Source organism: Mesorhizobium sp. B2-7-3, from assembly GCF_006440715.1.
GTDB classification, from domain to species: domain Bacteria; phylum Pseudomonadota; class Alphaproteobacteria; order Rhizobiales; family Rhizobiaceae; genus Mesorhizobium; species Mesorhizobium australicum.
Window position 1 is genome coordinate 1 of record NZ_VFTY01000015.1, and the last position, 115,343, is coordinate 115,343.

Consider the following 115,343-nt stretch of genomic DNA (forward strand, 5'->3'; position numbering starts at 1 on the left):
ACTCCAAAACCCCTTCGGGCCAAAAGTGTTACCCATGTCTCCGGTATAAACCGTAACCTATGTGTCCGGAACGGACCGTCTGCGCTTGGCTGGGGCGCCAGGATTCGAACCTGGGAATGTCGGTACCAAAAACCGATGCCTTACCACTTGGCGACGCCCCAATAGCCGTCAGAGTCGCTGTGCGGCGCGTTATTAGCAGAGCAGCCGAAAAGCACAATGCTTATGAACGACCGCGAAGACGCTCGGCTGACCAGCGGTGCAATCGGCGCTTGGTGATCCACAAGCGGACTAGTGGGACCACACAGCCAGCTCGTTGCCGGCTGGATCGACGAAGTGGAAGCGTCGGCCGCCGGGGAATGAGAATATCGGCCTGACGATCGTTCCGCCGGCGCTTTCGACGGCGCGAAGGGTTTCCTCCAGATTGTCGCTGTAAAGCACGGGCAACGGCTTGGCCGGTGCTTCCGCGGCATCGGCCTGAAAGCCGCCATCCAGGCCCTCGGCGAAGGCCGAATAGGTCGGCCCATAATCTGTGAAAGACCAAGCGAAGGCGGCGCTGTAGAAGGCCTTCAACCGATCCAGCGTGCCGCCGGTCGCCGGCATTTCCAGATAGTCCAGTTTTCCAGGCTGTTTCATGACGCACCTCTTGTTCCCTTTATGTTCTAGACGTCGAGCCGTGAGGTGGCAAGTCTTTTTGCCACAGGCCCAGGCGGAGTTTTTTCTTAATCGATTGTAGCGGCCGAACGGCTTGCCGACGCCTTGCCTTTCGCACTGCAGCATCATATCGCTCCAAAGTCGGCACGGATGGAACTTTGCGTTTCGCCACTCTTTCCAATCTCCTGCAACCGGAGAGCAAGCATGACCAAATGGGTTTTCACCTTTGGCGATGGTGCGGCGGAAGGCCGTGCCAGCGACAAGAATCTGCTGGGCGGGAAGGGCGCCAACCTGGCCGAGATGTGCAGCCTGGGGCTGCCAGTACCGCCGGGCTTTACGATCACCACCGAGGTCTGCAATGCCTATTATGCCAATGGTCGCACCCACCCGGCGGGATTGGAGGCCGATGTCGCAGTCGCCCTCGACCATATCGGCCGGCTGACCGGCCGCCGGTTCGGCGACCCGTCGAAGCTGCTCCTGGTTTCGGTGCGTTCCGGCGCCCGGGCGTCGATGCCCGGCATGATGGACACCGTGCTCAATCTCGGATTGAACGATGAGACAGTCGAGGCGCTGGCCGCCGATTCCGGCGATGCGCGCTTTGCCTATGACAGCTACCGCCGTTTCATCCAGATGTATTCCGATGTCGTCATGGGCCTCGATCACGAGGTGTTCGAGGAAATCCTGGAAGACCAGAAAGCCAGCCTCGGCCACGAGCTCGATACCGAACTGACGGCGATCGAATGGCAAGGCGTCATCGCGCTCTACAAGGCCAAGGTCGAGGAGGAACTCGGCAGGCCGTTCCCGCAGGATCCGCACGAGCAACTCTGGGGCGCGATCGGCGCGGTGTTTTCAAGCTGGATGAACAACCGGGCCATCACCTACAGGCGTCTCCACGATATCCCGGAAAGCTGGGGCACGGCGGTCAATGTCCAGGCCATGGTGTTTGGCAATATGGGCGAGACCTCGGCCACCGGCGTTGCCTTCACCCGCAACCCCTCGACCGGTGAAAAAATGCTTTATGGCGAGTTCCTGGTGAATGCGCAGGGCGAGGATGTCGTCGCCGGCATCCGCACGCCGCAGAACATCACCGAGGCGGCGCGCATCGCGGCCGGTTCCGACAAGCCTTCGCTGCAGAAGCTGATGCCGGATGCCTTCCAGTCCTTCGTCACCATCTCCGACAGCCTGGAAAAGCACTACCGCGACATGCAGGATCTCGAATTCACCATCGAGCGCGGCAAACTGTGGATGCTGCAGACCCGGTCCGGCAAGCGGACCGCCAAGGCGGCGCTCAGGATCGCGGTTGAAATGGCAAGGGACGGCCTGATCACGAAGCAAGAAGCCGTCGCACGCATCGATCCGGCCTCGCTCGACCAATTGCTCCACCCGACCATCGACCCGAAGGCCGCGCGAGACGTCATCGGCGTCGGGCTGCCGGCGTCTCCGGGGGCTGCCACCGGCGAGATCGTCTTTTCCTCCGGCGATGCCGAGGATCTGAAGACACAGGGGCGCAAGGCAATCCTGGTGCGTATCGAGACCAGTCCGGAAGATATCCATGGCATGCATGCGGCCGAAGGCATCCTGACCACGCGCGGCGGCATGACCAGCCACGCAGCGGTCGTCGCGCGCGGCATGGGCAAGCCTTGCGTGTCGGGAGCCGGCTCGCTGCGCGTCGACTACAAGGCAGGCACGCTGGTCTCGATGGGGCAGACCTTCCGCAAGGGCGACGTCATCACCATCGACGGCGGCAACGGCCAGGTGCTCAAGGGCGCCGTGGCGATGCTGCAGCCGGAATTGTCCGGCGATTTCGCCGCCATCATGGAATGGGCGGACGCGGTACGCCGCATGAAGGTGCGCACCAATGCCGAAACGCCGCTCGACGCCCGCATGGCGCGCTCCTTCGGCGCCGAGGGCATCGGGCTATGCCGCACCGAGCACATGTTCTTCGACGGCGCCCGCATCGTCGCCATGCGCGAGATGATCCTGGCCGACACCGAGAAGGACCGCCGCGCGGCGCTGGCCAAGCTTCTGCCCATGCAGCGCTCGGATTTCCTGGAGCTGTTCGAGATCATGGCCGGCCTGCCGGTGACGATCCGCCTGCTCGATCCGCCGCTGCACGAATTCCTGCCCAAGACCGAAGCGGAAGTCGCCGAAGTCGCGGCCGCCATGAACGTGTCGGCAGACAAGCTCAGGCAGCGCACCGAGGCCCTGCACGAATTCAACCCGATGCTAGGCCATCGCGGCTGCCGGCTCGCCGTCTCCTACCCCGAGATCGCCGAGATGCAGGCGCGCGCCATTTTCGAGGCGGCGGTCGAGGCCGGCAAGAAAGCCGGCGCGCTGGTCGTCCCCGAGATCATGGTGCCGCTGGTCGGTCTGGCGAAGGAACTCGATTTTGTGAAGGCACGCATCGACGCTGTCGCCAAGAGCGTCATGGACGAGAGCGGCGTCAACATCGATTACCTGACAGGGACCATGATTGAGCTTCCCCGCGCGGCGATCCGCGCCCATGTCATTGCCGAGTCGGCCGAGTTCTTCTCCTTCGGCACCAACGACCTCACCCAGACCACCTTCGGCATCTCGCGCGACGATGCCGCCTCCTTCCTGGAGACGTATCGCCAGAAAGGCATCATCGAGCAGGATCCGTTCGTTTCGCTCGACATCGAGGGCGTCGGCGAACTGGTGCGCATGGCAGCGCAGAAGGGCAGGGCGACGCGACCCGACATCAAGCTCGGCATCTGCGGCGAACATGGCGGCGATCCCTCGTCGATCCGCTTCTGCGAGGAGGTCGGGCTCGACTACGTCTCCTGCTCGCCCTACCGCGTGCCGATCGCCAGACTGGCAGCGGCGCAGGCTGCAGTGCAGACAACGACCACGGGGCGTGGATAGACCGGTCCGAGCTTACGGTTTTGTATGAAAACTCACGCGAACGTGCTAGAGGTATCGCGCAATCTCGCCATTGTTTCTGACCAATTTCGTGATGATCGCCAAACGTCTCCGGAAACATATGTTGCAGATTTCACCCGCTCCGTTCCGCTCGATCCTGATCATTCAAACGAAGTTCATAGGCGATATCGTCCTCGCTTCGACCCTCGCCAGGAACCTTCGGCTCGAATTCCCCGGTGCCAGGATCGTGTTCCTCTGCGAAGCGCACTTGGAGAGCTTCGTGATTGCGCATGGCATCGCTTCGGAGGTGGTTCCGTTCAGGCGGGCTCGCGCGCGGGGCACCCCGCTGGAGCGCGGAAAAGAGCTCTACGCAACGGTGAAGGCGCTGCGCGGCTTCTGCTTCGATTTGACGATCGACCTGACCGATTCGAAGACCTCTCGGCTTATCAGCGGCTTGGTCAACGCAAAGACGCGCGTCGGCTACAATCCCCCGGAAAGGCCGCTGAAGCTGCTGGAGCGGCAGCCCGCCAATGTGTTTGCCAAACCATTCGGGTTTGGCGGCCAGCATTTTGTTTATCGCTATCTCTCCCCTCTTGAAGCGCTCGGCATCGATCTGCGGGTGACGGTACCGAGCCTCCAGCCGCCGCCATTCGAGGCCGCGAAAGCCTTGGCGCTTCTGGGCACGCACCACATCCGTCCGAACGCCTTCGTCGCTGTCCACGCAGGCGCGAGTTTCAAGGGCCGGCAGTGGCAGCCGGAACGGTTTGCCGAGGCGATTGACCAGATTGCGGCCGAAACCGGACTGGGCATCGTTCTGGTGGGAGGGCCGGGCGAAGGTGAAACCGCCGCGCGGATCGTTGCCGAGACGGCGACGCCGGTGGTGGACCTGGTCGGAGCGCTGTCGCTCGAGACCCTACTGGCCGTCCTGGAACAGGCTCGGCTGTTTGTGGGCAATGAAAGCGGGCCGATGCATATGGCCGCTGCCGCCGGCACCCCGGTTGTCGGCCTTTTCGGCCTGACGCATCCGTCACGCTGGGGACCTGTCGGCGTGCCCAGCATCGCGCTTCGGCCGTCAATGCCATGTGACTGCGTGGCCAAGGATTTGTGTCGCCGAACCGATCCCAGCAAGGCGTGCTGCGTTTGGCGCCTGGAGGTGAAGCCGGTTGTCGAAGCGGCGCGCGAAATTCTCGCGCGCACCGAGCTGAAAAATGAACGCGCTGTCTGAGGGCGATGGAACGGCAAGACTGTCGCTGAACGGCTCGTCGACCAAGTGGGAGGTCAAATTGCCGCGCCAGGCGTTTTCCTGCTATCCCTCGTCCGATTTCCGCCTTCATGCGGGTCTTGGGATGTCGGCTTGAAACCGCCGGTCGGGAACTTGGTTCGATGCATTTGCCGCAAAAACATCTCTGCATGATCGCCATGTCGGTGGCGCTGATATCCAGCGCCCATGCCACGCCGCTGGTCGAACCCACGCTGCACATCAAGCCGGCTGCAAGCGGAACCGGTCGCGTTGCACTCACGCTCGATGCCTGCGGCGGCAAGACCGACACGCGCATTCTCTCGGCGTTGGTGGACAACAAGATACCGGCTACCATTTTCGTCACCGGCATCTGGCTGAAGCGCAACGCCGAGGCCGTCGCGATCATGCGGGCGCATCCCGACCTGTTCGAGCTGGAAAATCACGGTGGCCGGCATATCCCGGCGGTCGACACGCCACAGAAGATCTATGGCATACGCAGCGCCGGCAGCCCGGAAGCAGTCCTTGCCGAAGTCGAGTCGGGGGCCGCGGCTCTGGCCACGACCGGCGAACCGGCGCCGAAATGGTTCCGTGGCGCAACAGCCGAATACAGTCCCTCGGCCATTGCGATGATCCGCAAGCTCGGCTTCAAGATTGCCGGCTTCTCGATCAATGGCGACGGTGGCTCGCTGCTCGGCGCCAAGGAAACGGCCAGGCGCATCGCCGCCGCCAAGGACGGTGATGTCATCATCTCCCACATCAATCAGCCGACCCATGCCGCCGGCGAGGGCGTGGTTCAGGGCCTGCTGGCGCTCAAGGACAAGGGCATGACCTTCGTGCGCCTCGACGATGCCGACGGAACGGGTAATCACGGCACCACCGACTAAGGGCCGGCATCACCTGAATATCAATGCCCCTGAGTGTCTTCAAGCCGAAGCGTTCAGTCCGGCTTGGCCTCGATGCTGACCTTGCTGGCGTAGAACGCGCCGTGGTCGCGGATGTCGGTCATCTCGTCGAAGGGCTGCCGATAGGCCCACATCGCGTCCTTGCCCGCTTCGCCCGCCGGCAGCACGCTCCAATAGCTGGCATCACCCTTGTAGGGGCAGTGCGTCGCGTGATCCGTTCGGCTGAGCTTGTCAAAATCGATGTCGGCGAACGGAATGTAGAAGGCGGCGGGGTAAGGGGCCTCCGTCAGCACTTTCGCCTTGGCGGAAGAAGCGATGACCGTACTGCCGGCGCGGATTGTGACGGTGCCGGAATAGGGCTCTATCGTAATGATCTTGTCGGGATTGCGCTGGAAGCCGGGTGCCGGGTTGGCGATCTTGTCCATGCTGGTTCTCCTTGCCCCGACCTTAGGTGTGGTGGGCGACCGGATAGAACAAGGCCCGTGGTCACAAACAAGCAGACACCAAGCGCCGTGCGTGGCGCAAGACTGGCCTTGGCGTGGCAGCGGAAAATCAGGCAGCGGTTTTGAAGGCGTCCATCAGCCCGGCATAGGCGGCCGCGATGCCCGCCACCGGGTTGCTGCTTCTCGAGATCGTCTCGACCTTCAGCGCCCCTCCGACGGTTGGCAAGGTGAGCAGAAGGAACTGGCGATTGCCGCCATCACCGACGGATGCCGCCGCGACGTGCTGGCCTTCGCCTTCGTTCTGGACGCACATCTTGAACAGCAGTGTGCCGCCGACCGCTTCGAGCGCGCCGCCGACAACTTCGACGAACTCGTCTTCGGAAACGGTCTTTTCGTCCGGCACCAGATCGGCCAGGCTTTCGGCAAGCGTACTCTCGAGAACCTTATCGTCGAGCGCGTCCATGCGAACCTCTTTCAGTCGCCAATCGCACCCCTTTGCCCGTTAACGAAGCTTAACACCGACGATGGCCGGATTATGGCACTTTTTGCTGTTGGTCCGATCACGAGGAGTTTGCGCCGATGGAATCTATTTGAAGCTCCTGCCATTCGATCGGCGGCAGGGACCCCCAAATTTCAGGAGCGCTTCAGCAGCGACCAGACGGCCGGCACGAGGCTGGCCGCGAGCGCGACCTTGATGAGATCGCCGACGATGAACGGCACGACGCCGAACTGCCAGGATTTTTCCGGACCGATGAGCATTGCCAGCCAGGCAAAACCCATCGCCATCATCACCCCTTCGGCAACCAGCATGGCGTTGAAAAGCTTGATCGGATGACGGTCCCAGCCGCGGTCGGCGGCCCAGCCGACAATCGCCGCCATGACCACGAAGCCGGCGAGATAGCCGCCGGTCGAGCCGAGCATATAGGCAATGCCGATGCCTTTTTCCGGCGTGCCCTGGAAGACGGGGAAGCCCATGGCGCCTTCCGCCATGTAGAGCAGCAGGGTGGCGACGCCGAGCCGCATGCCGAAGGCGGCGGCGATCAGCAGGACGGCGAGCGTCTGCATCGAGAGGTCGACAGGCCCGAGCATCACCTTGGTCTTGGCCGAAAGCGTCAAAAGCAGCGTCCCAGTGATCGCCAGCAAAAACTGCGTTGCCAGTCGCGCGGCACCTTCCTGCGGCAAGGCCAGGAAAACAAGCGGGCGCGTCGTCGTTGCGGTTGTCATGGTCTTCCCCAATCCAAACTTGCCGCGAACCAGAAATCGCGGTCTTGCATTTTCCTATATTGGCTTGCGTGCTATGCGGCAATCGGTTTTGCGTTCCGGGAACAATGCGCCGACATGGCTCTCAAATTCGATACCAGCTTCGACCCTGCTTACGGCCAAGGTGTAAGCGTGGCCCCTGACGTGCAACGCGTCACGGCCCCTAATCCCAGTCCCTTCACTTTCCATGGCACCAACAGCTACGTCGTGGGCCACGATACGCTGGCGGTGATCGATCCGGGGCCCGATGACGAAGCGCATCTTCAGACCTTGCTCGACGTGATAGCGGGCCGGCCGGTGAGCCACATTTTCGTCAGCCACACGCATCGCGACCATTCTCCGCTGGCGGCCCGGTTGAAGGAGCGCACCGGCGCCCAAGTGCTGGCGGAGGGACCGCACCGGCCGGCGAGGCCCTTGCACATTGGCGAAACCAATGCGCTCGACGCCAGCGCCGACACCGCTTTCATTCCCGACATCGCCTTGCCGGACGGCGAGCTGGTCAGCGGCGACGGCTGGGCGATCCGGACCGTCCTGACGCCCGGCCATACCGCCAACCATGCGGCATTCGCGCTGGAAGGCACCGGCATCCTGTTTTCAGCCGATCACGTCATGGGCTGGGCAACCTCGATCGTCGCGCCGCCGGACGGGGCAATGGCCGACTACATGGCATCGCTGGACCGCCTGATCGAGCGCGGCGACCGGCTGCTGCTGCCTGGCCATGGGGGACCGGTGACGGCGCCACGCGCTTTCATGCGCGGGCTGAAGACCCATCGCAAGATGCGCGAACGAGCCATATTGGAACGGATCAGGGCCGGCGACAGGACAATCCCCGACATGGTCAAGGCGATCTACAGGGATACCAATCCCCGGCTGCACGGCGCCGCCGGCCTGTCGGTGCTTGCCCATCTGGAGGACCTGGTGGCGCGCGGCGTGGTGGCGACGGACGCCGCTCCCGCCATAGATGGCATTTTCACGCCTGGCCGATAGCCCTGCCGCCGCCCACCCGTTCACCCAAGCATCGTCGCGGCGCGCGATTTGCTCGAAAAATGGCTATTGTGCCGGCGCCGCGCCGATCTGGCCGGCGACTTCCTGATCCAGTTCCGTGAGGAATTCAGTGATGCGCGCGGCATTGTCGCCAAGGTCATGGCGGCCGTAACGCGAGGCGGAGCGCATGTCGACGATGACCGTGTCGCCGTCATCCGTGACGCGAATGGCGACGTCCGCGGGAAGGCCAAGAACGAAACTCGAGGCGACGGCGGTGATTGTCACCTCCGTCTGTCCGGCGAGTTCGGGATAAGGCTCCGAAAGGTCCCAGCCGCGCCGGTCGAGCACGGTTTCAACGGCATTGACGACGGTCTCGAACGGCAGGTCGTAGCTGCGTGCGGTGACCAATGGATAGCTGTCCGTCTGCAACGTCTGCTCACCCGGCGTCGACGGGGACACTGCGTTCATGTCCTTGGTCCGGTCGCTGACATCGAGCGCGGGCGGTTCATCGAAATCGGTCGAAATGTCTCGCAGCGGCGGATAGATCGTCGCCCAATAGGCGGCAACGCCGTAGGGGGTGAGCACCAGCAGCGCCAGCAAGGCGCCGACGGTGAGATCACGGCCACCACGGTCACCAAAATTCCACAGCCTCGCAAAGGCCAGGCCGGCAAACAGCAGCGCCAGCGCCGCCAGCAGGGCAGCAATGCCCAGCACCCACAGGAAGACCGGTGTTTGGACGAGGCCGAAGCGATGGCCGACAAAGTTCGTCAGCAAAAGCACCGCTGAAAAGGCGCCCGTGCGCCGCGACCAGCCGGCAGCCTTCGACGTTTGCCGTTCGGGAATGCTAACCATTATTCTCTGCGCTGCCCCAACCCGGATGGAGGTTTAGTGCCTTTTTGCGGAAACACGCAACATCCTCTCAATCCGTCGGCAAGCGATAGTCCCTGAACTGCTGACGCAAGGTGATCTTCTGGATCTTGCCTGTGGCGGTGTGCGGTATCTCGCCGACGAAAGCGACGTCGTCCGGCATCCACCATTTGGCCACCTTGCCATCCATGAAATCGAGAATCCCGGCCTTGGTCGGTTCCTTGCCCGGCTTGGCAACGACGACCAGCAGGGGCCGCTCGCCCCATTTCGAATGCTTGACGCCGATGGCCGCGGCTTCCGCCACATCGGGATGGCCAACGGCCAGATTCTCCAGGTCGATGGTCGAAATCCATTCGCCGCCGGACTTGATGACGTCCTTGGCACGGTCGGTGATCTGCATGTAGCCGCCGGCATCGATATGGGCGACGTCTCCAGTGTCGAACCAGCCGTCCACGTCGAACTGCTCCGCGCCCGCACCGCCATAATAGGCGCGGGCGACGGCCGGGCCGCGCACCTTCAGCCGGCCGAACGTTTTGCCGTCCCAAGGCTGCGGATTGTTCTCGTCGTCGGTCACCTTCATTTCAACGCCGAAGGGCGGGTAACCCTGCTTGCTCTGGACGTCGAGCCGAGCCTCGCCCTCGAGGCCGGCATAGTCCGGCTTCAAGGTGCACAGCGTGCCGAGCGGCGACATTTCGGTCATGCCCCAGGCATGGATGACCTGGACACCGTAATCGTCCTGGAATTTCGTCATGATCGCGCGCGGGCACGACGAGCCGCCGATCACGACCTTGCCGAGATGGGGAAGCGTCTTGCCAGTCTCCTCCAGATATTGCAGCAGCATCATCCACACGGTCGGCACGGCGGCGCTGAACGTCACCTTTTCCTGATCGAGCAATTCATAGATAGAGGCGCCATCCATCTTGCAGCCGGGCATGACCAGCTTGGCGCCGATCATCGGGCCGCTCTGGCCAAGACCCCAGGCATTGGCATGGAACATCGGCACCACCGGCAGGATCGTGTCGCGCGACGACAAGCCCATGGCGTCGGGCATGGCCGCGATCATGGCGTGCAGCACGTTTGAGCGATGACTGTAGACGACGCCCTTGGGATCGCCCGTCGTGCCCGACGTGTAGCACATGCCGGCGGCGGTGCCTTCGTCGAAGCTCCTCCAGGCGAAATCGCCATCGACCTCTCCTAGCCACTCCTCATAGGCGACGGCGTTGGGCAGGGTCGTTTGCGGCATGTGCGCCTTGTCGGTGAGCACGATCACTTTCTTCAGCGATTTGACGGCACCGGCAATCTTCTCGAGCAACGGGATGAAGGTGAGGTCGACGAAGACGGCCTTGTCCTCGGCGTGGTTCATGATCCAGACGATCTGTTCGGGAAACAGGCGCGGATTGAGGGTGTGGTAGATAGCACCGATGCCCATGATGCCGTACCAGGCCTCGATGTGGCGGGCGGTGTTCCAGGCCAGCGTCGCGATGCGGTCGCCCAAGGCAAAACCGTCGCGCTCCAGGCGCTGGGCGACCTTGAGGGAACGACGATGAAGCTCGGCATAGGTGGTGCGCACGATCGGCCCCTCGATCGAACGCGACACGATCTCCCGCGCACCATGCTGCCGCTCGGCGTTGTCGATCAGCTTGTGGCACAGCAGCGGCCATTCCTGCATCAGTCCCAGCATGCCGGGTTCCTCCATCACGCTTTTCACGGTGCGCTTTTGATCGCATTGTGAAGCGAACCGGGGAATTGTCCAGCGTCCACAAGCGCAGCGGGCGAAAGTCGGAGTTCGAACCTGTATCGGCAAGCGGTTGAATCCGGACGGCTTTTTGATTTCGCTTGGCTGCATCGGGCCCGGACCGGCCATCGATGGCGATCTGGCCAGGCGGTTGGCCGATTTGGCACGGGCGCTTGGTCGGCACCAAAGACATCACCTCTATATATCGGCTGAGGGTTCGGCAGGTTTCTCAAGGATTGGAGAATAAGCCGGACATTAGCCGCGGCTTTTAAATTGCAATGCAGCAATGCTGCCGATCAGAACTTCTGCCAACTATTCCCGCTAAATAGATGCTTGCTGGTGAGGTCGCACTGGCGTAGCTCTTGATCTTCGACTGAGTCGAATCGCCAATGGTGAGGGGTCCGGTTCGCTTTGCGAAGGAACGGCCTGCCAAGTGTAGTGGCGATTGCCGACACGGGCACCTTTCGGGGGAAGGGGAAGAAGTTGAATGTCGCAACATCAACGATTGTCGGAAGCCGGCACTTCCTGTTCAGAATTCGTTTTCAACTCATCGGCGGACTGACATTCGCGATCATCGCGCCAGCACTGATCCGGATAGCATCCTATCCGGACGCGATCTATTCGGCCAATCTGCAGATAACGGTCGCGGCTGCCATCATTGCGCATGTTACTGGCTTTCTTGCCTATCGCCGCATTGGCAATTTTCCGGGCGTGGCCGCGGCCAGCTATATCCTGCCGACATTCGTCCTGTCCTACGGTCTTGTTTTCTTGACGATTTTCTTTTTCCGCTTCGAGTATAGCCGGTTTCAGGCCGCCGCCAGCTTCACGCAGTCCACGCTCTGGTATTTCGGCCTGAGCCTCATGACCCGGCGTCTTGAGCCGTACCGGCTGGCCGTCATTCCCGGCGGCAATGTCGAGCGCCTCAGGGCCCTGCCGGGCGTGCACTGGTTCTGGCTCAAGTCGCCCGGCACCGTTATCGAAAGAGTTAACGGCGTTGTTGTCGATTTGCGTGCGGACCTCGGCGCCGAATGGGAGCGCTACATCGCCGACCGGGCGCTGTCGGGCACGCCCGTCTATCACGTCAAGCAGGTCAGCGAATCGTTGACCGGTCGTGTCGAGATCGAACATCTGTCGGAGAACACGCTCGGCTCGCTCAATCCGAACCAGGCTTATCTCAAGATCAAGCAGGCCATCGACTGGACCTCCGCGCTTGTCCTTGTCGTGGTTCTTTGTCCCGTTCTGCTGCTGGTCGCCCTATCGATCCGGCTGGACTCGGAAGGCCCCGTGCTGTTTCGCCAACCCCGCATGGGCTACCGGGGCAGGATCTGCACCGTCTACAAATTTCGTTCGATGAGGCAGCAGGCCGGCTCCGGCAGCGACAAGGACAAGGCGATCACCAAACGGGATGACGATCGCATCACGCGGGTCGGGAGCTTCCTGCGCAAGTTCAGGATCGACGAGCTGCCGCAGGCCATCAACATCCTGCGCGGTGAGATGAGCTGGATCGGGCCACGGCCGGAAGCTGTCGTGCTGTCGCAATGGTATGAGGCGGAATTGCCGTTCTACCGGTACCGGCACATCGTCAGGCCGGGCGTGAGCGGGTGGGCACAAGTAAATCAGGGCCATGTCGCAGCGGTCGGCGATGTCATGGAAAAATTGCACTATGATTTTTACTACATAAAGAACTTCTCACCTTGGTTGGACGTGCTGATCGTTCTCAGGACCATAAAAACGATGTTCACTGGTTTTGGTGCGCGATAGCCAAATCAGGGCCTGAATCCGATCGCACGTGCAGGAAGCAATGGATCTCGCCTCAAGGAAAATAGCTGTCATCGGACTTGGCTATGTCGGTCTGCCGCTGGCTGTGGCCTTCGGGGCGACCAGGGATGTGATCGGCTTCGACATCAACCCGTCGCGCGTGGAGGCACTGAAGCGCGGCGAGGACCATACGTTAGAAGCCAGCGAGGAGGAAATCGCCGCCGCCAGAGGGCTGAAGTTCACCAGCGAGAAAGCCGATCTGCACGACTGCGGAATTTTCATCGTTACCGTGCCCACGCCGATCGACCGGGCCAACAGGCCGGACCTGAAGCCTCTCGTCATGGCGTCGACGACGGTCGGCGAGGTCATATCCCCGGGCGCGGTGGTGATCTTTGAATCCACCGTCTATCCCGGCTGCACGCAGGAAGTCTGCGCACCACTGATCGAGAAACATTCCGGGCTGCGCTATAACAGCGATTTCTTCCTCGGCTACAGTCCAGAGCGCATCAACCCCGGCGATCGCGAGCACCGGCTGCAGACGATCGTCAAGGTCACCAGCGGTTCCACGCCAGAGGCGGCGGAGGCCATCGACGTGCTCTATGCCTCGATCGTGCCGGCGGGTACGCATCGTGCCTCCAGCATTGCCGTGGCCGAGGCCGCCAAGGTCATCGAGAACACGCAGCGCGACTTGAACATCGCCCTGATGAACGAGCTGTCGCTGATCTTCGGCAAGCTGGGCATCGACACGTCGGAGGTGCTGGAGGCGGCCGGCACCAAATGGAATTTCCTGCGCTTCACGCCGGGCCTCGTCGGCGGGCACTGCATCGGCGTCGATCCTTATTATCTCACCCATAAGGCCCAGGAACTCGGCTATCATCCCGAGGTGATTCTTGCCGGGCGCCGCATCAATGACGGCATGGGCCAGCATGCGGCGGACCAGACGGCCCGCCTGATGATGCGCAAGGGCATACCTGTCGTTGGCAGCCGGATTCTGGTCATGGGTGCGGCCTTCAAGGAAAACTGTCCGGACTTGAGGAATTCCAAGGTCGTCGACGTCGTCGCGCAACTGAGGCAGTACAATGCCGGCATCGATATCTGGGACCCTTGGGTCGACGCGCAGGAATGCGCACGCGCTTTCGGCACGGCGAGCGTGAAGGAGATGCCCGCCGCGCGCTATGACGGCGTCATCGTCGCTGTCGGACACGCGCAGTTCCGCAGCTTGGGCGTTGCGGGGCTGAAGTCGCTTTGCAAGGACCCCAGTGTAATCTACGACATCAAGGGGCTGTTCCCTAGGGACGTTACGGACGGGCGCTTCTGATGAAGGTATTGGTCACCGGCGCTGCCGGCTTCATAGGCTATCATGTCGCCAGGCGGCTCCTGGAGCGCGGTGACGAGGTTGTCGGCATCGACAGCATCAACGATTACTACGACCCGCAAATCAAGCAGGCGCGGCTGCGGCTCCTGGACGAGGCGAGCCGCAAGACCAATGCCGGCTATCATTTCATCCATGGCGATCTCGCCGACAGGGGCGTGGTCGACGGCTGCTTTGCCGACCATGCCTTCGACCGGGTGATCCATCTCGCCGCCCAGGCCGGCGTGCGCTACAGCCTGGAAAACCCGCGTGCCTATGTCGAGAGCAACATCATCGCCTACACCAACATGCTCGAGGCCTGCCGCGGCAGCCGTGTCGGGCACCTGACCTATGCCAGCACCTCGAGCGTCTACGGCGCCAACACCGACATGCCGTTTTCCGAGCATCGTCCGGCCGACCATCCACTGCAGTTCTACGCCGCCACCAAGCGTGCCAACGAACTGATGGCGCACAGCTACAGCCACCTGTTCGGCCTGCCGACCACGGGGCTGCGCTTCTTCACCGTGTACGGCCCCTGGGGACGCCCTGACATGGCGCTGTTCCTGTTCACCAGGAGCATCCTGGCCGGTGAGCCGATCAAGCTGTTCAACAACGGCAACCACACGCGCGACTTCACCTATGTCGAGGACATCGCCGAGGGCGTGATCCGTGCCAGCGACAGCCCCGCCGCGGCCAACCCGGCCTGGGATTCCGGCCGTCCGGACCCGGCGACCAGCAGCGCGCCCTGGCGCATCTTCAACATCGGCAACAACAATCCGGTGAAGCTGACCGCCTATGTCGAGGCGCTGGAAAACGCGCTCGGCCGCAAGGCGGTGATCGAGCTGCTGCCGCTGCAGGCCGGCGACGTGCCCGACACCTTCGCCGACACTTCGGCGCTGCAGGCGGCGGTCGGCTATCGCCCCCGCACCTCCGTCACCGAGGGGGTGGGGCGGTTCGTCGAGTGGTACCAGGATTATTTTGGGCGGGGATAGTGCGAACCGATAAGGAGGCAGTGTCGTTGCTGAGGGGGTTTGTACGCGCGAACGTGGCGGTCTCTGAATATCTTGACAGGGCCTTGCCGCCACGCCTTCGCGCGGACGGCAATAGCACGTTTGCGACCGAAATCGCGCCGGCGCTGCTGTCTCCGGACACATTGGTCTACGATCTGGGTGGAGGCGCAAGACCGCTCGTCAGCCTGCCGCAGAAGCGGTGCCTCGGGCTCGTCGTGGTCGGGCTTGATCTCGCCGCCGAGGAACTGTCCAAGGCCCCCGATGGACTCTATGACGAGCAGATCGAGGCGGACCTCACCGTGTTCAAGGGAAGGCAGGACGCTGATCTGGTCATATGCCAGGCGACGCTGGAACATGTTCGCGATGGAGAGGGCGCGCTTCGCGGCATCGCCAGTTGCGTCAAGCCGGGCGGTTTGGTTGCCATTTTCTCGCCGTCACGCAATGCCGTTTTCGCCAGGTTGAACCTGATTTTGCCAGAGAGGATCAAGCGGCGGCTGCTGTTTGCCATCTATCCCGACAAAGGCAGGGGTCATGACGGATTTCCGGCTTTCTATGACAAATGCCTGCCAAGCGAAGTGGAAAGGATCGCGGCGCAAAATGGGCTGGAGCTTGTCCAGCGGCGCCTGTTCTGGAGAAGTTCATACTTCTATTCCTTCGTGCCGGCTTTCCTAGCCTGGCGCCTCTGGCTTGGCATCGCCGCTCTCTTGCTCGGCAAGGATGCGGCGGAGACCTATGCCTATGTCTTTCGGCGAAAACAGTGATCCGTCGAAGATATTCTCCGCCGGTCCTGGCCCGTTTCCGGTTGCGCCTGCTTTCCAACGGGAGAGCTAGAGCCGAACGAGGCGGTATGGCGGCGACCGGGCTTCGAACCGGATGAAGCGAACGAGGAAAGATAGAAAGTCGCCGGGCGGTCCGGATGCCCGGATCGCCGTCTTCATCCCCTCGCTGCGGGCAGGTGGCACCGAGCGCGCGATGCTTACCCTGGCCCGGGAATTCGATCGGCGTGGGCTGGTGACGGATCTCGTACTTGGATGTGCGATAGGTGAATATCTTCCCCTGGTTCCCGACACGATAAGGATAGTGGATCTGCAGGCGTCTCGCATGCTGTTTTCCCTGTCCGGCCTTATTCGCTACGTCAAGGCGGAGCAGCCGCGGGTGATGCTGGCGGCGCTGCCTCACGCGAACATCCTGGCAATAGTGTCGTCCTTCCTGTCACGGCAAGGGGTGCGTACGGTCATATCCGAGAGAAGCAACCTGTCCAGGACCCTTGCGGATACGAAACTGATCCGTGAGAGATTTCTGCCGTTCCTCATGCGAATGACATACGGTTATGCTGACAGGATAATAGCCGTCTCACATGGCGTTGCGGACGATCTGATCAGGCGCATCGGGCTCGACCCGAATTCTGTCGAAGTGATCCACAACCCGTTGGATATAGAACACATTCAGGCACAGGCCAGCGCGCCCATCGATCATCCGTTCGCGGACGAGGACGGCAGGTCCCTGCTGGTCGCCGTCGGTCGCCTTGATTTCGCAAAGGACCATGCCACTCTGATTAGCAGCTTTTCACAGGTCGTAAGGAAACGACCCGTCAAACTGGCGATTGTTGGGGAAGGGCCGCTGCGCGCGTCGCTGCAGACGATGATCGATGAACTCGAGTTGCGTTCCTCGGTCGCCCTGGTCGGCTTTTCGAAAAATCCGTATCCGTGGATGCACCGCGCCGCGCTGTTTCTCCATTCGTCGCGAAGGGAGGGCTTTCCCAATACGATTATCGAAGCCATGGCCTGCGGAGCCAGGGTGGTGAGCACAAATTGCGAAAGCGGCCCTGCGGAAATCCTGGAGGACGGCAAGTGGGGGCGGCTTGTCGCGGTGGGCGACGTGCAAGCCTTCGCGGCCGCGATATTGGCCGGCCTCGATGACGTCAGCCCACCCGATGTCAGACGTCGAGCCCAGGATTTCAGTGTCGAAAAAGTGGCTGACGCGTATCTGCTCGCGATGGGTATGGGCCTGGCGAGCGCCACCCGAAAGGAGCTCCCGGATTAAGGTCCTGCATGTCATCACCGGGCTGCACAATGGCGGTGCTGAGGCGGCTTTGTTCCGTCTCTGCATGGCCGAGCACACTCATTCGCACGCAGTGGTCTCGCTTTCCGACGAAGGAAAATATGGCCCGCTGCTTCGGGAGGCGGGGGTGCCCCTGACCTGTCTGTCGATGCCGAAGGGAAGGCTAAGCCTCGGCGGGCTCGCGGCATTTCGGCGTGTCTTGTCAGCCCATCCGCCTGATATCGTCCAGTGCTGGATGTACCACGCAAATCTGGTTGGAGGCGTCCTGTCTCGGCTTGCGGGTATCCGGCTGGTGGTTTGGGGAATGCACAATTCCGGTCTGGATCCGCTTGTCGCCCCCTTGGCCACGCGGATGGCGGACCGGGCCTGCGCGCTGATATCCCGGGTGGTCCCGACCCAGATCGTGAGCTGTTCGCAACAGGCGTCACGGCGCCATATGAGTGCGGGTTACTCGGCTTCGAACTGGACGATAATTCCGAACGGTTATGATCTGGCTGTCTTCGAGCCGGATGAGAGGGCGCGCAGTCGGCTGCGTCGGGCCTGGTCGATAGATGAAGGCCAATTCGTCATCGGAAGCGTCGCCCGCTGGCATCCCGACAAGGATCACAGGAATCTCGCCGCTGCCTTGGCCAAGCTGTCCGCGCGCGCCGAGTTCCCTTTCAAATGTATTCTCGCCGGCCCCGGAATCTCTCCTGAAAATACCGACCTTGCCGGACTGCTGGACCGTTACGGCGTTCGCGACAAGGTGATGCTGCTTGGTCCGAGCGACGGTGTCGCTGCTCTCATGAGTGCGTTCGACATCCATGTCCTTGCCTCGAGGCGCGAGGCATTCCCTAACGTCGTCGCCGAAGCCATGGCGTGCGGTACGCCTTGCGTAGCGACGGATGTCGGCGATATCGGCATGATTGTCGGCAACACCGGATGTGTTGTTCCGAGCCGGGATCCCGACGCGCTTTCTCGCGCCATTACAAACATGGCTCTGGAAAACCGTGACTCGCCATCCTGGGAGACAAGACAGCAGGCATGCCGCAACCGCGTCGCTTCCGATTTTTCAGTTGAGCGGATGGCAAGGGCATACAGCGCGCTATGGGAGAGATTGTCTGCCAAGGGCTAGCGCACGGAAAACGACCAGGAACAGACAATTATATGTTAAGCTTGCGAGTCATCAGGCAGACGGTGGGGATTGTCATGTTGGAAACCGACAAGCTGTTCGCGGGCTCAATTCCGGAAAACTACGACCGCTACATGGTGCCTTTGATCTTTGAGCCGTTCGCTGCGGATATCGCGCGGCGAGCAGCGGCCCTATCGCCCGGCGCGGTCCTGGAAATCGCCGCGGGCACCGGGGTCGTCACCCGCGCATTGGCGCCAAGACTGTCGCCCGACGCAAGCTATGTCGTGACCGACCTAAACCAGCCGATGCTCGACTACGCTGCTTCGCGACAAACTCCTGATAGCCGCATCGAGTGGCGCCAAGCGGATGCGATGGCGCTGCCATTTGAAGATGCGGCCTTCGATCTTGTCTGTTGTCAGTTCGGTGCGATGTTCTTTCCGAACCGCACGTCTGCTTATCGCGAAGCCAGGCGGGTCCTGAAGCCCGGCGGACGGTTTTTGTTCAATGTATGGGATCGCATCGAGGAGAATGTGTTCGCCGATGACGTGACCAACGCTCTGGCACGGATCTTTCCCGACGATCCCCCGCGCTTCCTGGCACGCACGCCGCACGGCTATCACGACAAGGTGCTGATCCGTCGCGACCTAGAGGATGCAGGCTTCTCTCGAGTGGTGATCGAGACGAGAGCCGAACAGAGCCGCGCATCCTCGCCACGCCTTCCGGCCGTTGCCTACTGTCAAGGCACTGTTCTTCGCACCGAAATCGAGGCCAGGGAAGCTGGAAAACTGGAAGCTGCAACCGATTACGCGGCATCCGCCATCGCAGACCGACACGGCAGCGGTGAAGTCGCCGCCAAAATTCAGGCCCATGTAATCATGGCCGAGGTCTAGGTGTCGGCAGGCCCGTTCCGCACGACATGTCGCCCGCCGTACCGCACTCGGATGGCATTCGGAGGGCCGCAGACACCAGCCGGATTTGTGAGCCGCCGGGCGTGAGGATATTGGGAGCTGGGCAATAGGGTGAAGGCGCGGGACGTCAGAAGAGATTACCTGGTTTCACCCTTTGCGCTTACGCCGCAAATGCTTTTGCTTATATCGAGCCTACTTTATTTTGTTCCATTTCTTGCCGGCGGCTTTCAGTACGTTGACGTTGGCGGAAGGAAGTATGATTTTACATATGATTTGGGCACGGGGTATGCCATCGCCGTTTCCATGGTTTGCATCGCCGCAGCGATGGTTGGCTTCGTTCCGAGACGCCAGAGTTTCGAAATTGAGGGAGATAGCCAAGGAGAGTCGTTGATAATAATCGCGATGATCATTATTTTCGGCGGAATTTCGATTGCGAACCCGGCACTTTTCTCCGCGTCTAAGGCGGATGTTTTATCGTCAACTGGTCGGTTTCAGTATATATTTTACAATGCTTGTATCATCGGCGTGGTCTTTGGGGCTCTGTCTGGATGGAGGAAATCCAAGCTTGTTATGGCCCTGAGCTGGCTAGGACTAATTTTAACGCTCTATATTGGGCATAGATCCTCAGTTGCGATAAGTATCCTATCTTTACTGTATGTAAGATACAGGAATGTTCCGTTGATGATGATAAGAAAACGGTATGTCATTGGCGGGCTTTCAGCATTATTTTTTCTGGCAGTGTACAAGTCGGTCTACTCCGCGGTGAAGGCGGGGAATTTCGAGCTTGTCGGCCAAAAAATAAAATTCGACCAGTTGTCAGATTCCACCCTTGTCGGGTTGGAGCAGTTCGTGACATTGGCTCATTTGGACCTTATCGTAAAATATAACTACACCTTGCCTTGTTCCAATCTCTGGTTGGTGCCACTTTCTTTCATTCCATTTTCGGATGCGGTCTTCGGCAAGGATGGCTGTACTTACAACGAGCAGGTCCAGCCGCTGCTTTTTCCGGGCTACAGTGGCGGTGTGGCGGCAAATATCTGGGCGGAGTTCTATGCAAATTTCGGATACGCCGGATTTCCGCTGCTCGTCATTATTCTTTCCCTGGTCTGTGTCGCCATCGAGGCAATAATCCGCAACGTGCGCAGCGCGACGCTCAAGTCTGGTCTGATCGTGGCGATCATCCACCTCACATTCTACGTCCAGCGCAAGGAACTGCTCGGCGCGTTCATCTCCGCCAAGCGGGTCATCCTTGTGTCGCTTTTCATATTCGGGCTGGTGTATGTCCATCGAAAGTGCTTCCCGCAAGCGCCTGCGATGGAAGCGGGAGTGCGGGGCCTGCGCCGGGACCATGGCTGAGGACATGACGGCGATAGCCAAACCTTCTGGATGGATACGCGCGCGCAGGGTCGCTCGGGACGTCACCATGACCACATCCTCAAGTGGAGTGGCGGCTTTGTGTTCCGTCATCGCGTTGGCGCTCAATGCACGCTCGCTCGGCCCCGGAGATTTTGGCACCCTCGCCGTAATCCAGGCCTATGTCACGTTCATCTCCGGCCTCGCTACGTTTGAGAGTTGGCAGCCTGTCATCAGGCTGTCCGCCAGGTCCCGCTCGCGCCTTGGCCGGGCAGCTTCATGCGGGATCGCGCTCGACGTTTCGGCGGCCGTTGTCGCCACTGCGGTGGCGGTTGGTGGGGTCCTGCTGTTTGGGGAGTCGATCGGCGTATCCCACCAGGATCGGCTTCTGGCGCTGATCTATAGTCTCACCTTGCTGGCCAGCCTCGCGGGCACCCCCAAAGGCGTGCTTCGCCTGAATGGGCGGTACGACGTCATTGCCGGCAATCAACTCGCCCAGGGGGCTGCCGTGGTTGTTGCCTCGCTCGTCCTTTGGGCCATCGAAGCGCCTCTGATCGCCTATGTGGCTGTGTTGGCGGCGATCGGTGCGCTCTACAATCTGGCGCTGTTCGTCCGGCTGCTTGTCTATGCCCGACGCGAGAACATCAAACTATTCAATCCGCTTCGTTCCCGTTCCAGGCGGCGTTTCTTTTGGACATTCCTTGTCATGGCCACCGGGACCAGTGTGCTGTCGACCCTGGTGAGTGCTAGACGACATGTAGCCTTGTTCCTTGTCGCCGGTCTTTTAGGAGATGTTGCCGCCGGCGCCTATTCCGTGGCGTCGCGTCTGGCGACGATGATGTCCCGGCTGACTGGGCCCTTGAACCAGGTGATCTTTCCCGAACTCGCGAGACTGTCCAACGAAGAATCTCCGTCCCGCCTAAACAGGCTGAACGCCCGCATCACGATGGTCTCGGCATGTGTCGCCGCGGGCATGGCGGCGGGCGGTGTCGTGCTGCAAAAATTCATCGTGGTTCTGGCCGCCGGTTCGGCCTATGCCGATGCCTCGCTGCTTTTCGCTATCTTGTTTGCGGCCGAGTGTCTCGGCCTGGCCGGAATGCATTTCAATCCTTTGATCCAGGTTCTGGCCGGAACAAAACCGCTTCTCAAGATCATGGCGTCGGCATTCATCGTCTACCTGCCGCTTTCGTTCGTCCTGTCGGGCTGGATCGGAATTCCGGGTATCGCCTGGGCCGGTCTGATCGCATCGGCGCTGGTCTACACGGCAATGATGGTGGTTTCGCAATTATTGCTGAAAAAGCAGATCCGAATCACGGAAAATATCCCAGGTCTGACAGTTTGAGATACTTGTTTTGCCTACCAAGATACCACACCAATGTTGTGCCTTGGGTGCGCATACTGACCTCGGCCGGGCATCATGTTGCAATCGACGTCGTCGAAACAGGGGCAACGGAGAATTACACACTTGTTTCTCCCAATGTAGTGGCACCATCGGCGCTGTCACGAAGAGTTATGCACATGGGTCCGAGCGATATCCCAAACTCGCCCTTTTCCTTTCCCGGTCTTGTTTCCTACTGGAGACATCTTCGGGTCGAGAATCCCGATGTGGTGATCGTGCGCGGCGTGACGCGATGGTTCTGCAGGGTCGCCGCGTTGTGTGCGATTTTGCAAGGCCGCAAGCTGGTTATCTACGATCAGGAGAATGTCAGGCCTCAGGCATGGAGCGGCACATGGATCCGCAGAGCTGTCTTTCGGCAACTCGGGATTGCGCACTTCACGTCACGACTCCCGTCGAATCCTGGCTCCGTCGGTGCGGGAGGCGCCATGCCCCTGCCATTCGGAAATCCCTTCGAGCCGATCCGGATCGGAGCGCTGCGAGGCAGGCCGTTGCATTCGCCGCCCCGAATCCTGATGGTGGCAAAATACCGGGAGCGAAAGGGGCACAGTTTGCTTCTGAGGGCACTGGCGGTGATCTCGGCGTCCACACCATTCTCCATAACGTTGTGCGGCGAGGAGGCGACGCATTCCGACGCGGCTTTTTGTGAGGCCTTGCGGCAAGAGGCCCAAGCGCTTGGACTGGCGGACAGACTTCGGTTTCAAAACAACATAGCTCATGACAGGATGATCTCGATCTATGCCAGCCATGATCTCTTGATATTGCCCTCGCGTACGGAACCTGCCGCGGTATCTCCCGTCGAGGCCGCCTGGGCGGGATGTGCCGTATTGATGTCGCGCGACAGCGGCACGAGGCATTACCTCCCTCCGGGGTCCGGGTTCGACTTTGACCCAGACGACCCGCAAGACATCGCTCGCGCGGTTGCCGGGCTTATTGCCCGGCCCGAGGACCTGCGGCTTGCAAGGGATGCATGTTTCATGCGCATTTCTTCAGTTGCCGATGATGAGGTGATCTTGCGGTTGTTCGAGACTTTTGGGACTGGAACCGGGCGGACGCGCGCGTCGATGAGCTGAAGGACATCCGGAGGGGCGGGGAGTGGGGTCCGAGGTGGGAAGGAAGATTGTCATCTCGATCAACACGTCCTGGAATGTGGTCAATTTCCGCAAGGGCCTGATCGAGGCGTTGCGGCGGCGCGGCTATGATGTCGTCGTCGTCGCGCCGAGGGACGAGTATTCATCCTTGATCCCAGGGATGGGTTGCCGCCACGTCGACATCGAAATCGACAATTCCGGCACCTCGCCTGTTCGCGACCTTGCGCTTCTGTGGCGCTACTGGCTTATCCTGCGCCGCGAGAAGCCGCTGGCGTTCGTAGGCTTCACCATCAAGCCCAACGTGTTCGGCTCGATGGCTGCAAACCTGAATGGCATTCCGGTCATAAACAATGTTTCAGGGCTCGGCACTGTCTTCCTCCAGGGCGGCCTTCTCCAGGGAATCGCCAAAGCCCTTTATCGCCTGGCGCTGGCCCGTTCGAAGGTGGTCTTCTTTCAGAACGACGACGACCGGATGCTGTTCGTCGGCGCGCGCATCGTGCGCAAGGAACGGACCGCGCTGCTGCCCGGCTCAGGCGTCGATCTCGCGCGCTTCTCGCCGTCGCCGCGCCAGCGCGCGCCGTCCGGTGCCATCGTATTTCTGCTGGTGGCTAGGCTGCTATGGGACAAGGGTGTCGGTGAGTTCATCGAGGCTGCCCGCCTCGTCCGTCGCCAAGCGCCTGCGGTGCGCTTCCAACTCCTTGGCTTTCTCGATGTCGAGAACCGAACCGCGGTCAGCCGCGCCGAAATCGAGCAATGGGTCGACGAGGGTTTGGTCGAGTATCTCGGTGCCACCGACGACGTTCGCCCTTTCCTGGACGCTGCCGATTGTGTCGTCCTGCCTTCCTACAGGGAGGGTACCCCACGCTCACTGCTCGAGGCGGCCGCGATGGGCAAACCTCTGATCGCCACGGACGTGCCCGGTTGCAAGGAGGTGGTGGACCATGCCGTCAACGGTTTCCTTTGCAAGGTCAGGGATGCCAGCGACCTGTCGGCACGGATGATCGATTTCGTGACGATGGACGGCCACTCCAGGGACGCGATGGGGAACGAGAGCCGGAAAAAGGTTGAACGGCAGTTTTCGGAAACGATCGTCGTCGAGAGCTACATGCATCAGATAGAGAAGCTTACGGCTGCCGCCACGTGATGAGCGGCCATCGCCTTCCGCTTCTCGGCCGTGAGCCGGCGCCGACACCGGATCTATTTCCGTCTTAGCGGCCGATCGCCGGGGCTTCATGAGCCGCTGCCAGTCCACGATTGTCCGACCAGGCGCAAGCTGCCGTGGCTGCATCGGTGATGGTGAACCACCTTCCCGTTCGCCAAGTCTGATCAGGAGCGCTCGCGCGCAGTCACGGGGCAAAGGATATCTCAATTGTTTTTCGGGTAATCTGAAATTCGCCGGCGATAATCAGAACTTTTCATGCGTTATTGCTAAAATGGTGAGCTCCCAAAGGCACGAGGCAAGTCAAAATTCTAGCGCCGGCGCGAAACAGGTTGGAATTGTGGCAAAAAACTGTTACGCGCTGATGTCATAAACTTTTGATTTGCAAGTTCCAAGGAGCGGCTTCGAGAGAAGGGCAAAACGAATGAATCTCATCGTCAGAACCGTGGTGGTTGGATTTGTTGTTTCCGTCGGTTTCGGTTCCGCTTCCGCATTTGCTCAGAAAGCATCTTGCAGTTGCGCGACTGCCTATCATGGTGCGTCAAATCCGGTTGGATCCATTGTTTTCGTCAATGGCGATGTGATGGTGTCGCAGGCCGCCGGCTACGGCCCGGCCAAGGCAGGAAATATGCTTGATTCCGGCAGTCGTGTGGTGGTCGGCGCCAAGGGGTCGGCGTCCGTGGCCGTTGGCGGCTGCAACCTGGATGTGCCGGCGAGTTCGAGCCTGGATGTCTCTCGCGTCGAGGGCAACATCTGCCTCAAGCTGGTTGGCTCCGAGCAGACCGCCGCCATCCAGCAGTCTGGCGGAGCGGTCGGCGGTTTCGGTCCGCCCGAGGGAATTTTTTCTGGTGCGCTTCTTGCGACCGGAGTGCTTGCGGCTACGCAGGACGACGACAGCGCTGTCAGCCGTTGAAGGCTGTGGCCCATTGCCGTGATTGGCCGCGGCGCGCCGATAGTGTCTTTAGATGGGTTCGTTAACTATATTGCATTAGTAGTTGTTGAAATAGTGTGGGCGATCCTGGCGGGGAATAGCTGGTTTCGATGGGGCGGAAATGACGGGTCGAGTTGGAGTTGTTATTGCTTTTGTAGCGCTCGCAGCGGGAAATGTTTTGTTTGCCGGGTCCGCGGCTTTCGCACAGGCAGCGCAGTGTTCCTGCCTTGCGGCCATACCGGTTTCGGGAAGTGTGGTCGGCCAGTTGACCAACGTCCAGGGTGACGTGCGGATGTCACAGGCTGGCGGTTATACCGGTGTGAATGGCGAGGCGCCGGTCTATTCGGGCGCACGCATCATGACGGGGGCGCAAGCTTCGGCTTCCCTGGTTGTGGGCACCAATTGCGCGTTCAACGTTCCGGCGAATGTGACCGTCCAGATCGACCCTGTCGAGGGCGGTATGTGCGTGTCGTTCGATGCACCGCAAGCCGCTGTCGTGCCGGCCGGTTCCGAGCCCGGCGTTTTGCCGGTTCTCCTCGGTGCCGGTGCGATTGGCGGTGGCGCGGCCCTTCTTCTCGGCCTGCAGGATGACGATGACGCCGTCAGCCGCTAGTCGGTCCCCAGCGTTCCTGTTCTGCGTAAGCTTGTGAAATGCGTCATTCGCCGCCATGCGGGTGATGCGTTTGTATTTTGTCGAGGCAGCGGCGTCGCTTTGCCTCCATGCAGACAGAAACGCCAATGATTGACCTGCATTCCCATATTCTGCCTGGTCTCGACGATGGCTCTTCCAGTCTGGCTGAATCGCTCGAAATGGCGCGGCTGGCAGCGGCTGATGGGACAACGCATATGGTGTGCACCCCGCACGTCATGCCCGGCGTCTATGAGAACGGCACGACAAATATTGCCCAGGCAGTCGAGGCGCTGGTCAGGGAACTTGCTTGCGCCAGCATCCCGCTTGTCCTCTACGTCGGCGCCGACGTTCATGTTTCGCCTGATCTTCCCGACCGGCTGAAGCTCGGCAAAGTGCCGACGTTGAACGGATCGCGCTATTTCCTCTTTGAGCCACCGCATCATGTCTTGCCGCCGCGGCTCGAGGATCTCGCTTCCCGCCTCGTTGGCGCGGGCTATATTCCGATCCTGACCCATCCTGAACGGTTGACCTGGATCAAATCGAACTATGACGTAGTCGAGCGATTGAACGCATTGGGCTGCCTTATCCAGCTCACGGCGGATTCGGTCGTAGGAGCCTTTGGCCGGACCGCTCTCTACTACTCGGAAAAGCTGCTCGACGAAGGCAGGGTGGACATCATCGCATCCGATGCGCACGGCCCGTCGAGGCGTCGGCCGGGGCTTTCCCAGGCGGTGGTCGCCATCGCAAATCGGTGCGGCGAAGATGAAGCCTACAATATGGCGGTGAAACGCCCGGGCGCGATATTGCAGAATCAGCTGCTCGCGCCCATTGGAAAAGTGAGCACCAAGAAATTGTATGCCGGCAGCGCGAGCCGTTTCGGCGGATTGGGTCGGCTGTTCAAGAGCGGGTCTCTGGGATGAACATTTTCGATCGTGCCAGAAACAATGCAGGTATGCCGACGCTGGCCGCGTTGCTTGCACTCTCTGCTTGCGCGAGCTCTTCTTCAACATCATCGACGGCCTCCGTCGAAGCGTTGCAACCGACATCGTCTTCGACGGCCCTTGCCGGCGGTGGTGCGCTGCAGGTGGTGAAAGACCTGCCAGCGCCGCAAAACACGCAAAATGGCAGCGAGCAGCCGCTGTCAGCCAACGACGTGCTCGAAGTCAGCGTCTTCCAGGTCGATAATTTGAACAGGACCGTTCAGGTCGATGCCAGCGGCCAGATTTCCCTTCCGCTCATTGGCGCGATGACCGCGGCCGGCAAGACCGTTCGTCAGCTCGAGAAGGAAATCGAGACCGCGTACGGCGCAAAATATCTGCAATCGCCCGACGTGACGATTTTCGTGAAGGAATCGGTAGGCCAGCGCATTACGGTCGACGGCGAAGTCAACAGGGCAGGCATCTATCCGGTGTCCAGCAGCGCTTCCCTGCTGGATGCGATCGCACTCGCCGGAGGATTCAATGCTGTCGGCGACGCCGGCAAGGTCTTCGTCTATCGCAATTTTGGCCAGAGCAGGCTGGTCGCCAACTACAATGTCGAGGAAATTCGCGCAGGCAAGAATCGCAACCCGCGCATCTACGGCGGCGACGTGATCGTCGTTTTCGCTTCGAAGTCGAAAATCGCGATGAACAATCTCAAGGACGCGTTGGGTCTCGCCTCGAGCGCGGCCCGCATTGCGGTCATTCCATAAGACAGGCACGGCCGGCCACGGACAAACCAGGATGACTTTGCGCCATGCTCGATCGCAACAGGCAGCCCCAAATTGCCGGCCCCGGATATGGCCATGCCCTGTCCGCGGATCTTTATTACGATGGGGCGCAGAATTATAGCCCGTATGGTCGTGACTATGCCGCCCAGGACGAGGGCTTCAATCCGCTCCGTTTGCTGTTCTATGTCATCCAGTATCGCTGGCTGATCGTCATGATGGCCGTGGCGGGCCTCGTCGCCGGTGTCATTGTGACGATGATGCAGACACCCAAATATCAAGCGACGACGCAGCTGGAGGTTCTGGTCCCTTCGGCAAAGGTCTTCCAGGACATTGAGGTGGTTTCCGAAAACAGTGACGTCCGGGCGTTTCTGACCGCCCGGGAGAAATTGAAGAGCAGGGCCTTGGCGCAGCGCGTGGTCTTTCAACTGGGCCTAGCCGAAAAGCCGGACTTCCTGTTTCCGACTCCGAGTTTTTCAATCGGCAACATCTTCTACCGCGCCTTCGGAATTTCCAAATCGCCCTCGATCCAGGAAAAGACGCCCGAAGAGCGGGAAGGCATGGCGATCAAGCGCGTCCTCGATGACCTCACGGTCAATCTGGTGACGAACACCAGCCTGTTGTCGATCACCTTCGTCGACCAGAAGCCGAAATATGCGAGCGATGTCGCCAATCAGGTCGCCCAGAGCTTCATCGATCAACGTCTCGACCAGACCAGCGAGACGTCGGATCTGGCAAGGCAGTTCATTCAGGAGCAGGTCCTGCAGGTCAAACAGAAGCTGCAGAAGTCCGAGGAGGAACTGGTCGCCTATGCCAAGGATGCCGGCATTACCGTCACCGGCGACAAATCGCTGATCGGGTCAAACATCGAGGCCCTCAACACGGCACTCGCGACCGCAATCCAGGAGCGTCTCGATGCCGGGCGGATGGTGGATCAGGTGGACAAGGGGCGTGGCGCCAGTCTCGGTCCGGTTCTGGAGAGCGAAGGCCTGCAGAAGCTCAGTGAAAAGCTCGCGGACCTCACAAGCCAATACCAGCAGAAATTAGGCATCCTGAAACCTGGCTTTCCAGAAATGCAGCAGTTGCAGTCGCAGATCAAGGAACTGCAGCGGCTCTACAAAAATGGCGTGCTGGCGATAACGGACTCGCTACGGTTGAAATTTCAGGAAGCGCAGAACAAGGAAGCCGACCTCAAGGCCAAGCTCACGGAGCTGGAAAAGCAGCAGATCGTCTTCAACGACAAGAACATCAAATACACCATCCTCAAGCGCGAGGTCGATTCCAACCGGTCGCAGTATGACGGCCTGATCGCCAAGCTGAACGAAGTCGGCGTGAGTTCTGAGCTGAAGACGCAAAGCGCTGCCGTTGTCGATTTCGCGACCCGGCCCTTGAGCCCTTATTCTCCTCGCCTTAGCATCAATCTTGCAATAGCCCTGGCGCTGTTCATGGCCTTGAGTGCGTCGATCATCTACATCGTCGAATTGCTCAACAACACCTTCACAAATCCGGAGCAGATCGAAAAAGAGCTCGGATTGGCCATGCTCGGCATCTTGCCGCTCGTCGACGACCGGGAACTCATAGCCAGCATAGCCGATCAGAAGTCGGGGCTTTCGGAGGCCTATCGTTCGTTGCGGACGTCGCTGCAATTCTCAGGAGCGGAAGGGGCGCCGCGTTCGCTGCTGGTGACCAGCTCCGAACCGTCGGAGGGTAAATCGACCACATCGTTCAAGCTTGGCCAGGATTTTGCCGCTCTCGGCGCAAAGGTTCTGCTTGTCGACGGTGATTTGCGCAAACCCAATCTGCATCGGCTGTTCGGCCTCGACAACGCGATCGGCTTGAGCAATCTCCTGACAAACACCGTTCGCAAGGAAGATCTGGCCGGTATCTTCAGAGCGACGAAATATCCCAATGTGACTGTTCTGACATCGGGGACGATACCGCCGAACCCGGCGGACCTGCTCTCTTCGCCCAAAATGGCGCTGATCATCACCAATCTCGGCAAGCGCTTCGATCTGGTCATCATCGATGCGCCGCCCGTCGTTGGCCTTTCGGATGCGCCGATCCTCGGCCGGCTTGCCGAAGGCACGCTGATGGTGATTTCCACCAACCAGGTAACCCGCAAATCCGCCAAAACGGCTCTGAAGCGTCTACGAGCAGCCGGAGCGAATGTCATCGGGGCAGCGATGTCGAAATTCCAGGTGAACAAGTTCGACTACAACTACGCCTACAAATACATGAATTCCCAGTATTACGAATACGGCACGAATATCCCGAAAATCGAGGGCAAAGTCGATGGTGGAGCAGGCCAGCCCGCGCATGCAAAGTCTCCTGCGTTCAGGCGTTTGGTTCGTCGCCTCCGTTCTGGTGTTGATGGCTTCGTCGACCGGGCTAAGTCGTCTTCTTGAGACGGGAACGCCAAGCGTCTCTCTCGCGCTGGATCCGTTGAACGTAGATGCTTTGATAGGCGAGATCGCCGGCGAACTGAACCAGACGAACGACGGTGCCGATCTCGATGGGTTGGCCGCAAAGGCCCGGAATGCGCTTCGCTTCAACGTCGCGGATGCACGCCTCTATAGCCTGATTGGTGAGATCAAGTATCGCCAGGGCGAGAAGGACCAGGCGTTCGAACTCTTTGATCGAGCTCGAATGCTGTCCAAGACCGAAATACACGCATTGCAGAGATCCATCGATCGCTCCGTCGCGACGGGCAACCTGGTAAGGGCTGTAGCCGAGATCGATATCTTGCTGCGTCGGTGGCCTGATCAATTTTCAACCGTGGCCGCCGGTTGGCCCGCCATTCTCGCCAATCCCGACGGGTACGGGGCCGTGCTCGCCGCCATCCGGGCGGAGGCGCCATGGCGGAGCAAGCTTTTTTCGACCCTTGGCCAGAACCCCCGGGGTTTGGCAGCCGCAAACCAACTGCTGCTCGATCTCGTGGGGTCCCCGACGTCTCCAACGTCCAACGAATTGTCGGCCGTGATCGATGGCTACATCAAGCAAAGGCGATATGAATCGGCCTATCGGCTCTTTCTCTTCAGCCTGTCCGACGAGGAACGGAAACTGGGCGGCTACATTTTCAACGGCGGCTTCGAACCGGTCCACAGCGGCAAACCATTCGACTGGGTGATACACGACCGGTCGGGTATGGAGATCACCTTCGCCGGATCGCGAGATGCAGGTGAAAGCGACAGCGGAGCGACGATTCGATTTCTGAACACGCCCGTCAAGAACGCGGCGCTTCAGCAATTTATCGAACTTCCTCCTGGCTCCTACAGGATTTCCCTGAACGCTTCGGCCACGAATCTCAAACTGCCGAAGGAATTGTTCTGGTCTCTCAGATGCGTCGCTCCCTCACATGAGATCGCGCGCTTCAACATACCGGAAGGCACCTTCAACAGGCGAAGCCTGAGCCTGGACTTCACGGTTGGGCCGGCGGCGTGCCCGATGCAGTTGCTGAGACTGGAAACGGCCGCGATCGCACAGAGTTGGCGGTTTCGGTATGTCGGGACGTTGGTCATGCACAAATTGAGCATCGAAAGAGTATCGTCGTGAGAGAACGGTCGCGACAGCCCACGCAGTGGGATAAATATCTGCTTGGCTCGGTGCTCTTTCTATCGATGCTGATTGGTGGCGGCACCGCGAGCGGTCTGTACACCGAGACGCTGATCGAGATTGCGGCGGTCATCTCCGCCGCGGCGATCCTCTCGAGGCCGTCGGAACAGGCAATTCCCCGCGCCGTGTTGTGGTTGCTTGCTCTTGTGGTTGCGGTGTTCTGTTTTCAGGTCGTGCCGCTGCCCGCGACCCTGCTCGAGGGGGTACGGCCCGCGGTGCTGCTTGCGGATCCATGGCTGGATGGCGAAAGCCGGTTGCGCTTCGTCAGCGTCGGAGTGGGGCGCACCATCGAGTGCATGCTCTATTTTGTCGCGGCCGCGGCGTTCTTCCTCGCCGTCCTGCGCCTGCGCGCTGAGCAGGTCCACGGTCTTCTGCCGTTCTTTTTCATGGGGGTGATCTGCAATGGCCTGGCGGCGGCGATCCAGTATTCGCTCTCCGATACCGTCGCCATTGAGGGACTGCTGCCGTTTACCATCAATGCGGGTCTCTTTGCCAACCAGAACCACTTCTCGGCCTTGCTCTTCGTCTCGATCCCCTTCGTGGTTTATTATGGCTTGTTCCGCGGCCACCTTCTTTCAGGAGCGCTCGGTCTGGTAACCCTCCTGCTGCTGCTTCTGGCCGCCGGTTCGCGGGCCGGCATTTTGATCGGGCTGGCGATCACCGCCATCTCCGTTGTCTTCCTGTCCGCGCGCTCGAGGGTTGGTGGTTATGGCATCCTCGCGGTTTTCATCGGTCTTTCGATCTACACGATCGGCGCGTGGGCAAAGATCGATGCCAAAGTGGTCGACCCGGCCTTTGGACGAGCCGAATTCGCACGGACCACGATTGAGGGAATTGAACAGAATTGGACCACCGGTGTCGGATTTGGTGCTTTTCAGAAGGTTTACCAGATCCATGAAAAAGGCAGCATGATCTTCAAGTCTTATGTCAATCACGCGCACAACGATTATCTGGAATTGGCGTTGGAGGGCGGTTTGCCGGCTATCCTGCTGATGGTTGCCTATGCGGTGCTGCTGTCCGCATCGTCAGCCAGAATTCGCGGAAAACCGTTGCAGAAGGCGGCTTTTCTGTCGCTGGCTTTTCTGCTCGTTCATTCCCTCGTCGATTATCCCTTGCGAACCGCCGCCCTTGCGATGACGTTTGCCTGTTTGAACGGTATTGTCTTTCACCGCGGTTTTGCCGATCGGCTCGACCAGAGGGAAGAACCGGGCAAGGCCAGCCGCCGTGACGAGGACAATCTGCTTGTCGCGGCCAAGGCATCGGCCTTGCCAAGGTAGAACCAGGTGGGTTCGGCCGAAGCGGGAGGCGCCGGTAGACCGGTATCGAACCCAGCCGATGCGTTTGTTGCTTGCCGCGATTGACAAGCCAATGCATGAAACCTAAGCACAGGCCCTGAGGGGAGGGACTTAGGCATGGCAAGGAGAGCTTCTTGAAAGGAATCATCCTTGCTGGAGGCAGCGGAACGCGTCTTTATCCGTTGACCTTGGCAGTCTCTAAGCAAATACTCCCAATATACGACAAGCCCATGATCTATTATCCGCTGAGCGTTTTGATGCTCGCCGGAATCCGCGAGATTTTGGTCATTTCCACGCCACGGGATCTGCCGGTTTTCCGCGATCTGCTAGGCAACGGATCGGAATTTGGGCTTGAGCTGACCTATGCCGAGCAGCCGCATCCCAATGGTCTGGCGGAAGCCTTCATCATCGGCCGTGATTTCATTGGTGCGGATAGCGTATCGATGATCCTGGGCGACAACATTTATTTTGGCGATGGGTTGTCGAAGCTTTGCCGCACGGCGGCATCGCGTGAAAGCGGCGCTTCGGTGTTCGCCTATCATGTCGAGGATCCCGAGCGCTATGGCGTGGTGTCTTTCGACAAGGCGACCGGAACCGCGCTGACGATCGAGGAAAAGCCACAAAAGCCGAAGTCCAACTGGGCCGTCACGGGTCTCTATTTCTACGACAACGATGTTGTTGAAATCGCCTCGACGATCCGGCCCTCGGCGAGAGGCGAGCTCGAAATCACGGCGGTCAACAATGCCTATCTCGAGCGTGGCCAGTTGCAGGTGCATCGGCTGGGACGCGGTTATGCCTGGCTCGACACAGGCACCCATGACAGCCTGGATGACGCTTCTTCGTTCGTGCGCACAATCGAACGCCGCCAAGGCATCAAGGTTGCCTGTCCGGAGGAAATCGCCTTCGAACAAGGGTGGCTGAGCGCTGACGAGGTGTTGCAGCGTGCAGCTCGCCTGGGAAGGAACGAATACGCCGCCTATCTACGCCGACGTGTCGTCGAGCTGTCGGAGGGCTAAATGCTCGAGGTGAGATCCCTTGGCATCGAAGGTCTGCTGGAAATCATTCCCAAACGCCATGGGGACGCGCGCGGTTTCTTCATGGAAACCTACAATGCCGAGCGTTTTTCGCAGGCCGGCATCGACCTGGTTTTCGTGCAGGACAACCACTCCTATTCCGCCGCCGCGGGCGTGCTGCGCGGGCTCCATTACCAGCTAGCGCCGCGTGCCCAGGACAAGCTGCTGCGGGTGATCCGCGGCAGCATTCTCGATGTCGCCGTCGACATCCGCCGCGCCTCGAAGACCTTCGGAAAATGGGTCCCCCTCGAAGTGTCGGCGCAAAAAGGCAACCAGATCCTGGTGCCCAGGGGCTTCGCGCACGGCTTCGTCACGCTCGTGCCCGACACCGAGGTGCTGTACAAGGTGACCGACACCTATTCGCCCGAGCACGACCGGTCGATCCGTTTCGACGATCCTGCCATCGATATCGAGTGGCCGTCGCTGGCCGGCGGCTTCCAGCTTTCGGACAAGGACCTCAAGGCGCCGCTGCTCGCCGTCGCCGAGGTATTCGCCTGATGGGTGTTTGCGTGAGGACTGCGGTATGAATTTTCTGGTGACGGGCGGTGCCGGCTTCATCGGCTCGGCGGTGTGCCGGCATTTGTGCGCCAACCCGGCCTACCGGGTGACCAATCTCGACAAGCTGACCTATGCGGGCAACCTGGCCTCGCTGCGGCCGATCGAGAACGCCCATAATTACAGCTTCGCCCAGGCCGACATCTGTGACGAGAGGGCGGTGCTCGACCTTCTGCGCCGGCACGACATCGACATCGTCATGAACCTGGCCGCCGAGAGCCATGTCGACCGCTCGATCGACGGACCGGGCGCCTTCATCGAGACCAACATCGTCGGCACCTACAAGATCCTCAACGCCGCGCTGGAATACTGGCGTGGCCTGTCCGACGACAGGAAAAGCCGCTTCCGCTTCCATCACGTCTCCACCGACGAGGTGTTCGGCGACCTGCCTTTCGACAGCGGCATGTTCGTCGAGGAGACGCCCTACGCGCCGTCCTCGCCCTATTCCGCCTCGAAGGCGGCCTCGGACCATCTGGTGCGCGCCTGGCACGAGACCTACGGCCTGCCGGTCGTGCTTTCCAACTGTTCGAACAATTACGGCCCCTATCATTTTCCCGAGAAGCTGATCCCGCTCGTCATCCTCAACGCGCTCGACGAAAAGCCGCTGCCGGTCTATGGCGCCGGCGCCAATGTGCGCGACTGGCTGTTCGTCGAGGATCACGCGCGCGCCCTGGAACTCGTCGCCACGAAAGGGCAGCCGGGCGAGAGCTACAATGTCGGCGGCAATTCGGAACGCACCAACCTTGCCGTCGTCGAGACGATCTGCGACCTGCTCGACACCAGGCGTCCGCGCGCCGGCGGCAGGCGCTATCGCGAGCTGATCTCCTTCGTCACCGACCGTCCCGGCCACGACCGCCGCTACGCCATCGACGCCACCAAGATAAGCCGCGAGCTCGGCTGGACGCCCAGGGAGAATTTCGACAGCGGCCTTGCCAGGACCGTGGACTGGTTCCTCGACAACGAATGGTGGTGGGGGCCGATCCGCGAACAGCGCTATGCCGGCGAAAGACTGGGCGAAGCCCGCAAGGTGGGCGCGTGAGGCTGCTTGTCACCGGACGCGACGGCCAGGTCGCGGCAAGCCTGCTCGCGGCCGGCCAGGCGCGCGCGGGCGTGGAGGTCGTCGCCATCGGTCGCCCGGAGCTTGACCTGGCATGGCCCGACACCATCATCGACGCCATCGCGGGTGCCAAGCCTGATATCGTCGTATCCGCTGCCGCCTACACCGCCGTCGACCAGGCCGAGGACGAGCCCGATCTGGCCTTTGCGGTGAACGCGACCGGTGCCGGCAAGGTGGCGGAGGCTGCGGCGAGGCTGGGCGTGCCGGTCATCCATCTTTCGACCGACTATGTCTTCGATGGAACCAAGGCCGATGCCTATATCGAAAGCGACCCGACCGCGCCGCTCGGTGTCTACGGCGCCTCCAAGCTAGCCGGCGAGCAGGCGGTGGCATCAGCCAATCCGCGCCACCTGATCCTGCGCACCGCCTGGGTCTACAGTCCGTTTGGCAAGAATTTCGTGAAAACCATGCTGCGGCTCGCCGCCGACCGCGATGAGATTTCGGTGGTATCAGATCAATGGGGAAATCCCACATCCGCGCTTGATGTCGCCGACGCGATCCTGCATGCGGCCACCATGCTGCACCGCAACAAGGACTTCGCCGGGTTCGGCATCTGTCATCTGGCCGGCAGTGGCGAGACCAACTGGAGCGGCTTCGCCGGTCATATCCTCGACACAAGCCTGAAGTTTGGTGGTCCCTGGGCGCGGGTACGGGATATCACGACGATGGACTACCCAACCAAGGCGCGCCGCCCTGTCAACTCGCGGCTATCGAGCGCGAAATTTGGCGCGGCATTCGGATGGACGGCGCCGGACTGGCAGAAGTCGGCCCGAGAAGTGGTCCATCGTCTCGTAAGCGGGGGCTCCAACGGTCCCTAACTGCATGACCAAGCAGCGGCCGGTGGAGGGTTGTCGCGGCGCAAAGCCGCTTCAGCGGCGGCCACTATCGAGCTGGCGGTAGAGATCGGCATAAGCCTTTCCCATCCTGTCGGCTGTAAAGAGCCTGATGTAGCGATCACGGGCAGCTTGCCCCCAATTCGCTGCTTCGACGGGCGAATCGACGATCTGGTTGATGGCTTCGGCCAGGCGTGCTGGATTTGAAGGCGGAACGACTAGCCCCGTCTCGCCGGCTTTGTTCACATAACTTGTTCCCGTTCCAATTTCGCACGAAATCATCGGTTTGCCGCACATGGCAGCCTCCACCAGTGAAAGCCCGTAGGCTTCCGACCTCTGGTTAGACGGAAAAACGAAGCCGAGGCAGTTGCGCAGGAGCGCCATCTTATGCTGCTCCATGACCTCGCCAAGAAACATCACATTGTTGCGGCGCAACGTCTTGGCCTGAAGCTTGAGGCTCTCCTCGATAGGCCCCGACCCGGCAATAACGATCTTGCACCTGATCCTGTCGGCTGCCTCAATCAGCACGTCCAGCCCCTTGTAATAGCGCAAGACGCCGACGAATAGCACGAAAGGCTCCGCCACAGCCGCTTGGCACCAGCTGTTGTCGGCTTTGGTCGGCGTGGGATAAGCCATTTCATCTATGCCGATGGGAATGATCGTTGATTTGCCCTCCAAGGCTCTGAGAACGGGGCTCGATTTCAAATAGTCCGGAGACGTCGCAACGATAGCGTCCACATCCCTGAGGAAGCGCAGCATCAGCGGTCGATAAAGAGGTAGGATGAGTTTCTGTTTGACGATATCGGAATGGTAGGTGACGACCGTCGGTTTGCCGTGACGGGCGTGGAAATGCACGATGTCCATGAACGGCCATGGAAAATGGTAATGTATCAGGTCGGCATTTTTGGCGAGCGCTCTGAATTCCCAAAAGACCTCGCGTGAAAAACCGGTCGATGCCAGCTCGAAATCCAGTTTGGCCTTGCGGGCCATATGCCCACCGAAAGCCTGTGTGTTCTCTCCAGGGCTTCGGCTCAACGAAAGCACTTCGGTTTCGATGCCGTGGCGCGCCGTGCTTTGCGCGATGGCATGGATCGTCCGCTCCACGCCGCCAAACGTATCCGGCCAGTAAGTCTTGAAGAAGTGCAGGACTTTCAAACGCGGGTCTTCCGTCTTTGCTCGATGGCCTGCTCAAAAATTTGCAGCATGCCCTTGGCGTGGTTCTCCCAGGTGAAGCGCCCGGCATTTTTCTTCGCATCCGCAGCGATCCCGTTCCGGAATTCCACATCGGTACAGAGCCGACTGAATGCAGCGGCGATTGCCGCCGGATCTTCCGGATCGACGAGCACGGCATTGCTTCCCGCCACTTCAGGCATTGACGAGGTGTTCGACGTCAGCACCGGTTTGCCGAAAGACTGTGCCTCGACGATCGGAAAGCCAAACCCCTCGTAAAGCGATGGCATCGCCAGAAAGAGGCAATTCGCATAGAGCGTGGCGAGCGTCGCGTCATCGACGAAGCCGGTAAACTTGATATTCGTCTCAAGTGCGCTGTCGCGCACGTCGCCGGCCAGGCTCGTCTGCTTCCAGCCCGTGCCGCCGACGATAACCAGGTCGCAGCGCGACCGGGCGCTCTGCGGCAGGAGGCCATAGGCCTTAACCAGGTTGCCGAGGTTCTTTCGCGGCTCGAGCGTGCCGACGAAAAGCGCGTAGGGCTTGGTGATGCCGAGGGGCGCCAAACTCGAAAAATCGCTCGGAGCCGGCAACGCGGTCGTGCCGGGTGCGACCGTCTTGATCGGCGATTTCAGCCAGGGAAACTCGGCGGTCAAGGCGGCGGCCGTTGCTGTCGAATCCGCGACCACGACATCAGCGGTTTTCAGCGCGGGCTTCATCATCAAGCGGTCGCCCAGCCAGGTCCGGGTCCGCATGGTCTGTGCGGCGTACAGCCAGACGAGGTCATGAATCGTGACCACCCTTCCGATGCGCCTGTCCAGGATGAAGGGCAGGCGATGGGACGGCCCCCACAAGACATCCACCCGATCGCGCAAGGCCCAGGAGGGCAGGACTGCCTGTCCCCAGAACACCCTCGCGTAGGGACCATTGAAGTTGGCGACCTGGACGGAAACGCCAGGCGGAATATCATAACTCGCATTGATCTTGCTCGGCGCATAGACAAACACATCGGCGCCGAGCGCCACCAGCGCTTTGACCGAATTGTGCACGAACCTGCCAATTCCATCGGTGGCTGATCCGAGATTCCTGCCGTCGATCCCTATTTTCAATCGTCTCTCCGGAAGCGAATTAGGCAAAGAATGCCGGACATTTTTGCGGCGATAGCAGGACAACGCTGCGAGGGAGGATCATGCGGCAGATCATTATGAAGCAACGCTAATATACATTTCGCAGGTTCCGTGGTTCGAAATGGGAATACGGTTTCCCGAGGAAAATCATTTGCGCCTCCGCCCGATGGTGGTAGACGCACGGAGTGTCAGGATCCAATTCGAGAGTACGCCGCTGCCAAAGCTGATTATCCAGATTCCTTGCTATAACGAAGCCGAGACGCTTGCGACAGCGCTGAGTGATCTGCCGCGGACCGTCACCGGGTTTGACAGCGTCGAATGGCTGGTCATCGATGACGGCAGCAGCGACGAGACGGTGAGGGTCGCCGAGGAAAACGGCGTAAACCACATTGTGCGTCATACCAGCAACCGCGGTCTCGCCTATGCCTTCATGACCGGCATCGAAGCTTGCCTCGCGCGCGGCGCCGACGTGATTGTCAACACCGATGCGGACAACCAGTATCGCGCCGCCGACATTCCGGCGATCACCAGGCCGGTGCTGGAGGGGCGTGCGGATATGGTCGTGGGCGCGCGGCCGATATCGGAGATAGAGCACTTCTCCCCGGTGAAGAAGCTTCTGCAGAAGTTGGGCAGCTGGGTCGTGCGGGTGACCAGCGGCACTGATGTGCGGGATGCCCCGAGCGGCTTTCGCGCGATCTCGAAAAACGCGGCCCAGCGCCTGATCGTGTTCAACAACTATACCTATACGCTGGAAACCATCATCCAGGCCGGGCGCAAGAACATGCGCGTGGTCTCGGTTCCGATCCGAGTCAATGGTGATTTGCGGCCGTCAAGGTTGGTGAAGAGCATTCCTTCCTATCTGAAGCGCTCCATCTTCACGATCATACGTATCTTCGTCATTTACCAGCCGGCTCGGTTTTTCGGCTGGATCGCGGCTATCCTCTTCAGCCTTGGTTTTTTGCTCGGCCTGCGCTTCCTTTATTTCTATTTGACCGAAGGGGTTAGCGGCCATATTCAGTCGGTGGTCCTGGCGGGCGTGCTGATGACGATGGGTTTCCAGTCCCTTCTCGTCGCCTTTCTGGCCGACGTGATCGCCGCCAACCGCAAGCTTCTCGAAGACATTCGTTATACGCAGCGTTCCACGCAGGGAGAGAATGGCAACTACGCAGAAGCCCGCTTCAGCAGGAAAGCAGGATAGGAAGATGAAGGTAGCTGGCGGGCAGGCGGAAGACGGTATCGTCATAGGCAACACCTATGACAAATATGGCACGCGCAACCCGATCGCCCGCCGGATGGTGCAAGGTTTCGAAGCGGCATTGTCCAGCTTGGTGACTAAGGTGAGGCCCGCTACTATTCACGAAGTCGGATGCGGAGAAGGCTATTGGGTCATGCGCTGGCTGGAGCAGGGTATCGACGCGCGAGGCACCGATTTCTCTGCCCAAGTCATCAGAATGGCAAAGGAGAACGCGCGCGGAAAGGATATTGACCACCGGCGTTTCGCTGTCCGCAGTATTTATGAGGTGGCCCCTGAACCAGACAGCGCCGATCTCATCGTATGTTGCGAAGTAATGGAGCATCTCGAGGAGCCGCGGAAGGCATTGCAAGCGCTGGAGCGTATCGTCAGGTCGGACCTGATCCTCAGTGTACCCCGGGAGCCGATCTGGCGTGTCCTGAACTTGGCGCGCGGGAAATACATCTCGGCCTTGGGCAACACGCCCGGCCATCTGCAGCACTGGTCGCAGCGCGGCATCGTCGCGCTGGCTTCAGAGTTTTTCGATGTGGTCGAGGTTCTGTCTCCGCTGCCATGGACCATGATACACTGCAAGCCGAAGAAAAGGCATTGATCGTGGCGCTTGGCCCTCGTGCCAAGACCTGGCTCAATCGCATTGGAGCCTTGCTGGGGTTGGCCGGTGTTGTTTTCGTAGGGATCAGACTCCAGGGGTACACCGGCGAGATCGATTTTCGCCGCATGGGAGCAGCCAGCTACACCGCCATTATAGCCTTGGCCGGCGTCTATGGAGTGTCGAACCTGCTGCTTGCTCTCGGCTGGCGACATCTTCTGCACCACCTTGGTGCTCCCGTCTCGCGGCCTTGGGCGATTCGCACCTATGCCATTTCGCAACTCGCCAAATATGTTCCCGGCAATATCTTTCAATTTGCAGGACGGCAGGCGATCGGCGTGGCGGCCGGCATCGGCAACGGACCGCTCGTCAAGTCGACCGCCTATGAAGTGGCGGCCCTCATTGTCGGCGGACTTCTCTTTTCGCCGCTTGTGTTGCCGCTGATGGCGGTCGGAGCTTCCGACTGGTTCGGTTGGATTTCCTTTGCCGCGCTAGTGGCTGTCGCGCTGTGTTCAACCGCTTTCCTTGGTACAGATTTGGGTGTGGCTGCTCTTCTCTACCTCGCATTTCTGGCGTTTTCCGGTCTGGTTTTTGCGGGGGCCTATCAGCTTGCTGGCGGCTCGGGCGAATTCGCCCTCTATCCGGCAATAGCCGGCGCCTATGTGCTGGCTTGGCTCGCTGGACTTGTGACCCCCGGCGCGCCGGCCGGTATCGGCGTCAGGGAAGCCGTTCTGCTCTTCCTGCTCGGCGGGCTAAGCGCTGGCCCCGTCATCCTTCTGGCGGTGGTGATCGGGCGGACGATCACGGTTCTGGGGGATCTTCTTCTTTTCGTTGGCGGGCAGATTGCTGATTGGTTTTTATCGGATAACCAATGACTGACGATGGAGGCATCTGGAATCACCGATCGATAGGCTCGAATGGTTGTCGGTAGAGGGGATCGTCGGGTACAGGTGGCGCCGGCATAGGAGGAGCGGCGTCGACGGTTCAAGCCTGTAAAAAGGGAACGCCTATATTTTCTCTACTGGAGTCGGCGCAAAGCAATCGGAGAGAGTTAATGCATAGTAGGAAAGTCGAGTTTGGTGGGAAAAACATCATCCTCTGTGGGCGAGAAGGTGACAGCTACTTTGACCATGCAGAACCTGACGAACCGTTCGCATTTGCAATGCGTGCTCTTCCCAATAATGCCATCGTTCTAGACATCGGGTCAAATATCGGGATGACAGCGGTTATCGCCGCGAGATCTGGTGCTGCAAAGGTCTATGCTTTTGAGCCAGACCCGAATGTTTTTCCACTCCTGCTAGATACGATCAAGGTCAATGCAGCTTTAGTAGATGCTCATAATATTGCGTTAGGAGCAAGAGAAGGATCACTATTCTTCTTCTCCAACCCTGATTCGGCATCTGCCAGCCATCTCGTCACGGAAGACACACTTGGACATTCGTCGACAGGAACTGTTCAGATGTCGACACTTGATGCGTTCGTGGGGATCCATTGTATCGAGAAGGTCGACTTCATCAAGATCGACGTGGAAGGCTTCGAGATAGACGTTCTGCGGGGCGGAAGAGAAACGATAGAGCGCCTGAAGCCCTCGTTGCTCGTCGAGTTTAATGCCTTCACGATGGTCGGCTTCCGTGACATTAATCCCCGCGACCTGCTGCGGCTACTGCGAGAGACGTTCCCATATGTTTATCGTTTTAAAGATGGGCAGCCGCTATTGATCGACAGCGACCACGCTGCGCTTACTTTCATTCACGATAATCTGGTGTCCGCGGGATGCGTAGACGACCTCTACTGCTCTTTTACGCTGAATACCGATGGCGCGATCTAGATTGAGCTATGGTCCTTATGCTATCATGCCACATCCGATCGCCAGGCGGTAAGTTTTTTCGAAAGCGAGAGATTGAAACGGTACAAGCGCCCGGCAAAGCGCGGTTTCGTGAGGGAGTTTGCGTTCTTGGTTTTAGGCAATCAGACGACTAGCGAAGCCGGATGATCACATAATCTTCAGTGCGCGCCACGAGCAGGGCTGGGTTTGTCTCCAGCGCTTCGGCAAGTTCCAGTGCTGCTGCTTTGTTGTCCTGCGGAACCGGCCAGTTGTTGACGGGTGCGGTATTGTCGATGAACGACAGAGCGACCGCATCCACGTCACCAGAGGTCAGCATCGTCGTAATCGGAATAACATAGTCCACGCTTAGCGGCTTCCGCATTGGTATCGCACGGATGCTGTCGGGCCAATTAGCCACTGCGGCTCCGAGGTTTTTGTCACCGCCTATGTTGAAAGACTGGATACCAATTGTTGGCGCGAGATAGGTCACGAAGAAATCGTTGCCCCACGGCAGAAACAGCGTCTTTTCATTTGGACGGAATGATGGACGAACCTTCTCAGCGAACTCTGCCAGTTGAAGGTGCATGTCTCGCTGGTTTGAATGTCCACCGATCCGGCTCGAATATGGCATATGTAGAGCGATCACCGCGACGCCGAGGGGAAGCGCACACCCTGTCAGGCTGCGCCTTCCGGCCATTGATGCAACAAATGCCGCCCACATCCCGAGCATGCCCAGAACAACCCAACGATAGCTTGCCCGCATGGCCATAAAGCCCGGCACGTAAGTTGACAGAAACCCCGTTCCGGTCGGGATCGGCGCGAAGTCTTCCGACATAACCGGTCCAGCGACGCCGGAAGGCCGCATCGCATAGAATTTGAATGAGGGGCCGAGCGACAGATAAAGGCCGACGAGCCCGATTAGAAAGAACGCCCAGACTGCACGGCGGTCGCCCTTCCTCGACGCAACAGCGATGACACTAAGTATGATGACCAGAAGGGCAAATGGTGTGGTGAATACAGAAGGATCGCCGAAGTAATCATCCCACGCTCGTGATTCGGAAAGCCCCAGCGTGTCCGGTATCCACAGTAGGCCGCTGGGCGGCACCAGCAAGAACTCAATATTAGCGCCCCAGCCACGAAAGAAGTCTAGATCGAAGCCCTCAGTGCCGGAGGAGCCAGTGAACTGGTTGTACAGCAGATAGGCAGCACCGTAGCCAACCGCCAACATCGTCAGTCGGCGAGCAAGGACCTCTTTTGGCTCGCCTGTTACAGCGCCCGCAAACCAAAGGCAACCCGCCACCATTGCGGAGATCACGAAGGTATAGCCATCCATGAACGCGGCAATCGTTGTCGCTGCCGTGAATGCACCGAAATCATAGAGCGTCGGAGGCCCACGCCAAGCGATGGGCCAGGCGAAGGAGACGTAGAACGGTACCAAGGACATTCCCAGGCCCAACATCGAATATCCTTGGTGCATCCATATGACCGGGATTGTCATCCAGACAATTGCGCTCGTGATTGCGAACAGATGCCCAACTCCGATCTGACGGCTAAGACGAAAGGTGCCCCAATACGCCGCCACTAGCCAGATCGCGAAGGAAGTCGAATATGCGTCGCCATCGCTCAGGCCGATTGCCAAAAATGGCACCATAGTGAGGACTGCTGGGAGTCCAAAAGCGATAGCCGCCGGGGCCGGGCCACCGATGCCGTGCGCAAAAATGCTAAGGTCGTTTGTGATTGCTTTCGCGAAACCGATAGCCCAAATCGATTGCCCGTAACTTGGAACCATCGCGCCGGGGATCGCCCCGTGCAGCAATAGAACGAGTGCCAAACCAGGCAAGGCAGCAATTGCTACGATAATGCGAAATAATCGGCTCTTCGACATGCGCTCCACTCTCAAGTTAGGAGCCGCTATAGCCGATGTCAGAGAATGCACCCAATGGTTTTTCTGCTCTCCGCACTGGCTTTCCCCGCCGGCTATTCGAAGAGCAATTCAAACTGTCTGTCCAGTTTGCAACCGAATGGCGCAACCACAACGGAAACCCGTAGGAACTCCGCCTAATTGAAGCTCAATCGAGACGAACAGACGTTAGCTATGGATCGCTGGCATTTAGTCTGGAACGAGCGTTCAAGTACTATAGAGGCACGCGTAGTGGGCTACCGAACCAACTGATGCCCTCCTGAACCAATTCGATGTCGATGAACGCGCCGCCCCCGCGCTCTTTCAATGAGGCCGGTATGTTGAGGGCCATATAGTGCGTATCACCCGGCACCAAGACAAACGGGATATAAGCGCGCGCGTTGTCATACTGGAAGCGCTCGCCCGCAATGCCGACCGCAAAATAGCCCAGCGCAATTCCCAGGCGTCTGTCGGTCGGGCCGAAGCTCGACCACACTGTCCCGGATAGATTGGTCACACTGACGACGATCTTCAATGCGGCGCCGTCATCGGTCCTGTAAGGGCCTTCCACAAGTTCGAGGCGATGGGCGCGTTGCTCATCCCCGAGGGCGTCCGTCATCCGTGTGTCGCCAAGGTCTATCGGCGGTGCGAAAGGCCTGGGGGACTGTGGCTCATAGATCTTGTACCATTTCTGTCCTACGACGACGTCTTCCAATTGTACGGCGCTTTCGGCCCAGGTCGGCCATGGCGTCTCTCGGGGCTTGGCAGGTGTGCCCTTCAGGAAGCCCTTGACCTCCATGGCTAGCGCGGCAGGTGAGCCGACCTCGAAGAAATGCGCTGCGGGCGCGCCCTTGCCCACCTCACGGAACACCGGAATGTCACTGGCAAGCACCGGCTTGCCGAAATGGCCCGCCTCGACGACGGGCAAGCCGAAACCTTCGGCAAAGGAGGCCGCGATCAGGGCGTCGCACCCCCTGTAAAGAGCGCCAAGGTCGTTGTCGCTGACCTTTTCGCGCAAATGCAGACGCTTGCCAAATTCCGCATGATGCCGAATGCGCTCGGCAAGATGCGAGATGCCCCAGCCGATCTTTCCGACGATGACGAGCTCTGCGTCGACGCCTTCGGCCCACAATGCCTCGAACGCTTCGAGCGCGACTCGGTGGCCCTTGCGCGGCTCCAGCGTTCCGACCATCAGGAAGCAAGGACGGCCCACGTCGCTTCGCTGAATTGGCTTCGGTGGAGACTCCATTGTCGCGAAATCTGCACCAAGCTGCCAGTAGCCGACCTTCATTCGGCGCGGAAACCGGATGCCTGCGAGCAAATCCAGCAATTCGTCGGCGACTGCGCGCGAGATGCAGATAATGCCGGTGGAATAAATGAGCGCGGTTTGAAACCACGCGCTGAAAATAGGTGGCATGCCTTCATGGCAAAAGGCTGCCGAACGCAAGGGAACCATATCGTAGAGGCAGGATATGACGTCGCCGCCTTTGAGCAAGACCGGGCGGAGAAACGCCGGATGGAGGGTATGGAAAGGCCAGGAACTGTCGAGCATCAACACGGTATCGCCGGCCTGTGGCCGGAGCCGGTTTGACTGCTGTTTCGAAGGCGGGCGCCCGGCCCATTCTCTTGCAAAGTACCAGCCGGTATTATCGTCGCAGAACGAGATGTACTTGCCCTCGTCTTTTGACCCGCTCGGGAACATACTTTCGCAGATCCGCCGAACGACCCGTTGAATGCCGGTCCTGTGGTCGTCTATCAGTGTTGCACTGGCGTCGACCAGCAGCCGCGGCCTTGTGGGCTCGGGCTCGGCGAGAGCCATCAAGGTCGAGACGTCTTCCTCTTCATTTCTCTTGATAGTGCCGAGCGCTTCGACAAGTTCGATCTGCGGCGCAGCCATGCGGCGGTCGAGTCCGTGCAGACCCTTAACGACATGATCTGCGACGTTTCTCCAGCTGAACGTATCGATTCTATTCTGCGCGAGTTCCTTGAGCTTTTTTGAGTCGAGTTTGCCCGCTGCTACTGTTTCAATTTTCTGAGCAAGGTCTAGAGGTGACGTCGGGTCAAAGAGCAAGGCGTCATCTCCGACAACCTCGGGAACCGCGCCCGCTCTGGCCGCGATTGCAGGCGTTCCGCAGGCGATTGCCTCAAGCGCCGTTAGGCCGAAGCCCTCCATGAACGAGGGCTGAACCAGTGCAACCGCCCCTTTATAGAGGCGGACCAGCGTTCTGTCATCGACCGCGCCTGTGAATACGATCTGATCAGCCGACAAACCATGAGATTGCCAGATGTTGGAGTATTCACCTTCTTCGTCGGAGTTAATCTCTCCGGCTAGAATAAATTTCAAAGAATTTTGCAGCGGTTTAGGAATGCTTTGAAAAGCTTTTGGTATTATCTCAAGATTCTTTCGCCAATCCAAGCCGCCAACATATAGAACGTATTTACAGTCGTAAAAATTTTCATCTGTTCCGCCGTTTACAAGCTCAACAAAGCTTTCAGCTATGCCGGTGCCAATGCATAGCTCTTTTTCCGACCCAGAGAAATGTCGAAATTCCCGGGAGGAGAAATCTGAAATGGTGAACACTAGGTCAAAATTCTTATAGCTGGAAAGACGCCGATCGTAATACTCCCGTTGACGAGGGTCGCGAATGTATTTGTCAGGAAACCTGAACGGGATAGCGTCATAAAACATGGCTGCCGTCCTGACCGTCGCCAATGAGCCACCGAGATACGGAACCGCGGGGTCGACGGCGCCTTCGAAGGGACTCGCGGACAGGGCAATGTCTGGACTGAGTTGGTTGACGTGATGGACGAGAGCCATTTCGCTACGGCTGCGCCATGTCGTGTGTCCGTAGTCGGCTTCGCCCCCTTCGACTTTCCCGTGCCAGACGTGAATGCGGTGCGATGGCACGATACCCGAAAGCAGCGATCGAGCGGCAATTGTCGCTTCAGGCATCGCAGCATTAAGCGAGACGAGCAGCTCTATGCCGCTCTCGTGGGTCGAAAGGGCGCGGAGCAAGTCCAATACGTATCGTCCAATTCCACGTTTTCGGCTATGCGTCTGCAGACACTGGCCGTCGACCCAGAGTCTCAATGGCTGCGATGTCATGTCTATTTTCCAGCCCTGAGGCGTCTACGCCACGCATCAAGCACGGCGGGGTCCGGATCAAGCTTCCAGCCTGTGTCGATTGGGACCAAACCGCTGCTTGACCGTGCGAAACCCAGAAGCCGGCGTTCGAGGAGCGGAGCGAACCGTATCAAGCGTTGAACAAATACCGAAGCTCGAGGTCTTCGGCGCAACCATAGCAGGCCATGCTGCATCAGGAGCTTGGCATTTACCTTTGGAATCCGCGCTACAGCGCTTGCCCCCCCGATAAGTCCGCGCATTGGCGCTGTAATTCTCCAAGACGTCGAATTCTGAAAGGCGTCGACCAGAACAGCCAACGGTTGAACCTGTTCGGCCAGTTTCGTAACGCTTTTATTCAGTCGGGCAATTTCGGCATCCCGCTCGGCCACCTGCCTCGAGGTTGCAGCCTCCATGTTCGCCATGAGTTTTTGGAGGCGTGCAATTTCAGCATCTCGCTCTTCGATGGCAGCTTGTCTGCCTGTCAATTGCTCCGTGCTTACAGCGTCCGTCTCCGCCATCTGTTGCTGGAGACGGGCGATTTCGGCATCGCGGGCGGCCACAGCCCTGTCCTTAATGACGTCCCGCAGTTGCTTGCCGATAGAAGCTACCGTGTCCGTGAGTGCTTTGTTTCCAGCCTGCATCAACTCCGACTGGGCGGCGAGGTTCTCGGTCAATTGTTGAAACTGAAGCGCGTTGGACGACGTGGCTCCTCCGTCCGAGCTGTTGACGATCTCTTCGTCAGCGGAATGAAGCCATCCTTTTATTTTTGCCATATCCGTGGGCACTTGCTGCGACGCGGCCTGCACAAACGCTGCAAGTGATCCGGTTTTCCCCTCGGATTGCATGCCCTGCTTTCTTGCCAGGCAGGCATAGTCGCGCCCTACCTCGAACATCAGATGAATGCTGCGCTCGATCGGCCCTGCCTTGATCATGGGACTGCCGTTCAGCCTCAGGATCGCGATTTCGGGGAAGCCGACCTGCTCCACCAGGAACTCGAGCAGGCTCGGGGGCAGGGGACTTTTATGGGTCGGATCAAGATAGAAGGTGTGCGTGCCGACGGAAATATTCTCCGGATTCGGGGTTTCCAGGATAAGCAGGCCATCTTCGGCCAGCACTCTGCGGCACTCGTTCAAGAGTTCGATCAGATAATCGGTAGGCACGTGCTCGACCATGTGGAAGGCTGAAATGACGGCCGCAGTCTCATCCGGTTGCTCTCGCAGATATTCGATCGCATCCCGAAGCTCGATTCTCAGTCCACGTTCGATGGCTTCCTGCGCCATGCCTCCGTTCAGATCCACGCCGACGGCTTCCAGCCCGGCCTCGGTGAGTATCTCAAGCCATTCGCCACGTCCACAGCCAAGATCGATCGCAAGAGTCGGCCCTTCAGGTTGCCTCGGCACCTGCGCCAACAGGGGTTGATAGATCTCAAGTCGGCCCTTGACGAGTTCCCTTGACCCACGAAAGCGGTCCTCGAAGGCCTTGTACAGATCGTCAAAATTTTTCATCGGACGATTTCGAAAGCGTGCTCAAGGCGGCTCGTCCCGACAAAGAAGGGGCTGTCTGAACTGATGACGTCAAAAACCTCGACGTTCTCTATCCAGTCGAAATTGTTGTCGATGTGGACGTCTCCCGTATGCAGCGCGACCGATAGACCATATGAGCCCTGGCCAAGGGAGCAGGCAAGGCGCAGTCGGCATTCGAGCTTGTCTCCAGCCGCAATGTTCGAAAGCACCTGACCAGTGTGCCAGGTGTTGGTTCCCCACACTATATGACCGGCGCGATCCCTCAGCATGAAGCCGATGACAAGCTCCGGAATATCCTCTTTCGCAACAATCCGCGTTCGAACCGTCATGCTCTGTCCTGAAACGGCGATCTTTACCTGGGCACCGGTTTCGCCGTCCAACAACGCCACGGATTCTACCGCGGCTGCCTTGGTCCCGCTTCTGCTGTAGAGCCAATCATCCTTTTCCCGCCGCTGCTCCACCGTCAGCTTCGCATTCTCCTTGGTTGCTATCAGGGCATTATAGTAATCGATCACCTCGTCGGGCGCCCCGTCCTTCAGCACATGTCCCTTGTCCAGCAGGATCACCCTGTCACACAATGCCCTCACGTCGGCCAGGGCGTGAGTGACGAGAATGATCGATGTGCCCGCCGCCTTGAAGCTGCGTATCCGATCAAAGCTCTTGTGTTGGAAATAACTGTCGCCAACCGAGAGCACCTCGTCGACGATCAGCACCTCCGGCCGCTCGGCGGTGGCAAGCGCGAACGCCAGCCGTGCCTGCATCCCGCTCGAATAGGTTCGGACCGGCTGGTCGAAGAACTCGCCTATCTCGGCGAAGTCCTCGATATGCGGCATGAGTTCGGCCAGACGCCCGTGCGAGAGACCCATCAGCCCGCCGGCATGGAAGGCATTCTGGCGCCCGGTGAATTCGGGATTGAAGCCGAGCCCGAGTTCCAGGATGGCGCTTATGCGGCCTGAGACACTCGCCGCACCCTCGGTTGGCCGCACGGTGCCGGTGATTAGCTTCAAAAGCGTGCTCTTGCCGGCGCCGTTCTGCCCGATCAGCCCAAGGGCTTCTCCCGGGGACAGGGAAAAGGAGATGTCCCTGACCGGCCAGAATTCCTCCGTCGGGGTAACTGGCGCTCCGAACCAGCCGGCAAACCTCTCGAGGTTGCTGGCATAGTTCGCATAGCGTTTCGACAAATGACTTACGGAGAGCACGGTCATGGTTACAGCACGTCGATGAGTTCAGGGCTTGCACGGCGAAAGAAAATCATCGCGAAGACCATGCTGAGCAGCCCCAGAATGGCCGGCATGATGAGGCTTTCGGGGCTGGGCCAGCGGTTGAACAGCAACGCATCCTGGTACAATGCAACCAAGGGAGCCATCGGGTTGAGGCTGAGCACGAAGCTGTATTGTTCCGGCAGGACGTTGGCTGGATAGACAATCGGCGTCAGCCAGTACCAGAGCTGCAGCACGATCGTCATGACCTGCGCGATATCGCGAATGAAAACGTTCATCACCCCGAGGATGACACCGAGACCGAATCCGATTGCGGAAATCAGCATGATCCCGACCGGCAGCAGGATCAATGCGCGGCCTGGCATGTGGCCGAGGAAGATGAAGATCACGAAGATGGCGACAAGCAGCAGCAGGTGGTTGATTAGCGCCGTGCCGCCGACGATCACAGGCAGGCACAGGCGCGGAAACGCGATCTTCTTCATGACCGGTGCTTGCTCGATGAAGACGGTCATGCTGCGCGTAAGGATCTCGCTGAACAGCGTCCACGCGGCCATGCCGGACAGAAGGTAGATCGGGTAGGCCGCGGGGCTGTCCGTGTCCGGAAGCCGTGCCTTGAGCACTTCCGAAAGCACGATGGAGAAGATGATCGCCTGCGCAAGCGGGTGAAGGATGAACCACAGGCCGCCCAGGCGCGACCGCACGAAACGCCCCTTCAAGTCGCCTCTGATGGAGGAAATGATGAAATGGCGGTAGTGCCATAAGCTTCGCAGCATGTGATCGACCCTTTGCGCGCTGCGTCTTGCCGTCAGCGGGCGTTACATAGCCGGTGCCAATATCCGAAAACGTCGGCAATTGTCTGTTCGAACGGCACCAAAGGCGTCCAATTCAGCCTATTGTGTGCTTTTGCCGCATCACCGCACATGACGGGAATGTCATTGGGGCGGAATTTGGCCGGGTCGGTACGCACCTCGATGTTGATGCCCGACTGCGCTATGAGCATGTCCAGTATATGCTGGATCCTCCGCGGTCGTCCTGATGCGATGTTATAGACATGGTCGGGCCCGGCATCCAGCTCCAGAAGCGCCGCACTCGCATAAGCGCGCACCACGTCGCGAACATCGAGGAAGTCGCGCTCGGCTTCGAGATTTCCGACGTGAATGACGGGCTCGCTTTTTCCCGACACGATCTCGGCAATCTGCCGCGCGAAGGCGGAAACCACATAGGCGTCCGACTGACCAGGGCCGGTATGGTTGAACGGGCGAAAGCGCACCGCGCGCAGGCCGTCATAGGCCATTTGCCCGATCATCAAGTCCGCAGCCGCCTTGGTGGCGCCGTAGACCGTCATCGGTTGAAGCGGCACGGTTTCCGTCACTGGGCCGGCCACGCTCGCAAACGAAGCCCCATAGGCTTCCGAACTGCCAATGTAGACGAACCGGGCCTTCGGCGCGTGGCGCATCACCGATTCGGCAAGGTTCATCGTTCCCGTGAAGTTGACGTTCCAGGCATGGCGCGGCGCGTTGCGGGCATCGGAAGGTGCTGCAACCGCGGCCAAATGAATGAGCGAGGTGGGCTGGACCTTCCGCACGGCGGTGTCGACCGCATCCCGGTCCAGCAGGTCGATGGCATTTCGCTGGCCTTCGCCATGGCCAAACGCGAACACCTCGCAGGAACTGTGTTCCCGTTCCAGGAGGCGCAACAGCGCAGAGCCGACAAATCCGCTTGCCCCGGTAATCAGGATACGATGCTTCAAATTACCGACCATGAGGCAAAAACGGTTCCCATCCAGCTTAACGTCTGGCTGGGTTCGCGTGGCGTTCGAGATCCGCATCCACCATTTCGCGGATCATCTTTTCCAGCGAGATCGTCGCCTCCCAGCCCAGCTTCGCCTTTGCCTTGGCTGGATTGCCGAGCAGGATTTCGACTTCCGCCGGCCTGAACAAGTCGGGGTCGATGACAAGGTGATCGTCAACATTGAGCCCGACGTGCTCGAATGCAATCCGGCACATGTCGCGCACAGTCGTCGTCCTGCCTGTCGCGATCACGTAATCATCCGGCTGGTCCTGCTGCACCATCAGCCACATCGCGCGGACATAGTCCTTGGAATGACCCCAATCACGCTTGGCGTCGATGTTCCCGAGCCGCAATTCCTTTGCCATGCCCTTCTTGATGCGCGCGACCGCGTCAGTGACTTTGCGGGTGACGAACTCAATGCCGCGAAGCGGGGATTCATGATTAAACAGGATGCCGCTCGAGGCATGCAAACCGAAACTTTCACGATAATTGATCGTAATCCAATGGCCATAAAGTTTCGCCACCGCATATGGAGAGCGTGGGTGGAAAGGTGTCGTCTCGGATTGCATCGGTTCCTGGATAAGGCCGTACATCTCCGAGGACGATGCCTGATAGAAACGGGCTTCAGGCGATTCGAGGCGGATGGCCTCAAGCACATTGGTCACGCCTATGCCGGTCACGTTGCCGGTCAGGATCGGCTGCTGCCACGACGATTTGACGAAGGATTGAGCGGCAAGATTATAGACCTCATCCGGCTTCACGTCGCGCATCGTTCTAGCCAGACCAGACAAATCCGTCAGGTTTCCGTCCACGATCCGAACATCTTTTTCAATGCCAAGCCACTTCAGGCGCGTGGTGTTCACATCGGCGGTGCTTGAACGCCGCGCAAGTCCGTGAACCTCATATCCTTTGGCAAGTAGGAGTTCCGCCAGATAGGCGCCGTCCTGCCCGGTAATGCCGGTAATCAAGGCTTTCTTTGTCATCAATGTTCTCGGTTCTATCTAGTGGTTGCTCGCCAAGCACAGCGAGCCAACCGGTTGTCAGGCGCGGCCGTATACGTCGTCGAAGCGCACGATGTCATCCTCGCCGAGATAATCGCCGCTTTGTACTTCAATGATCACCAGGTCGATTCTTCCCGGGTTTTCCAGCCGATGTTTGTGACCGCAGGGGATGTAGGTCGATTCGTTGGTCGCCAGAAACAGCTCCTGGTCGCCATTGACTATTTTCGCGGAGCCGCTGACCACGACCCAGTGCTCGGAACGATGGTAGTGCATTTGCAGGCTCAAACGTCTACCGGGCTTCACCTCGATGCGTTTGATCTTGAAGCGCTCGCCTTCCTCCAGAACCGTATAGGTACCCCACGGGCGGTGCACCGTGCTGTGAAGCAGGTGCGCTTCATGTCCAGAAGCCTTGAGGTCGTCAAACAGCTTCTTGACGTCCTGAACACGGTCGCGGGATGCGACAAGCAACGCATCCGGGGAATCCACGATCACCAGGTCGCTGACGCCGACCGTGCCGATGACGCGCTTATCGGAGCTCACATAGCTACCGGTTGTGTCGATCATGTGAACATCGCCGCGTATCCTGTTCCCGCTTGCATCGGGAGCGATCAGGTCGGCCATTGCGTTCCACGACCCGATGTCGTTCCAATCCATGTCACAGGGAACCACGGCAAGATTGTTTGTCTTCTCCATGACCGCGTGGTCAAGCGAGACTCGCGGGGCGGAGCCAAAGTGCTCGGGCGCGAGTTCGATCTTGGCAAAGCCTTCGCCTTGACTGAAGTGGCCGTTCTCATAGCTGTCGGAGACAGCCTGGATCACCGCGGGACAATGCAAAGCCATTTCGTCGAGCATGGTTTGTGCGCTGAAGCAGAAGATGCCGCCGTTCCAGAAGAAGCGCTTGGATGCGACATAGGCCTTGGCCGTCTCGAGATCAGGTTTTTCAACGAAACGGACGACTTTCTCACCATCCGCTTCGATATAACCGAATGCAGTGTCCGGTCTGGTCGGGCTGATGCCCAATGTGGCGATCCGCCCCAGCTGGGCGTGTTCGATGGCCCGGCCCATCACGGCCAAAAAAGCAGGCAGGTTGCCAATCATGTGATCCGCCGGGAAGACACACAGAATCACCTCAGGACCCTGCGTTGCCTTGGCATGGATAGCGGCCGCCGCCACCGCGGCGGCCGTATCTCGGCCTTCCGGTTCGAGCAGAAATGTGCGCGGCAACATCACGGAATCCAGTTCGTCGAAATCGTCTTTCGTCAGGAACAGGTGTTCTCCGGACGTTACCACGACGAGTTCCACGACATGCTCTATCGAAGCTGCGCGCAACACTGTGTGCTGAATAAGAGAATGTCCGTCAGCCACTTTGAGGAAAGGTTTGGGGTGCGATTGCCTCGAGGCGGGCCATAGTCGCGATCCGGCTCCACCGCTGATGATGACGGGAACCACTTTCATTACGCGACCTCTGCTTCGTTTGTGGATGTGATTGCCCGCGCTCTTTCGAGCGTCAGCGCCACGATCGCTGTCGCTCTGCTTGGGTCCATAGCCTCTGAGTAACAGCGAAGCTCCGGCGCGTTGCCGGACGGCCGCAGATGGATGATCTCGCCGGTTTCCATTTTTGTCCTTAGCCCGTCAGTCTCGTCGACGTCGGCAACGGTCCCGAACGGCGCCAGAAATCGCTGCAGTGCATCCCGGTCCGCAAGCCGGCGCATCAAGCTGCGGGAACTCTCCACCGGGAAACTTTCGAGACGTTCGCTTGCGCAGGCGGGAAGATTCCACAGTTCGCGCAAACGCGACAGGGATTTTCCTGTCGTCGCTACCATACCGAGAACGGCGAGGATGGGGAGCAGGGAATCTCGTGTCGGCAGTGCCGTCAACGTCTTTCCGTGTAGTGAACAGTCCGACCCCAGGAGAACGCCACCATTGGCCTCAAAGCCAATGACGATTTTTTCGGGATGGTAGGAGGCTTCCATGGCTTCGACGACAAATGGAGATCCCACCTTTGTTCTCAGAACCGTAAAACCGAAAGCTTCCGAAATGCCTGAATTGGAGGTCACGGGCGTCACTACGCTATCAGCCCGCAAGAACAAGGCCGTGGCGAGGCCGATCAGGTCGCCACGAAACAGATCGCCATTCTCGTCGGCGATAAGTGGTCGATCGGCATCGGCGTCGGTCGACACGATGGCGTCGAGCTTGAAGTCTCGAGCCCAACCCTTGAACTTTGCAATTGTGGTCGGGTCAACGGCTTCGGTGTCGACAGGTACGAAGGTATCGGATTTCCCGACAGGTATCACATGGGCGCCAAAAGATTGGAGAACCTTCACGAGAAGGTCCGCCGCGACCGAACTGTGCTGATAGACGCCGAGCCTCATGCCTGAAAGGGATCCAGGCTCCAGGATGTCGTCAGCGCGCGCGCGATAGGCGGTAATCGCCTGGTCATGATGTCCTGGCAAAGCCGTTCCTATTGCGGGCGGGGCGTTATAAGCGTCTGACCTTTCCGCGGCATAGCGTGCTATAGCGGCCTCATCGGCCTTGCTGATCTCACCCTGCAGGTTATAGAATTTGATGCCATTGCGGTCAGCGGGTATATGCGAACCGGTCACCATAAGCGCCGCTGCGCCATGCTGCCGAGCATACAACGCCAAAGCTGGTGTTGGAATGGCACCGCAATCGATCGGTTGAAAGCCACCAACCACCAAGGCAGCCATGCAGTTGGCTGCAATGGTCGGGCTACTATCGCGCAAGTCGCGACCTATGAACACCTTGGCCTTCGGCTGGAGCCCGCCTGCTGCTAGGCGCCAAGCGAAGGCTTCAGTATAAAGTCCACTCGGTTTGCCGACCAGTTCCGAAGCCAAGCCTCGAAGGCCACTCGATCCAAATTTCATTACTTCACTTTGGCTAGTGTGGGGGAAGGCCGTCATATTGCAGTGCGCCCATCTGTCAACCGGAAATCGTTTGGCCAGCCGTCCAGTGTTCCTCGGGCTCTCCAAATAGTGCGTCGGTAATGGCTTGGGCGAGACTTCGTGAGTAGTTGACCAGAAAGGCGGCGTCAAATCCGCCGAAATTTCCAATCTTTCGGCCGGTCTTGTAATCCACCTGAGTCGCGCGACAGTGTTTATAAGCGGAAGCTACTTTTCCAGTCGCTGTTGCATGATATCTTCATCAACGCGCTCGTTCATGAGACGCCGGTGAAAAAATCCCTGGCGATGGCTTCAAGTCCACGCTATGCGATAAAGGCGGCGGGGGCCGAGAAATTTGCGCTAACATAGGTGGCCGGTGGCGAATGGTATTCGACCTGGCGCGGCATTGGTGTTGAAGTTCTCACGTCCGGAGTTCAGTACTGCCCAATGGTATCCTATATAGAAGCTGTGTTCGGGCTCAGGCCTCAGATGCGGCGCGCCTTCATCATGGTCCAGGACGTGGTCATGGTCCTGGTCGCCGTGGCGCTCAGCCTCGTCCTGTCGCGGTCGGATCTTTCCTTTGGGGCGCTCTCCACGGAGGGCCTTGTCACCTGGGCCGGCATCGTGGTCATCAGCCATCTGCTGTTCAGATATTGCGGCCTCTACACCACGGTCTGGCGCTTCGCTTCGACGCCTGATTTCTTCAACATCCTGAAGAGCTGCGCGATACTGACATTCGTCCTCTACGCCGTTTCGCTGTTCGTGCGTTCCTTTCAGCCTGTCGCGGGGCTCAACGAGCGCCAGTTCATCGTCTTCCTGCTCGTCTCCTTCACCGTCATCTCGGCGCCCCGGCTGTTCTACCGCTTCCTGCGTGACGGCGCGAGCTGGGGTGTTCTCAGCGGCAAGGCCGACTTGGCGCGCACCAAGCAGGCCCTGTTCGTCGGCCGGCTCGGCGAGGCCGACCTGATCATTCGTTTCACGCGCACGGCGCAACCCCCCGATCATACCATAGCCGGCATCATGGCCACCGAGCATGGCGCGCCGCTCGGCACGCGCATTCAAGGGGTCCCGGTGGTGGCGACCCGGCCGCGCCTGATCGATGTCCTGGAGGACTATGCGAGCGGCACCAAAAGCCTCGATCTGCTGATCTTCGGCAGCGGCGCCGAGCATGAGATCGAGGAATACTCGGAGCTGGTCCGTGTCGCGCGTCACGCCGACATAGCGGTCGTGCAGTTCGCAGGCCTTTCGCAGCTGGGCCAGGAGGGAAAGCTCGTTCTCGATGCCGTCGAGATGGAAACGATCCTGCGCCGCCCGACTGTGCCATCCGACATCGAGCGCATCGGCGCCTTCGTCGGCGGCAAGCGCGTCCTGGTCACGGGAGGCGCCGGCTCCATCGGGCGGATGCTGGTCAAGCGGTCGCTGGAGCTTGGAGCCGAGGCCGTGCTGGTCGCCGACAATTCCGAATTCGGCATCTTCCAGTTGAGCCAGTATATCGACGAGAAGCATCATGATCGCCTCAAGGTCCGCATCGTCGATGTCGCGGACCGGCGCCAGATGACGCGCGTGGTCACGGAATTCAAACCTGACATCATCTTCCATGCAGCGGCGTTGAAGCATGTTCCGCTGCTGGAGGAGAATTGGGAATCGGCCATCCAGACCAACGTCTTCGGCACGCTTGTCTGCGCCGAGGTCGCGGCCAAATGCGGCGTGGCGCAATTCGTAATGGTCTCGAGCGACAAGGCCGTCGATCCGACCTCCGTGCTCGGCATGACCAAGCGGGCCGCCGAACAGATCGTCAGCGCCCTGCACGGCACGCCGGCCGGCGAACCGGGCGGGCGTCGCGCCTCCACCAAGTTCATCGCCGTGCGCTTCGGCAACGTCTTCGGCAGCAATGGCTCGGTGGCGACCATATTCCAGGCGCAGATCGAGGCCGGCGGGCCGGTCACCATAACCGACCGGCGCATGACGCGCTATTTCATGACCGTCGCCGAAGCCGTCGATCTCGTCATCATGTCGGCGGCCGATGCCGCCTCGCGGCCGGCCGGCCAGGATTACGCCGTCTACATGCTCGACATGGGCAAGCCCGTGCCGATCGTCGAAGTGGCCGAAACGATGATCCGCATGACGGGAAAAAGCCCCTATACGGACATTCCAATCCGCTTCACAGGCATCCGCCCGGGCGAAAAGCTCCACGAGACCCTGCACGGCGAGGACGAGGAACTGGTGGAACTCAGCATTGCCAAGATCTTCGGCCTGAGCACCGATGTCGCGCAGTGGTCGGATGTCCAGACAGCACTTGCGGCGCTTCAGCAGGAGATGAAGAGCCAGAACAAGGCAGCTTCGCTTGCCGCGCTTGCCGGTCTTGACCGCGCCAAGAAGGCGAGGGGGGCCACGCCTCAAGAGGTGATCCCGAAAACGGCTGGGCAGGCGACTTAGGCTGTGCAGAAAACAATCTTGAGTGCTTGATCTGGTCGGCGCCAATGCATCGTGGCAGGCGCGGATCTCGCGGCTGGGTCGCCTGTTCAAGGGCCAGTTCGCGGACTGGACCAATCTCAATCTTGCCGGCCTTGCCGTCAATCGCGATCTCCTTACGAAGGATGCGGTGGCGTGCCTCGACCTGTTCGCGAACGGTCGGCGAGGTTCCCTTTTCCAACGCCTGGGCGCCCTGCGCAAAAGCGGCGTCTATCGACAGACTTTTGCCGGCACCCTTGGGCTCTATCTCGCCTTTGTCCTGGGCCGTATCTGAAATCGCGGACCGCGCTCGCTTGGTTAGGAAGGCGACCTCATGCTACGCCGGCCGGATTGACGGGCATCGCTCGCGGTCATCGCGTAGAGCCTGGCAGGGAGCCCTATCGGCCACATGAAGACAGCCAAGAAAATCTTCGATCTCGCCGGTGCGGCTGTGCTGCTGGTGGCAACCTCTCCCATTCTATTGCTGGCCATTGTTGCCGTCCGGGTATCCTCGCCCGGTCCGGTGATTTTTTCACAAACGCGGATTGGCCGCGAAGGTGTGCTTTTTCGCTGCCACAAGTTGCGGACGATGTACCAGGGAACGCCATCCTTGCCCTCGCATGAAACCCCGGTGAGCGCCGTGACATCGGTTGGAAGGGGCTTGCGGAAATTCAAGCTCGACGAGTTGCCGCAGCTGTGGAATGTCCTGCGCGGCGAAATGAGCCTGGTCGGGCCGCGTCCTTGCCTGCCGACCCAGACGGAACTGATCGAATGCCGCAGGCGGCTGGGCGTTTTGCAGGCTTTGCCCGGGATGACAGGCTTGGCCCAGATCAGGGGCATCGACATGTCGAACCCGCAACTTCTGGCCGAAACCGATGCCACCTATCTCAGGAGCGCGTCGTTCTGGCTCGACCTTCGGATCCTGTTTGGAACACTTTATCGCGGCTGAGCAGCCCCGCTCCAGAAGCGGAAACCGGTCTTTGGGCCGGGATCAAACAGGACGTCGGGGGTTTCGGAGCCGCGCTATCTCGGTCAGCCGCTCCAGCGTGCTGGGTTCCGGCGCCCAGCCTTCCGAGACAAGCAGCGACGGGTCGCATATTTGCGTCGCCGTCAGGCTGTCCCAGAACATCCGCTTGCCAAGCAGTGTGGCGGCTGTCCGCATTGGTCCAGCCGGCACGGTCATCAGGCGCGTCGGCCTCCGCAAGCCGCGGCGAAAGGCACCGATGACGGCAGCGACGGACACTGGCGGCTCGTCGCTGGCGAGATAGATCGGACGAAGTGGCTCGGAATGGCAAAGCAGATGCCACACCGCCCGTGCCGCGGATTGCGATGATAGCAGCGAACGGTTCGCCGTCAATGCGCCCGTTGGCATCGGCAGAGCCGTATCGGCGAGCCGCATCAGCGTCGCCAGGTTTCCTTTCATCCCGATCCCGTAGACTGGAGGCAGCCGCAATATGGCCGCGTCGGCACGGCCATGCGAGGCATAGGCGCCCAACACGGCAATTTCTGCTTCGCGTTTCGAGCGCCCGTAGGCGTCTTGCGGGTCCGGGATCGTGTTTTCGTCGATCGTTGCGCTGGCACGCGCGCCGATCACGGCCCGGATCGAGGAAAGATGGATGAACCGTCCGCTTGCCTGAGTGGCGGCGGCATGCGCCAGACGTGCGCTCAATTGCGCATTGGCTGCCCGAAAATCAGCTTCGGCGGCATTGCCCTGATCATTGTTCAGACCCGCGCAATGGACGACATCCGTAACATCCCTGGTCAGCGCCAGGAAAGCCTCGGCAGGTGCATCGTACCCCGGCATCTGCATCGTGTCGGGCCCGGCATCAAGTCTCTCCGGCTGACGGGAGGCAAGGCGAAGTTCGACACCGGCCTCACGAAACCGATGGACCACCTGGCGGCCGATGAAACCCGTCGCGCCCGTAACCAGGACTTTCATTGTCTTGCCAGGACCGGCTATCGGGCGGCTGGCGGAGGTGCCAGGTCTGATGGAATGGCTTCCGTCACCAGTGGAACGGTTTGGCTTTTCGGTGGTGACGTCGCCTGGGCTCCCACCACTGGTGGAAGGGCTTGCCTTTCCACCAACGCGGCCTGGCGGCCACAGGCAAGATATGTTCCCGACACCAGGAAGACCATAAAGACCGAGTCAAGAATGTCATGGCCGATCAGGATGCCCGTCATGCCGGCAGTCAGGTAGGTGATCACGACGGCGACGATCATGGTGGCGCCGAACCGTTCGATCGGATCGGTGCTGTCACGGAGGACCAGGGCTGCATTTCTGACGGCAGCCACAAAGATCGCCGCCAGCGTCACCGCACCCAAGATTCCCGCTTGTACCAAGGCGGTCAGGAAGCCGTTGTGGAAATGACTGAAACCTGCATCCATCCCGAACTGATCCTGAAAGCCCTGCTTGATCAAGAGCCGGGTGGCACCCACCCCATGTCCAAACAATGGCATCTCATGAAATGCCTTCAGGCCGATATCCCAAAGCGCGACGCGTAGTCCCAAAGCAGTCGTGTGGTCACCATGGGCCGCCAGCGCATCCCAGTCGGAGTGCAGAAATGCGACGCGCCCCGCTATCGTCTGGAACCCGAAAAACGCGATAGCGACCGCAATCGCGGCCAGCAGCAAAAGCACGCGAACGGCATCTCTCCCTCTTAGCTTCTGCTGGTTGATCAACAGAACGGCGACACCGGCAATCAGCAGTGCCAGCCAGACGATGCGCGTACCGGAGTAGATGATGGCGATCGTTCCGCCGAGTGCGGCGCAGGCGAGGGCGATCCTGTATTTCTCTATACCGGATAGGGCAGCGGCCACGCAGATCACCACCGCAAGGCAGAGGACCTCAGCAAAAACGATCGCATTCCCCGCCCCACCCTCGGCGCGCATACCAAGTCGATATTGCTGATAAACCGCCAGCAGCAGCGCTCCGAAACAAGCCGCCATGCTGGCCAACACAATGATGCGGACGAGCGTTGTTTTTTGCGTAGTGCTCCAGGTCGAATAGGAAATGGGAAAAAACAGAAAGGTGATCAGCGGGACAAGATGCCGTGCGTCCTTGACGATCGCGTGGTTGACGATGGACGCCAGGACATTGCTTGCGCAATAGGCGTAGATCGCGATCGTTAGCGCCATCATCGCCCGGTCGACATTGAAGTGCCTTCTCTTCAAGACGATTAACAGGACGGACCATAGTCCGCCGCCATTGAACACGAAGCTGACCGCCGATCCCAGGACCGGGGGAGAAAAGAAGCAGAGAATGGAGAAGTAGACATTGATCCGCGAAGGCGTGATTTGCTGTCTTATGAATGAAAGCCGGTTCAATTTTCGGACCCGCTATTCTCAAGAAAATTTATGCGGCACATCGTGTTCGGTGAAACCCCCAACATGCTCACCTCGAAATTGCCCATTGATAATGCATCTTGCCCTTTCTAAGCGTATAGCGGCTGGGCCGCTGTTTCGATAGTACGCCGTGATCGATTGCCGCTGAAACCCCCGGTCGGCACCGGTTGACCCTGCAGCATCCCCGGCCTTCTCACAGGCAATATTTTTCCAGCCTTTTCACGGCTGGAAGCTCTCCAAGCAGAAATTTCCGGGTTTTGTCGCAACCGTGGAAAATTCATTCCCGAACGAATGGCTGTCGGGCTCGTCCTGCATTGTTCTGGGCCGCGACGATCTGCTAGAACGCCCGCACGAAACACTTGTCCAGAAGCGAAGCTTTGAACCGGGCGCAAAAGGCTCGATGATTTGACGCAGGATCTTCTGTTGCAAGGCATGAGAGAACGCTCACGGTCCATGATACCAGCGCTTACGCATCTGCAGCGGCTTGAAGCCGAGTCCATTCACATATTCCGCGAGGTCGCGGCAGCCTTCACCAAGCCGGTCATGCTCTATTCCGTCGGCAAGGATTCGTCGGTGCTGATGCATCTGGCGATGAAGGCGTTCTATCCGGCCAAGCCGCCATTCCCGTTTCTTCACGTCGACACCACCTGGAAATTTCGCGAGATGATCGCATTTCGCGATCAGATGGCGAAGAAGCTGGGTTTCGATCTTCTGGTTCATGTCAACGAAGATGGCGTGCGCGACAACATCAATCCGTTCGATCACGGCTCGAACACCCACACTCATGTGATGAAAACCGTGGCGCTGCGCCAGGCGCTCGACAAATACGGCTTCGACGCTGCCTTTGGCGGCGCCCGTCGCGACGAGGAAAAGTCGCGCGCCAAGGAGCGCATCTTCTCTTTCCGCAACGCCCAGCATGTGTGGGATCCGAAGAACCAGCGGCCCGAAATGTGGAAGATCTTCAACACACGTATCGCGCAGGGTGAATCGATCCGCGTCTTCCCGCTGTCGAACTGGACCGAGCTCGACATCTGGCAGTACATTCTGCAGGAAAACATCCCGATCGTGCCGCTCTATTTCGCCAAGCGGCGGCCGGTTGTCGAACGCGATGGCATGCTGATCCTCAAGGATGATGATCGCATGAAGCTACTGCCCGGCGAGGTCGTGGAGGACAGGTTGGTGCGATTCCGTACGCTTGGCTGTTATCCGCTGACCGGCGCCATCGAATCCGACGCCGACACACTTGAAGCCATCGTTGGCGAGATGCTGACGGCACGCACCTCCGAACGGCAGGGTCGGTTGATCGACCGCGATGAAGCCGGTTCGATGGAAAAGAAGAAGCGCGAGGGGTATTTCTGACCATGCGCCACATCATGGCAAAGAGCCTCGCTCCAACGGACGGCGTCCGCGATTATCTGGCCGCGCAGGAGAAGAAGTCGCTGCTGCGCTTCCTGACCTGCGGTTCGGTGGATGATGGCAAGTCGACGTTGATCGGACGCCTGCTCTCCGACACCAAGCAGATTTTCGAGGACCAGCTCGCCGCGCTTGAACGCGATTCGCGCAAGCATGGCACGACGGGCGACGACGTCGACTTCGCGCTGTTGGTCGACGGCCTCGAGGCGGAGCGCGAGCAAGGCATTACCATCGACGTCGCCTACCGCTTCTTTGCCACGCCGAAGCGCAAGTTCATCGTCGCCGACACGCCCGGCCACGAGCAATATACCCGCAACATGGCGACAGGCGCTTCGACCGCCGACTTGGCGATCGTGCTGATCGATGCCCGGCAGGGGGTGCTGCGCCAGACGCGGCGCCATTCGATCATTGCCTCGCTGCTCGGCATCCGCCACATCGTGCTGGCGGTCAACAAGATCGATCTCGTCGGCTTTGATCAGGCGGTCTTCAACAGGATCGTCGAGGACTACCGGCAGTTCTCACGCGATCTCGGCTTCCAGGCCATCGCGCCGATTCCGATGTCGGCCCGCTACGGCGACAATGTCAGCGGCCGCTCCGAAAACACGCATTGGTATTCCGGCCCGACATTGATCGAGCATCTCGAAACCGTCTCCGTCGAGGAAGCCACGGCCGAGCTGCCGTTCCGCTTTCCGGTTCAGTACGTCAATCGTCCCAATCTCGATTTTCGCGGTTTTGCCGGCACCATCGCGTCCGGCATTGTTGCGCAAGGCGACGAGGTCGTGGTCGCCAAATCGGGCAAGTCCTCGCATGTCAAACGCATCGTCGCCTATGGCGGCGATCTCAAACAGGCGGTGGCCGGCCAGGCCATAACGCTCGTTCTCGACGACGAGGTCGAGGTTTCCAGGGGCAACATGCTGGTTTCGCCGTCCGCACGGCCGCAGGTCGCCGACCAGTTCGCCGCCAACATCGTCTGGTTCGACGAGCATGCGCTGCTGCCGGGCCGTTCCTATATCCTGCGCACCGAGACCGACCAGACCAGCGCCACCGTCACCGACTTGAAGTACCGCATCAATGTCAACGACTTTGCGCATGAGGCGGCCAAGTCGCTTGAAATGAACGAGGTCGGTATCTGCAACATTTCGACCCGGGCGCCGATTGCCTTCGATCCGTTTGGCGAGAACCGGACCACTGGCGCCTTTATCCTGATCGATCGCATCAGCAACGCCACGGTTGGCGCAGGCATGATCGTGCACTCGCTGCGCCGCGCCGAAAACATCCATTGGCAATCGCTCGATGTCGGCAAGCGCGTGCGTGCCGACATGAAGAACCAGCGGCCCGCCGTGTTCTGGTTCACGGGGCTTTCGGGCTCCGGCAAGTCGACCATCGCCAACCTGTTCGAGAAGAAGCTTTTCGCCACTGGGCGTCATACCTACATTCTCGATGGCGACAATGTCCGCCACGGTCTCAACCGCGACCTTGGATTCACCGATGCCGATCGCGTCGAGAACATTCGCCGCGTCGCCGAAGTTGCCAAGCTGATGGCCGACGCCGGGCTGATCGTCATTGTCTCCTTCATTTCCCCGTTCAGCGCCGAGCGGCGGATGGCCAGGGAATTGATGGCCGATGGCGAGTTCATCGAGGTGTTTGTCGATACGCCTTTCGAGGAATGCGCCAGGCGTGATCCGAAGGGCCTCTATGCCCGCGCGCTGAATGGCGAGATCAAGAATTTCACCGGTGTCGATTCGCCTTACGAAGCACCGGAGAAACCGGAGATCCATCTGAAGACGCTCGGCAGATCGGCTGAAGAGATGGTAGATGCCTTGGAACACTGGCTGAACGAGCGTGACATTGCCGAAGACCAATATGACAATGGCGGCGGCATCTGACGACACGTCGATGCTTGAAATCTTCGAGCGGCTGGCGCTAGCCGCCGGGCGCGAGGTGATGCGCGTATTCCACGCCGGCTGCGCGGTCGACCGCAAGTCGGACGCCTCGCCGGTCACCGAGGCGGACCGCGAGAGCGAGAAGATCATTCTTGCAGGCCTGCGCGCCGCATTCCCCGATATTCCGTGCGTGGCCGAGGAGGAAGCGGCGGCCGGCATCATGCCGGGCGAACTTGGCGAGACCTTCTTCCTCATTGATCCGCTTGATGGCACCAAGGAATTCGTCAACCGGCGCACCGACTTCACCGTCAACATCGCGCTTGTCCGCCATGGTGTGCCGGAAGTCGGCGTTGTCTTCGCTCCCTGCAGCGGCCGGTTTTTTTCCGGCCGGCCGGGCAGGGCGGAAGCCCTCGAAGTCGATAAGGACTACCGGATCGTTTCCCGCCGGCCGATTTCGGTGAGAATGGCCGCGACGCCGCTGGCCGTGGTTGCCAGCCGCTCGCACAACACGCCGGAAACCGAAGCCTATATTCGCGACCTTGGTGCCGCCGAGATCGTCTCGGTCGGTTCGTCACTGAAATTCTGCCTCCTCGCCAATGCCGAGGCGGATGTTTATCCGCGCTTCGGTCGCACCATGGAATGGGACACCGCTGCGGGTGACGCGGTGCTGCGTGCCGCCGGCGGCACGACGCGGACGCTGAACGGCAAGCCCTTGACCTATGGCAAGCGCAACCAGGCCGATGACGCGGACTTCGCCAATCCGCATTTCATCGCCAGCGGCGAGGCTGCAATCCAGGGACGTATCGAACGTAGGTGAAAAGCCCTCGTCGATGGCCTATCCTTTGTCGACGTCCCCTGAGTCGGTAAGTGAATGTCCTTGTTTCAGAAATGCCATGCCGTCATTTTGGGCGGCTTTCCCGCATGGACCAGCAATCGTGATGAAATAGCCTTCAGGATGTTGCTGGGCCTCTACGCCCTCTCTCCCGCCCTTTTCGCCTTCGTCGAAATGTCCCCAACGGTCTTAGCGATTGTCGGGGCACTCATGGGCGCTCTCGCCCTTTTGACGAAGCGTGCGCGTTTTGGCAGAGGCACGACAGGCCTCGCAATTGTTCTCGCTCTCTTGTCAGGCTTTATCTTTTCGAGCGCCCTGTGGTCGGTCGATGCGAGCCGCTCTCTCACGGCGGCGAGGGACGTGTTTGGCTATTCGATCGCCGCTATCCTGCTGTTTCAGGGCATCCTCGCGCTTGCGAGCGCTCAATGCGAGCGGCTCGCGTGGGTGTCATTGGCCGGCATGTTGATCGGCGTCGTATCGGTGATGGGCTGGGAACTGTATTTTGCGTTTCTGACCGAAGATCCACGCTTTGTGGAGAACGTTTTCACCCTCCACAAAATCACGGTTTACGGAGCTTTTTTTGCCGTCATATTTCTTGCCCAGCCGAGGCTGGTCTGGAAAGGGCTTGCGGCTCTCTTTGCCGTTCTGACATTGCTCTACGGCCGATCGACCGGCGTCAATCTGGCGATTGTCCTCGTGGCGGTGATGTTTGTCATGCCCGCGAAATACCGCCAGCACGTTTTGGTTGGATTTTTCGCCGTCTATTTGTCTCTTGCCCTGATTGCCCCCTTCGTCGTCGCGCCGCTGTTCGCCTACCTCAAAACAACGGGATGGCTGGCTTTCTATCCAGGAACCTTCGCAGCGCGGCTTGATTTATGGCAGATGATTTCGCCCCGCATCGCGGACCAGCCGATCCTCGGCCATGGCGCCAATACGATGAGAAACGCGGCCGGGGTTGTCGTGAGTCCGACATATTATGCGCAGGCGGATCTCCCAAGCGCACATAATATCGTATTCGATTTGTGGTACGAACTGGGAGCGCTGGGCATCATCGTGTATGGGGTGCTCCTGGCGGCGATCATAAGAATGATCGGTGGTTTGAGCGGCCCCTGCCATTTCATAGCCAGCTCCTACCTGATCATAGCTGTCGTCGAACTCTCGGTCGATCATCGGATCTGGTTGTCATGGGTGCTGGGCACTTTGGTCTTCGCCGCGGGGATCTGCATAGTGCAGTGCCGTTTCATGACCCGGTCGGGAATGGAAGACGGGATCACAAGACACGCGGCGTCCTTCTCAAAATAACGGGCGAAGCGCACGGCCTGCGCCGTCGTCGCTCTATGCCAAGGAGGTGTCGGTCGGGTATCCGTGCCCAACGCCTATTCGGCCGCGGCCTGCGCCGAGTTCGAGCCGATATAATTGCGGATCGTTTCGATGATCCGGTCCTGGTCGGCCTCGCTGAGATAGGGGTGCATCGGCAGGCACAGGATGCGTTTCGGCAGGTCCTCCGAAACCGTAAGACCGGTCGGCGTGCGCGGGTAGTCGCGATAGGCGATCTGCTCATGCAGCGGCTTGACGTAGTAGATGACGGACGGAATGCCCTTTTCGCTCAAATGCGCTCTAAGCCCGTCGCGTTTCGGCGTTTCGATCGCGTATTGCGCCCAGGCCGAGCGGCTGCCACCCAGGTTGCGGGCTGCGGTGACGACGTCACCGAGGCCTTCAGCGTAGCGTTGGGCCACCACCTGCCGCGCCACCATCTCTTCCTCGAGGATGGCGAGCTTCTCAAGCAGGATCGCCGCCTGCAGCGTGTCGAGCCGTGAATTGATGCCGACGCGGATGTTGTCGTACTGCGTCTCGCCCTTGCCATGGAAGGCGAAGGATCTGAGCGCGTCGGCCAGCGCGTCATCATTGGTGAACATCGCACCGCCGTCGCCATAGCAGCCGAGCGGCTTGGCCGGATAGAAGCTGGTCGAGCCGACATGGCCGAACGCGCCGCACATCCTGCCTTCGAGCGAGCCCCCCATGGACTGGGCTGCGTCCTCGATCACCAATAAGCCTTCGCGATTGGCAATAGTCATGAGCGCCTCATAGTCGGCGGCAAGACCGAACAGGTCGACAGGGATGATCGCCTTCGGCTTCAGTCGACCTTCCTTCTTGACGGCCGCGATCGCCGCCTCGAGGCTGGCGATGTCGATGTTGTAGGTTGTCGGATCGACATCGACGAAAACCGGCTCGGCCTTGGCCAGCGCCACCACTTCCGCCGTGGCGGCGAAGGTGAAGCTCGGCACGAACACCGCGTCACCCGGGCCGATGCCGGCGGCGAACAGCGGCAAAAGCAGTGCGTCGGTGCCGTTGGCGCAAGCAATCACATGCTTGACGCCGACATAGGCGGCGAGCTTCTTCTCGAATTCGGCGACCTGCGGGCCAAGGATGTAGCGGCCATCCTCGACCACGTGGTCGATCGCGGCTTTCAGCCGATCGCGGATTCGTTCGCGCTGCGCGCCAAGATCGATGAATTGCATGTCGGCCTCAATATACCTGCCAATAACCGGCCCGCTGGTACCAGACTTGGCGCGGCTGAAAAAGCCAGCTGCGGATCGGGGACTTGGTGCAAGTGTCGCAGCCCGTTACCACGTTTTGCCGGTATATTGTCCCACAAAGCCGGGAATCCGGGCTTGGCGGTGCAATTCAGCCCATTCTTATCGAGGTTTTCCGGCGCCTGGAAACATAAAGTGATCGCGCTGGAGAGCCGATTAGCCGATCTCGTGCCGCCAGGGGGGATTGGCGCCGGCTCGTGAGACTGTCACTGCCGCCGCCTTGGCGCCGAGCGCCAATGCTTTGCGGATGGCGTCTTCGGACAGGCTGGAAATCGCCGCCTTCGTCAACAGGCCTTGCTCATGCAGGGAGGCAAGGATGCCGGCGTTGAACGTGTCTCCGGCGCCGACGGTGTCCACCACCTTCACTGTCTCCGGCATGACGGTGACACGATGCTGTTTGCTGTAGCCAACGGCACCCTCGCTGCCATGCGTGACGACGATCAGCTTCGGGCCGCGGTCGAGCCAATTGCGCACGACATCCTCGTGCGAGCCGGCTTCGCCGAACCAGTGGAGGTCTTCGTCCGACAGTTTGACGATGTCGGCCATCGCCATCATCTCCCGGATGCGCCTGAGGTGCTTGGCCTTGTCGGGAATAAAGTTCGGCCGGATGTTGGGATCGAGCATCATCACGCGGGTCTCATGCTCGCGCTGCATGAATTCCTCATAGGCCGACCCAGCCGGCTCCGAGATCAGGCTGATGGCGCCGAACAGCATCGCCTCGATCTCGCTGCCGAGTTGCGGCAGGTCTTCGATGGTCAGCATGCGCCCGGCCGTGTTCTCGTCATAGAAGGTGTAGGTCGCCTGGCCATTGTTCAGCCGCACGAACGCCAGGGTCGTCGGTCGGGGCGAGGTGTGCGCGTAGGTGGAACTGACTTTGCTCGCCCCCAACGCGTCCCTGAACTGACCGCCGAACAGGTCCGACGACAGGCCCGAGAAGAAGCCGGCCGGCGCGCCCAAGCGGCCGAGCGCGATCGCTGTGTTGAAGACAGCGCCGCCGACATAGGGGGCAAAAGCCCGCTCATTCTCCGTAGTGGTGCGCGGCAGCATGTCGATCAGGGCTTCGCCGCAGCAGAGGATCATGGCTTCTCGGTCTCCGGCGGATAGATCACGCCCTTGCGGATGATGATATTGGCGTAAAGCCGCGGCTCGCTTGTCGCGACGATGGCATGCGCCGATTTGACCCGTGCATAGAAGTCGGCGCCGGCCAGTGCAACCACCTTGCGGCCCGGCGCGCGTTTGGCGCAGATCGCCTCCATTTCACGATGGACGGGGTCGGCAAGCGACGGATCGCCTTTCACCGAGGCGCGAAACAGCGCCTCCGGCACGACATCGTCGACCGGAAGCAGCGTCAGTATCGCGTCGAGTACGGGCATGAGGGCGTGGCCATCGGTCCTGATGAGGCGCCTTGCCTGCTCCTGTGCCGGATAGTTCCCGTCGACCACGGCAATCTCGTCACCATGGCCCATGGCGCGCAACGTCGCCAGAAGCTCTGGACCAAGCAGCGCCGGAATCCCGATCAGCATTTCACGCGCCCCTGGAGATCGTCGTCGAACCGATCAGGAAGCGTTCGGAAAGCGGCAGGCTGGCGCCGCCGAGCGCCCGGGCATGGATACCCACGCTTCCCTCGCGGACGGCCGGAAGTTTCAGCCCTTCGCCGTCGATCGCGCCGATTGCCGTCACGACCGCCTCGACCAGCCTCTGGCGCACGGCCTTCGGCATCCAGCCGTCGATCACCGCGGCTTCGAAATCGATGACCGAGGACGCTGCCACGATGGCGTAGGCGAGCGCCTGCGAGGCGCTGGCGATCCACTCGTCCAGCGCGGCGCCGATCTCCCCCCAATCCTCGGGTGAGGTCCACAGATACGAGGCCTCGACGCCACGCGCGTTGAGTGTTTTTTCGAGCATGGCGATCGAGGCCACGTCGATCAGCTGGGTCGGTTTTCCATCCGGCCCCGGCACAGGCATTGAGCCGAGCGCGCCGGCATTGCCGGTCGGCCCGCCAAACAGCCGGCCGTTGAGCACGATGCCGCCGCCAGCAAAGGCGCCGATGTAGAAATAGACGAAATCCCGCGCCGCGCCCGTCTGGCCAAAGACCAGTTCGGCGCCGCAGGCGGAGGTGGCATCGTTCTGCAGATAGACCGGAAAATCGCATTGCGCCTGGATGTCGGTCCTGATGTCACGATGGCGCCATTCGTCCATCACGTCGCGCGGCGCGCCGGCGGTGTCGGCCCAGTTCCAGAGCTCGAAAGGCATGGCGATGCCAAGTCCGGCGATGCGCTTGTCCTGTGCCGGCGTCAGCTCGCCGCGCATCGCCTTCATGCCTGACGTGACGAACTCGACCGTCTCGCGTGGGGCAGGGTAGCGGTAGGAATGCTGCAGCATCGCGCGCACCTGTCCGAGGAAATCGATCAGCACGAGTTCGGCGCTGCGGCGGCCGATCTTGAGGCCGATGAAGAAGGCGCCTTCGGGGTTGAGTGCCATGGGGATCGAGGGCTGGCCGATCTTGCCGCGCAACGGCGCCTGGCGCACGAGCAAGCTTTCTTCCTCCAGTTCGCGCATGATGACCGAGACCGTCTGCGCCGAAAGTCCGGTCATGCGGGCAATGTCGGACTTCGCCAGACTGCCGTGCTGGCGCACCAGCGAAAGCACCAGGCGCTCGTTGTGGTCGCGCATGCCACTCTGGTTGGTGCCGCGGTGAATAAGGCTCTCGTTCGCTTCGGGCGAACCATGCCTCGCAGTGGCCGTCTCCACCCTGTTCCTCCCGTCGTTTCCCCACAATGCTTTTGGTCAGAATGAGTGAACGACGCAAGGGTGTCAATAATAAATAAGAGTGATTTAATTATTGACAGATGCGCTGGCGTGGTGTTCCTTGAGAGGGCATCCGCGCTGGGAGAAGTCGCCTGGATGCCGTGCGGGTGCCGGTTGGCCGGCATTCGAAAAATGTTCCACTGGGAGGAAATCGTGACCAATACAAAATTGTTGAAGTCCACCGTTTTCGCGGCGGCCGCGCTGGGTCTGATGGCGTTCGCTTCGTCTGCGTCCGCGGCCGGCGTCGGCGCCTGCCTGATCACCAAGACCGACACCAATCCGTTTTTCGTCAAGATGAAGGAGGGCGCGACCGCCAAGGCCAAGGAACTTGGCGTCGATCTCAAGACTTATGCGGGCAAGATCGACGGTGACAGCGAGAGCCAGGTGGCGGCGATCGAAAGCTGCATCGCCGACGGCGCCAAGGGCATTTTGATCACCGCGTCCGACACCAAGGGCATCGTGCCGACGGTGAAGAAGGCGCGCGATGCGGGCCTGCTGGTGATTGCGCTGGACACGCCGCTCGATCCGATCGACGCCGCCGACGCGACCTTCGCCACCGACAATCTGGAGGCCGGCAAGCTGATCGGCGCCTGGGCCGCCGCCACGCTCGGTGACAAGGCCAAGGACGCCAAGATCGGCTTCCTCGACCTGACGCCCTCGCAGCCGACCGTGGACGTTCTGCGCGACCAGGGCTTCATGATGGGCTACGGCATCGACGTGAAGGACCCCAACAAGATCGGCGATGAGACCGATCCGCGCATCGTTGGCCATGATGTGACGAACGGTAACGAGGAAGGCGGCCGCAAGGCGATGGAAAACCTTCTGCAGAAGGACAACACCATCACCGTCATCCACACCATCAATGAGCCGGCCGCGGTCGGTGCCTACCAGGCGCTCAAGGCTGTCGGCCTCGAAAGCCAGGTGCTGATCGTCTCGGTCGACGGCGGTTGCCCCGGCGTGAAGTCGGTCGCCGAAGGCGTCATCGGCGCCACCTCGCAGCAATATCCGCTGCAGATGGCCGCACTTGGCATCGAGGCGATCGCCGCTTTCGCCAAGGACGGCACCAAGCCGAAGCCGACCGAGGGCAAGAACTTCTTCGACACCGGCGTCAACCTCGTCACCGACAAGCCGGCGACGGGCGTCAAGTCCATCGACACCAAGGAAGGCCTCGCCAAGTGCTGGGGCTGATACTGGCCTGACCGGCAACGGAACCGATGCGACCGGGGGGACTTGATCCCCGGTCGCATCGGGTGGACGATGCATCACTGTAAACGCGATTAATCCCGGCGACAGACCGGAAGGCGTGGACGGCGTCAGCGTGTGGCTGAAGCCCTACGGGGAGGAAACATGGCTCAAGCTCAGGAATTCGAGAAGGTTCTCTCGGCCAGCGATACAAGTGTAGCCGCTTTTGACGAGCACAAATCAGCCGTCAAGCGCATCCAGCATTTTCTGCATTCGACGCCGGCGGCGGTGCCGCTGATCGTGCTGCTTCTGTCGATCGTCATCTTCGGCATCACGATCGGCGGGCGGTTCTTCTCGTCCTACACGCTGACACTGATCCTGCAGCAGATCGCCATCGTCGGCATTCTCGGCGCCGCGCAGACACTGGTCATTCTGACCGCCGGCATCGACCTGTCGATCGGGGTGATCATGGTGATTTCGGCCGTGATCATGGGCAATTGCGCGGTCAGCTACGGCATGCCGAGCGTGCTCGCCGTGGCGATCGGGCTTGCCGCCGGTGCGGCTTGCGGGCTGCTGAACGGGCTGCTGGTCGCCTATATGAAGCTGCCGCCCTTCATCGTGACGCTTGGCACCTGGAACATCGTCATGGCCACGAACTTCATCTATTCGGCCAATGAGACGATCCGCGACACCGACGTCGACAACCAGGCACCGCTGCTGCACCTGTTTGCCCTGAGCTTTAAGGTCGGCACGGCGGTGCTGACGCTCGGCGTCATCGCCACGGTCGTGCTCGTGCTGGTTCTTTGGTACGTGCTCAACCACACCGCATGGGGCCGTCATGTCTACGCCGTCGGCGACGACCAGGAGGCGGCGAAGCTGTCGGGTATCCAGACCAAGAAGGTGCTGATGACGGTCTACACCCTTGCCGGGCTGATCGCCGCTTTCGCGGCCTGGGTCTCCATCGGCCGCAACGGCTCGATCTCGCCGTCCGCCGCTGTTACCGACTACAATCTGCAGGCGATCACCGCGACTGTGATCGGCGGTATTTCTCTCTTCGGCGGCCGCGGCTCCATCCTCGGCACGCTGTTCGGCGCGATGATCGTCGGCGTCGTCTCGATGGGCCTCAACATGCTCGGCGCCGATCCGCAATGGAAAGTGCTGCTCACCGGCGTGCTGATCATCGGCGCCGTCGCCATCGACCAATGGATCAGAAAGGTTTCGGCATGACCCAGGAACCCATCCTCACCGCGCGCGGTCTGGTCAAGCGCTATGGCCGCGTCACCGCTCTCGACAATGCCGATTTCGACCTTTACCCCGGCGAAATCCTTGCCGTCATCGGCGACAACGGCGCCGGCAAGTCGTCACTCATCAAGGCGATTTCCGGCGCGGCCGTGCCGGACGAAGGCGAAATCCGGCTTGAAGGCAAACCCGTCTCCTTCAAGTCGCCGATGGAAGCCCGTGAAGCCGGCATCGAAACCGTCTACCAGAACCTGGCCTTGTCGCCGGCGCTTTCGATCGCCGACAACATGTTCCTCGGCCGCGAGATCCGCAAACCCGGCTTCGTCGGCCAGTGGCTTCGCATGCTGGACCGTCCGGCAATGGAAAAGCGTGCCCGCGACAAGCTCACCGAACTAGGCTTGATGACCATCCAGAACATCAGCCAGGCGGTGGAGACCCTGTCGGGCGGCCAACGCCAGGGCGTGGCGGTGGCCCGCGCCGCCGCCTTCGGGTCGAAGATGGTCATCATGGACGAGCCGACGGCGGCGCTCGGCGTCAAGGAGAGCCGCCGCGTGCTTGAACTGATCCTCGACGTGAAGAAGCGCGGCCTGCCGATCGTGCTCATCTCGCACAACATGCCACACGTCTTCGAGGTGGCGGACCGTATCCACATCCACCGTCTGGGCCGTCGACTGTGCGTCATCGACCCCAAGCAATATACGATGTCCGACGCCGTTGCCTTCATGACCGGAGCAAAAGCACCCCCGGAGGCGGCATTGGCGGCCTGACTGCCAACTTGCCGCAGGGTAAGTAGATGATGGCGATTCTCTAAATCGATTGAAAAGATGTTGCAATGCACTAGGATGGGCTGGGAGAAACGGTGAAAGCCGGTATGATCAGGCCAAACCGAACGAGAGGCGATATGACATCCGCCATGACGATCGAAGCCCCCGCTCTCGACGATCCCGATCCCAAGACGCTTGCTGAAGAAGTCTTGATGTCCCTGAAGTACCGGGTCGGCAAGGACACCACCGTCGCGACCCAGTACGACTGGCTGACCGCCACGATCAAGGTCGTGCGCGACCGCGTCGTCGATCATTGGATGCAGGCGACGAAGGAAGCCTACGACCAACAGGAAAAGCGCGTCTATTACCTGTCGCTCGAATTCCTGATTGGGCGTCTGATGCGCGACGCCTTTTCCAACCTCGGCCTGATGGAGAACATGCGTGAGGCGCTGTCGTCGCTCGGCGTCGATCTCGACCTGATCGCGGCGCTGGAACCGGACGCGGCCCTCGGCAATGGCGGCCTTGGCCGGCTCGCCGCCTGCTTCATGGAAAGCATGGCCACCGTCGACATCCCCGCGCATGGCTACGGCATCCGCTATGCCAACGGCATGTTCCGCCAGGAAATCCACGATGGATGGCAGGTCGAGTTGCCCGAGACTTGGCTTGACCACGGCAACCCCTGGGAATTCGAGCGGCGCGAGCGCTCCTTCGAAGTCGGTTTCGGTGGTTCGGTCGAATCGATCACCTCGAAGGACGGCCGCCTCGAACGCCACGTCTGGAAGCCGAGGGAGCATGTGCTTGCGGTCGCCTATGACACGCCCGTGGCTGGCTGGCGGGCCAAGCGCGTCAACACGCTGCGCCTTTGGTCCGGCATGCCGATCGACCCGATCCGGCTCGACAAGTTCAACGCCGGCGACCACATCGGGGCGCTGGCCGAAAGCAACAAGGCCGATGCACTGTCGCGGGTGCTCTATCCAGCCGATTCCCACATGGCCGGCCAGGAACTCAGGCTTCGCCAGGAATACTTCTTCTCCACCGCTTCGCTGCAGGACATCCTGCAGCGCCATCTCAGCCAATATGGCGATCTCAAGTCTCTGCCCGACAAGGCGGCGATCCACCTCAACGACACCCATCCGGCGATCGCCGTGCCCGAGCTGATGCGGCTCTTGATGGATGTCCATGGCATGGATTTCGATCTCGCCTGGGATGTCACCAAGCGCACCTTCGGCTACACCAACCACACGCTGTTGCCAGAGGCGCTGGAAAGCTGGCCGGTGCCGCTGTTCGAGCGGCTTTTGCCCCGCCACATGCAGATCGTCTACGCCATCAACGCGCAGGTGCTGCTCGAAGCCCGCGCCACCGATCAGTTCTCGGACGAGCAGATCAGCCGTATCTCGCTTATCCAGGAGAATGGCGACCGCAGGGTGCGCATGGGCAATTTGGCCTTTGTCGGCTCGCATTCGATCAATGGCGTGTCGGCGCTGCACACCGAGTTGATGAAGGAGACGGTCTTCGCCGACCTCCACAAACTTTATCCCGATCGCATCAACAACAAGACCAACGGCATCACGCCGCGGCGCTGGCTCATCCAGTGCAATCCAGGCCTCACCGCGCTTGCCCGCGAGGCGATCGGCGACCGCTTCATGGATGACATCGAAGCGATCAAAGGGCTTGATCCCTTAGCCGACGACACCGCCTTTCGCGAAAAATTCGCCGCCGTGAAACGCCAGAACAAGGTGAGGCTTGCCAATCTGGTCGCCGATCGCCTTGGCATCAAGCTCGACCCTTCGGCGCTCTTCGACATTCAGGTCAAGCGTATCCACGAATACAAGCGCCAGCTGCTCAACATCCTCGAAGCGATCGCGCTCTATGACCAGATCCGTTCGCATCCCGAACGCGACTGGATGCCACGCGTGAAATTCTTCGGCGGCAAGGCCGCGCCCAGCTACCATAACGCCAAGCTGATCATCAAACTGGCCAACGACGTCGCCAGGGTGATCAACAGCGACCCTTCGGTGCGCGGCCTGCTGAAGGTCGTGTTCGTGCCGAACTACAATGTCAGCCTGGCCGAGGTGCTGATGCCAGCCGCCGATCTTTCCGAGCAGATCTCGACCGCCGGCATGGAAGCCTCCGGCACGGGCAACATGAAGTTCGCGCTGAACGGCGCGCTGACCATCGGCACGCTCGACGGCGCCAATGTCGAGATCAAGGAGCATGTCGGCGACGACAATATCTTCATCTTCGGCCTCACCACCGAAGAAGTCGCCGAGCGGCGCAACAATGGCTACAATCCGCGCGGCGTCATCGAGGCATCGCCCGAACTGGCGCAGGCGGTTGCGGCCGTTTCATCGGGCGTCTTCTCGCCCGATGATCCCAATCGCTACCGCGACCTCATCAATGGCCTCTATGACAGTGACTGGTTCATGGTCGCGGCGGATTTCGACGCCTATGCCGCTTGTCAGCGCGAGGTGGACGCTGTCTGGCGCAACAGCCCGGACTGGTACGCGCGCGCCATCCGCAACGTCGCGCGCGTCGGCTGGTTCTCCTCCGATCGCACGATCCGTCAATATGCGAAAGAAATCTGGAACGTACCCGTCTGATATGATTGCATAAGGCCACGAACGATGGCCGCAAAAACAAACACTTGGTGCCCGGGGAGGGCGACCGCCTGATGAGGAAGCCGCGCGCGACCGCTGCGACAAGCGGGCCGGACGGACTGGCGCCAGCCAGCGATGTCGAGGCGATTGTCGCCGGTACGCACGGCAATCCCTTTGCGGTTCTCGGTGTCCAGGAGGCCGGCAAGAGCCTGTTCGCACGCTGCTTCGTTCCGCACGCGGAGTCGGTTACGGCCTACACCCTGACCGGCGTCGAGGTCGGCGAATTGACCAGGCGCGACGAGGCCGGATTCTTCGAAGGCAAGCTGTCGATCAAGAATCGTCAGCCGCTGCGCTACCACGCCCGCAATGCCGGCGGCGACTGGTGGCTGACCGACCCCTATTCGTTCGGTCCGGTACTCGGTCCGATGGACGATTACTACATCGCCGAGGGTTCGCACCTCAGGCTGTTCGACAAGCTCGGCGCGCATGTCATCGAGCACGAAGGCGCGTCCGGCGTGCATTTCGCTGTATGGGCCCCAAATGCCAGGCGCGTTTCGGTGGTCGGTGACTTCAACGACTGGGACGGCCGCCAGCATACGATGCGCGACCGTCGCGACACCGGCATCTGGGAGCTGTTCATTCCCGATATCGGTGCCGGCCGGCCCTATAAATATGAAATCATCGGTCCCGATGGCGTGAGGTTGCCGCTGAAGGCCGATCCGTTCGCCTTCAAATCAGAGCTGCGCCCGGCAACCGCCTCGGTGACCGCGATGCCGCCGGCGCATGCATGGGGTGACGAGGCGCATCGCAATTTCTGGCGCAACGCCGACCCTCGCCGCGAGGCCATCTCGATCTACGAGGTCCACGCCGGGTCCTGGCAGCTTGGCGATGACGGCTCCTTCCTGTCATGGGATGAACTGGCCGACCGGCTGATCCCCTATGTAATCGAGACCGGTTTCACCCATATTGAATTCCTGCCGATCTCCGAGCATCCCTATGATCCCTCCTGGGGATACCAGACAACCGGCCTCTACGCGCCATCGGCCCGCTTCGGCGATCCGGACGGCTTTGCCCGCTTTGTCGACGGCGCCCACCGTGCCGGCGTCGGCGTCATCCTCGACTGGGTGCCGGCGCATTTTCCTGTCGACGAGCACGGTCTGGTCCATTTCGACGGCACCGCGCTCTACGAGCATGCCGACCCGCGCAAGGGCTTCCATCCGGACTGGAACACCGCGATCTACAATTTCGGCCGCCGCGAGGTGGTGTCGTTCCTGGTCAACAACGCGCTGTTCTGGGCCGAAAAATACCATGTCGACGGTCTTCGCGTCGATGCGGTCGCCTCGATGCTCTACCTCGACTATTCGCGCAAGGCCGGCGAATGGATCCCCAATGAGAAGGGTGGGCGCGAAAACCTCGAGGCGGTCAGCTTCCTGCAGAAGATGAACAAGGAGGTGTACGGCCACCATCCGGGCGTCATGACCATCGCCGAGGAATCGACGTCATGGCCAAAGGTCTCGGCGCCTGTCCATGAAGGCGGGCTGGGCTTCGGCTTCAAATGGAACATGGGCTTCATGCACGACACGCTGGAGTATTTTTCCAGGGAGCCGATTTTCCGCAAGCATCACCACAACGAGCTGACCTTCGGCCTGACCTACGCCTTCTCGGAGAATTTCGTGCTGCCGCTCTCGCATGACGAGGTCGTGCACGGCAAAGGCACGCTGCTGGGCAAGATGGCCGGCGACGACTGGCAGAAATTCGCGACCTTGCGTGCCTATTACGGCTTCATGTGGGGCTATCCCGGCAAGAAGCTGCTGTTCATGGGCCAGGAATTCGCGCAGCGCCGCGAATGGAGCGAAGCGCGCGCGCTTGATTGGGACCTGCTCGATTTTCGCCCGCATCGCGGGGTCTGGCAGACGGTGCGCGACCTCAACTATCTCTATCGTTCACGCCCGGCCCTGCATGGCCGCGACTGCGAGCCTGAAGGGTTTTCCTGGATGATCGTCGACGACAGCCAGAATTCGGTTTTCGCCTGGGTGCGCAGCGCTCCCGGCGGCGATCCGGTCGCCGTCATCTCCAATTTCACACCGGTGCCGCGCGACAATTATCGTGTGCCGCTGCCGAAGGCCGGCAAGTGGCGCGAGATCATCAACACCGACGCTTCCGAATATGGCGGTTCCGGCATGGGCAATGGCGGCATGGTCGAGGCAAGGGCGGAGGGCAAGGGCATCTCGGCAACGATGCTCCTGCCTCCGCTGTCGACGATCATGCTTGAACTCGCTGCCGACTGAACTCGTTAAGACTGGTTAGCGCATCGATACGAGTAACTTGGGAGGGTATAAATGGCAGACTTGAAGAGAACGCAGCCGCTGGCCCGCGACGCCATGGCCTACGTGTTGGCCGGCGGGCGCGGCAGCCGCCTCAAGGAACTGACCGACCGGCGCGCCAAGCCCGCGGTCTATTTCGGCGGCAAGACACGCATTATCGATTTCGCGCTCTCCAATGCGCTCAACTCCGGCATCCGCCGCCTCGGCGTCGCCACCCAATACAAGGCGCATTCGCTGATCCGCCACCTGCAGCGCGGCTGGAACTTCCTGCGGCCCGAACGAAACGAGAGTTTTGACATCCTGCCGGCCAGCCAGCGTGTGTCGGAAACGCAGTGGTATGAGGGCACGGCGGACGCCGTCTACCAGAACATCGATATCATCGAGGCCTATGGCCCGGAATACATGGTAATCCTGGCCGGCGATCACATCTACAAGATGGATTACGAGATGATGCTGCGCCAGCATGTCGATGCCGGCGCCGATGTCACGGTCGGCTGCCTCGAAGTGCCGCGCATGGAGGCGACCGGCTTCGGCGTCATGCATGTCGATGCCAAGGACAACATCATCGCCTTCGTCGAAAAGCCGGCCGACCCGCCCGGCATTCCGGGTAACCCGGAATTCGCCTTGGCCTCGATGGGCATCTACGTCTTCAAGACCAAGTTCCTGATGGAGCAACTGCGCCGCGACGCCGCCGAGCCGGGCTCCAGCCGCGACTTCGGCAAGGACATCATCCCCTATATCGTCACGCACGGTAAGGCGATCGCGCACCGCTTCACCAAGTCCTGCGTGCGTTCGACCGCCGAGAACGAGGCCTACTGGCGCGATGTCGGCACGGTCGACGCTTATTGGGAGGCCAACATCGACCTGACCGACGTGACGCCGGAACTCGACCTCTACGACCGCGATTGGCCGATCTGGACCTATGCCGAACTGAAGCCGCCGGCAAAGTTCGTGCATGACGAGGACGGCAGGCGCGGTTCCGCCATTTCGTCGCTGGTCTCGGGCGACTGCATCGTCTCGGGCGCTTCGCTGAAGAAAAGCCTGATCTTCACCGGCGCGCGCATCAATTCCTATTCGACGCTGGAAGAGGTTGTCATGCTGCCCGACGTTCATGTCGGCCGGAACGCAAAGTTGAAGCGCGTCGTCATCGACCACGGCGTAAGGATACCCGAAGGGCTGGTGGTCGGCGAGGATCCCGTCCTCGACGCCAAGCGCTTCCGGGTTTCGGAAAAGGGTATCTGCCTGATCACACAGGACATGATCAACAAGTTGTCAACCTGAACAGGTGATCAACAAGCTGTCACTTTAGGGTGTTTTGTGCATGTCGTGGTCCAAACCGCACACGGTTTGGGCGGCATGGATGGGAAGCGGATCGTTAAGCGCATGCAGGTTCTGTCGGTCACGCCCGAAATCTTCCCGCTGATCAAGACAGGCGGGCTTGCCGACGTGACCGGGGCGCTGCCCATCGCGCTCGCGGCCAAGGGCGTGGCCATGCGTACGCTCGTTCCGGGCTTTCCCGTGGTGATGGGCGCCTTCAAGAAAAAGAAGGCCGTCTATCAGTATCCCCTACTGCAAGGCGGCAAGGCGTCGGTCCATGCCGTCCAGGTCGCCGGGCTCGATTTGTTCGTGCTCGATGCGCCGCATCTGTTCGACCGCCCCGGCGGCCCCTATGGCAACGCCTCGGGCGCGGACTGGCCGGACAATTGGCGGCGCTTCGCGGCGCTGAGCCAGGCCGGCGCCGATATCGCCGGGGGCGCCATCTCGGGCTACCTCCCCGACATCGTCCATGCCCATGACTGGCAGTCGGCGATGACGCTGGCCTATATGCGCTATGGCAAGGCGGTCGGCACGCCATCGATGATGACCGTCCACAATCTCGCCTTCCAGGGCCAGTTCGGGGCCGGCATCTTCGGCGAGCTCGGCCTGCCGGCCGCGGCGATGGCGCTTGATGGCGTCGAATATTATGGCGGCGTCGGCTTCCTCAAGGCTGGCCTGCAGGCCGCCTGGGCGATCACCACGGTGAGCCCGACCTATGCGCAGGAAATCCGTTCGCCGGAATTCGGCATGGGCCTCGACGGCCTTATCAATATGCGTTCCAGCGATCTCCATGGGATCGTCAACGGCATCGACACCACCATCTGGGATCCGGCAACCGACAAGCATCTGGTATCGACTTATACGGCCGAAACGTTGAAGGCCCGCGCGCCGAACAGGGCCGCCGTCGAGGACCGTTTCGGCCTCGACCGCGACGGCAGTCCGATTGTCTGCGTCGTCAGCCGCCTGACCTGGCAGAAGGGCATGGATATATTGGCGACGGTGGTCGATGGCATCGTCGCGACAGGCGCAAGGCTGGCCATCCTCGGCTCGGGCGACGCCGGCCTCGAAGGCGCGCTGCTGGCCGCGGCCGCACGCCATCGTGGCCGCATCGGCGTGGTCGTCGGCTATGACGAGGGGCTGTCGCACACCATGCAGGGCGGCTGCGACGCCATTGTCATCCCGTCGCGCTTCGAGCCTTGCGGGCTGACGCAGCTTTACGGCCTGCGCTATGGCTGCGTGCCGGTCGTCGCCCGCACCGGTGGCCTGGCGGACACCATCATTGATGCCAATGAAGCAGCGTTTGCCGCCGGCGTGGCGACCGGCTTCCAGTTTGCCCCCAACAATGGCGGCGCGCTGCTGCACGCGATCCGACGCCTGGCCGACGCCCACGCCAGTCCCGCAATCTTCGAAACCATCCAGCGCCAGGGCATGAAGACCGATGTGTCGTGGGATCGAAGCGCCGAAAAATACGTCGAACTCTATCGCCTGCTGCTTTCGAAAAGGGTTGCCTGAAGCATGATACGCACCGTTCCCACCAAGCCGTATTCCGACCAGAAGCCCGGCACGTCGGGCCTGCGCAAGAAGGTGCCAGTGTTCCAGCAGGAGCACTATGCCGAGAACTTCATCCAGTCGATTTTCGATGCGCTCGACGGGTTCAAGGGCAAGACCCTGGTGATCGGTGGCGACGGCCGTTTCTATAACCGGGAGGTCATCCAGAAGGCCATCGCCATGGCCGCCGCCAATGGCTTCGGCAAGGTGATGGTCGGGCAGGGCGGCATCCTGTCGACGCCAGCGGCCTCGCATGTCATCCGCAAATACAAGACCTTCGGCGGCATCATCCTCTCGGCCAGCCACAATCCCGGCGGCCCGCACGAGGACTTCGGCATCAAGTACAATGCCGGCAATGGCGGCCCGGCGCCGGAAAAGCTGACCGACGCCATCTTTGCCAAGACCAAGACGATTTCGAGCTTCAAGATCGCCGACATCGACCCGATTGACATCGATACGGTCGCGACAGTCGAGGCTGCCGGCATGACCGTCGAGATCATCGATCCGGTTACCGACTATGCCGAGTTGATGGAGAGCCTGTTCGATTTCGATGCGCTGCGCAAACTGTTCAAGTCGGGCTTCCGCATGCGTTTCGACGCCATGCATGCGGTGACCGGGCCCTACGCCAAGGAAATCCTCGAACACCGCCTCGGCGCACCGAACGGCACCTGCCGCAATTTCAAGCCGCTGCCCGATTTCGGCGGTCATCACCCGGACCCCAACCTGGTCCATGCCAAGCACCTTTATGATGAGATGATGGGACCGGACGCGCCCGATTTCGGCGCCGCCTCCGATGGCGATGGAGACCGCAACCTGATCATCGGCAAGGGCATTTTCGTCACCCCTTCGGATTCGGTCGCCATGCTCGCCGCCAATGCCCGCCTGGCGCCGGGCTACAAGGATGGGCTGAAAGGCATCGCCCGTTCGATGCCGACCAGTGGCGCGGCCGACCGCGTCGCTCACAAGCTAGGTGTCGGGATTTACGAGACGCCGACCGGCTGGAAGTTCTTCGGCAATCTGCTCGACGCCGGCATGGCGACGATCTGCGGCGAGGAAAGTGCCGGCACCGGTTCCAACCATGTCCGCGAAAAGGACGGTCTGTGGGCGGTCCTCTTGTGGCTCAACATCCTCGCCGCGCGCGGCGAAAGCTGCAAGCAGATCGTCACCGAGCATTGGGAGACCTATGGCCGGAACTACTACTCGCGCCATGATTATGAGGAGGTTGAGAGCGGCCGCGCCAATGCGCTGGTCGACGAACTCAGGGCCAAGCTCGGCTCGCTACCGGGCACCAGCGTGCGCGGCCTGAAGATCGCCAATGCCGATGATTTCGCCTATCACGACCCGGTCGACGGCTCGACCAGCGAGCACCAGGGCATAAGGGTGCTGTTCGAAGGCGGCTCGCGCGTGGTCTTTCGGCTTTCGGGCACCGGTACGTCTGGCGCGACCTTGCGCGTCTATATCGAGCGCTACGAGCCGGACAAGTCGAGGCACGACCTCGACACGCAGGAGGCGCTCGCCGACCTGATTTCGGCGGCCGACGACATTGCCGGGATCAAGAGCCACACCGGGCGCAACAAGCCGAGCGTCATTACTTGAGGGCGGTGGAGCGCTCTTGACCCAGCTCGGCCCCACCATCACCAGCGAAGGCATCCGCTTCGCCGCATGGTCCTCGTCGGCAAGACGGCTCTGGGTTTCGATCTTTGACGAGCAGGGAAACCGCGAACTCGATCGTCTCGAGCTGGCGTCGGAAGGCAACGGCGTCCATTCACTCTTTGTCTCCGGCCTGGCCGCGGGCGCGCGCTATGGCCTGCGCGCCGATGGCGACTATGCGCCCGAGCGGGGGCTGTGGTTCGACCCCGACAAGTTGCTCACCGATCCCTACGCCGTCGAAATCGACCGGGCCTACGCCTATCACTGGCGGCTCGCCGCGCGGCGCAATGAGGGCGCCGACACCGCGTCGCTGATGCCCAAGGCCGTGACCAAGGCCTCGCCCACGGCTCCACCGATCCTGCCGCCCCTGTTTCGCCCGGGCGGCCTGATCTACGAACTGAACGTCCGCGCTTTCACCAAGCTGCATCCGGATGTACCGCAAGAAAAGCGCGGCACGATCGCCGCTCTTGCCCATCCGGCCATCATCGAGCATCTGCAAAGGCTCGGCGTCTCCGCCGTGGAACTGATGCCGATCACGGCCTCCATCGACGAGCGGCATCTGCCGCCGCTCGGCCTGAGCAACGCCTGGGGCTACAATCCCGTCACCTTCATGGCGCTCGACCCGCGCCTCGCGCCCGGCGGCCTGACGGAATTGCAGGACACGGTCGCCGCGTTGCGCCGGGCCGGCATCGGCACCATTCTCGACCTGGTCTTCAACCACACCGGCGAAAGCGACAGGCTGGGGCCGACGCTCTCGCTGCGCGGCCTCGACAATAAGGCCTACTATCGGCACCGGCCGGATGGCGGGCTGGTTAATGACACGGGCACCGGCAACACGATCGCTTGCGACCATCCGGTGATGCGGGAAATGGTGCTCGACACACTTCGTCACTTCGTTCGCCAGGCCGGTGTCGACGGCTTCCGTTTCGATCTGGCCCCGGTGCTGGGCCGGGTCGATGGTGCCTTCGATCCGGAAGCGCCGCTGCTCCAGGCCATCACCCATGATCCGGTGCTTTACGACCGCGTGCTGATCGCCGAGCCTTGGGACATCGGGGCAAACGGCTATCAACTCGGCAATTTCCGGCCGCCTTTCCTTGAGTGGAACGACCGCTATCGCGACGATGTCAGACGCTTCTGGCGCGGCGATGCCGGCATGGTCGGTGCTCTCGCAACGCGCCTTGCTGGTTCGTCCGACGTGTTTAACAGGGCAGGGGAGCCGGCAAGCCACGGCGTGAATTTTATCGCCGCCCATGACGGCATGACGCTGGCTGACATCGTCGCCTATGAGCGCAAGCACAACGCGGCCAATGGCGAGCAGGACCGCGACGGCCATAACGAGAACCTGTCCTGGAACAATGGCGTCGAAGGCGAGACGGACGACACGGCGATCGTCAAGGCACGTTTCGACGACCAGCGCGCTCTGCTCGCCACGCTGTTCGCCTCGCACGGCACCATCATGCTGACCGCGGGCGATGAATTCGGTCGTACCCAGAAGGGCAACAACAACGCCTACGCCCAAGACAACCCCACCACCTGGCTTGACTGGGCAGGCCGCGATCAGAAGCTGGAGCGTTACGCATTCGTACTCGCGGCACTTCGCCAGGCGGTGCCCGCATTGTCGGACACGCGTTTCCTGACCGGAGAACCGATTGCGGCATCAGGCGTTCCCGACGTCGCTTGGCTGACCGAGACCGGTGAGCTGCTCGACGCGACCGACTGGAACGATACCAGCCGGCATCGCCTCGTCATGCTGCTTGGCGGCGAGGAAGGCAGGCTTGCCGTTCTGATCAATGGCGACCGCCGCCAATGCGTCTTCACCTTGCCGGCGCGGGAAGGTTTTCGATGGCATCCGGCGATCGAAACGCACGTGACTGACCTTGCGCGCCCGCTGCCGGGGCGCAGCGTCAATTTCATGATCGAGAGCCGAACCGGAAACGGCGGCGTCAGGAAGGGTTCGTGATGACCGGTGAGAGTTTGGGGCAGGGAGCCGAATGGTGGCGCGGCTGCGTCATCTACCAGGTCTATCCGCGCTCTTTTCAGGACACGACCGGTGATGGCAGCGGCGATCTCGGCGGCATTACGTCAAGGCTCGCTTATATTGCCTCGCTCGGCGTCGACGCTGTCTGGCTGTCGCCCTTCTTCAAGTCGCCGATGGCCGACATGGGCTATGATGTATCGGATTATCGCGACGTCGACCCGATGTTCGGCACATTGGCCGATTTTGATGCGCTGGTCGCCGAAGCCCACCGGCTCGGCCTGAAGATCATCATCGACCAGGTGCTGTCGCATTCATCCGACAAGCATGAATGGTTCATCGAAAGCCGGGCCAGCCGCGATAATGCCAAGGCCGACTGGTACGTCTGGGCCGATACGAAGCCCGACGGCGGCGCGCCCAACAACTGGCTGTCGGTCTTCGGGGGGCCGTCCTGGGAATGGGACGCGACCCGCCGCCAATATTACATGCATAATTTCCTCGCCTCGCAGCCAGACCTCAATTTCCACAACCCGGAAGTCCAGGATGCGTTGCTTGACACGGTGCGGTTCTGGCTCGATCGCGGTGTCGACGGCTTCCGGCTCGACACGGTCAATTACTATGTCCACGACCGCTGGCTACGCGGCAATCCGCCCTTGGCCTCGAGCGTCGCCGGCACCAACACGGAGACCAACACCTACCTCTATCAGGAGCATCTGTTCGACAAGACGCAGCCCGAAAACCTGGCGTTCCTGCGGCGCTTCCGTGCGTTGCTCGACGAATATGGCGACCGCGCAGCCGTCGGCGAAATCGGCGACGAGGGTCGCTCGCTGCAGACGCTCGCCGCCTACACCTCCGGCGGCGACAAGCTTCAGATGAGCTACACTTTCGACCTGCTGGGTTCGCAGTTTTCGGCGGCGCATGTGCGTGGCTGCGTCGAGGCCTTCGAAAGCGCGGTGGCCGACGGCTGGGTTTGCTGGGCGTTTTCCAACCATGACGTGGTGCGCCATGTCAGCCGCTGGATGCGGCCTGGTGGCGATCCCGATCTTGTGGCCAAATTCTCAATCATGCTGCTCGCCTGCTTGCGCGGCTCGATCTGCCTCTATCAGGGCGAGGAACTCGGCCTTGAAGAGGCGGAGCTTGCCTACGAGGATCTGCGCGATCCGGTCGGCATCCGCTTCTGGCCCGGCGTGAAGGGCAGGGATGGTTGCCGCACGCCGATGGTCTGGGAGGCCGACGCCGACAATGCGGGCTTCTCCACTGCAAAACCCTGGCTGCCTGTGCCGGCAAGCCATCGCGCCCGCGCGGTCGATATGCAGATCGGCGACGAGCAATCGGTGCTGTCGGCCTACCGCTCGGCGCTTGCCTTGCGCAAACAGCATCCGGCGCTGGTCGGCGGCTCGATCCGCTTTCTCGATACCGAGGGCGACGTGCTCGCCTTCATCCGCGAAGGCGGCGGGGAGACGTTGATCTGTGTCTTCAATTTCGCTGAGGAGCCGGCGACCTTGCCGTTGGTGGGTAATATCGGACCCGTCACGGCTATCTTCGGCGGGACCGCTTCTGTCGAGGAAAACACCCTCTCGCTGCCAACTCTCGGCTGCTTTCTCGGTCGGCTCGACTGATTGGCACTTCGGTTGTGGCTAGGCGGTCCTACTGAACGAGCACCGCCCGGCCGCAGGTCGCGCCGGTGACGCGCACGTCGGCCTGGCCGACACGCACACCAAGGGCTCCGAGCAAATTGTAAACCAACTCGTCGACCGGCGCCGCCACGCCGTTCAAGAGCGCAACCACTGCCGGCCGCACGGTGGAAAGCAAGGTATTCAGATTCAGCAGCGGCAAGCCCAGCAAATTGGTCGTCAGCGACAGATCAGTGATCAGGGAGGTCGTCAAAGACTGTGTCAGGTTTTGCGTGGAGACTGTCTTTATCGTTTTGGCGTCGATGTCGGCCTTGTTGAAGGTCAATGCGGTCGGCGCGTTGTTGGCCATTTCAAATGCCGCTGAGCCCGTCACTGAAAGTAGATTGATCAGAAGACTGACCTTTGCGATTTCAGTGTCGGAGAACGATTCCGGTTTGGTGAAATCGGCAAAGCCGGAGCTACTGCTGTCGGCCAAATGCGCTTCCACAACACCGGGGCGGGCAGAAACGGTGACCTTGATGCTGTCGGGACCCGTAGGACAGCTTATGTCGGTGAGTTTGGCTTCGGCGTAGGCGACTTCCACATGCAGTGGCAGGTTGACCGACACCAGAGTAATGCCCCCACCGACATTGCCGCCTGCGCCGCCGACTGTCGCGGCTACTTTGATGCGCGTCTGGGCGGTCCGCACGACAGTGCCGATACCATCGATCGCCAGCCAGGGCGAGGACTGCATCGGCTCGCCGATGGCGATGCTGAGTTTGGTGGAGAGCAGCCCCGGGATGGTGGCGCCGAGATCGATCGCGGCCTGGTTGGTACCGTTGGCGAGCACGGCGGCTGCCGTCAGCATGCCCATGGCGCTTGCGTCTACCCCAAGCCCGGACGGCTGTTGGCCGAGGCCCAGGCTGCCGACCGAACCAAGGTCGACAAGGCTGCTGAGCGGGATCTTGACGGTGCTGGTCGATTTGGAGGCGATGGTCTGCAGGGCGACCTTGGCCGTATTGCCGAGGCCGGGAACATTGGCCATGGCGGTAGCGATCTGGCCGACCGTCGCCTTCGATGCCAGAACGTCGGAATAGGTACCGGCCGTGATGTTCAGTTGCGTGGCGAGCGCACTGATGAAGGAAAGCACGCTCACATCCGCCGAGATCAGCCCGTTGTAGTCCATGACGCTGAGCGAGATGTTGCCGCCGAGAAGTCCGCTCAAAAGTGCGTTGAGGATGCCGCCATTGACGCTGAGCAACCGCGATCCGACCGAGAACGTCGCCAGCGGCGTCATGCTGGCCGTGGCCTGGGTGCCGATGACGGGAGTGGGGATCAGCGAACTTGCGAAATAGCGGTTCGGAATCTTTGCCAAAGTGACGCGGACGGCATTGTAAGGCGTCACACCCGCCTGGAAGCGCTGGCTGACATTGGCGGTCGATGAGGCATATCGGCCCTGCGTGACCGTCACCACCGTTTTGCCGGTGGCCGGGGCAATGGTCTGGCCCGAAGCTTGAACGACGACGCCCGGCATGCCGTTGTCGGTCAGTGTGGTGACGACCGCGGTGTTGACGTTGTTGATGTTCGAGGCGGCGGTAATCGCCGCCAGGTCGACCATCGCCTGGGCTTCCCGGCGCTCGGTATAGATGGAGGCTTCGTCAATGGCCACAGCCGCCAATGCCAATGCGACCGGCGCGCTCAATGCGGTCATGACGGCGAAGTTCGCCTTCCTGTCTCCCATCATCGACCGTGCAAGCCGGTCGATACCCTTGCCCGCCCGCCGCAGCATTCAGATACCCCCGACCCTGATCGTTGACTGACGCTTGATGGTCGTCCCTGGCATGGCTATGCCGGGGAACAGGTTCCAGATCGGCAGGTTGCGGGCATCGTAGGAGATGGACACCACGAACTGGCTTCCGTCGGCGATGCTGTCGTTGGCCTGGTAGGTCAGTTTGCTGGCGTCCACGAAGGGGTAGCCGCCGGCATTGTTGGTGAGATAGCTGGCCACGAGCGTCTGCCGCTCGGTCTGGTTCACCCCAGCGATGGCTGTTCGGGCAGCGTCGGCTGCAATTTGCTGGATCGAATTGGCGGCGCCAAAATAGATGCCGTACGCAACCATTCCGAGCAGAAGAAGGATGAAAAGCGGGGACAGCAAAGCGAACTCGACCGCTGAAGTTCCCGAATTGTTTGATCGGAACCGGCGCCTTCGAGCCTCGAAAATGGGGTGGTGAACCATGGCACCAGCATGCCCAAATTCGCATGCAGAAAGCGAAAACTCTGGGTGCAACCAAAGGGTGCGGTCGATTGAAAACGAATCTCTAATTTAGCCGTTGCTTTCTCTACAATGGGGATTGACTTAGGGTCAATCAGTACTCGGTTGAAAAGAGCTTACCTCCTGTCTAGTCTCCTGCCACCAGCCGCCGGAGGGAACCGGGGGCGCGCTCAAAGGAGCCAGTCATCGGCTTCGGGGCGTCAACACGTAAGGCGCGCCGATGGCAGCGCCGACAGGGAGAACTTCATGCTGAAAAACATGCTGAAGGCGACGGTATTCGCCACCACCATGGCCGTAACCGCCGGCGCATTCTACACGCCGGCTTTCGCGGAGAGTGTCTATAACAGGGGCACCGCCGCTGAATCGGAGTCGGTCGATCCGCACAAGACCTCGACGGTCTATGAAGCCAATGTGCTGCGTGACCTGTTCCAGGGATTGGTCATGCAGGACCAGAAGGCGAATCTCATTCCGGGCGCGGCCGAAAGTTGGACGGTATCGGATGACGGCACCGTCTACACCTTCAAGCTGCGCAAGGACGGCATGTGGTCTGACGGCAGCCCGGTGACGGCGGACGACTTCGTCTATGCCTTCCACCGGCTGGAAGATCCGGCGACCGGCGCCGAATACGCCTCGATGCTGTATCCGGTGAAGGGCGCGGAGGACGTCAACACCAAGAAAGGCAAGCCCGAGGACATGGGTGTCAAGGCGATCGACGCCGGCACCCTGGAGGTGACGCTGAAGGCGCCGACACCGTACTTCCTGGAGATGCTGACCCATCAGGCGACCTATCCGGTCAGCAAGGCCTCGATTGAAAAGCTTGGCGCCGACTGGATCAAGCCCGGCAATCTGGTTTCGAACGGCGCCTATACGCTGGCCGAATGGGTTCCCAACGACCACATGAAACTGGTCAAGAATCCCAAATTCTGGGACGCCGCGACCGTCAAGTTCGACGTGGTCAACTACATTCCGACCGAGGATCGCTCGTCGGCGATGAAGCGCTTCGAGGCCGGCGAACTCGACAGCTATGACGATCTGCCGACCGAACAGCTCGCCGACCTCAAGACCAAGTTCGGCGACCAGATCCATGTCGGGCCGTATCTCGGCACCTACTATTATGCCATCAAGACCGATAAGGCGCCGTGGAACAACCCCGAACTGCGTAACGCCATCTCGATGGCGATCGACCGTGATTTCATCGCCGAGAAGGTCTGGCAGAATTCGATGCTGCCCGGCTATTCGATGGTGCCCCCCGGCATCGAGGGCTACACGCCCGCAATGGCCAAATACGCCGACATGCCGCAGATCGACCGCGAGGACGCGGCCAAGAAGATCCTCGAGAAGCTTGGCTACACCCCCGAACATCCGCTGAAGATGGAAATCCGCTACAACACCTCGGAAAACCACAAGAACACGGCAGTGGCGATCCAGGAACAATTGAAGCCGCTTGGCGTCGACGTCACGCTGCTCAACACCGACACCAAGACCCACTACTCCTTCCTCGAGCAGAAGGGCGACTATGACGTGGCGCGTGCCGCCTGGATTGCCGACTATAAGGATCCAGAGACCTTCCTCGGTATCACGCGCAAGGCCAGCGGCAACAACTATTCCAACTACAACAGCCCGCAATACGAAGCGGCAATGGACAAGGCGGCGGCCGCGGGCGGCAAGCCCGAAGAGCGCATGAAGGACCTCTCCGCGGCCGAGCGCATCCTCATCGACGACGTCGGCCAGATCCCGCTTCTCTACTACAGCTACCACGACATCGTTTCCTCGAAGCTGCATGGCTTCGTCGACAATGTGATGGACGTGCATCCGTCGCGCTTCGTCAGCAAGGATTGATCCCTGGCCAAGCCGCCGCGCTCTAAAGAGCGCGGCGGTGCTGGTTTGCCATCGCATCGGCCCGGGAAGCGGAAATCGATTTTCGGAAGAATCCGGTGTGAAGATTTGAAGGCTGGAGCGCAATCGTCCGAGTGGAAGGGCGTGCTCTGGATCAAGTGGGGCACCGATGCTGCGATACGTATTCCGGCGGCTTTTGACCGCCATCCCGACGCTGTTCGTCATCGTGACGATGGCGTTCTTCCTGATGCGCGTCGCGCCAGGCGGTCCATTCAACCAGGAGCGGGGGCTGAGCCCCGAGATCAAGGCCAACTTGGAAGCGCAGTTCGGCCTCAACGATCCGCTATGGCTGCAATATGTCCATTATCTCGGCAATCTGCTGCGCGGCAATTTCGGCCCGAGCTACAACATGCCGGATTTCACCGTCACCGAACTGTTTGCCAAGGGCCTGCCCATTTCCGTGCAGCTCGGAGCCTCGGCGCTGATCCTGGCGCTGCTGCTCGGCAGCGTGCTCGGCACCATCGCCGCGCTCAACCAGAACAAGCTTGGCGACTATACGGTGATTGCCCTGGCGACCGCCGGCAGCACCATCCCGACCTTCGTCATCGCGCCGGTGATCCAGCTTGTCTTCGGGCTGACCTGGAGGCTGCTGCCGATCGGCGGCTGGGGTGACGGCGCCTTCATCAACAAGGTCGGCCCGGTGCTGACACTTGCCTTGCCGCAAATCGCCATCGTTGCCCGCCTGATGCGCGGCTCGATGATCGAATCGCTGCGATCCCATCATATCCGAACGGCGCGCGCGCTCGGCCTTTCCGACTGGTCGGTGGTGGTCAAGCACGCGTTGCGCGGCGCCATCCTGCCGATCGTCTCCTTCACCGGCCCGGCGGCGGCGGCACTGCTGACCGGCTCGGTCATCGTCGAGACGATCTTCTCCATTCCCGGCGTCGGCCGCTATTTCGTCGATGCCGCGCTCAACCGCGATTATACGCTGGTGATGGGAACGGTGGTGGTGATCGCCATTTTTACCATCGTCTTCAACCTGATCGTCGACGTCATGTACGCGGTCGTCGACCCGAGGGTGCGCTATGACTGACATCGCAGCCACGGCCCCCGCAATCGTTGGTCGCTCGCTTTGGGGCGATGCCTGGGCGCGCCTCAAGGCCAATCGCGCCGCCATGTTCAGCCTCTACTACCTCGTTCTGATTGGGATCATCAGCGTCTTTGGCCCGTGGTTCGTGCCGCATCAATACACGACCATCTACGCCGACTACGTGCGCATGCCGCCAAGCCTCTCGGCCTATCCGAAACCCGATATGATCGAGACCGCGCTCACTGAAGCGATCAAGCGCATGCGGGTCGACATCAAGGAGTGGCATCAGGAGGGGAGCCAGGTCTTCGTCACGGTCAAGTCGACCAAGCCGATCGACGACCGCAACATCCGCTACCTCGACCGGTCCGATGCCTTCGACGACACCAAGATCGAAAACAAGTCGCCCGACGGCCTCGAAGTGACGATGAGCGCATCGGTCAAGCAGCAGTATTTCCTGTTCGGCACCGACAATACCGGCCGCGATCTTCTCTCCCGCACGCTGATGGCCGGGCGCATATCGCTGGCCATCGGTCTGCTGGCCGGTGTCGTGGCGGTGGTGATCGGCGTGATCTACGGCGCCGCCGCCGGCTTTTCCGGCGGCAAGGTCGATGAAGTGATGATGCGCATCGTCGACGTGCTCTATTCCTTGCCGTTCATCTTCTTCGTCATCATGCTGGTGGTGTTCTTCGGCCGCAACTTCGTGCTGATGTTCCTGGCGGTCGGTGCCGTGCTGTGGCTCGACATGGCGCGCATCGTGCGCGGCCAGGCGCTGTCGATTCGCCGGCAGGAATATGTCCAGGCGGCGGAAGCCATGGGCATTGGCCAGCGTGGCATCCTGATCCGCCATGTCATCCCGAACCTGCTTGGCCCAGTGGTGATCTACATGACACTGCTGGTGCCGCAGGTCATCATCCTGGAGAGCTTCCTGTCGTTCCTCGGGCTTGGCATCCAGGAGCCGATGACCAGCTGGGGCGTGCTGATCTCGGTCGGCGCCAAGAACATCGGCACCGCCAACTGGCTGCTCCTGTTTCCCGCCTTCTTTCTGGTCTCGACGCTGTTCGCCTTGAATTTCGTCGGCGACGGCCTGCGCGACGCGCTCGACCCACGGGATCGATAAAGATGGGGACCGCTGAAATGGCTGCTTCCGAAACGATCCTCAGCGTCAAGGACCTTCGCGTCCGCTTCCGCACCCTCGACGGTGCGGTCGAAGCGGTCAAGGGCATCAACATCCACGTCAACGCGGGTGAAACGGTTGCCGTGGTCGGCGAGTCCGGCTCCGGCAAAAGCCAAACGATGATGGCGGCGATGAGCCTGCTGGCCTCCAATGGCGAAGCGTCAGGCCATGTCGACTATCGCGGCCGCAACCTGCTGACCCTGAGCAAGTCCGAGCTGAACAAGGTCCGCGGCCGCAAGATCAGCATGATCTTCCAGGAACCGATGACTTCGCTCGATCCGCTCTATTCGATCGGCAACCAGCTGATCGAGCCGATCCGCCGCCATAGGGGCCTGAGTGCCGCCGCTGCGCATGAAGAGGCGCTCAAGTTGCTGCGGCTCGTGCATATTCCCGATCCGGAACGGCGGATGAAATCCTATCCGCACGAAATGTCCGGCGGCCAACGCCAGCGCGTGATGATCGCGATGGCGCTCGCCAATGACCCCGACATCCTGATCGCCGACGAGCCGACGACGGCGCTTGACGTCACCATCCAGGCGCAGATTCTGATGCTTTTGGCCGAACTGCAGCGCAAGCTCGGCATGGCGATCGTCTTCATCACCCATGACCTCGGTATCGTCCGGCGCTTTGCCGACCGTGTCTATGTCATGCGCCAGGGCGAGGTGGTCGAGGAAGGCGAGGCGGAAGCCATTTTTGCCAATCCGCGGCACGCCTACACCAAAATGCTGCTGGCGGCCGAGCCGACGGGAACCAAGGCGCCGCCGCCAGGCGATGCGCCGGTGGTGCTCGAAGGTAGGAATGTCGAAGTCACATTCAGGATCGGCGGTGGGTTTCTGGCCGGCGAACCGCTGATGCTGCGGGCCGTCGATCACATCTCGATCCGGCTGCAGCGCAACCAGACCATCGGCATTGTCGGCGAATCCGGCTCGGGCAAGTCGACGCTCGGCCGCGCCTTGCTGCGGTTGCTGCCGAGCGATGGGCTCATTCGGTTCGGCGATCGCGATATCTCCACTGCCGACCGGCAGCAGATGCGGCCGCTGCGGCGCCAGATGCAACTTGTCTTCCAGGATCCGTTCGGCTCGCTGTCGCCGCGCATGACCGTCGGTCAGGTCGTCACCGAAGGGCTGCTGGTGCATGAGCCCAACCTTTCAGGAAAGCAGCGCGACCAGCGCGCGGTCGAGGCCCTGCGCGAGGTCGGCCTCGACCCCAATGCCCGCAACCGCTACCCGCACGAATTTTCCGGCGGACAACGGCAGCGCATCGCCATTGCCCGCGCCATGATTCTGAAACCGAAGATGGTCGTGCTGGACGAGCCGACATCGGCGCTTGACCGCTCGGTGCAGAAACAGATCGTCGAACTGCTGCGCAAGCTGCAGGCCGACCACGAACTGTCCTACCTCTTCATCAGCCACGATCTGTCGGTCGTGCGCGCAATGGCCGACTACATCATCGTCATGAAGCAAGGCAAGATCGTCGAAGAGGGGCCGACGGAAGAGATCTTCAGCAATCCACGGGCGCCTTATACGCAGACGCTGATGAACGCCGCGATCGACGTCACACGGTTTCGACTGAGCGCGTAAGGCGCCGGCAGGGGCAATTGTCGTGGCGTCGTCTGTCGCTCAGCTCGCGCACTTGCGTGCGCGCACAGCGACAATGGCATCCTGCTGTCGCTTCAGCCGGTCGATCCTGGCCGTTTCGCGGTTGGCGACCGCGGTCTTGACGCGCGATCCGCCCAGCAGCCAGCGCGGCACGCTGGTGTTGACGACCTTGCCGCGGGTGATCGCCGTCTGCGAGATGTCGCGCGCGCTGCTTCCCAGCGCACTGTTGAGGTCGCTACAGCTCATGCTCTCGTATTTGGCCGGATTGGCCGTCCTGCCGATCGATGAGCATCCGGCAGCCATGAAGGCCGCAGCCAGAAGAGCGGGTGCCGACCTTGTCCTTGAAATCAAACTCATGCGCGCGTCCGGCCCGGCCGTTTTTGCCGCCTCCCTGATCTTCATCGATCAACCTAGCGCTGATAGCCAATTCGTCAAAGTTTCACCGGCCGGCCAGTGCTCGCGTTCTGCACTGGCTATCGGCCAATTATCGCTGTCGGAATTTTTACGCTGCTTGGGCGGCCAATTCGGTCATGGAGTCACAACCGCCGAGCATCATCTGGGCAATGTCGGTCGCATTGTCGTCGACATGCGCCGTTACCAGCACAATCCCCCCGCCAATACTTGGCCGCTCGGGTCTTCTGGCGGCCGCGACAATGGCTTCGAGCAATCCGCCAAGGCCGCCGCAGAACACGCTGGCCAAGGCTATTGCCGATAGGCCGGTCGGGAAAAGGTTGATGTCGTAAACAGCAACGGCGCCGAGGCACGCCAACAGCCCGGCGGCAGCGCCCAGCATGACACCCGGAGACCTCAGGACATCGATTTCGTCACGATAGGGCCCGATAATGGCGACCTGTACGCGCGGAACCCCGGCCGCCAACAGGTCGCCGGCAATCCGCGCCGCTTCGGCATGGGATTCGAAAAGCTTACTGATTGTTGGCATGGTTACTCGGACATCGCGTCCGTCAGCGTGTCGGTAACGAAGGATGCGGCGATCAGATCGTCGCCGTCGATGCGGCCTCGCCCGCCTTCAATCACGGCCGCTACCTTTTGGAAGGTCTTCATTTCACCCTCGGTGATCTGAGCGTGTTGCATTCTGGTTTTGAGGCTATCTATGCGCATCCCCAACACATGGGATGTTACAGTCTCATGGTTCGACATGGTGGTGCTCATCCGTTCCCGCTTCGCTTGGTTTTCCCGCGCCCGATCTCGAACTTGGGCCGAGCGGAAACGTTCCCAGGGCAGGGCTTCGGTCGGGCGGAGGTCGGACCTAAGTCTGGGCCTGGAACGCATTGGTCTTGCCAAGCGGGCCGGCCGGAACAGTCGCTCTTCGTCACCGTTGTCTGCTGCAATACCGGAGGAATTTGATGGAGAAGAGTGTTGGTCAGGCGCGCTGGTTGCTCGCACCGATTTTCGCGGTTGCCATCACCTTCATGGTGGCTGGAATAGTCCTCAGCTAATCTCTTGGCACATTAGCGCAGCCCAGTTCTTTCCCAGGCCGATAGGCTTCGTGAGCGAGCATGGATCTGGCGAACCCTGAAGTCTTGGCCAGGCCAGCTCAAATGACCTGGTCATCGAGCAGAATTCCCGCGACGCTTCCGAGCGGTATGGGAGATTCGAAGTTGAAACGATCGCTTCGCATGGCTGCATTTCAGCCGCGGGCGAGAACTCGAAGCTATTCGCATGAAACGCGCGCGAGCGTGCTGGGCAAAGTCACCTGGTGGCCGGGCTCGCGAGAGCCGGGCCACCAGTTGGGCATCAGTAACCGCCGTTTTCCATTACCACCGGATGATGGTGACGGTGGTGGGTGGAAACGGAGCCGGTGACGACGACTGCATTCCGATCGTGATGCCGCCGGCCATGGTCATAGAACGCCACCGTCCCGTGGTGTCGGTGATGCAGGCGCTGGCCTTCCTCATTGATGATCCTGACGTTGTGGTGGTGCCGATGGTGGGTCCTGATGACGACGTCGGCCTCGGCTGCCGAAGCCAAAGCGGGCAATCCCATTGAAAGCGCCAAAGCGCACATGATCATTGTTTTCATTGCAAGTTCTCCAACTGCTTTGATTAGCCCTTCGTTGGTTACAACTGCTGCTGATCCCTTTGGTTCCGGTTCCCCGGGGGACAGCCGCACGCAAGCGAAGGGCTGGCTATCGCGTCGCCACGATTGGCAAAGAGGAGGCTTGCTTCCGGCCATCTGCCCAGGCGGCGGCAAACGTCACCCGCGTTCTGTCACTGCCAGGGAGGAACGCTCTGCCGCAATTGTTAAGACAGTTCGCCCACCTGTCGCCAGATCCCCGTCAGGCGACGGAACATTAGGCCGGCCTAACAGTTCTTCCCGCAGCGGACATCACGGTTTGGTGTTCGCTGAAGATCAGCAGGCAAAGGCTGATCGGCCCGCGTCCTCCGCCAGAGGCGCGGGCTTCACCAGGCAACAGGAGTGAGATTATGAACAACATCATTTGGCTTGTGGGAGCGGTGGTCGTCGTCATAGCGGTATTGAGCTTTTTCGGCCTGCGTTAAACGCCTGCATATGAGGGCAGGGACTTCGTGGCCCATGCCCCCAAAGAGGAACGAATCTCGTGTCCGTTCCCTAGGAACAGGCATCATCTTGGACAAGGCTCTATCTCTGGTGAATCTCGGGTGGGGCGCCAAAGTCGGGATGCGCTAACACATTGTTTTTTCTGGTCGGAGTGGCAGGATTTGAACCTGCGACCCCCTCGTCCCGAACGAGGTGCGCTACCAGGCTGCGCTACACTCCGTGACCAGATCGCGGGCTTATAGCCGCCACACATCGTTCCTGCAAGCGGCAATGGCAGCCCTTCTGTCGCATTTCGTCCGCTTTCTGCGGGCGTTGCCGGAAGGCCCGAATTTCCATCCGGGATAAACGTGGCTTAAAGCCTGGTGTGCTAAGCCGCTGCCTTGATGGATCGTATTTCTGCCGCTAGGAGCCCTGCCGTCTTGCCCCTAAAAATCGTCGGCGAAGCGTGGCCAAACAGCTTCGACTTCGAAACCGCGGCTCTGATCAAGCCATCCGGTTTTCGTGAATATGATGCGCGCTGGTGGTTCGGCCATCCCGGTTCGGCAGTGCCGCCTGAACTCAATCTGATCGGGGTCCAGGCGCTTGGCATGGGGCTCGGCACGCTGATCCGGCGGCTCGGCGCTGGGCCTGACATCGTCACCGGGCATGATTTCAGATCCTATTCGCTCGGCATCAAGCTGGCGTTGGTTTCCGGGCTGATGGCGGCCGGCGCACGGGTGAAGGATATCGGTCTGGCGCTGTCGCCGATGGCCTATTTCGCGCAATTCGCGCTGGAGACGCAGTCGGTGGCCATGGTCACCGCATCGCACAACGAGAATGGCTGGACCGGCGTCAAGATGGGAGCGGCGCGGGCGCTGACCTTCGGCCCCGAGGAGATGAGCGCGCTGAAGGCGATCGTTCTGGCCGCCGATTTCGACCTTACCGGCGGCGGCTCCTATGATTTCGTCGACAATTTTCGCGCCACCTATCTCGACGATGTAACAAGGGACAAGCGCATCAGACGAAAGCTGAAAGTGGTCGCCGCCTGCGGCAACGGCACTGCTGGCGCCTTTGCCCCGGAAGCCCTGCAGCGCATCGGCTGCGAAGTGATCCCGCTCGATGTCGAGCTTGATCATACGTTTCCAAACTACAACCCCAATCCGGAGGACATGCAGATGCTGCATGCAATCAGGGACAAGGTGCTGGAGACAGGGGCCGATGTCGGTCTGGGCTTCGATGGCGACGGCGACCGCTGCGGTGTCGTCGACAATGAAGGCAACGAGATCTTTGCCGATAAGGTCGGCGTCATGCTTGCGCGGGATATTTCGCGGCTCCATCCGGGTTCGACCTTCGTTGTCGACGTCAAGTCGACCGGACTGTTCAACACCGACACGGTGCTGCGCGCCAATGGCGCCGTTACCGACTATTGGAAGACCGGCCATTCCTACATCAAGCGCCGGGTTGCCGAACTCGGCGCGGTCGCCGGCTTCGAAAAATCAGGCCACTTCTTCTTCAATCCCCCAATCGGGCGCGGCTATGACGACGGACTGGTCACGGCAATCGCCATCTGTCAGATGCTGGACCGTAACCCCGCCAGTTCGATGGCCGATCTCTACGGGGCACTGCCACTGACCTTCGGCACGCCCACAATGTCCCCGCACTGCGCGGACGATGTGAAATATGGCGTGGTCGAGCGAGTGGTCTCCGATTTTCAGGCGATGAAGCGTGACGGCTCCAGTTTTGCCGGCCAGAAGATCGTGGATCTCATCACCGTCAATGGCGTGCGCGTCGTTGCCGAGGACGGTACCTGGGGTCTGGTGCGCGCTTCGTCGAACAAGCCGGAACTGGTCGTGGTCGTCGAAAGTCCGGTCTCGTCCGAGCGTCGCCGGCAGATGTTCGATGCCGTAGATGCCGTGCTGCGCCGCAGTCCGGAAGTCGGCGCTTACAACCAGACTTTTTGACAGGGCATCCATGGGCCAGCGCATCGTCAGTTTTGTCATGAGCGGCGGCGTCGGCTCTCGGCTGTGGCCGCTGTCACGCGAGGACAATCCCAAGCAGTTCCACGATCTGTCGGGCGACGGTTCCATGCTCGCCAAGACCTTGCGCCGCCTGACGGCGAGACCGGCTGGCGAGACGCCGATCTTCCTGATCGCATCGGAGCGTCACGCCGATCGTGTCCATGCCGACTTGGCCGGTCTCGATCTTGCCGGCGGCGGCCCGCTGTTCGAGCCGGCGGGACGCAACACGGCCGCCGCCGTCGCACTGGCGACCCTGCGCACGCTGTCGGAATTCGGCGACAGCCTGGTTCTGGTGGTGCCCTCGGACCATGAAATAGCGACGGCAGGGCAATTCTGGCAAAGTATCGAGGCGGGATCGCAGGCGGCGCGCGCCGGCCGTCTGGTGGTGTTCGGCATCAAACCGACCCAGCCGGAAACCGGTTACGGCTATATCGAGGTATCGGCCGAGAAGGGCGGGGTGTTCGACGTTTCGCGCTTTGTCGAGAAGCCCGACCTTGCGACGGCCAACGACTATCTCAAGGCGGGAAATTTCTACTGGAACACCGGCATCTTCCTGTTTCGGGCCGGTGCCATGCGCGACGCCTTCAAGACATTCCAGCCCGACATCTGGCACGCCACCGAAGCGGCCTACGAGGCGGCCACGACGGACCTGTCCGGCCTCTATATGCCGCTGGAACTTTACGCGGCGATCCGGTCGAACTCGATCGACTATGCCATCATGGAGCGGGCAAAAGACATAGCCATGGTGCCGGCCGGCTTCCGCTGGAACGATCTCGGCTCCTGGCAATCGCTCCTCGATGTCGGTCCCGCCGACGACCGGGGCAACGTCGTTGTCGGCGATGTCGTCGCCATAGATTGCGAGAATTCCTATATCCGCAGCGACGGCCGCCTGCTGTCGGCCATCGGCATGAAGGACGTTGCCATTGTCTCGACGGCGGATGCCACTTTCGTTGCCCCGGTGAGCCACAGCCAGCACGTCAGAAGATCGTCGAACAACTCGAAAAGTCGGGACGGCTGGAAACCAGGTTCACGCCGGCGCATGACCGCGTCATCGAAAGTGGCGCCTGGCGGCGGCGCGTTCATCACTGGCTGTTCCAGGAGACCTTGCCGTTGTGGTCGACATCAGGCGTCGACGAGCGCCACGGTGGCTTCCACGAGGCGCTGGGTTTCGACGCCAAGCCGCTCGTCAAGCCCAAGCGCATGCGCACCCAGGCCAGGCAGGTCTATGCCTTCGCGGTTGCCAAGGAGCGCGGTTGGACCGGGCCGGCCGACCGGCTGATCGCGCATGGCATCGACTTCATGGCGGGGCAGGGCCGCACCGAACGGGGCGGTTGGGTGCGCACGCTGAATGTCGATGGCTCCGTCGCCGATCCCGTCGAGGACGCCTACGATCATTCCTGCATCCTGCTGGCGCTGGCGCATGCGCATATGTCGGGCAATGCCGATGCCTTGCGGCTCGGGCAAGAGACCTTCACCTTCCTCGATGCGCATCTGGAGGACAGCCGCATGACCGGCTTCCTCGACACCTCGGACGGGGCGGGCGAGCGACGCTCCAACCCCCACATGCATCTGCTCGAAGCTTTCCTGGCTTGGCACCAGGCAACCGGTGAGCGTGCGCATCTGCGTCGCGCGGCGCGCATCATCGACCTCTTCCGCAGCCATTTCTTCGACGCCGAGAGCTGGACGCTCGGCGAGTATTTCGATGCAGAATGGAAACCGGTACCGGGAGAGAAGGGGACCTGGACCGAACCTGGCCATCACTTCGAATGGGCATCGCTGCTGGTCGATTTCGCCGGCCGCAGCGGCCAGGCCGAGCTGAGCGTCTTCGCCCGAAAACTCTACGCATCGGCAATCGCCAACGGCCTCAACCGGGCCACTGGCCTTGCCTATGGCGCAGTCTCGCGGCAAGGACTGCCGCTCGACCTGATCTCGCGCAGCTGGCCGCAGGCCGAGGCACTCAAGGCGGCGATCGCCCTGGATGGCTCGGGCGGCCCCGATCTGAAGCCGGAGATCGAGGCGAGGGTCGGCCGGCTGTTCCGCTGGCATATCGACCCGGCGCCGCTGGGTCTTTGGATCGATCGCATCGACGAGCGCGGCCGCTCGCTGGCATCTGACGTGCCGGCGAGCATCTTCTACCATCTGGTCTGTGCGCTGACGCAGTATCTGGATGGAACGGCGGAGAAGTAGGCGGGATCAGTACGGACTGGCGACGTCCCCGGTCTCGACATAGATCGACTTCAGCTGCGAATAGAGCGCCAGCGCCGCCAGCGAGTTCTCCCGCCCGATGCCCGATTGCTTGACGCCGCCGAAGGGAATTTCCACCGGTGTCAGATTGTAGGCATTGATCCAGCAGGTTCCGGCCTGCAACTCGGCGATGACGCGGTGGGCGCGCGGCAGGTCGCGCGTGAAGACGCCGGCGGCAAGACCGAACTCGGTGTCGTTGGCGCGGTCGATCACCTCGTCCTCGCTGTCGAATTTCAGCACGCTCATGACCGGGCCGAAAATCTCCTCGCGGGCGATCCGCATCGTGTCGGTAACGGCGGTGAACACGGTCGGCTCGACGAAGAAGCCGCCCTGGAAGCCCTGCAGCGACGGCACATTGCCGCCACAGGCCAGCGTCGCCCCATCGTGCTTGCCGGCCTCGATATAGCCGACGACTTTGTCTTGCTGTGCCTTGGAGACCAGCGGCCCCATCTGCGTTTCCGGGTCGAGCGGATCGCCGATGCGGATTTTCTTGGTCCGTTCGATCAGCCGCTCGACAAAGCGGTCGTGAATGCCACTCTGGACGAAAACGCGCGTGCCGTTGGAACAGATCTGGCCGGTCGAATAGAAGTTGCCGAGCATGGCGCCGCCAATCGCATTTTCGAGATCGGCATCGTCGAAGACGATCAGCGGCGACTTGCCGCCGAGTTCCATCGTCGCGTGCTTCATCCTGGAGCCCGCTAGCGACAGCACCTTGCGCCCGGTCGGCACCGAGCCGGTCACCGAGACCTTGGCCACGACATCATGGCCGACAAGGCCGGCGCCGACGTCGCCATAGCCTTGCACGACGTTGAACAGCCCGTCGGGCAGGCCGGCTTCCGAGTAGATCTCGGCCAGCGCCAGCGCCGAAAGCGGCGTGTTTTCCGATGGCTTGAACACCATGGCATTGCCCATGGCGAGTGCGGGTGCGGATTTCCAGCCGGCGATCTGGATCGGATAGTTCCATGCGCCGATGCCGACACAGACGCCGAGCGCCTCGCGGCGCGTATAGGCGAACGGCCCGCCGAGGTCGACCGCTTCGCCGTTGAAGACAGCGACCGCGCCGGCGAAATATTCAAGGCAGTCCGCAGCGGAAGGTGCATCCGCCACCAGTGTCTCCTGGATCGCCTTCCCGGTGTCGAGCGTCTCGATGCGGGCAAGATCGGCGTTGCGGGCGCGCAAAATGTCGGCGGCTCGGCGCAGGATGCGGCCGCGCTCGACCGGCTTAAGCCGCGCCCAGGCCGGCTGTGCGGCGCGGGCGGCCTCGACCGCCAGTTCCAGCACGTTCGGCGTCGCCGATCGCAGCATGGCGATGGTCTCGCCCGTGGCCGGATAGATCACCGGCAGCGGCGCGCCGCCTTCGTCCTCGATATAGCGTCCGTTGACATAGTGCGAAGCCGTGGGCTGGGCGCGCATGGGAGGTCTCCAATCGTTGTGCCCAAGACGGTTATTGGGCGGGCGCCTGTCGGGCAGCTCACTCTATCGGCGGATCATGGCCTATCTGTCGGAAGCCTGCCAGCGCGGATTGATCCATGGTTCCTGGTTGGACGGCGCGAGCGGCGTGCGGCCAAGGATGTGATCGGACGCTTTTTCGCCGGTCATGATCGATGGCGCGTTGAGGTTGCCGTTGGTCACGCGCGGGAAGATCGAGGAGTCGGCGACCCGCAATCCGTCGACGCCGATGACCCGGCATTCCGGATCGACCACGCTCGATTGATCATCGACGCGGCCCATTCGGCAGGTGCCGCAGGGGTGGTAGGCGCTTTCGGCATGGTCGCGGATGAACACGTCGAGATCGTCGTCCGACTGGACATGGCTGCCCGGCGAGAGTTCCTGTCCGCGATAGGCATCGAAGGCCGACTGGCCGAAGATCTCGCGGGTCAGGCGGATGCAGTGGCGGAACTCCGCCCAGTCGTCCGGATGCGACATGTAGTTGAAGCGGATGACCGGCTTCGCTTTCGGATCCGGCGAGCGCAGCGTCACCGAGCCGCGCGACTTCGAGCGCATCGGTCCGACATGCGCCTGGAAGCCGTGCGACTTCGCCGCCGCCTTGCCGTCGTAACGCACCGCCGCCGGGATGAAGTGGTACTGGATGTCGGGATAGTCGACGCCTGCCTGCGAGCGCACGAAGGCGGCCGCCTCGAAATGATTGGTGGCGCCAAGGCCCGATTTGAAGAACAGCCACTGCGCCCCGATCATCGCCTTGGAGAACGGGTTCAGCACTGAATTCAGCGTGATCGGTTTGGTCGATTCCTGCTGGATGTAGAGCTCCAGATGGTCCTGCAGGTTGCCGCCGACGCCAGGCCGGTCGGCCACGACGGCAATGCCGTTTTCGTGCAAATGCCCGGCCGGGCCGATACCGGACAGCATCAGGATCTTCGGCGAGTTGATCGACGACGCCGCGACGATTACTTCACGTCGCGCCTTAACGACCTGAATCTGTTTGTGAGCTTCGATCTCGACGCCGATGGCGCGTTGATTCTCGATGATCACCCGGCGCGCAAAGCCTTTGACCAGTCTGACGTTTTTGCGCCGGAGCGCCGGCTTCAGATAGGCTGATGCCGCCGACCAGCGGCGGCCGCCCAGAATGGTCTGCTCCATCGGGCCGAAGCCTTCCTGCTTGGCGCCATTGTAGTCGTCGGTCAGTTCAAACCCTGCCTGGCGGCCCGCTTCGACGAAGGCGCCATAGAGCGGATTGCGCCGGGAGCCGCGCTGCACATGCAGCGGGCCGCCGTGCCCGCGCCAGCCATCCTCGCCGCCATCTGAATCCTCCATGCGTTTGAAGTAGGGCAGCACGTCGGCGAAGCCCCAGCCGGCCGCGCCCTGTTCGGCCCAATGGTCGAAGTCGCGGGCGTGGCCGCGCACATAGACCATGCCGTTGATCGAGGACGAGCCGCCGATCACCTTGCCGCGCGGCGTCGCCAGCACGCGGCCACCCAGATGCGGTTCCGGTTCACTGGCGAATCCCCAGTCGTAGAGGCTCATGTTGAGCGGTATCGACAGCGCCGAAGGCATCTGGATCAGCGGCCCGATATCAGTGCCGCCGAATTCGATGACGATGACCGAATGCTTGCCGTCTTCCGACAAGCGATAGGCCATGGCCGAGCCGGCGGAGCCGGAGCCGATGATAACGAAATCCGCTTCAAGCATGGTTCATATGCGCCATAAAATCGGCGAGCGAAACGTTGCCGCCGGTAGCCACCACCAGGACGGTTTTTCCCGCCACATCCACCTTGCCACCGAGCAATGCCGCCAGCGACGCCGCACCTGACGGTTCGAGCACCAGCTTCATCCGCTCGAAAGCGATCCGCATCGCGCGCCGCACCGACTGATCGTCGACCGTGATGCCGCGCACGCCAGCGGTCTTGACCGCGGCGAACGGCGCGTCGCCGGGCCGGCGCGACATCAGTCCGTCGCAGATCGATTTCGGACCGATCGGCATGGTCTCGATGCTGCCATGCGCCAGTGAAGAGCCCATGCCGTCGAACCCTTCGGGCTCTACGCCGATGATCTCGGTCGCCGGCGACAGATAGTGGAAGGCGAGCGAAACGCCGCCGATCAGCCCACCGCCGCCGACCGAGCAGAACAAGAGATCGGCGCTGGCATCCTTACCCGACAGCTGGTCGAGCGCTTCGAGGCCGGCACCCGCCTGACCGGCGACGATCTCGGGATCGTCGAATGGATGCAGGAGCGCTAGCCCTTCTGTTTCAGCGATTTCGCGCGCCTTGGCCGCCGCGACCTCTTCACGCGCGCGATCGTCATGGTCGGTCAGCACGACGCGCGCGCCATAACCCGCGGTAGCATCGCGCTTGGCGGCCGGCGCGTCGATCGGCATGACGATGGTCACGGGAATGCCGAGCGCCTGGCCGGCCGCGGCCAGCCCTTGCGCGAAATTGCCCGAGGAATAGGCGACGACGCCCTTCTTCGCCTCGTCGGGCGAAAGCCGCTTCAGCCGCCAATAAGCGCCGCGAACCTTGAAGGATCCGGCCCATTGCAGCGATTCCGGCTTGATGAAGACCCGGGCCGCGCCGGTTTCTCTGGCGAGCGCCGCCGATTCCAGCAGCGGCGTGACCTGTGTCGCCCGTGACGTTACCGCGTAGGCCTGCCTGAGATGGTCGAGAGTGGGAACGAGAAGGTCTGCCATCATTCGCCTCGCGGATACCTTTTGCTCTCTTCGAGATTGTCGAGGTTCATGTGATTGCGCATGTACCGCTCTGACGCTTTCTGCAACGGCTGGAAATCCCAAGGGTAATAGGCGCCGTTGCGCAGCGCCGGATAGACGACCCAGCGGCGTGCCTGGTTTTCGCGCACGGCGGCATCGAAGCCGGCCATGTCCCAACGCGCCCGGACCTTTTCCAGGAATGCCGCCACAAGACCCGCATTGGCGGGGTCGGCGGCCAGATTGTCCCGCTCGAGCGGATCGGCTTCGAGATCGAACAATTGCGGCGGATCGAGTTCGCAATGGACGAATTTGTACCTGCCTTCGCGGATTGCCACCAAGGGCGCATAGGAGCCCTCCGCCGCGTACTCGATCAGCACCGGTGTCGTGCGCTGCCCGCCCTTGGTGAGCGGCAGCAGCGACTGGCCGTCGGTCCACGGCGCGATCGCCCCGATGTCGATGCCGGCAAGGTCGCAAAGCGTTGGTGCTACGTCGAGATTGGAGACCGGCGCCTCGATCAGCCCGGCACGAATGCCCTTGCCGGCAATCATCAACGGCACTCGCGCCGAGCCTTCGAAGAAGCTCATCTTGAACCACAGGCCTCGCTCGCCGAGCATGTCGCCGTGATCCGAGCAGAACAGGAGGATCGTGTCGTCGAGCATGCGCGTCCGCGTGAGAACGTCGAGGAGCTCGCCGACCTTGTCGTCGACATAGGAGATGTTGGCGAAATAGCCGCGCCGCGAACGACGCACCTCTTCAGGCGTGATCTCGAAAGAGGGATAGTCGCTGGCATGGTACAGCCGCCGAGAATGCGGATCCTGCTCGTCTTCAGCGATGTACCCGGTTTCCGGATCCAGCACCTGGCAATGCTCATAGAGATCCCAATACTGCTTGCGCGCGACATAGGGATCGTGCGGATGCGACAGCGAGACGGTGAGGCACCAGGGCCGATGGCTCGCATCGTCCTGTTCGCGCGAAAGCTGATAGAGCTTCTGAGACGCGAGGAACACGACCTCGTCGTCATACTCCATCTGGTTGGTTGTTTCCGCAACGCCGGCGCCGGTCACCGAACCCAGATTATGATACCACCACTCGATGCGCTCACCGGGTTTGCGGTAGTCCGGCGTCCAGCCGAAATCCGCCGGATAGATGTCGGTGGTCAGCCGTTCCTCGAAACCGTGCAGCTGATCAGGTCCGACGAAATGCATCTTGCCCGACAGGCAGGTGTAGTAGCCGGCCGCACGCAAATGATGGGCGAAGGTCGGGATCGACGAGGCGAACTCGGCGGCATTGTCATAGACCCCGGTGCGCGACGGCAACTGGCCGCTCATGAACGAGGCACGGCCCGGCGCGCAGAGTGGCGAGGCGGTGTAGTTGTTGGCAAAGCGCGCCGAACGCGCCGCCAGTGCCTTCAGATGCGGTGTGTGCAGAAATTCCGCCGGCCCATCCGGGAACAAGGTCCCGTTGAGCTGGTCGACCATGACGATCAGGAAATTGGGTCGCTTCGCTGTCACTGCTTGTGCCGTCCGCCAAGTTTGGTTTCGAGATAATCCTCGACCAGCGCGATCGCGGTCGCGGCGTCAGGCACGCCATCCTTCAGCGCGCGCCTGATGTAGAGCCCGTCGATCATCGCCGCCGTCGCTTCCGCGGCGCGGTCGGCCTCGGTCCTCGGCAGGATGCCGGTCAATCCACTCATCAGGTTGGAATGCAGCCGCCGAGCATAGATTCTAAGCAGCCGGCGCAGCGAAGACGATTGCTGCGCCTCGACATAGAACGCGAGCCATGCGGCAATGGTTTCGGCCTGGAACTGGACATCGGAGAAGTTGACGGCGACCACGGCCGAGACGCGCTCGCGCGCGGTGCCGGCGCACTGCAAGGCGCGGCGCATATCGATGGTCAGTTCGGCCAGGATGTGCCGCATCGTCGCGAACAGCAGCTCGTCCTTGGCGCCGAAATAGTGGTGGGCGAGCGCTGAAGAGACACCGGCGCGTCCGGCGATCTCGGACATGGTCACGTCAAGCGAGCCACGCTCGCCGATCGCCGAGATCGTCGCGTCGATGAGCGCCCTGCGGCGCAATGGCTCCATTCCGACTTTTGGCATGCCGTTTCCGATTTTTGCGGGAGATTATTTTTTATTGACGCGTCAATCAATAAAAAATCGACCTCGACGCGACCTGTACCAAGCGATTGTTGCGTTGCGGCCCTTCACGGCCCGGGCGAGAATGTTTATATTTGAACAATAAAAGCGAAGTGCGTCACGAGCCATGGGCGCTGGCGCCAAGGATGGAGACCGCCATGACCGCATGCATCGTTGGCTGGGCGCATTCGCGCTTCGGCAAGCTTGAGGGCGAGACGCTCGAAAACCTGATCGTCAAGGTCGCGACGGACGCGCTCGACCATGCCGGTATTGGCCCGGACGAGGTCGACGAGATCGTGCTCGGCCATTTCAATGCCGGTTTTTCGGCGCAGGATTTCACGGCAAGCCTGGTTCTCCAGGCGGACGACCGGCTGCGCTTCAAGCCGGCGACACGCGTCGAGAACGCTTGCGCCACCGGTTCGGCGGCGGTCAGGCAAGGTATCCGCGCCATTGATGCAAACGCCGCCCGCATCGTGCTGGTGGTTGGCGCCGAGCAGATGACGACGACGCCCGGGCCCGAAATCGGCAAGAATTTGCTGAAAGCTTCCTATCTGCCCGAGGACGGCGACACGCCAGCCGGCTTCGCCGGCGTCTTCGGCAAGATCGCGCAGGCCTATTTCCAGCGCTATGGCGACCAGTCGGATGCGCTCGCCATGATCGCTGCCAAGAACCACAAGAATGGCGTCGACAATCCCTATGCGCAGATGCGCAAGGATTTCGGCTATGACTTCTGCCGGCAGGAGAGCGAGAAAAACCCGTTCGTCGCAGGACCCTTGAAGCGCACCGACTGCTCGCTGGTCTCCGACGGCGCCGCTGCCCTTGTCCTTGCCGACACGGCAACGGCGCTGAAGATGCGCCGCGCGGTCGCCTTCCGCGCCAACGAGCATGTGCAGGATTTCCTGCCGATGTCGAAGCGCGACATCCTGACCTTCGAAGGCTGCGAACAGGCCTGGACCCGCGCGCTGAAGAACGCCGGCGTAACGCTCGACGATCTCTCCTTCGTCGAAACGCATGACTGCTTCACTATCGCCGAATTGATCGAGTATGAAGCGATGGGACTGGCCAAGCCGGGTGAGGGCGCCAAACTGGCGCTGGATGGCACAACGGCAAAAGACGGCGGCCTGCCGGTCAATCCCTCCGGCGGACTGAAGGCCAAGGGCCATCCGATCGGCGCCACCGGCGTATCCATGCATGTCTTGACCGCCATGCAGCTTGTCGGCGAAGCCGGCGGCATCCAGGTGCCGGGCGCGAAACTCGGCGGCATCTTCAACATGGGCGGTGCGGCGGTCGCCAACTACGTTTCCATTCTCGACCGGATCAGGTAAACCGCCCCGGCATTCGCGGGAGGTAGCATGGCAAATCCGGTTCTGATCGAAGTTTTGCGCGGCGCCATTGTCGAGAGCGCCCATCGCGGCGCCGTCGCCGTCTTCGATGCCGACGGCAAGCCGGTGCTGGAGATCGGCGATACGTCGAAGCCGGTCTTTCCGCGTTCCGCCGTAAAGGCGATCCAGGCCCTGCCGCTTGTCGAAACGGGTGCCGCGGATGCCTATGGCTTCGGCAATCGCGAACTGGCGCTGGCCTGTGCCTCCCACTCCGGCGAGCCGGCGCATGTCGAAGTGGCGCGGTCCATGCTGGCCAGGGCCGGGCTGGACGGGTCGGCGCTCGAATGCGGGGTCCACTGGCCCTCGAACCATGACGCGGAGATTGCGCTCGCGCGTGCCGATGGTTTGCCGAATGCGCTGCACAACAATTGTTCCGGCAAGCACTCCGGTTTCCTCTGTACCTGCGTCCATTCGGGCATCGCGCATCGCGGCTATGTCAGGCCGGATCACGCCCTGCAGGAAATGGTGCACGACGCCATGCAGGCAGTCACCGGCGCTGTCCACGGCCCCGACGAACGCGCGGTCGACGGCTGCTCGATTCCGACCTATGCGGTGCCGCTCAGGAGTTTCGCGCTCGGCTTTGCTCGCATGGCCACGGCCCAAGGCTTTGGCCCGGAGCGGGCGAAGGCCGCGAAGCGGCTGCTTTCGGCCTGCATGGCGGAGCCGTTCTTCGTCGCCGGCACCGGCCGCGCGGACCTGTTGCTGATGGAAGCCGCTCCGGGGCGAATTTTCGCGAAAGGCGGGGCCGAGGGCGTCCATTGTGCCGCAATTCCGGAACTCGGCCTCGGCATCGCGGTCAAATGCGATGACGGTGCCGGGCGCGCCGGCGATGCAATCGCCGCCGCAGTCCTCGCAAGGCTGCTGCGGGCGGACGAGGCCTTGGCGGCGAAGCTGCTCGAACTGGCGAATGCGCCTATCGAAAGCCGGATTGGCGCCAAGGTCGGGGCGCTGAGGCCGACGCCGGCCCTGAATTGAAGGTGGCAATCAGCTGACGCGGTTGCGCTCGACGGTCAGGTGCGCATAGCCGCTGCTGCTGGTCTGGGTGAGGTCTGATGTCACCGGCTCGGCCCAGCGCTGGCCGACAACCGCTCCGTTCGACGTGCCATCAATGACGTTATCGGAGATGACGGCCGTGCCGGCACCTTCGACCACACTGACGACGATGCCGGTGCCTGCCTTGCGAATGATGTTGCCGGTGGCCACGACGTTGCGCAGATACGGCCCCCAGCCGATCGACATGCCGTAGAGCGGCGCGTTCTCGATGACGTTGTTGGAAGCGACGGTGTCGGCCTCGACGGCGATGCCGACACCGAATCCGGGTGGATCCGCGGTGTAGGGGCCTGATGTCGACAGATTGCGCAGGATGTTGCCGGAGCAGACACCCATGCGGCCGCCCTCGTTGAAGTTGACGATCGAGATGCCGTTGGCGGCGCCGTCGACGATGTTGTTGGAGATGACAGCACCCTCGAACGAGAACTCGGAATAGACCGCGGTCTCGCCCGAGCGTGAGCAGGTGTTGCCCGATATCTGCAAATTGCTGGAGCTGTTGGCCCGGATCGCCGAGAAGGCGCAGTCGGAGACCACATTGCCCGAGATGACGACATTGCCGGCGCGGAAGGCATTGATGCCGTTACCGTTCTGGCCTGTACCGCCGCTGCGCGCGCCAATGCGTTCGACGCGGTTGCCGGTGACCATGGTGCCGTCTTCCGCAGCTTGCCAGCGGTGCACCAGGATGCCGCCATTGGCGCAATCGGAGACGGTGTTGCCTGATATCGCCAGCCCTGCGGCCTCCACCGAATAGATGCCGGCGTCCGCCGCCCCCGATATGTCCGAACGCTCGATCCGGCCCGCGGCGTGTTCCAGCGCCAGCCCGTTCTTGCCGCTGCCCGTGATCTGGCAGTTGTCAACCACGAGATGCGCCACCCGGCGCAGATCGAGCAGTCCTTGCGCGTAGTCGCCCATAGAGCGATTCGCGCCGTCGAAAACCAGTCCGCTGAGTTCGATATGGTCGGCGTGTTCGGCCATAAACAAATGGCCGTCGCCGCCATAGACGATCCGCGTCGCGCCCGGCACGCCGGAAAGACGCACGCGACCAGGCAGCGAGAGATTGGAAACCACATAGGTGCCGGGCGGCAGGAAGACCGGCATGTCGCGGCCGTTCGCGTCGCGCAGCAGCTTGGCGAAGGCCTTGCTCTGGTCGTCAGAGGTACCGGGCTGGACGCGAAGTTCGGTGGCGTTGATCGAGCCGCGCATCGAGGCTTTCTCGATGCCGGTCAGGCTGGCGGCCGCCGCCTTGCCGAGCGCGAGGCCCATGACGGCAAAGCAGGTGGTCTGCGTCAGCAGGGTTCGTCTGTTCAACATCGGCACAGAATCCCAGTGTTCCGCCCCGACAGCGCAGGAATCATGCCAGACGTTCAACGCGCCTCTTCTTGGCGGCAATGACTTGTCGGGCAGCCACTCGGCGCCTAAGTTCAGGGGATGAGCAGAGCTTTTACCCGCGAAGAAGACAGCGAAAACGCGATCGCCGGTGTTCGCGAGCGGCCGATCAGCACGCACCGGAACCTGGTGACGGAGCGCGGCCTGGCGCAGATCGACGACAATCTGGCCGATCTGCGCGATATCATGGCGAAAGCGGAGCGGAAAGCCGACCGCGAGCGCATCGCGGTCGTGTCGCGCGATCTGCGCTACTGGACCGCGCGACGCGAGAGTGCCGAGGTTTCCGTGCCGGAGCCCGGCAGCGATGTCGTCCGCTTCGGCATGGGTGTCACGCTGCAAAGTGACGACGGCAGGAAGGTGCACTGGAAGATCGTCGGCGAGGATGAAGCCGATCCGGCCAAGGGCAGCATCTCGCACGTCTCGCCTATGGCGGTCGCGCTGTTCGGCAAGAAGGTTGGCGACGTGGCCAGCGTCAACGGCAAGGAGTGGGAGATCGTCAAGCTCTCGGAGAGTTAGTCTTCGAGCTTGACGACATGGTCGCGGAAGAATGCGGCCGCACCCGCTTCGTCTATCTCGCCGGCAGCGACCATCATCACCAGTTGGATGATCTCCTCCTGTTCGGCTTCGATGCTTAATGCGTTGAAATAGAGAAACAAGTCGGCCGCAGCGAAAGCCGTGCGCTTGTTCCCATCGACGAACGGATGGTTCTTTGCGATGCCGAAGAGATAGGCGGCAGCGAGTTCGCTCAGATCCGGCTCGCCATATGCTTCTTTCTGTTGCGGACGTGCGAGCGCCGATTCCAACAGGCCTTCATCGCGGATGCCCGACGCGCCGCCGTGAAGACGCAACTGCTCGGCATGCATCGACTCCACGAACTCTCGCGAATGATGTGCCGTCATTTTGCGAGCGCGCGGTAGGCAACCTCGTATTTCCTCATCCGCTCGCGCGCTACCTTCATCTTGCGCTCGAATTCTTCGGCAGAATCTTCCAATCGGCGCAAGCGAAGCTCTTGACCTTCCTGGACGACGACCACGTTGTCGCCTGTCTTGAGATTCAATCGATCGAGAAGCTCTTTCGGCAGAATCAGGCCGTCCGAATTACCGATCTTGCGAATTGTGGTGTTCATGATGAAACATCCTGTTGCAACGCTAATTATAACGCGGTGCGCCGGGTGTTGCAACAGATATTATAACAGATTCGTCACGAGGATAGCAGCCGATCCAGCAGCCGCTCCGCCGCTTCCGGAATGACCGTGCCCGGCGGGAAGATTTCCGCCGCGCCGGCTTGCAGCACCGCATCATAGTCCTGCGGCGGGATGACGCCACCGGCCACGATCAGCATGTCGCCGCGGCCGAGCTTCTTCAGCGTGTCGCGCAATTCTGGGATCAGCGTCAGGTGACCCGCTGCCAGCGATGAGGCGCCGATGATGTGGACGTCATTCTGGACAGCCAGTTTCGCGATCTCTTCCGGCGTTTGGAACATGGCGCCGACGGTAACGTCGAAGCCGAGATCGGCGAAGGCCGTGGCGATCACCTTTTGCCCGCGGTCGTGGCCGTCCTGTCCCATCTTGGCCACGAGGATGCGCGGCTTGCCGCCGTTTTTCTTTTCGAAGGCACCGAGCTTGTCCTGCAGGCGGTCGATCACCGGACTGTCGCCAAGCGCCTTGCGGTAGACACCGGAAATGGTCTGCACCGTGGCCACATGGCGGCCATAAGCTCTTTCCAGGGCGAACGAGATTTCGCCGACAGTGGCATTGGCGCGCGCGGCGCGGATGGCGAACTCCAGGAGGTTGTCCTCGCTCTGTGCGGCACGGGTCAGCGCATCGAGCGCGCTTTCGACGGCAGCGACGTCGCGCGTGCCCTTCAGCCGTTGCAGCTTCGAGAGTTGCCGGGCCCTGACCTCGGCATTGTCTATCTTCAGCACGTCGACCTCAATATCGGTCCCGGGGCGATGCGCATTGACGCCGACCAGCATCTGCTCGCCGGAATCGATGCGCGCCTGCGTGCGGGCGGCGGCTTCCTCGATGCGCAGCTTGGGTATGCCCTTTTCGATCGCCGCCGCCATGCCGCCGAGAGCCTCGACCTCCTCGATATGGGCGAGCGCACGCGCCGCCAGATCATGCGTCAGCCGTTCGAGATAGGCCGAACCGCCCCACGGATCGATGATGCGCGTGGTGCCGGATTCCTTCTGCAGGACGAGTTGCGTGTTGCGGGCGATGCGCGCCGAATGGTCGGTCGGCAGCGCCATTGCTTCGTCGAAGGAGTTGGTGTGCAGCGACTGGGTATGCCCCTGGCTCGCGGCCATCGCCTCGATCATGGTGCGGATGATGTTGTTGTAGGGATCCTGTGCCGTCAGCGACCAGCCGGAGGTCTGGCAATGGGTGCGCAGGGACAGCGACCGCTCGTCCTTTGGCGCGAAGTTCTTTTTCATCAGCGTCGCCCACAACAGGCGTGCGGCCCTGAGCTTGGCAACTTCCATGAAGAAATTCATGCCGATCGCCCAGAAGAACGACAGGCGCGGCGCGAAACGGTCGATGTCGAGCCCCGCCGCGACGCCGGCGCGGGCATATTCAATCCCGTCGGCGATCGTATAGGCGAGCTCCAGGTCGGCGGTCGCGCCGGCCTCCTGCATGTGATAGCCGGAGATCGATATCGAGTTGAACTTCGGCATGTTCTTCGAGGTGTAGGAGAAGATGTCCGAGACGATCCGCATCGAGGGCTTCGGCGGATAGATATAGGTGTTGCGGACCATGAACTCCTTCAGAATGTCGTTCTGAATGGTTCCGGCCAAATCCTTCTGCGCGACGCCTTGCTCTTCCGCCGCCACGATGTAGAGCGCCATGATCGGCAGCACCGCGCCGTTCATCGTCATCGACACGGTCATCTCGCCGAGCGGAATGCCGTCGAACAATTGCCGCATGTCGAGGATGGAATCGATAGCCACACCCGCCATGCCGACATCGCCGGCGACGCGCGGATGGTCCGAATCATAGCCGCGGTGCGTGGCGAGATCGAAGGCAACCGAAAGGCCTTTCTGGCCGGCGGCAAGGTTGCGCCGGTAGAAGGCGTTGGATTCTTCGGCGGTCGAAAAACCGGCATATTGCCGGATGGTCCAGGGTTGCTGGACATACATGGTCGGGTAGGGGCCGCGCACGAAGGGCGGCAGGCCCGGATAGGTGTCGAGATGCGACAATCCCTTGAGGTCGGCCTGACTGTACAGCTGCTTGACGACAAGGCCTTCCGGCGTTGTTCGCTGTCCCTTGACCTCGACAGGCGCGCGGCGCGGCGGCACCCAGCCGATCTGACTGAAATCCGGAATCAAGAAGCGGCCCCGATGGATTGATCGATGCGGACCGGAGACAACGCTTCGCACAGGACGACGCCCTCGGTGAAGGCAGGTCGCTTCTCTGCGTCCAGCGTCTCGACCGGGCGCTCGCTTTTCAACGGATAAAGCGTGGCGCCGACAATGGCCCGCTCGTCTGACTTGAAGGCTATGGCGCGATGGGCGGCGGCGTTGCGGACGCGCTGCTGGATATGTCCGTCCCGAAGGCTGGACAGCACGCCACCCTCAGCCTCGATGGCCTGTAATTCCGCCCACGCGGCTTCGCAAAGGTCTGAGGT

General features: G+C 61.0%; 95 protein-coding genes, 2 tRNA genes and 1 pseudogene (1 of these 98 running past the window's edge). 57 read left to right on the plus strand and 41 right to left on the minus strand.

Going from position 1 to position 115,343, the window contains the following annotated elements:
* Window positions 1-86: 86 nt before the first annotated feature.
* Window positions 87-161 (minus strand) — tRNA-Gln (locus FJW04_RS26785).
* Window positions 162-288: 127 nt separating this feature from the next.
* Window positions 289-633: a VOC family protein gene (locus FJW04_RS26790; protein ID WP_140663261.1), complete on the minus strand. Its 345-nt coding sequence runs from the start codon at window positions 631-633 to the stop codon at window positions 289-291.
* Window positions 634-855: 222 nt separating this feature from the next.
* On the opposite strand from FJW04_RS26790, the gene ppdK reads away from it, so the two are divergent.
* The 4 genes from ppdK to FJW04_RS26805 all read left to right on the plus strand — a co-directional run bounded on the left by ppdK (window position 856) and on the right by FJW04_RS26805 (window position 5,655).
* Window positions 856-3,534 carry a pyruvate, phosphate dikinase gene (ppdK, locus tag FJW04_RS26795; RefSeq protein ID WP_140717735.1) on the plus strand — a complete coding sequence of 893 codons (2,679 nt, stop codon included), beginning with the start codon at window positions 856-858 and terminating at the stop codon, window positions 3,532-3,534.
* Between the two features lie 91 nt (window positions 3,535-3,625).
* The gene (locus FJW04_RS26800; protein ID WP_224643876.1) at window positions 3,626-4,756 is read left to right on the plus strand and encodes a glycosyltransferase family 9 protein; all 1,131 of its coding nucleotides are present in this window, start codon (window positions 3,626-3,628) and stop codon (window positions 4,754-4,756) included.
* Window positions 4,740-4,889, plus strand: coding sequence for a hypothetical protein (locus FJW04_RS30095; protein ID WP_181173064.1), 150 nt, complete (start codon window positions 4,740-4,742; stop codon window positions 4,887-4,889). The genes FJW04_RS26800 and FJW04_RS30095 overlap by 17 nt, the downstream gene beginning before the upstream one ends.
* 25 nt (window positions 4,890-4,914) lie before the next feature.
* The gene (locus FJW04_RS26805; RefSeq protein ID WP_015318750.1) at window positions 4,915-5,655 is read left to right on the plus strand and encodes a polysaccharide deacetylase family protein; all 741 of its coding nucleotides are present in this window, start codon (window positions 4,915-4,917) and stop codon (window positions 5,653-5,655) included.
* A 53-nt stretch (window positions 5,656-5,708) separates the two neighbouring features.
* On the opposite strand, the gene FJW04_RS26810 is transcribed toward FJW04_RS26805, so the two are convergent.
* From FJW04_RS26810 to FJW04_RS26820, 3 genes are all read right to left on the minus strand, one after another.
* Window positions 5,709-6,098 (minus strand): DUF427 domain-containing protein, encoded by a 390-nt coding sequence (locus FJW04_RS26810; RefSeq protein ID WP_015318749.1) that lies wholly within the window; start codon window positions 6,096-6,098, stop codon window positions 5,709-5,711.
* Window positions 6,099-6,225: 127 nt separating this feature from the next.
* The gene (locus FJW04_RS26815; RefSeq protein ID WP_015318748.1) at window positions 6,226-6,579 is read right to left on the minus strand and encodes a hypothetical protein; all 354 of its coding nucleotides are present in this window, start codon (window positions 6,577-6,579) and stop codon (window positions 6,226-6,228) included.
* A gap of 170 nt (window positions 6,580-6,749) precedes the next feature.
* The gene (locus FJW04_RS26820) at window positions 6,750-7,340 is read right to left on the minus strand and encodes a biotin transporter BioY (protein ID WP_015318747.1); all 591 of its coding nucleotides are present in this window, start codon (window positions 7,338-7,340) and stop codon (window positions 6,750-6,752) included.
* Between the two features lie 114 nt (window positions 7,341-7,454).
* On the opposite strand from FJW04_RS26820, the gene FJW04_RS26825 reads away from it, so the two are divergent.
* Entirely contained in the window at window positions 7,455-8,363 is a 909-nt protein-coding gene (locus FJW04_RS26825; RefSeq protein ID WP_140717737.1) for an MBL fold metallo-hydrolase, read from the plus strand.
* 63 nt (window positions 8,364-8,426) lie between these two features.
* Here FJW04_RS26825 and FJW04_RS26830 read toward each other — a convergent pair whose 3' ends face one another.
* Both FJW04_RS26830 and FJW04_RS26835 read right to left on the minus strand, forming a co-directional pair.
* Window positions 8,427-9,212 carry a DUF1499 domain-containing protein gene (locus FJW04_RS26830; RefSeq protein WP_140663254.1) on the minus strand — a complete coding sequence of 262 codons (786 nt, stop codon included), beginning with the start codon at window positions 9,210-9,212 and terminating at the stop codon, window positions 8,427-8,429.
* A gap of 67 nt (window positions 9,213-9,279) precedes the next feature.
* Window positions 9,280-10,908: a fatty-acid--CoA ligase gene (locus FJW04_RS26835; RefSeq protein ID WP_140717739.1), complete on the minus strand. Its 1,629-nt coding sequence runs from the start codon at window positions 10,906-10,908 to the stop codon at window positions 9,280-9,282.
* A gap of 537 nt (window positions 10,909-11,445) precedes the next feature.
* Between FJW04_RS26835 and FJW04_RS26840 the strand changes: the two genes are divergently transcribed.
* The 22 genes from FJW04_RS26840 to rfbD all read left to right on the plus strand — a co-directional run bounded on the left by FJW04_RS26840 (window position 11,446) and on the right by rfbD (window position 35,897).
* A complete protein-coding gene (locus tag FJW04_RS26840; RefSeq protein WP_246674027.1) occupies window positions 11,446-12,723 on the plus strand; it encodes a sugar transferase in 1,278 nt (425 codons plus the stop codon).
* 40 nt (window positions 12,724-12,763) lie between these two features.
* Window positions 12,764-14,038, plus strand: coding sequence for a nucleotide sugar dehydrogenase (locus FJW04_RS26845; RefSeq protein WP_140717743.1), 1,275 nt, complete (start codon window positions 12,764-12,766; stop codon window positions 14,036-14,038).
* Window positions 14,038-15,063, plus strand: a complete 1,026-nt coding sequence (locus FJW04_RS26850) for an NAD-dependent epimerase (protein ID WP_140717745.1) — start codon at window positions 14,038-14,040, stop codon at window positions 15,061-15,063. Before FJW04_RS26845 ends, FJW04_RS26850 begins: the two co-directional genes overlap by 1 nt.
* An 83-nt stretch (window positions 15,064-15,146) precedes the next feature.
* Window positions 15,147-15,842 (plus strand): methyltransferase domain-containing protein, encoded by a 696-nt coding sequence (locus FJW04_RS26855; RefSeq protein WP_181173065.1) that lies wholly within the window; start codon window positions 15,147-15,149, stop codon window positions 15,840-15,842.
* Window positions 15,843-15,954: 112 nt separating this feature from the next.
* A complete protein-coding gene (locus FJW04_RS26860; protein ID WP_140717749.1) occupies window positions 15,955-17,124 on the plus strand; it encodes a glycosyltransferase in 1,170 nt (389 codons plus the stop codon).
* On the plus strand, window positions 17,015-18,256 hold the full coding sequence (locus tag FJW04_RS26865) for a glycosyltransferase (protein WP_140717751.1): 1,242 nt from the start codon (window positions 17,015-17,017) through the stop codon (window positions 18,254-18,256). The genes FJW04_RS26860 and FJW04_RS26865 overlap by 110 nt, the downstream gene beginning before the upstream one ends.
* A 74-nt stretch (window positions 18,257-18,330) precedes the next feature.
* Entirely contained in the window at window positions 18,331-19,143 is an 813-nt protein-coding gene (locus tag FJW04_RS26870; RefSeq protein WP_041163501.1) for a class I SAM-dependent methyltransferase, read from the plus strand.
* A 129-nt stretch (window positions 19,144-19,272) separates the two neighbouring features.
* Entirely contained in the window at window positions 19,273-20,517 is a 1,245-nt protein-coding gene (locus FJW04_RS26875; RefSeq protein ID WP_140717753.1) for a hypothetical protein, read from the plus strand.
* A gap of 4 nt (window positions 20,518-20,521) precedes the next feature.
* Complete coding sequence (locus tag FJW04_RS26880) at window positions 20,522-21,856, plus strand: lipopolysaccharide biosynthesis protein (RefSeq protein ID WP_280739581.1); 1,335 nt, start codon at window positions 20,522-20,524, stop codon at window positions 21,854-21,856.
* Between the two features lie 176 nt (window positions 21,857-22,032).
* On the plus strand, window positions 22,033-22,983 hold the full coding sequence (locus FJW04_RS26885; protein WP_210241326.1) for a glycosyltransferase family 4 protein: 951 nt from the start codon (window positions 22,033-22,035) through the stop codon (window positions 22,981-22,983).
* A 34-nt stretch (window positions 22,984-23,017) separates the two neighbouring features.
* A complete protein-coding gene (locus tag FJW04_RS26890; protein ID WP_140717757.1) occupies window positions 23,018-24,145 on the plus strand; it encodes a glycosyltransferase family 4 protein in 1,128 nt (375 codons plus the stop codon).
* Between the two features lie 439 nt (window positions 24,146-24,584).
* Window positions 24,585-25,073, plus strand: a complete 489-nt coding sequence (locus tag FJW04_RS26895; protein WP_140717759.1) for a hypothetical protein — start codon at window positions 24,585-24,587, stop codon at window positions 25,071-25,073.
* A gap of 310 nt (window positions 25,074-25,383) precedes the next feature.
* Window positions 25,384-25,704 carry a hypothetical protein gene (locus tag FJW04_RS26900; RefSeq protein ID WP_157163667.1) on the plus strand — a complete coding sequence of 107 codons (321 nt, stop codon included), beginning with the start codon at window positions 25,384-25,386 and terminating at the stop codon, window positions 25,702-25,704.
* Between the two features lie 125 nt (window positions 25,705-25,829).
* Window positions 25,830-26,642, plus strand: coding sequence for a CpsB/CapC family capsule biosynthesis tyrosine phosphatase (locus tag FJW04_RS26905; RefSeq protein WP_015318730.1), 813 nt, complete (start codon window positions 25,830-25,832; stop codon window positions 26,640-26,642).
* Window positions 26,639-27,412, plus strand: a complete 774-nt coding sequence (locus FJW04_RS26910; RefSeq protein WP_140717763.1) for a polysaccharide biosynthesis/export family protein — start codon at window positions 26,639-26,641, stop codon at window positions 27,410-27,412. Before FJW04_RS26905 ends, FJW04_RS26910 begins: the two co-directional genes overlap by 4 nt.
* A gap of 44 nt (window positions 27,413-27,456) precedes the next feature.
* Window positions 27,457-29,832, plus strand: coding sequence for a polysaccharide biosynthesis tyrosine autokinase (locus tag FJW04_RS26915; RefSeq protein WP_140717765.1), 2,376 nt, complete (start codon window positions 27,457-27,459; stop codon window positions 29,830-29,832).
* Window positions 29,720-30,979 carry a hypothetical protein gene (locus FJW04_RS26920; RefSeq protein ID WP_246674029.1) on the plus strand — a complete coding sequence of 420 codons (1,260 nt, stop codon included), beginning with the start codon at window positions 29,720-29,722 and terminating at the stop codon, window positions 30,977-30,979. Before FJW04_RS26915 ends, FJW04_RS26920 begins: the two co-directional genes overlap by 113 nt.
* Window positions 30,976-32,316 carry an O-antigen ligase family protein gene (locus FJW04_RS26925; RefSeq protein WP_140717768.1) on the plus strand — a complete coding sequence of 447 codons (1,341 nt, stop codon included), beginning with the start codon at window positions 30,976-30,978 and terminating at the stop codon, window positions 32,314-32,316. The genes FJW04_RS26920 and FJW04_RS26925 overlap by 4 nt, the downstream gene beginning before the upstream one ends.
* 152 nt (window positions 32,317-32,468) lie before the next feature.
* Window positions 32,469-33,350 (plus strand): glucose-1-phosphate thymidylyltransferase RfbA, encoded by an 882-nt coding sequence (rfbA, locus tag FJW04_RS26930; protein ID WP_015318725.1) that lies wholly within the window; start codon window positions 32,469-32,471, stop codon window positions 33,348-33,350.
* The gene (gene rfbC / locus FJW04_RS26935) at window positions 33,351-33,905 is read left to right on the plus strand and encodes a dTDP-4-dehydrorhamnose 3,5-epimerase (protein ID WP_015318724.1); all 555 of its coding nucleotides are present in this window, start codon (window positions 33,351-33,353) and stop codon (window positions 33,903-33,905) included. It abuts the gene before it with no gap.
* Window positions 33,906-33,930: 25 nt separating this feature from the next.
* On the plus strand, window positions 33,931-35,001 hold the full coding sequence (rfbB, locus tag FJW04_RS26940; protein WP_140717770.1) for a dTDP-glucose 4,6-dehydratase: 1,071 nt from the start codon (window positions 33,931-33,933) through the stop codon (window positions 34,999-35,001).
* On the plus strand, window positions 34,998-35,897 hold the full coding sequence (rfbD, locus tag FJW04_RS26945) for a dTDP-4-dehydrorhamnose reductase (RefSeq protein WP_140717772.1): 900 nt from the start codon (window positions 34,998-35,000) through the stop codon (window positions 35,895-35,897). Before rfbB ends, rfbD begins: the two co-directional genes overlap by 4 nt.
* A gap of 51 nt (window positions 35,898-35,948) precedes the next feature.
* On the opposite strand, the gene FJW04_RS26950 is transcribed toward rfbD, so the two are convergent.
* Entirely contained in the window at window positions 35,949-37,067 is a 1,119-nt protein-coding gene (locus FJW04_RS26950; protein WP_140717774.1) for a glycosyltransferase, read from the minus strand.
* On the minus strand, window positions 37,064-38,215 hold the full coding sequence (locus tag FJW04_RS26955; protein WP_348642002.1) for a glycosyltransferase family 1 protein: 1,152 nt from the start codon (window positions 38,213-38,215) through the stop codon (window positions 37,064-37,066). The genes FJW04_RS26950 and FJW04_RS26955 overlap by 4 nt, the downstream gene beginning before the upstream one ends.
* Window positions 38,216-38,357: 142 nt before the next feature.
* Here FJW04_RS26955 and FJW04_RS26960 point away from each other — a divergent pair, with 142 nt between their 5' ends.
* The 4 genes from FJW04_RS26960 (at window position 38,358) to FJW04_RS26975 (ending at window position 41,875) form a co-directional block, all read left to right on the plus strand.
* A complete protein-coding gene (locus FJW04_RS26960) occupies window positions 38,358-39,404 on the plus strand; it encodes a glycosyltransferase family 2 protein (RefSeq protein ID WP_224598170.1) in 1,047 nt (348 codons plus the stop codon).
* Window positions 39,405-39,408: 4 nt separating this feature from the next.
* Window positions 39,409-40,050 carry a class I SAM-dependent methyltransferase gene (locus FJW04_RS26965; protein ID WP_140717777.1) on the plus strand — a complete coding sequence of 214 codons (642 nt, stop codon included), beginning with the start codon at window positions 39,409-39,411 and terminating at the stop codon, window positions 40,048-40,050.
* The gene (locus tag FJW04_RS26970) at window positions 40,011-40,922 is read left to right on the plus strand and encodes a hypothetical protein (protein ID WP_246674033.1); all 912 of its coding nucleotides are present in this window, start codon (window positions 40,011-40,013) and stop codon (window positions 40,920-40,922) included. The genes FJW04_RS26965 and FJW04_RS26970 overlap by 40 nt, the downstream gene beginning before the upstream one ends.
* A 179-nt stretch (window positions 40,923-41,101) precedes the next feature.
* Complete coding sequence (locus FJW04_RS26975; RefSeq protein ID WP_140717778.1) at window positions 41,102-41,875, plus strand: FkbM family methyltransferase; 774 nt, start codon at window positions 41,102-41,104, stop codon at window positions 41,873-41,875.
* Window positions 41,876-42,023: 148 nt separating this feature from the next.
* On the opposite strand, the gene FJW04_RS26980 is transcribed toward FJW04_RS26975, so the two are convergent.
* The 9 genes from FJW04_RS26980 to FJW04_RS27020 all read right to left on the minus strand — a co-directional run bounded on the left by FJW04_RS26980 (window position 42,024) and on the right by FJW04_RS27020 (window position 55,316).
* A complete protein-coding gene (locus FJW04_RS26980; RefSeq protein ID WP_140717781.1) occupies window positions 42,024-43,757 on the minus strand; it encodes a hypothetical protein in 1,734 nt (577 codons plus the stop codon).
* Between the two features lie 250 nt (window positions 43,758-44,007).
* Window positions 44,008-46,878: a glycosyltransferase family 1 protein gene (locus FJW04_RS26985; protein ID WP_140717783.1), complete on the minus strand. Its 2,871-nt coding sequence runs from the start codon at window positions 46,876-46,878 to the stop codon at window positions 44,008-44,010.
* Between the two features lie 2 nt (window positions 46,879-46,880).
* A complete protein-coding gene (locus FJW04_RS26990; RefSeq protein ID WP_140717785.1) occupies window positions 46,881-48,401 on the minus strand; it encodes a methyltransferase domain-containing protein in 1,521 nt (506 codons plus the stop codon).
* Entirely contained in the window at window positions 48,398-49,624 is a 1,227-nt protein-coding gene (locus FJW04_RS26995) for an ABC transporter ATP-binding protein (RefSeq protein WP_015318712.1), read from the minus strand. The genes FJW04_RS26990 and FJW04_RS26995 overlap by 4 nt, the downstream gene beginning before the upstream one ends.
* A 2-nt stretch (window positions 49,625-49,626) precedes the next feature.
* Complete coding sequence (locus tag FJW04_RS27000) at window positions 49,627-50,340, minus strand: ABC transporter permease (RefSeq protein WP_246674034.1); 714 nt, start codon at window positions 50,338-50,340, stop codon at window positions 49,627-49,629.
* 104 nt (window positions 50,341-50,444) lie between these two features.
* Complete coding sequence (locus FJW04_RS27005; RefSeq protein ID WP_140717789.1) at window positions 50,445-51,401, minus strand: GDP-mannose 4,6-dehydratase; 957 nt, start codon at window positions 51,399-51,401, stop codon at window positions 50,445-50,447.
* A gap of 25 nt (window positions 51,402-51,426) precedes the next feature.
* The gene (gene gmd / locus FJW04_RS27010; protein ID WP_140717791.1) at window positions 51,427-52,413 is read right to left on the minus strand and encodes a GDP-mannose 4,6-dehydratase; all 987 of its coding nucleotides are present in this window, start codon (window positions 52,411-52,413) and stop codon (window positions 51,427-51,429) included.
* 57 nt (window positions 52,414-52,470) lie between these two features.
* Window positions 52,471-53,886 carry a mannose-1-phosphate guanylyltransferase/mannose-6-phosphate isomerase gene (locus FJW04_RS27015; RefSeq protein WP_140717793.1) on the minus strand — a complete coding sequence of 472 codons (1,416 nt, stop codon included), beginning with the start codon at window positions 53,884-53,886 and terminating at the stop codon, window positions 52,471-52,473.
* The gene (locus FJW04_RS27020) at window positions 53,886-55,316 is read right to left on the minus strand and encodes a phosphomannomutase (protein WP_140717795.1); all 1,431 of its coding nucleotides are present in this window, start codon (window positions 55,314-55,316) and stop codon (window positions 53,886-53,888) included. The genes FJW04_RS27015 and FJW04_RS27020 overlap by 1 nt, the downstream gene beginning before the upstream one ends.
* A gap of 462 nt (window positions 55,317-55,778) precedes the next feature.
* Between FJW04_RS27020 and FJW04_RS27025 the strand changes: the two genes are divergently transcribed.
* From FJW04_RS27025 to FJW04_RS27035, 3 genes are all read left to right on the plus strand, one after another.
* Window positions 55,779-57,767, plus strand: coding sequence for a nucleoside-diphosphate sugar epimerase/dehydratase (locus tag FJW04_RS27025; RefSeq protein WP_181173068.1), 1,989 nt, complete (start codon window positions 55,779-55,781; stop codon window positions 57,765-57,767).
* Window positions 57,768-57,789: 22 nt separating this feature from the next.
* On the plus strand, window positions 57,790-58,077 hold the full coding sequence (locus FJW04_RS27030; RefSeq protein ID WP_246674036.1) for a hypothetical protein: 288 nt from the start codon (window positions 57,790-57,792) through the stop codon (window positions 58,075-58,077).
* Between the two features lie 114 nt (window positions 58,078-58,191).
* On the plus strand, window positions 58,192-58,731 hold the full coding sequence (locus FJW04_RS27035) for a sugar transferase (protein ID WP_015318705.1): 540 nt from the start codon (window positions 58,192-58,194) through the stop codon (window positions 58,729-58,731).
* A 42-nt stretch (window positions 58,732-58,773) separates the two neighbouring features.
* Here FJW04_RS27035 and FJW04_RS27040 read toward each other — a convergent pair whose 3' ends face one another.
* Together FJW04_RS27040 and FJW04_RS27045 are read right to left on the minus strand one after the other, a co-directional pair.
* A complete protein-coding gene (locus FJW04_RS27040; protein WP_140717797.1) occupies window positions 58,774-59,721 on the minus strand; it encodes an NAD-dependent epimerase/dehydratase family protein in 948 nt (315 codons plus the stop codon).
* A gap of 17 nt (window positions 59,722-59,738) precedes the next feature.
* On the minus strand, window positions 59,739-61,106 hold the full coding sequence (locus tag FJW04_RS27045) for an O-antigen ligase (RefSeq protein ID WP_140717799.1): 1,368 nt from the start codon (window positions 61,104-61,106) through the stop codon (window positions 59,739-59,741).
* 471 nt (window positions 61,107-61,577) lie between these two features.
* Between FJW04_RS27045 and cysD the strand changes: the two genes are divergently transcribed.
* Genes cysD through FJW04_RS27065 form a run of 4 tightly spaced genes read left to right on the plus strand, consistent with a single transcriptional unit; the run spans window position 61,578 to window position 66,554 of the window.
* Entirely contained in the window at window positions 61,578-62,483 is a 906-nt protein-coding gene (gene cysD, locus FJW04_RS27050; RefSeq protein WP_015318702.1) for a sulfate adenylyltransferase subunit CysD, read from the plus strand.
* Window positions 62,484-62,485: 2 nt separating this feature from the next.
* Window positions 62,486-64,423: a sulfate adenylyltransferase subunit CysN gene (gene cysN / locus FJW04_RS27055; protein ID WP_181173069.1), complete on the plus strand. Its 1,938-nt coding sequence runs from the start codon at window positions 62,486-62,488 to the stop codon at window positions 64,421-64,423.
* 10 nt (window positions 64,424-64,433) lie between these two features.
* Window positions 64,434-65,237, plus strand: coding sequence for a 3'(2'),5'-bisphosphate nucleotidase CysQ (gene cysQ / locus FJW04_RS27060; RefSeq protein WP_181173070.1), 804 nt, complete (start codon window positions 64,434-64,436; stop codon window positions 65,235-65,237).
* Between the two features lie 54 nt (window positions 65,238-65,291).
* Window positions 65,292-66,554, plus strand: coding sequence for an O-antigen ligase family protein (locus FJW04_RS27065; protein ID WP_140717805.1), 1,263 nt, complete (start codon window positions 65,292-65,294; stop codon window positions 66,552-66,554).
* Window positions 66,555-66,628: 74 nt separating this feature from the next.
* Here FJW04_RS27065 and FJW04_RS27070 read toward each other — a convergent pair whose 3' ends face one another.
* The 4 genes from FJW04_RS27070 to FJW04_RS27085 form a co-directional block, all read right to left on the minus strand.
* On the minus strand, window positions 66,629-67,771 hold the full coding sequence (locus FJW04_RS27070) for a DegT/DnrJ/EryC1/StrS aminotransferase family protein (RefSeq protein ID WP_140717807.1): 1,143 nt from the start codon (window positions 67,769-67,771) through the stop codon (window positions 66,629-66,631).
* A 231-nt stretch (window positions 67,772-68,002) separates the two neighbouring features.
* A complete protein-coding gene (locus FJW04_RS27075) occupies window positions 68,003-68,926 on the minus strand; it encodes a carbohydrate kinase (protein WP_140717809.1) in 924 nt (307 codons plus the stop codon).
* Window positions 68,923-69,369: an RbsD/FucU domain-containing protein gene (locus FJW04_RS27080; RefSeq protein ID WP_015318696.1), complete on the minus strand. Its 447-nt coding sequence runs from the start codon at window positions 69,367-69,369 to the stop codon at window positions 68,923-68,925. The genes FJW04_RS27075 and FJW04_RS27080 overlap by 4 nt, the downstream gene beginning before the upstream one ends.
* Before the next feature lies 1 nt (window position 69,370).
* A complete protein-coding gene (locus FJW04_RS27085) occupies window positions 69,371-70,597 on the minus strand; it encodes an ROK family transcriptional regulator (protein ID WP_015318695.1) in 1,227 nt (408 codons plus the stop codon).
* Between the two features lie 228 nt (window positions 70,598-70,825).
* Between FJW04_RS27085 and FJW04_RS27090 the strand changes: the two genes are divergently transcribed.
* The 10 genes from FJW04_RS27090 (at window position 70,826) to FJW04_RS27135 (ending at window position 86,869) form a co-directional block, all read left to right on the plus strand.
* Window positions 70,826-71,842: a sugar ABC transporter substrate-binding protein gene (locus FJW04_RS27090; protein ID WP_023771510.1), complete on the plus strand. Its 1,017-nt coding sequence runs from the start codon at window positions 70,826-70,828 to the stop codon at window positions 71,840-71,842.
* A gap of 159 nt (window positions 71,843-72,001) precedes the next feature.
* Complete coding sequence (locus FJW04_RS27095) at window positions 72,002-73,063, plus strand: ABC transporter permease (RefSeq protein WP_015318693.1); 1,062 nt, start codon at window positions 72,002-72,004, stop codon at window positions 73,061-73,063.
* Window positions 73,060-73,842, plus strand: coding sequence for an ATP-binding cassette domain-containing protein (locus FJW04_RS27100; protein WP_023771512.1), 783 nt, complete (start codon window positions 73,060-73,062; stop codon window positions 73,840-73,842). Before FJW04_RS27095 ends, FJW04_RS27100 begins: the two co-directional genes overlap by 4 nt.
* A 134-nt stretch (window positions 73,843-73,976) precedes the next feature.
* Window positions 73,977-76,439: a glycogen/starch/alpha-glucan phosphorylase gene (locus FJW04_RS27105; RefSeq protein WP_140717811.1), complete on the plus strand. Its 2,463-nt coding sequence runs from the start codon at window positions 73,977-73,979 to the stop codon at window positions 76,437-76,439.
* 71 nt (window positions 76,440-76,510) lie between these two features.
* Complete coding sequence (gene glgB, locus FJW04_RS27110; RefSeq protein ID WP_140717813.1) at window positions 76,511-78,724, plus strand: 1,4-alpha-glucan branching protein GlgB; 2,214 nt, start codon at window positions 76,511-76,513, stop codon at window positions 78,722-78,724.
* A gap of 51 nt (window positions 78,725-78,775) precedes the next feature.
* Window positions 78,776-80,041, plus strand: a complete 1,266-nt coding sequence (gene glgC, locus FJW04_RS27115; RefSeq protein ID WP_015318689.1) for a glucose-1-phosphate adenylyltransferase — start codon at window positions 78,776-78,778, stop codon at window positions 80,039-80,041.
* Window positions 80,042-80,143: 102 nt separating this feature from the next.
* Window positions 80,144-81,589 (plus strand): glycogen synthase GlgA, encoded by a 1,446-nt coding sequence (gene glgA / locus FJW04_RS27120; RefSeq protein WP_140717815.1) that lies wholly within the window; start codon window positions 80,144-80,146, stop codon window positions 81,587-81,589.
* 3 nt (window positions 81,590-81,592) lie between these two features.
* On the plus strand, window positions 81,593-83,221 hold the full coding sequence (locus FJW04_RS27125) for an alpha-D-glucose phosphate-specific phosphoglucomutase (protein WP_140663200.1): 1,629 nt from the start codon (window positions 81,593-81,595) through the stop codon (window positions 83,219-83,221).
* Window positions 83,222-83,237: 16 nt separating this feature from the next.
* Window positions 83,238-85,235, plus strand: coding sequence for a glycogen debranching protein GlgX (gene glgX, locus FJW04_RS27130; RefSeq protein ID WP_140717817.1), 1,998 nt, complete (start codon window positions 83,238-83,240; stop codon window positions 85,233-85,235).
* Window positions 85,235-86,869 (plus strand): alpha-glucosidase family protein, encoded by a 1,635-nt coding sequence (locus tag FJW04_RS27135; protein WP_140717819.1) that lies wholly within the window; start codon window positions 85,235-85,237, stop codon window positions 86,867-86,869. Before glgX ends, FJW04_RS27135 begins: the two co-directional genes overlap by 1 nt.
* 28 nt (window positions 86,870-86,897) lie before the next feature.
* Here the strand turns inward: FJW04_RS27135 and FJW04_RS27140 are convergent, their stop codons facing one another.
* Both FJW04_RS27140 and FJW04_RS27145 read right to left on the minus strand, forming a co-directional pair.
* The gene (locus FJW04_RS27140; protein ID WP_140663196.1) at window positions 86,898-88,652 is read right to left on the minus strand and encodes a TadG family pilus assembly protein; all 1,755 of its coding nucleotides are present in this window, start codon (window positions 88,650-88,652) and stop codon (window positions 86,898-86,900) included.
* The gene (locus FJW04_RS27145; RefSeq protein WP_083883080.1) at window positions 88,653-89,099 is read right to left on the minus strand and encodes a TadE/TadG family type IV pilus assembly protein; all 447 of its coding nucleotides are present in this window, start codon (window positions 89,097-89,099) and stop codon (window positions 88,653-88,655) included.
* Between the two features lie 282 nt (window positions 89,100-89,381).
* On the opposite strand from FJW04_RS27145, the gene FJW04_RS27150 reads away from it, so the two are divergent.
* The 4 genes from FJW04_RS27150 to FJW04_RS27165 all read left to right on the plus strand — a co-directional run bounded on the left by FJW04_RS27150 (window position 89,382) and on the right by FJW04_RS27165 (window position 94,815).
* The gene (locus FJW04_RS27150; protein ID WP_140618621.1) at window positions 89,382-90,974 is read left to right on the plus strand and encodes a peptide ABC transporter substrate-binding protein; all 1,593 of its coding nucleotides are present in this window, start codon (window positions 89,382-89,384) and stop codon (window positions 90,972-90,974) included.
* A 166-nt stretch (window positions 90,975-91,140) separates the two neighbouring features.
* Complete coding sequence (locus FJW04_RS27155) at window positions 91,141-92,064, plus strand: ABC transporter permease subunit (RefSeq protein WP_015318681.1); 924 nt, start codon at window positions 91,141-91,143, stop codon at window positions 92,062-92,064.
* Complete coding sequence (locus FJW04_RS27160) at window positions 92,057-93,178, plus strand: ABC transporter permease subunit (protein WP_140717821.1); 1,122 nt, start codon at window positions 92,057-92,059, stop codon at window positions 93,176-93,178. Before FJW04_RS27155 ends, FJW04_RS27160 begins: the two co-directional genes overlap by 8 nt.
* Window positions 93,179-93,195: 17 nt before the next feature.
* Window positions 93,196-94,815, plus strand: a complete 1,620-nt coding sequence (locus tag FJW04_RS27165; protein ID WP_140717823.1) for an ABC transporter ATP-binding protein — start codon at window positions 93,196-93,198, stop codon at window positions 94,813-94,815.
* A gap of 39 nt (window positions 94,816-94,854) precedes the next feature.
* On the opposite strand, the gene FJW04_RS27170 is transcribed toward FJW04_RS27165, so the two are convergent.
* The 5 genes from FJW04_RS27170 to FJW04_RS27190 all read right to left on the minus strand — a co-directional run bounded on the left by FJW04_RS27170 (window position 94,855) and on the right by FJW04_RS27190 (window position 97,591).
* Complete coding sequence (locus FJW04_RS27170; RefSeq protein ID WP_041163884.1) at window positions 94,855-95,190, minus strand: hypothetical protein; 336 nt, start codon at window positions 95,188-95,190, stop codon at window positions 94,855-94,857.
* Window positions 95,191-95,335: 145 nt separating this feature from the next.
* A complete protein-coding gene (locus FJW04_RS27175; protein ID WP_140717825.1) occupies window positions 95,336-95,773 on the minus strand; it encodes a hypothetical protein in 438 nt (145 codons plus the stop codon).
* A gap of 2 nt (window positions 95,774-95,775) precedes the next feature.
* Window positions 95,776-96,003: a hypothetical protein gene (locus FJW04_RS27180; RefSeq protein ID WP_318011560.1), complete on the minus strand. Its 228-nt coding sequence runs from the start codon at window positions 96,001-96,003 to the stop codon at window positions 95,776-95,778.
* Between the two features lie 585 nt (window positions 96,004-96,588).
* Complete coding sequence (locus FJW04_RS27185; protein ID WP_140618613.1) at window positions 96,589-96,873, minus strand: hypothetical protein; 285 nt, start codon at window positions 96,871-96,873, stop codon at window positions 96,589-96,591.
* 641 nt (window positions 96,874-97,514) lie between these two features.
* Window positions 97,515-97,591 (minus strand) — tRNA-Pro (locus tag FJW04_RS27190).
* A 199-nt stretch (window positions 97,592-97,790) separates the two neighbouring features.
* Between FJW04_RS27190 and FJW04_RS27195 the strand changes: the two genes are divergently transcribed.
* Window positions 97,791-99,311, plus strand: coding sequence for a phosphomannomutase/phosphoglucomutase (locus tag FJW04_RS27195; protein ID WP_140717827.1), 1,521 nt, complete (start codon window positions 97,791-97,793; stop codon window positions 99,309-99,311).
* Window positions 99,312-99,321: 10 nt separating this feature from the next.
* Window positions 99,322-101,555: pseudogene (locus FJW04_RS27200) on the plus strand (mannose-1-phosphate guanylyltransferase/mannose-6-phosphate isomerase).
* A 6-nt stretch (window positions 101,556-101,561) separates the two neighbouring features.
* Here FJW04_RS27200 and betB read toward each other — a convergent pair.
* The 5 genes from betB to betI all read right to left on the minus strand — a co-directional run bounded on the left by betB (window position 101,562) and on the right by betI (window position 107,869).
* A complete protein-coding gene (gene betB / locus FJW04_RS27205) occupies window positions 101,562-103,025 on the minus strand; it encodes a betaine-aldehyde dehydrogenase (protein WP_140663187.1) in 1,464 nt (487 codons plus the stop codon).
* A gap of 81 nt (window positions 103,026-103,106) precedes the next feature.
* Window positions 103,107-104,759 carry a choline dehydrogenase gene (gene betA / locus FJW04_RS27210; RefSeq protein WP_015318670.1) on the minus strand — a complete coding sequence of 551 codons (1,653 nt, stop codon included), beginning with the start codon at window positions 104,757-104,759 and terminating at the stop codon, window positions 103,107-103,109.
* Entirely contained in the window at window positions 104,752-105,756 is a 1,005-nt protein-coding gene (locus FJW04_RS27215) for a threonine/serine dehydratase (protein WP_041163494.1), read from the minus strand. The genes betA and FJW04_RS27215 overlap by 8 nt, the downstream gene beginning before the upstream one ends.
* The gene (gene betC, locus FJW04_RS27220) at window positions 105,753-107,282 is read right to left on the minus strand and encodes a choline-sulfatase (protein WP_140717829.1); all 1,530 of its coding nucleotides are present in this window, start codon (window positions 107,280-107,282) and stop codon (window positions 105,753-105,755) included. Before betC ends, FJW04_RS27215 begins: the two co-directional genes overlap by 4 nt.
* Entirely contained in the window at window positions 107,279-107,869 is a 591-nt protein-coding gene (betI, locus tag FJW04_RS27225) for a transcriptional regulator BetI (protein WP_015318667.1), read from the minus strand. The genes betC and betI overlap by 4 nt, the downstream gene beginning before the upstream one ends.
* A gap of 194 nt (window positions 107,870-108,063) precedes the next feature.
* Here betI and FJW04_RS27230 point away from each other — a divergent pair, with 194 nt between their 5' ends.
* Entirely contained in the window at window positions 108,064-109,230 is a 1,167-nt protein-coding gene (locus FJW04_RS27230) for an acetyl-CoA acetyltransferase (RefSeq protein WP_015318666.1), read from the plus strand.
* A 27-nt stretch (window positions 109,231-109,257) separates the two neighbouring features.
* The gene (locus FJW04_RS27235; RefSeq protein WP_140717831.1) at window positions 109,258-110,262 is read left to right on the plus strand and encodes an asparaginase; all 1,005 of its coding nucleotides are present in this window, start codon (window positions 109,258-109,260) and stop codon (window positions 110,260-110,262) included.
* Between the two features lie 9 nt (window positions 110,263-110,271).
* Here FJW04_RS27235 and FJW04_RS27240 read toward each other — a convergent pair whose 3' ends face one another.
* Window positions 110,272-111,648: a TIGR03808 family TAT-translocated repetitive protein gene (locus tag FJW04_RS27240; protein WP_140717833.1), complete on the minus strand. Its 1,377-nt coding sequence runs from the start codon at window positions 111,646-111,648 to the stop codon at window positions 110,272-110,274.
* Between the two features lie 117 nt (window positions 111,649-111,765).
* Between FJW04_RS27240 and greA the strand changes: the two genes are divergently transcribed.
* The gene (gene greA / locus FJW04_RS27245; RefSeq protein WP_140717835.1) at window positions 111,766-112,239 is read left to right on the plus strand and encodes a transcription elongation factor GreA; all 474 of its coding nucleotides are present in this window, start codon (window positions 111,766-111,768) and stop codon (window positions 112,237-112,239) included.
* Here greA and FJW04_RS27250 read toward each other — a convergent pair.
* The 4 genes from FJW04_RS27250 to FJW04_RS27265 form a co-directional block, all read right to left on the minus strand.
* On the minus strand, window positions 112,236-112,622 hold the full coding sequence (locus tag FJW04_RS27250; protein ID WP_140717837.1) for a type II toxin-antitoxin system death-on-curing family toxin: 387 nt from the start codon (window positions 112,620-112,622) through the stop codon (window positions 112,236-112,238). The genes greA and FJW04_RS27250 overlap by 4 nt on opposite strands.
* Entirely contained in the window at window positions 112,619-112,849 is a 231-nt protein-coding gene (locus tag FJW04_RS27255) for an AbrB/MazE/SpoVT family DNA-binding domain-containing protein (RefSeq protein WP_140717839.1), read from the minus strand. Before FJW04_RS27255 ends, FJW04_RS27250 begins: the two co-directional genes overlap by 4 nt.
* A 74-nt stretch (window positions 112,850-112,923) precedes the next feature.
* Entirely contained in the window at window positions 112,924-115,044 is a 2,121-nt protein-coding gene (gene scpA / locus FJW04_RS27260) for a methylmalonyl-CoA mutase (protein WP_140717841.1), read from the minus strand.
* Window positions 115,041-115,343: the end of a methylmalonyl-CoA mutase subunit beta gene (locus tag FJW04_RS27265; protein ID WP_140717843.1), read on the minus strand. It continues 1,140 nt past the right edge of the window; 303 of the gene's 1,443 nt are visible here — the last part of the coding sequence; its start codon lies off the right edge, out of view; its stop codon occupies window positions 115,041-115,043. The genes scpA and FJW04_RS27265 overlap by 4 nt, the downstream gene beginning before the upstream one ends.

Coding starts and splice junctions, on each gene's coding strand:
- FJW04_RS27175 (WP_140717825.1), bottom strand. CDS start 95,773: ATGCCAACAATCAGTAAGCTTTTCGAATCCCATGCCGAAGCGGCGCGG.
- FJW04_RS26905 (WP_015318730.1), top strand. CDS start 25,830: ATGATTGACCTGCATTCCCATATTCTGCCTGGTCTCGACGATGGCTCT.
- FJW04_RS27215 (WP_041163494.1), bottom strand. CDS start 105,756: ATGATGGCAGACCTTCTCGTTCCCACTCTCGACCATCTCAGGCAGGCC.
- FJW04_RS26790 (WP_140663261.1), bottom strand. CDS start 633: ATGAAACAGCCTGGAAAACTGGACTATCTGGAAATGCCGGCGACCGGC.
- FJW04_RS27105 (WP_140717811.1), top strand. CDS start 73,977: ATGACATCCGCCATGACGATCGAAGCCCCCGCTCTCGACGATCCCGAT.
- FJW04_RS26920 (WP_246674029.1), top strand. CDS start 29,720: ATGGTGGAGCAGGCCAGCCCGCGCATGCAAAGTCTCCTGCGTTCAGGC.
- FJW04_RS27075 (WP_140717809.1), bottom strand. CDS start 68,926: ATGATCCTCTGCTGCGGCGAAGCCCTGATCGACATGCTGCCGCGCACC.
- gmd (WP_140717791.1), bottom strand. CDS start 52,413: ATGACAAAGAAAGCCTTGATTACCGGCATTACCGGGCAGGACGGCGCC.
- cysQ (WP_181173070.1), top strand. CDS start 64,434: ATGCTTGAAATCTTCGAGCGGCTGGCGCTAGCCGCCGGGCGCGAGGTG.
- rfbC (WP_015318724.1), top strand. CDS start 33,351: ATGCTCGAGGTGAGATCCCTTGGCATCGAAGGTCTGCTGGAAATCATT.
- FJW04_RS27015 (WP_140717793.1), bottom strand. CDS start 53,886: ATGAAAGTGGTTCCCGTCATCATCAGCGGTGGAGCCGGATCGCGACTA.
- FJW04_RS27230 (WP_015318666.1), top strand. CDS start 108,064: ATGACCGCATGCATCGTTGGCTGGGCGCATTCGCGCTTCGGCAAGCTT.
- FJW04_RS26990 (WP_140717785.1), bottom strand. CDS start 48,401: ATGAAAAATTTTGACGATCTGTACAAGGCCTTCGAGGACCGCTTTCGT.
- glgA (WP_140717815.1), top strand. CDS start 80,144: ATGCAGGTTCTGTCGGTCACGCCCGAAATCTTCCCGCTGATCAAGACA.
- FJW04_RS30095 (WP_181173064.1), top strand. CDS start 4,740: ATGAACGCGCTGTCTGAGGGCGATGGAACGGCAAGACTGTCGCTGAAC.
- FJW04_RS27180 (WP_318011560.1), bottom strand. CDS start 96,003: ATGAGCACCACCATGTCGAACCATGAGACTGTAACATCCCATGTGTTG.
- FJW04_RS27155 (WP_015318681.1), top strand. CDS start 91,141: ATGCTGCGATACGTATTCCGGCGGCTTTTGACCGCCATCCCGACGCTG.
- FJW04_RS26850 (WP_140717745.1), top strand. CDS start 14,038: ATGAAGGTATTGGTCACCGGCGCTGCCGGCTTCATAGGCTATCATGTC.
- cysD (WP_015318702.1), top strand. CDS start 61,578: ATGATACCAGCGCTTACGCATCTGCAGCGGCTTGAAGCCGAGTCCATT.
- FJW04_RS27145 (WP_083883080.1), bottom strand. CDS start 89,099: ATGGTTCACCACCCCATTTTCGAGGCTCGAAGGCGCCGGTTCCGATCA.
- FJW04_RS27135 (WP_140717819.1), top strand. CDS start 85,235: ATGACCGGTGAGAGTTTGGGGCAGGGAGCCGAATGGTGGCGCGGCTGC.
- FJW04_RS27170 (WP_041163884.1), bottom strand. CDS start 95,190: ATGAGTTTGATTTCAAGGACAAGGTCGGCACCCGCTCTTCTGGCTGCG.
- FJW04_RS26880 (WP_280739581.1), top strand. CDS start 20,522: ATGACGGCGATAGCCAAACCTTCTGGATGGATACGCGCGCGCAGGGTC.
- FJW04_RS26965 (WP_140717777.1), top strand. CDS start 39,409: ATGAAGGTAGCTGGCGGGCAGGCGGAAGACGGTATCGTCATAGGCAAC.
- FJW04_RS27255 (WP_140717839.1), bottom strand. CDS start 112,849: ATGAACACCACAATTCGCAAGATCGGTAATTCGGACGGCCTGATTCTG.
- FJW04_RS26885 (WP_210241326.1), top strand. CDS start 22,033: ATGGGTCCGAGCGATATCCCAAACTCGCCCTTTTCCTTTCCCGGTCTT.
- FJW04_RS27035 (WP_015318705.1), top strand. CDS start 58,192: ATGAAGACAGCCAAGAAAATCTTCGATCTCGCCGGTGCGGCTGTGCTG.
- rfbB (WP_140717770.1), top strand. CDS start 33,931: ATGAATTTTCTGGTGACGGGCGGTGCCGGCTTCATCGGCTCGGCGGTG.
- cysN (WP_181173069.1), top strand. CDS start 62,486: ATGCGCCACATCATGGCAAAGAGCCTCGCTCCAACGGACGGCGTCCGC.
- FJW04_RS26815 (WP_015318748.1), bottom strand. CDS start 6,579: ATGGACGCGCTCGACGATAAGGTTCTCGAGAGTACGCTTGCCGAAAGC.
- FJW04_RS27065 (WP_140717805.1), top strand. CDS start 65,292: ATGTCCTTGTTTCAGAAATGCCATGCCGTCATTTTGGGCGGCTTTCCC.
- FJW04_RS27100 (WP_023771512.1), top strand. CDS start 73,060: ATGACCCAGGAACCCATCCTCACCGCGCGCGGTCTGGTCAAGCGCTAT.
- FJW04_RS27235 (WP_140717831.1), top strand. CDS start 109,258: ATGGCAAATCCGGTTCTGATCGAAGTTTTGCGCGGCGCCATTGTCGAG.
- glgB (WP_140717813.1), top strand. CDS start 76,511: ATGAGGAAGCCGCGCGCGACCGCTGCGACAAGCGGGCCGGACGGACTG.
- FJW04_RS27070 (WP_140717807.1), bottom strand. CDS start 67,771: ATGCAATTCATCGATCTTGGCGCGCAGCGCGAACGAATCCGCGATCGG.
- betB (WP_140663187.1), bottom strand. CDS start 103,025: ATGCGCGCCCAGCCCACGGCTTCGCACTATGTCAACGGACGCTATATC.
- FJW04_RS27095 (WP_015318693.1), top strand. CDS start 72,002: ATGGCTCAAGCTCAGGAATTCGAGAAGGTTCTCTCGGCCAGCGATACA.
- FJW04_RS27240 (WP_140717833.1), bottom strand. CDS start 111,648: ATGTTGAACAGACGAACCCTGCTGACGCAGACCACCTGCTTTGCCGTC.
- FJW04_RS26895 (WP_140717759.1), top strand. CDS start 24,585: ATGAATCTCATCGTCAGAACCGTGGTGGTTGGATTTGTTGTTTCCGTC.
- betI (WP_015318667.1), bottom strand. CDS start 107,869: ATGCCAAAAGTCGGAATGGAGCCATTGCGCCGCAGGGCGCTCATCGAC.
- FJW04_RS27140 (WP_140663196.1), bottom strand. CDS start 88,652: ATGCTGCGGCGGGCGGGCAAGGGTATCGACCGGCTTGCACGGTCGATG.
- FJW04_RS26825 (WP_140717737.1), top strand. CDS start 7,455: ATGGCTCTCAAATTCGATACCAGCTTCGACCCTGCTTACGGCCAAGGT.
- FJW04_RS27040 (WP_140717797.1), bottom strand. CDS start 59,721: ATGAAAGTCCTGGTTACGGGCGCGACGGGTTTCATCGGCCGCCAGGTG.
- FJW04_RS26970 (WP_246674033.1), top strand. CDS start 40,011: ATGGACCATGATACACTGCAAGCCGAAGAAAAGGCATTGATCGTGGCG.
- FJW04_RS27250 (WP_140717837.1), bottom strand. CDS start 112,622: ATGACGGCACATCATTCGCGAGAGTTCGTGGAGTCGATGCATGCCGAG.
- glgC (WP_015318689.1), top strand. CDS start 78,776: ATGGCAGACTTGAAGAGAACGCAGCCGCTGGCCCGCGACGCCATGGCC.
- betA (WP_015318670.1), bottom strand. CDS start 104,759: ATGCTTGAAGCGGATTTCGTTATCATCGGCTCCGGCTCCGCCGGCTCG.
- FJW04_RS27185 (WP_140618613.1), bottom strand. CDS start 96,873: ATGAAAACAATGATCATGTGCGCTTTGGCGCTTTCAATGGGATTGCCC.
- FJW04_RS27160 (WP_140717821.1), top strand. CDS start 92,057: ATGACTGACATCGCAGCCACGGCCCCCGCAATCGTTGGTCGCTCGCTT.
- FJW04_RS27150 (WP_140618621.1), top strand. CDS start 89,382: ATGCTGAAAAACATGCTGAAGGCGACGGTATTCGCCACCACCATGGCC.
- FJW04_RS26800 (WP_224643876.1), top strand. CDS start 3,626: ATGATCGCCAAACGTCTCCGGAAACATATGTTGCAGATTTCACCCGCT.
- ppdK (WP_140717735.1), top strand. CDS start 856: ATGACCAAATGGGTTTTCACCTTTGGCGATGGTGCGGCGGAAGGCCGT.
- FJW04_RS26870 (WP_041163501.1), top strand. CDS start 18,331: ATGTTGGAAACCGACAAGCTGTTCGCGGGCTCAATTCCGGAAAACTAC.
- FJW04_RS26860 (WP_140717749.1), top strand. CDS start 15,955: ATGAAGCGAACGAGGAAAGATAGAAAGTCGCCGGGCGGTCCGGATGCC.
- FJW04_RS27025 (WP_181173068.1), top strand. CDS start 55,779: ATGGTATCCTATATAGAAGCTGTGTTCGGGCTCAGGCCTCAGATGCGG.
- FJW04_RS27020 (WP_140717795.1), bottom strand. CDS start 55,316: ATGAAATTTGGATCGAGTGGCCTTCGAGGCTTGGCTTCGGAACTGGTC.
- FJW04_RS26805 (WP_015318750.1), top strand. CDS start 4,915: ATGCATTTGCCGCAAAAACATCTCTGCATGATCGCCATGTCGGTGGCG.
- FJW04_RS26820 (WP_015318747.1), bottom strand. CDS start 7,340: ATGACAACCGCAACGACGACGCGCCCGCTTGTTTTCCTGGCCTTGCCG.
- FJW04_RS26835 (WP_140717739.1), bottom strand. CDS start 10,908: ATGCTGGGACTGATGCAGGAATGGCCGCTGCTGTGCCACAAGCTGATC.
- FJW04_RS26865 (WP_140717751.1), top strand. CDS start 17,015: ATGTCAGACGTCGAGCCCAGGATTTCAGTGTCGAAAAAGTGGCTGACG.
- FJW04_RS26910 (WP_140717763.1), top strand. CDS start 26,639: ATGAACATTTTCGATCGTGCCAGAAACAATGCAGGTATGCCGACGCTG.
- FJW04_RS26975 (WP_140717778.1), top strand. CDS start 41,102: ATGCATAGTAGGAAAGTCGAGTTTGGTGGGAAAAACATCATCCTCTGT.
- FJW04_RS26980 (WP_140717781.1), bottom strand. CDS start 43,757: ATGTCGAAGAGCCGATTATTTCGCATTATCGTAGCAATTGCTGCCTTG.
- FJW04_RS27080 (WP_015318696.1), bottom strand. CDS start 69,369: ATGCTGATCGGGATTCCGGCGCTGCTTGGTCCAGAGCTTCTGGCGACG.
- FJW04_RS27125 (WP_140663200.1), top strand. CDS start 81,593: ATGATACGCACCGTTCCCACCAAGCCGTATTCCGACCAGAAGCCCGGC.
- FJW04_RS26915 (WP_140717765.1), top strand. CDS start 27,457: ATGCTCGATCGCAACAGGCAGCCCCAAATTGCCGGCCCCGGATATGGC.
- FJW04_RS26985 (WP_140717783.1), bottom strand. CDS start 46,878: ATGACATCGCAGCCATTGAGACTCTGGGTCGACGGCCAGTGTCTGCAG.
- FJW04_RS26995 (WP_015318712.1), bottom strand. CDS start 49,624: ATGACCGTGCTCTCCGTAAGTCATTTGTCGAAACGCTATGCGAACTAT.
- greA (WP_140717835.1), top strand. CDS start 111,766: ATGAGCAGAGCTTTTACCCGCGAAGAAGACAGCGAAAACGCGATCGCC.
- FJW04_RS26900 (WP_157163667.1), top strand. CDS start 25,384: ATGTCACAGGCTGGCGGTTATACCGGTGTGAATGGCGAGGCGCCGGTC.
- FJW04_RS27165 (WP_140717823.1), top strand. CDS start 93,196: ATGGCTGCTTCCGAAACGATCCTCAGCGTCAAGGACCTTCGCGTCCGC.
- FJW04_RS26845 (WP_140717743.1), top strand. CDS start 12,764: ATGGATCTCGCCTCAAGGAAAATAGCTGTCATCGGACTTGGCTATGTC.
- FJW04_RS26830 (WP_140663254.1), bottom strand. CDS start 9,212: ATGGTTAGCATTCCCGAACGGCAAACGTCGAAGGCTGCCGGCTGGTCG.
- FJW04_RS27005 (WP_140717789.1), bottom strand. CDS start 51,401: ATGGTCGGTAATTTGAAGCATCGTATCCTGATTACCGGGGCAAGCGGA.
- FJW04_RS26810 (WP_015318749.1), bottom strand. CDS start 6,098: ATGGACAAGATCGCCAACCCGGCACCCGGCTTCCAGCGCAATCCCGAC.